This is a genomic window from Teredinibacter waterburyi (genome assembly GCF_001922985.1).
Lineage (GTDB): Bacteria > Pseudomonadota > Gammaproteobacteria > Pseudomonadales > Cellvibrionaceae > Teredinibacter > Teredinibacter waterburyi.
Window position 1 is genome coordinate 1 of the sequence record NZ_MRUH01000121.1, and the last position, 115,343, is coordinate 115,343.

Genomic DNA, 115,343 nt, shown 5'->3' on the forward strand with positions numbered 1-115,343 from the left:
ATGACTGAAACAAGATCAGTCGCCATCTGGGCGTGCTGGTCACCGGTTGGATGTGCATCGCAGCTGTCGCCGCGATAGCGATTGGCGAGGGCTATATGCACCCGCTCGCCGCCAACCCGGCGTTTGGTTTCCGCAATATACTCACGCAATACCGTTTTTTGCGGCCGCGCGGGGTCATCTTGATCATTCACAATCGAGCCTTCGGTTAGAAATACCTGCGTGTTGGGGTAGTCGGCTAAAATCCTCTGCACAAAGGCTACGTAAGCGCTTACATACTCTTCACGCTCCGGCAGTTCGCCGATTCCCAAGCTGAAATCGTTAGTCCCCACAGAAACAACCACCGCGTCGGCGTCAAACGCCTTGGCATTCCATGGGTGTTGGCGGCTGTCTTCGGCCAAGGCGAGATCGTAGAAGTCGGGCAGGTTGAGTTCGTCGGTCTTACCATTCCAGCTGCGAATTAAGCCGCGACCGCCGTAGCATACAAGCTGTACTTCGGCGTTTAGTACCGCGCCAGTGCGTAAACCATATGAATTGCTGGCGTTCCACCAGCTGGTATCCTTTTTACACTCGGTTTGCTGCTGACGCACAGGGTCGGCACCCTCACCGCAGGTTACTGAATCCCCTAAGACTAAAATACGTCGCTCCGGCTTTGCCGGAGCAGCCAAAAAGCGGCCGTCGGTTAGGGTAAAGCTGTGAAGGGTAACCGTACCGTGCCACGTTTCTGAGTGATGAACTAGGCGAACATGCCGAGCCACAGCTTCGTCTTCGCTGAACAAGGTGTAGTTGTGAACACCTTTTGCGAGTTTGATTTTGCTTATTGAGTCGCCAACTTGCACGCCTAAATAACTGCCGTCGCCACTGCTCTCGGCGACCAGCACCAGCCGTTTCGCTTCGGTATTTAAACCAAATTGAACCCCAGGGAAACCAAAACTGAGGGCGCCGGAGTCGCGTTCAAAGGTTCGGCCGCTTACGCTGATATGAGCATCGTTAGCGGAGATGGTGGCGGCCTTCATTGCTGTGTCCTCTTGCGATGGGCTCGGTAGGCTGCAGCCGGCTAGCAGCAGCGTGCTAGCTAGGGAAACGGTGACGATAACTTTAAAAATCGAATCGCGCATTTGTTACTGCTCCATAAAGGCTTGCACCACTGGCGCAAGATTGTCGGCAAACAGCTGAAAGCCATCGTGGGACGGGTGAAGGAAATCAGACATCAGCGCTTGCGGGATATCCCCCTGAGGGTCGAGAAAAATATCGCCAAAATCATAGACGAACACATGTTTGTTGTCGGCTAGGGTGGCGACTAGAGCGTTGGTCGCTTTTACGCGGTCGCGGTTAGGGCTAGTCGCATTTTGGTCATAGGGGAGAACCGCATGCACGACTAACTTGGCTTTTGGAAAGGTTTTACGAATATAGCTCACGTTTGCCGCTATACCCGAATACACATCTTCCGCGGAATGGTTGCTGTGACCAAAGTTATTTACGCCAATCATCAGCACAATCACCTTGGGGGCGAGTTTGCCGGTTGAGCCGTTTTGTAAGCGCCATAGCAGATGCTGCGTTTGGTCACCGCCAATGCCAAAATTGGCCCATCTATATTGGCCGAAATTGGCATCGAAAATCTTCTGATTATCTCCCCAGCCCCAGCCTTCGGTAATGGAGTCACCCAAAAAGAGTAGATCGATGTCACCCTTAGCGGCAATCGCTACATCTTCGGCGTGCTTTGCGCGCCATGTGGCTAATGACATCCATTCGAACTCAATGACTCGGGGCGCGGGAATGGCGGCTTCGGAGTTCGCCAGTGTAGCCGCCGCTTGATGCTGTGTTGGCTGGCAACCGCTGAATATCAGCGTAAAAATAGCGATATACAGGCATTGGACGAAAGGTTTTGTATGAGGCGATAGAATGTTTTTAATCATATTTATTCCACTTGGATATTTTGCTTAGTTATTAATACGTTCAGTGTGATGGTTTTAGCGCGTTAGGTTTTTGATGTTGGAGTCTCGGGTGTTTACAGCGACAAATGTTGCTGGGTGGCTATTTGGTTTGTAGCAAGTTTGTTGATAGGTTCTACCGAGGCGACGCCTGCAAAGGTAATCCACAGATTTTAGATCATTTGAGCGATACAGGGGCAATAATTACAGTGAAATCAACTTTAAAGCCGCTGCGCAAATAAACCTGTGGTCAAGGTTCAAAATCGCACTTAGCCGATATTCATCTATAGTTATAGGATAGCGGTTAAAGCCCCGTCTAGCTTTATCAAGCGGCTTTTGATGGGGTTATATGGTGTATTTAGCCTCTGACAACGCTTAAGTTGTAATTATAGCTGTGGTTCTTGTTGGGGCCGTTTTTATAAACGCATGTACACAGGTTAAAAGGTAAGTGTTTTGCCATTAGTTAATCGAACAGATCATTCGCAAACTGTGCAGGCTGAAGTCGAAACGACCGCTATAAATGCGCCGGTGACTAGCGTAAGGCGAATCAGTCTACGGCGTTTTTTGATGATCGTCATTATTGTCTCGATTGCATCACCTGCGTTGATCACCGGCGGTTTTCTAATTCTTGAAAACTATCACCGCACCATTGTGCAAGAGAGTGAAATGGCAGCTGGCAGCTACGCCGACTTGCTGCAAGCTGGCATGACGATGCCGCTTTGGAATGTTGCGCCCACCTTAGGTGAACCGGTGTTGAATACCGTTAGTATCGACCCGTCGGTGTTACAGATCGACGTGCGGGACGCCGACGGAGGTAGTTTTCTCGAATATCACAATGAAGGCGTGACTACCGCAACCGAGAGTGTTGAGCTTGCGCGGGAGGTTTCTTTGGAGGGCGAAGTGCTCGGCGAGGTACGGATTAAATATAGTCTTGCCGAGGCGAAGAATCGTGCGACCAGTGAGTCGCGCTTACTCATAACGATAATTTTTATACAGTTAGTTTTTTCACTCGGGGTACTCAGCTATTTTTTGCAACGGCGTGTGATTCGTCCTTTGACGGCACTGGAAAAGTCGGCAATCGGAATTGCTGGAGGCGATTTAAAAACCTCAATTCCTAGTTTACAAGACGATGAGTTTGGTGGTTTATCGAACCAGCTTGAAACTATGCGCAGTTCCCTAGAGCAAAGTTTTGCAACCTTAGAAGAGCGTGTGAAAGAGCGCACCAACGAACTTGAAAGCCTGAATCATGAATTAACGGGTACGCTAGAAATGCTGCAGCAGGCACAAGGGAATTTGGTGCAGCAGGAAAAACTAGCGGCGCTAGGCTCTCTCGTTGCAGGCGTTGCTCATGAGTTGAATACACCGCTTGGCAACGGGCTTACGGTGGCCTCGTCTCTTTTTGATAGTACTTGCACCTTTAGTGACGATTTAAATGGCGAAGGTATTACCAAAGAAGAACTGGATGATTACATTCGTGATATGAACGAAGGAACGCATCTTGTAGTGGCAAGCTTGCAGCGAGCGTCGGAATTGGTCAGTGGATTTAAGCAAGTCGCGATGGATAGAACCAGCGCTAAGCGGCGACAATTTAATTTACTGGAAGTTGTAATTGAAACCCGAATGACTTTATCGCCAGTATTTAAGCACACGCCGTTTTCTGTGACGGTCGACATACCAGACGATATTCAGATGAATAGTTACCCAGGGCCGCTTGGTCAAGTGGTAACAAACCTTATCAATAACGCATTGATACATGCTTTTGAGCATCGCGAGCAGGGCGAGATAACCATCGTAACCGACCGAGTAAAGATGAATGGCGAAGACGCTGTCGCACTGCATGTTGCAGACGATGGTTGTGGTATTAAAGAGGAGCATCGCAACCGAATTTTTGATCCTTTTTTTACAACAAAACTTGGTGCTGGCGGCAATGGCTTGGGCATGCATATTGTGCACAATATTGTTGGCGGTGTATTAGGTGGTACTATCGAGCTCCTGTCTGAAGTGGGCAAGGGTACGGAATTTATTATTACCATACCGGTGGTAGCTCCAGAGGCTATCACCAGCAGTGAATATGCAAAGGCGCATTAATTATGGCGGACGACTCAAACAATAAAGCTTCAAAAATGCAGTTTCTGAATGAGAAACCTAAGCTGCGTACGACGGATGTCTCGGCGCAAAAAACTTGGCGGATTCTCATTACCGATGACGAGACAGATGTGCATACTGCAACCACGTTCGCACTGCGCAATACGAAAATTTTGGGCCGGAAGCTGGAGTTTTTAAGTGCTACCTCCAGCCGAGAAGCTATTGAGGTGTTGAAGGCAAATAACGATATTGCAGTTATTATTCTCGATGTTGTTATGGAGACGCCAAACGCAGGCCTAGATTTGGTTCCGGTGATAAGGGATCAGCTTGGTATTCACGATTCACGCATTATTTTGCGTACCGGTCAACCGAATCAAGCGCCTGAAATCGAAGTTATTCGCGACTACGATATCAATGATTACAAATTAAAATCCGAGCTTACACAGGCTAAATTGTACGCCGCACTTACAACCGCCGTGCGCTCATATCAACAGATCAAAACAATTGAATCCGGCAAGAAAAGCCTTGAGATGATTGTTCGATCGATATCTGAATTACTTACCCGAGAGGGGCTGGATGAATTTGCTCAGGCCGTGATAGTGCATTTATCGGGATTGTTAGGCGTAGAGCCCGATGGTTTGATCTGTGTGCGTCGACGCGTAGATGAAAGTGATGGTGAGTCTGAGATTATTGCTGCAGCCGGACCCTACTGCTCGTTAATTCGACAGCCCTTACAGGTGTTATCCGAAAGTAATGTACGTGATTTGATCAGCCGTTGTTTAGATCAAAAACACACTATTTACGAGGGGGACGGAGCTGCGTTTTATTTGGGAAGTAGCTGTCGCGGCGATATGAGTTGCTATGTTGCCAACGCCAGTGCAACAGAGGAGTCGGATCAACGCCTACTCGAGCTTTTCTGCATTAATATCTCCGCCTGCGCCGATAACCTTGCAACTATTGAGCAGTTACGTGGTAACTAAAGCTTTTGTGCTTAGGTGTTTTCTAACTCGGTGGACTCTGGAACGTTTTTTCTGGCAGCGGATTGTCCAGCGAGAAGCGTACACTTTGGCCGGGACGGCACTGTGCTAAAGCATAGCAATCGCGTGCGCTAACACAGCCCAGCTTAGGGTAGCCGCCGATAGTTTGCCGGTCGTTAAGCAGCACGATTGGTTGGCCATTGCTGGGTACTTGAACGCTGCCGTAGGCGATCCCTTCAGACGTCATCGGTTTACTGCTCACATCTAGGCTTTCACCTTCAAGGCGATAGCCCATACGATTACTGTCTTTGCCAATCACATATTCACCCTTCAGCAACGAGCGAATTGCCTCGCGACTAAACTGCTTAAATTGGTAACCAGGAATGAGTGTTAGTGTTAGCGGCGCGGCGTAGTTTGGCCGAAGTTGCCATGGCGTCATTTTGTGTAGGTTGGCAGATTGCGATGCGTTTGCAAAAGTCTTGTAAGTCGCAGCGCCCTCGTCGGATCGGTACTGCAACGTCTCACCGGCTTGTAAGTAGTGGTTGCTGCCATCAGCTTCCAGTGGTGTGCAGCTATCAAATAATCGTTCGGTTATAAACCCACCGCCAATGGCGAGATAGTAACGTAAGCCAGCGGTTGCATAGCCAATATCTAGTCTGTCGCCAGCGTTTACCGAAAAGCTACTCCAGCAATGCCGATCAATGCCGTTTAACTTTATGGTCGCTTCTGCACCTGCAATGGCAAGCCGAGCTGGCGAATTAAACCTAAGGCTAAGTGGACCGAGCGTGATTTCTAAAGAGGGTGCTTGCCGAGGGTTACCAACTAAGGTGTTTGCCCACTGAAAGGCGTATTGATCGGCAGCTCCGGCTGCGGCAATCCCCAAGTGTTGACAGCGCCGCCGACCACCATCGACAACTAGGGTCGAGGCGCCCGTCTTATTGATTGTAGCTAGGGCGTAGACGCTATTGGTGTAAGTGTCGCGAGGGTGGCTTGTCATGGTTTGAGGCTCTCATCCCGTTGAGAGTAGCGATCGTTCTGCCCGCTTTGTCCGAGGCGACCTCCTAGAGCAAAAAAATCGGCCTCCGAAATTGATCTAAATTGCACTGTATCACCCAGTTCAAAAGCGTGGGCAATTTCCCCCTCAGCTGTAATATGGAAAACGTCTATCGGCGTACGACCGATAATATTCCAGCCGCCGGGTGTTGCGCGGGGGTAAACCGCGGTTTGTTGTTCCGCGATTGCGATGCTGCCCTTGGCTACAGTTGCGCGCGGGCGAGCTAGGCGGCTGACCTGTAGCGCAGGCTCGAGGTTGCCAAGATAGGCAAAACCGGGAATAAAGCCGACAGCTTGTACTTGATACTGGATGCGCGTATGTAGCTCGATTAGCTGGGCAAGACTTATGTTTTTCGATTCCATGATCTGCTCAAGATCGTCGCCGACGCTTGGGTGATAGTAAACTGGAATCTCGACAATTCGTCTTTCAGCTGTATCTGCCTGAAAGTGACTGAGCGCCGCCCGTACCTGTTGCTCTAGTTCGGCGGTGCTGGCCGCCATCGCATGGTGTTGCAGAGAAAATTCGATGAGTAGCGAGCGGTAGGCGGGAACTGTGTTGATGATGCGCTGGCCAAAGTGCTCGAGCAATAAGGCATTGATATGGCTTATTACGCTGGCTGAGGTACGCCCGAAATCATCGTCAAGCTGCAGGATGACGGTATTGAGGTTTAGCTGCTGGATTTCCATGGGCTTTGTGGCGCCTTCGGGCAGTGCCATTGGCTTGTGTTTATTGTTCTGCGCTGGTGTCGGGTATTCGCTGTTCTTATCCGTCAACGTATAGCTTTTGGCTAATGGCTAGCAGGGCTTCAACCATTGCTGGCGTGTCACTGTGAATACAGAGCGTGTCGACGGCTATGGGCAGCCATTGTCCGGTACATGAATAAACACCTTGCTGCTCGCTAAATCTCATCGCCTGTTCGACGATAGTGTCAATGTTGGTATGTACTGCGCCTTGAATATTACGGTCGATAAGGAAGCCTTCATCGCCATAGGCGCGGTCGGCAAAACCTTCGAATAAAAGGTGCACGCCTTCATTCGCCGCTAAGTTTTTATAGCCATTGGGGTTTGGTGTGCCCTGAATGAGCAGCGGCAAGCCGAGAAAATGCGCGTTACAGGCTTGGAGAATATCAACGAATAGATCGCGATTACGCATCATATCGTTATAGAGGGCTCCATGGGGTTTGATGTAGCTGAGTTTTGCGCCTTGTGCGTCACAGTGTTGCTGCAGCTTTGTAACCTGATCAATGAAACTCTGACGAATTTCATTATCTCCCATTTGGGTGGGCGTGTTGCGACCAAAATTAGCTCGGTCTGGATAGCTAGGATGCGCGCCGATGGCAACGCCGTAGTTCAACGCTAGTGAGATACTGCGTTGCATCGAGGCATCATCACCCGCATGGCCACCGCACGCGATATTCGCCATATGAATGTGTGGCATAACTTGGGCATCGATACTGTCGAGCCCTTCGCCGAGATCGCAGTTAAGTTTCACGACTCTAGTGCGCCGCTAAACCAATGCTAGCAGAACAAGAACCCAGCCCAGGCCTGCGCAAAGCAGCGCGCCGCCAGCTTTCTGCCAAGAGAATAGGCCGTAAAAGTATGCTACAGGAGGTAAGAATAGCGTGGTTAAACCCCAGTTATAGTCTTCTGCGAACGCTGAGATTAGCAGTTGTACCCAGCTTGCTAGCAGAAGAACCGCACCGAAGGTGATCATAGTGGCAGAAATTGCATCCATGGTAGGGCTCCTAAAAAGAATGTTGGCATGGCTTATGTTGGCGTTGGTATTGCGCCTGAGTTTAGCAGAAGCAAACGCCAAATTACATTTCTAAAAGGAAGGTGACAGGACCGTCGTTTAACAGGCTGACTTGCATGTCTGCAGCGAATTTCCCTGTGGCTATGTTTGGATGCTTTTGTTTTAGTAGGTCGACAAAAAGATTGTATAACCCTTCGGCGATCACGGGTTCTGCGGCAACCGAAAAGCTTGGTCTTAAGCCTTTTCGTGTATCCGCAGCGAGAGTGAATTGCGATATGGCGAGTAACCCACCATTAATATCCTTAACACTTTTATTCATCTTGCCCTGCTCATCGGCAAACACTCGGTAGGAGAGGAGTTTGTCTGCCATGCGCAAAAGAATATCTTGGCTGTCGTGTTTCTCGATGCCGATAAAGGCGAGCACCCCCTGTTCTATCGCGCCTATAGTTTGATTATTTACGCTAACAGATGCGTGTTTGACGCGTTGAATTAAAACTTTCATGGGTGTCTTCTGTGGAATAAAGCCTTGGCAGGATTGCAATTTAGCGCAGCATAACAAAAAAAGCCGGAGCTTGTGCTCCGGCCCAAAAGTGCTCCATCCGGAGCAAGACAAAATTCGAATTGGCATTGTCGTGGTAATAATGGCGCGAATCTGTTAAAAAATGTACGCCCAACCACCTGTGGGAGCCGCGCAATTACAATTTGTTGCAGAACCCTTGTCTGGCGTTCTTTACAATGCACCTGACATGTTAGCGGCTTTTATTAGGCTGTTGCCTAAAGTTCCTCAGAGGCTTCCACTCTCTGTCGTTTCGATTAACTATGCACGACAAGGCTATGCTGAATATCATTACTAGAGCACGATCACCAAAACTTCTTTGTTCCCTGTTTCTCGCTAGGGTTACTTTTGCGACAAGCATACTGTTGTTTGGCATAACCGCATCGGCGGGTGATCACTCCACCTGTGTAGACGACTCGGCTGGATGCGTTGCCATTGGGGAGTGGGATATCGCCATCGCCATAGGTGCAGGTTGGCGTACTAATCCGTTGATTGATGGTGATGATGTGCCCGCATTACTTTTGCCAATGGTGAGCTATTACGGAGAACGATTCTTTTTTGATACCTATGTCGCCGGTTATACCTTTGTCGAGGACAAGGCCCATACGCTTAGCGCTGTGGTTACTATCGGCTTAGAGCAGATCTACTTTGAGTCGCGCAGTGTTGGTGACTTTTCGATTGAACCAGGCCCTGGGATTGGCGATGGTAATAGCACCTTTGATGACCCTAGCTACCAGTTAACGGCGGAGGACTTTGATAGCGTTAATGTCAATGCCCCTGCGGCTCCCGCGGGGGATGGTCGCGACAGACCTACTGACATCAACGCCAACCTAGATGAATACTTAAAGCAAGAGCCAATAGTCGATATTGATAGGCTCCACAAGCGACGAACTGCAGGCTTCGCTGGTTTAGATTACGGTTTTTATAATGGTGATTGGGATTTCAGTGCTCAACTATTAACGGATGTGACGGGAATACACAGCGGCGAAGAAGTACGCGTGGCGCTGTCACGCTTTTATCAATGGCGACAAGAGTTTATCGAGCTTTCTGGCGGCTTCAAATGGCAGAGTGAGCAGGTGGTGGATTATTACTACGGGATTCGCTCAAGTGAGGTGACCTCGCCCAACCTAGTGTACAGTCCGTCGGACGGTTACTCGCCCTTTATACGGCTAGACTGGCGTCGCCACTTGTTTGGTAATTGGTCACTCCAGGCTACTGTACATCATCGCTGGCTTTCGTCAGAAATTAGCGCTAGCCCTCTAGTCGAGGAAAGTGCGGTACTCTCGATTTTTGTTGGGGGCGTTTACCATTTTTAAATATAGCGCCAACGGACGGGGCTGGGCTAGCAAACCTTATTTGCGTGGCCGTGAGTTACTGAAACTAACGATAAAAAAAGCGCTAGGTCTAATGGCGGGCATTGCTATTACTCTATCGATTAATGCGGATCCATTTGAGCAAGTTTCCCCTGCGTTTCCTCGGCTGGCCGCCGAGGTTCAAGTGTCGCCACATATTTGCTTGTTAGCCGACAACAATGTTAGTTGTGCTGACAGGATTCGAATCTCTTGGCGCAGTGATCGGCGCGAGTCCTTCTGTTTGATTGCGAATCAGCCAGCGCCGTTAAAATGTTGGAACAATAGTGACAGTGGCGAGTTAGAGCTAGATATCGACACCGCCGAGACCATTGTCTACGAGTTACGTGACTACGAAACTTTAATGGTGGTGTTCGCTCGAGCTGAATTTAAAGTTGTTCAAGACAATAAAAAATACCGTCGAAGCCGCCGCAACCCTTGGAGTTTTTTCTGATGAGTTTAGTGTTATTAGCCGAAGATGACCGACGTCTTGCCGAGTTGGTAAAGGACTACCTTGAAAGCCACGGCTTTCAAGTCGTAATAGAGGAAACCGGTCACGCGGTGCCGCGCGCAGTACAAAGCTTATCGCCGGATATTGTTATTCTTGACGTTATGTTGCCGGGCAAGGATGGTTTAACTATCTGCAAGGAAATTCGCCCCCGGTATGAGGGGCCAATTCTTATGTTAACTGCGCGCGATTCCGATCGTGACCAAGTTTCGGGGTTGGAATTTGGTGCCGATGACTACGTGATTAAGCCCGCCGAGCCACGGGTACTGCTCGCGCGAATTAGAGCGCTACTGCGTCGCTATCAGCAGCCCGAAGAAAAAGAGCAGTCTGAACTTCACTACGGCAGCTTAAGTATTTTTGTTTCCTCGCGTGATGTAACTTTGGAAGGGGCTAGCGTCGCACTTTCAAGTCACGAATTTGATATGTTACTGACGTTTGCCAAACAGCCAGGGAAAGTTTTGAGCCGCGAATATCTTTTCAATGTTATTTACGGGCGCCCCTATGACGGTATGGATCGAACCATCGATGTACGTATCTCCCAGTTGCGTAAAAAATTAGGTGACAATACCGACGAGCCAGCGCGGATTAAAACCGTGTGGGGGCGTGGTTACCTATTTGTTGCGGATGCATGGTAGCTCGTCGATGAAACACCTGCTTAAGTCGTCGGTACTAGGTGTTCTTTATGCGCGCGCCCGTCGCGGGGGAGCTAAATGAATCGCGCCTTTATATCGCTCTATCTTCTTATTGTGTTTTCCATTATTGGTTTGGGGTGGGGAATCGATAAGGTTTGGCAGCACTACAATTACGAGCCTGAAGATAATCCGTTTATTAATAGTATTTTTGCATTATTGGAAAGTGATTTAAAAACACTCGACGACGTTGCGGTAGCAGCCAAGCTAAACAGCTTGTCGAAAGAGTCTCAAGTGGTCTTGCGCATCTATGAGCTAACCGACTTTGCCAGTTCGGATTTAGGCGAACGTTTAGTTGAGGGCAGTGTTGTGACATTAACGGAGATGGATCAGCAGCTGGTGAGCTATAAGCGGTTGGCGAACACAGATAACGTTATTAGTATTGAACACAAACTCGCGGCGACCACCGGTGTTGTTTACTATCAGGTATTGTTGGTGTTCTTTTATGCCGCCATCGCTTTGGTGGTGTACTTCTGGTTGTGGCCGCTGTCCCGTGATTTACGATTGCTTGAAACTCAAACGCGCAAGCTTGGCCGCGATGGAGTGCCTGCGGCTGTAGAGATTGGACCGCGTTCTGCAATTTACGATTTAGCGCAATCGTTTAATCGTATGTCAGACCGAATTCGAGAGCTTATCTCCACTCATAAAGAAATGACTTATGCGGTATCTCATGAGCTGCGCACGCCCTTAGCGCGAATGAAGTTTGCGTTGGAAATGGCTGCCGACATTCCCGATAGAGAATTGCAAACAAAAAAGCTCGCGGGCATTCGTGAAGATATTTCGGAAATGGAAAACCTGATTAATGAGCTATTGACCTACGCCGGTTTTGAGCAGGGTGTGAGTAAGCTTAACCTCAAGCCTGGCCACCTGAGTTCATTAGTGCGCGATGTATTAAAAGCGAATCGCGGTTTAATGGTTGATATTCGTCACTCTATGGTCGATAAACTCGGCGAAACGCAGGTTTTTTGTGAGTGGTATTTAATGGAGCGGGCGATCCATAATATTGTTCAGAATGCCCAGCGATACGCGCACAGTCGCGTGCGCATCACGCTTGACGCCGATGACAAAGATTACATAGTGAGGATTGAAGACGACGGCCCCGGCATTGCGGAAGAAGACCGCAAGCGGGTGTTTAGTTCGTTCGTGCGTTTACGTCAAAACACCAACTTCGATAAAAGTGGCTTTGGCTTGGGCTTGTCGATTGTACATCGCATTATGGAGTGGCATAACGGCAGCGCTGAGGTAATGGAGTCCTGCTGGCAGGGCGCTTGCTTTGAGCTGCGTTGGCCGCAGCCCTATAAACTCGATTAACTGCTAGCGTCGCCATCGCCAGAGAGGCGATTGGCCATCTCATCGGTCGCCTTTACTAGGGCGTCGACAATGCTCGGTTCTCGCGATGAGTGCCCAGCGTCGCGAATAATGTGTAGCTCCGCGTCCTGCCAATGTTTGTGAATGGCGGTCGCATTGTCCAGAGGGCAAACCATATCGTAGCGACCGTGTACGATGATTCCGGGAATACCTTCCAGCTTATCCATATTGCGGACTATCTGATCGCTATCGAGGAAGGCATCGTTAATAAAATAGTGGGCCTCAATACGGGCTAAGGATAAGGCGACATGAGGGTCGGCAAATGCACTTACAACGTCGGCATTCGGACGCAAGGTGGCGCAGCGACCCTCCCAAATAGACCAAGCTTTGGCCGCCGACATACGCATAATCTCATTGTTGCTTGTTAAGCGTGCGTAGTAGGCCGCAATCATATTGTGGCGCTCTGCTTCCGGAATGGGTTGGATAAATTCCTGCCAGTAATCGGGGAAAATGCGGTCGGCGCCAGATTGATAAAACCATTGTAGGTCGCGCTCGCGACATAAGAATATGCCGCGCAGTATCAGCCCCAAAACACGCTCGGTATGGGTTTGCGCATAAACCAAGCTGAGTGTAGAGCCCCAAGAGCCGCCAAATAGTAGCCATCGCTCTATATCGAGATGTTTGCGGATTACTTCGATATCGCTAACCAAATGTGCGGTGGTATTACCCTCAAGTTCAGCGTGCGGTGTCGAGCGTCCGGCACCACGCTGGTCAAACAAGATGATGCGGTATTTTTCCGGGTCGAAATAGCGCCGGTCGGTCTTGCTGCAACCGGAGCCGGGGCCGCCATGTACAAATAAAACGGGTATGCCGTCGGCAGAACCACACTCTTCAACATACAGGTTGTGGGTGGCACCGACGTCGAGGTGATGCCTTGCGTAGGGTTTTATCTCGGGGAAAAGTACCTGCATACTAGCCTCTGCTTCCAAATTGCGGTGGCTTAATTCTAGCTTATTTTTGCTCGATGATGAGTCTATCTCGCTAGCGTCATTATCAATGAGTGACTCAGCGCATGGACTCAGTGTATTAGATGGAGTTTAAGGGGTGTCCTTGGCTTGCTCGCTGCGCTCTTTAGTAAAGAGGCGGCCAAATATAATGCCGAGTTCGAATAGAACCCACATGGGCAGAGCCAGCATCGCTTGAGAGATAATGTCGGGGGGGGTCAACAGCATGCCAACAACAAAGCAGGCCACAATAACGTAGGGGCGTTTCCCTGCGAGTTGCTTGGGAGTGAACAGCCCAGCTGAAATCATAATGAACGTCGCTACCGGAATTTCAAACGCCGCGCCGAAGGCGAAAAACAACTTAATGACGAAGTTTTGATAGCTGGCGATATCGGTCATAACCGAAACGCTATCGGGGGCGGCTGCGGTAAAAAAACCGAATACCATAGGGAATACAACATAATAGGCGAATGCCATTCCGGCATAAAACAGCAGTATGCTTGAGCCTAATAACGGCAGCGCCAAACGTTTTTCTTTGTTGTACATGGCTGGGGAGATAAATGCCCAGATTTGGTAAAAAATAAAGGGAATGGTCAAAAACACCGACGTGAATAGGGTCAATTTAAACGGTGTTAGGAAAGGCGACGCAACATCAGTGGCAATCATATGGCTTGATTCAGGCAGCAGCGCCTGTAACGGCTGAGCCACAAACTCGTAGATGTTGTTGGCAAAGCTAAATAAGGCCAGAAACACCACTAATACCGCGAGTACGCAGTAAAGTAGACGCGACCTCAGTTCAATAAGATGTTGAACTAGGGGTTGTTTTTGCATGTCTTGTTGAGAATCGTCGGTCATGAAGGCTTTTTATCGTCAGCGCTGGATTCGGTGGAGGCGATCTGTTGGTCGAGCTTTGCTGCAGCCGCTTCAGCCGCCGCTCGCGCTCGTTCTTCCGCGGCTATCTTTACTAGCGGCGAGCTGGGATGATCCGCTACAGGCATATCTTCTGGTCCGAAAAATGGCTTATCCACAGTGTCGGAAGCTTCGGTATCTTGTTGCGCGTGCGCAGAAGAATCATCCGTAGGGGGAGCTATAGAGTTTACGCTCTCTTGTTCGGCGGCTTTGGCGGAGCTGGCTATTTGCTCGCTGAGCGATTGCCGCGCTTTTTCCAGAGAATGCATAACATCGGCGTTGTGTAGTTCGCGTCGAATTTCGTCTGCGCCAATTTGGCGTTCGAACTCTTCTCGCGCCGAGGTGAGGTTGCGTTTGAGCGTGCCAAACCACATAGAGCCGCTGCGAATTGCACCGGGCAAACGCTCGGGGCCAATCACAAGTAGGCCAACTACTCCGACTACGATAATTTCGAGGAAACCGATATCAAACATAAGATCGTCCAAGACTGCGTGTAAAACACACGCTTCTTCTATTATTTGTTTTCAGTTTTTTCGGCTTCTTTCACACTGTCGGTTGATGCCGTTTTTTCATCGGCTTCAACTTTTTTTGCGATTTCTTCTTCTGTTTCGGCTTTGCCTTCTTCACCCATGGCTTTTTTAAAGCCTTTGATTGCACCACCTAAATCGCCGCCGAGTCCTTTCAGGCGTTTAGTGCCAAACAAAAGCAAAACAATAACCAGAATAATTAAGAGTTGCCAAATACTGATTCCACCTAAACCCATAATATGCACCTAACGTGTTTTTATATTGTCTTTATTAATCGTAATAGTCCGCTACTTAGTGCGGGCTGCTTTTTCGTCTAGCCCAGAAAGGTCAAACCTGCGAGCCAGTTCATTTAGTACGGCATCTGAGCTAGTGCCCAAGTGCGATAGCATAACCAGCGAGTGAAACCAGAGGTCGGCTGTTTCGCTTATTAAAAGGTCGGTGTTGCCGGAACGCTCTGCGTCTTTCGCCGCGAGCAGTGTTTCGGTGCACTCTTCTCCGACCTTTTCGAGAATTTTGTTTAGCCCTTTGTGGTGTAATTGCGCCACATAGGATTGCTGCGGGTCGCCTTCGGCTTTGCGCGCAGCGAGTACCTGATTTAGTTGCGCTAATACGTCGCTCATGACTGATACATCTCACTTGGGTCTTTTAGAACGGCGCTCTGGGTTGCCCACTCGCCGTCGACGAGAGTGCGATAAAAACAGGAGCGCCTACCGGTATGACAGGCTATACCACCTACCTGTTCCACGCCGAGGACAATAGTATCACCGTCGCAGTCTAGTTTGATGCTCTGCACTTGTTGTACATGCCCTGAGGTTTCGCCCTTGCGCCAGAGTTTACCGCGTGATCGTGACCAATAGACGGCTATACCTTCTTCTGCCGTGAGCTGCAGTGACTCGCGATTCATCCACGCCATCATCAGAATGTCTCCATTACCTGTATCTTGGGCGATAGCGGGCACTAACCCACTGCTGTCCCACTTGACTTGATCGAGCCAGGCAATTTGATGTGAGTCGGTGTTGTCTGCAGGCATTGTAATCTGGTGACCTTTGTTCTTCTTAATCGTGTTCAGTGGCCGAGCTGGGCGACTGAAGCAAATATTCTAGGCGGCAAGCATACCGGATTTTTAGCTGTTACGGCTAACGATATAACGCGCCAGATCGCGAAGATAATCGGCTTTTGAATCGAATGACGTCAGTGCGGCCAGCGCGATATCCCGCAGCTCATCAGCTTTGGCCTGTGCTTGCGCTAATCCGAGCAGGGATACATAGGTGGGTTTATTGCGATCTGCGTCTGCACCTTGTTGCTTGCCCAACACTTCGGTATCTGAGGTTACATCGATGATGTCATCCTGCACTTGAAAGGCGAGTCCAACGGCCGCTGCGTAGTTGCGCAAGGCGGCGGTCTGCTCGTTGCTCGCCGCCGCTGACAGGGCTCCTAACAAAACGGCGGCCTCTATTAATGCGCCGGTTTTGTAGCGGTGCATCAGTTCTAACTGCTCAGCCTTTAGGGGCTTGTCTACTGCGGCCAGATCAATCGCCTGGCCAAGTACCATGCCGTGAGCACCAGACGCTCGCGATAACAGTGAAATTGCGCTCAGCGCTGTGGCGGCGGAGTCTTGAGCTACGGTCACGCTAGAGCTGATTAATTCGAACGCGAGTGTGTGCAGGGCGTCGCCCGCGAGAATCGCCGTCGCTTCGTCAAATGCAATATGACACGTTGGCTTACCACGACGCAGGTTATCGTCGTCCATTGCCGGTAGGTCATCGTGGATTAGGCTGTAGGCGTGAATACACTCGATAGCGCTAGCGAAGGTATCAGTATTATTGTTGATTGCGGCTACCGCATGAGCTGTAGCGTAAACCAGTATTGGCCGCACACGCTTGCCACCGTTGGCTAGACTGTATCGCATGGCATCAAATAAGCGGTTGGCTCCAGTCTCGCTGGCGTGTTGCTGCTCGCACTTGGTTAGCGTTTCAAGTAATTGCGAAGTGCTGCGCGCTTGATACTGCGCGATAAAAGACGGCAGGTCGGACATTATTGGTCATCATCTGTAGGGAAGGGAGTTTCGCTTAGCTCACCGTTGTCTTGCTCTAGCAACAGGTTAACTTTTTGTTCCGCTTCAGTTAGTGCCGTTTGGCAGCTGCGGGTTAGCTTTATGCCTTGCTCAAAGGTTTTTAGCGATTCTTCTAGGGTTAAATCGCCACTTTCTAGGCTGGCAACAAGATCTTCCAGCTTGCCTAATGATTGCTCGAAGTCGGGTAATGCTTTTTTTGTCGCCACTTTACAGGCCTCCTTTTGGTCAGGCGCAAACACTACCTGAGCCTTATGTTGTGGTCAACGCCAAGTTGAGGCGACTTGAGCTAGCGGATTTGCGGCCGATAGCGGTTTATGAGGTGGGCTTTAATTAGCGCATATCATAACAAACGATGGCGAATCTCCCTGCTGGTTAGTCGATTTGTGTCTAGACTAATGAGTAAGTATTTCTTCTTGCGCGCGTTTATAGCGGCTGGTTGCTGAGTAGCTTCACATTTCTGAGGGGCTAGCGGCGTTTCAGACGAGTGCATCGTATTTCCGAATGAGGATTCCTGAGTGGATTTAGCAACGCTAGTCGGACTTTTGGGCGCTTTGGCGCTTATCGTTATTTCGATGTTAATGAGTGGCGATCTCATCATGTTCGTCAATGGCCCATCACTGGTGATCGTGGTAGGCGGCACCATCTTTGCGGTGATGATGAAATTTGGTCTGGGGCAGTTTCTAGGGGCCATTAAAGTTGCCGGTAAGTCCTTTAGCAACAAGCTGCCCGACGCCAATGAATTGATTGCGGAAATTGTGGCGCTGGCCGACGAGGCCCGAAAGGGGGGGTTACTTTCGCTAGAAGGTAAAGAGGTGAGTAGTGACTTTCTACAGCGAGGCATTCAGTTACTGGTTGATGGCCACGATCCGGATGTTGTTAAAACCCTGTTGTCGATAGACAAAAACAAAGCAATGGAGCGTCATGCGACTGGGGCCTTCATTTTCTCTTCCATGGCCGAAATGGCGCCTGCGATGGGAATGATTGGGACACTCATCGGTTTGGTGGCAATGTTGGCAAATATGGATGACCCTAAGTCGATTGGCCCTGCGATGGCTGTTGCTTTACTTACCACGCTTTATGGCGCTGTAATCGCCAACGCCATGTGCGGGCCAATGGCCGATAAACTGAAGTTGCGAGCCGCCGAAGAGGGCATGATTAAGAGTCTTGTGATCGATGCGTTGTTGGCAATACAGGGCGGCCAAAATCCACGTGTTATCGACTCAATGCTACGCAATTACCTGCCTGAAGGTAAGCGTGAAGCGGATCCTGAGTAGGTGTTTGAGCGAGTGGAGGTTTGAGCATGAGTGATGACGACGAAGATGGATGCGACTGCGTTGCCGGCCTTCCTGCGTGGATGGGTACCTTTGCGGACTTAATGTCGCTGTTGATGTGCTTCTTTGTATTGTTGCTGTCCTTCTCCGAAATGGATGCCATGAAGTTTAAGCGTTTAGCGGGCTCTATGGCCCAAGCGTTCGGTGTACAGAACAAGTTGAATGTAATAGATGTACCCAAAGGGACCAGCATTATCGCGCAGGAATTTAGCCCCGGCCGCCCTGAGCCAACGCCGCTTAACGAGATGTGGCAAAAAACTGAAGATATAACGGAAATGTCGCTGGAGCAGGACTGCGCCGAAGAGTTCGACATCGAGCAGGGTGATGAAGGGTACGATGCTGGCGTTAAAGTGAAAGTACAACAAAAGCTTGAAGAGCTGCTGAAGAAGACCGAAGAAGATGCTTACGAACTTGCCGGAGCACTTAACGATCAGATTGCTGCAGGTCAGGTTGAGGTGGAAACCCGTGGTCGGATGATCATCATCCGTATCCGTGAAAAAGGATCGTTTATTTCAGGTTCTTCGGAATTGGCCTCGGACTATAAAGACGTGCTTCGAGAGGTCCGTGCCGTATTAGCGCAAAAGAAAGGCAAAATCGCCGTGCAGGGTCATACCGATGACGTACCGATTAACACCAATCGCTTTCGCTCCAATTGGGAGTTGTCGTCCTCGCGTGCTGTTTCGGTTGCCCATGAGCTTATGATTAATGACGATGTTCCAGAGCGCCGTTTTGAGGTGGCGGGTTTTTCCGCCACTCGACCGTTGGTGCCTAACACCTCCGCAGAGAACCGGGCTCGCAACCGGCGGGTAGAGATTCTCATTCGTCAGGGCCTTGAGGAGGAACTGAGCGATGAAGAGTTGGATATGCTCAAAGAAGACCCTAAAGGTGAGGATATTTTGCGTGAGCTGGATATTGCGCCGAAATACTTGTTCGACCTCGAACCAGAAGAAATTTTTTAATTAGGCCTAGCTTATGCCAGAGCTAGTGATCTAGAACCGAGACAACTGTATGAATGACGATCGCCGCCGCTATTTTCGTATCAGTGACTCCATTGGTATTGTTTACCACCGGCTGCAATCTGGCAGTTCGAGAGCCAACCCGGCTCAGGAGCATGAACCTCTAGAGCGCAAGCCCAATCTACTCGATCTAATGGCAGAGCAGGATGTTCGGTTGGAGCAGTTGCTGCGCGAGGTTGAGACGGAGTCGCCAAAGGTCGCAGAGTTGGTGAATCTTTTTAATCAAAAGCTTGAGCGGGTCGTTAATCAGCTGTTGGTGGAAAGCGATTTGTTGGCGCGAATTGCCTTCAAAGCAAAAGAAGTCAGCATTTCCGCCTGCGGCTTAGCGTTCCATAACCGAGAGCCGATTGATGTGGGGGCGGTGCTGAGCTTTGAGCTTACGCTGCTCCCTACGGAAACACCGGTAGTAACTAACGGTCGAATAGTCGGCTGTGACTACGACAGTGATACGGGGCGATACTTTTGGCGGGTAGACTTTTTTGCCATGTCGCACTCCGACCAAGAGTTGTTAATTCAACATATTGTCAGGGCCCAAGTGGGGCAGCTGAAAAGCTTACGAGACACCTAATTGATCGCTGGCGAATAGGTGTAAGCCATAAGCTTACGCTTTGTAGGATATATCGCACAAAGATAAGAGAGCATTGCGACTATGCCGAAATCCTAATGACGCTAAAATAGACCGCGTTAAGGAAGCATGCATATGGATATGGGGCAAGGAATAAGACGGATCTGTGCCGCGCATAGCCTGCTGGGATGACAGGTGAAACCCTGTGAGATCGCCGCGACTGGAAAGTCGCGGCGTTTTACGTTTTGGGGTATACACCTAATCTCACACCTCTTTAATAACCCTTATTTTTTGTCTTCAGTTACCTTTGCTAATATTTGTCACTCGCTAGTCACAATCTTTTGCTAGCTTGACTCACGAAGATTTGAGAGTAGTATTGGGCGCAAGTGCAGCTAGAAATGCACTTTTTCGCTAATCGCAATAGCGCAGGTATATGAGGAGAAATGTCTTCAAGTATATAACTAAACAAATCGCGAACACTGCTAAACAGCATCCCCACTTGCAGCGCGCCTCGCATCACAGCCACTCCCCTTCACGAAGGTCAGTGGCTCAGCGGCTCCGTCACCTTCGCAACTCTGACCACCGTATTTTAAAACCCCGCTCGGTTACGACCAGCGGGGTTTTTCGTTTCTGTGGTCGTATAGAACCGAGTGTGCAGCGCTATCACCGAAAGTGGAATTAGCAATTTTTAAGGCGTAAAACTGAAGTAGGTCGAACCTAGGCATATTGGGCTGAGGTTGGTCAGCTGTTACGTTGGTGTTTTACCGTCTACCTAAGCGATATAGGTGACAGGTTTTTTTTGTCACAAAAATTTTTGCGCTTTTTCGTTTGTGTTAACACAGGTTACGGATTATGGAAGCAAGAATTCTGCGATTAAACCTCGCAGGCCAGCCGATAGAATGGTTGCACTGGAAGGAAACCGCTTGTTTATATTCGCGCGGTTTAGTGGTGTGGACGCTTGGCGGAGAAGTTAAGCGCGCACGCGGAGGCATATCGCGTTTAACAGGCCGAACCAGTTTTATGTCGTTACCCGCTATTATCGCTTGTGCTGGCGAAAGGTTGGCACCGATGCGCCTCAACCCTCCGCTTACTAACGACGCTTTATTTAATCGCGATAATCGCCAGTGTATGTATTGTGGTAATCGTTATAGCCCGAAAGATCTTTCACGTGATCACGTTCATCCTAGTAGTCGAGGGGGGCGAGATCGCTGGGAAAATGTAGTTGCCGCATGTAAGCGCTGCAATCAGCGCAAGGGCGATTCGTTGCTGAGTGAAATTAACATGGAATTGTTAGCGTTACCCTATCGCCCCAACCCTTCCGAATATTTGGCGTTGATAAATAATGAGCGTATACGCGGCGATCAAATGGAATATTTGCGTCCGCAATTTGCTCGTTATCTTCCCGCTAGCGTCAAATTATCTAACGCCAGTTAGGGTGTATTCGACATAATGACCCTCTTATTACCGCGCGAAAGCCGTCATCAGGCGCCACTCGTTACCGTCGAATAGCTTTTTTGTTAAGCGATAAGCACCGCATTCCTTCCTTAAGTTAAATCACTTGTGCGGCTTATACGGATCACTCCGCCTTTCGGCGAATGTTCGGTGCACTAAATGCGCGCGAAAGATACCTGTTTTGGCACAAGATTATACTCTCCTAAGGGTTTGCCCTGTTTTACGTGCGGTCTTTTGTGGTGCGCGATAACTTTTTTTATAGCGTCGCACCCCTAGTTTTTAATTCAAAAAAATCGAAACCTATCGCGTTTAGCCCTTGATCTGTAAGGGGCGTCTATTATTGGTGCGCAAAGCTCCTCTATTTGGTGCGATTAAAAAAATAGATACTTTGAATGAATGGGTACGCTCTATGCATTGCCCTTGTCGCATCGCTGAAATCACACGCTTAGTGCGTTTCGGTGGCGCTGAATACGCTTAATGATTTGACGACTTAGCACCCTCTGTGCAGCCGATGGGCCCGCTCATATTTGAGTGGAGTCCGTCCGGCAAATAACTAAATAAGCTTGGTGAGACGAACTTGTCACACGCTAGATTAAGGACCTGAAAATGAAATCTTCTGTTAATTTTTTTGCCGCTGCGCCCTTCGCTGCAGCCCTGTCAGTAACATTCCTATCTGTAAGTTTGGCACCGCATGCTTTTGCGGAGGAATCCTTTCTGGATGACCTCATGACGGGCAGTTCCACCAAGGTAAACTTCCGCTATCGCAGCGAATACGTAGACGATGAAACCAAGACTGAAACGGCGTTGGCGAATACTTTAAAGTCACGTGTAACCTTTACGTCTGGCACTGCGAGCAATTTTAGTTTTGGTTTAGAGTTTGACGATTCGCGCGCGCTGCTTGATGAAGACTACAACAGCACAACAAATGGCAATACCGACTACCCAGTTGTTGCTGATCCTGAGGGCACTGATTTGAATCAGGCCTACTTGAATTACAGCTCGGGAGCGTTTGGCGCGAAGTTGGGTCGCCAGCGTATCTTGCTTGATGATCAGCGATTTGTCGGTGGCGTTGGCTGGCGTCAGAACGAGCAAACCTACGACGGTTTGAATCTTAGCTATAAGCGTGGTGCGTTTAACGGTAGCTACGCTTATATTGAAAATGTGAATCGTATTTTTGGGCCTACCGCTGCAGCAGGTGATTGGCGCGGAGACGTTCATCTTTTAAATGGTACCTATGCCATTAATGATGCCCATAAACTAACCGGCTTTTACTATTCGATGGAGTTTGAAACAGCGCAAGCGCGATCAAATTCTACGCTAGGTGTACGCTATCAAGGCAAGGTCGGCCCAGTTGCGATTGCGGCAAGCTACGCGACGCAAAGTGATGCTGGCGATAACCCCACGGATTACTCCGCCGATTACATGGCAATTGAATTTTCGGGCAAAGTTGCGCCAAAAGTCGACCTTAAAGTTGGTGTAGAGCTTCTCGGTAGTGACGATGGCGCCAAGGGCTTTGACACCCCGCTTGCAACGGCACACAAGTTTCAAGGTTGGGCTGATAAATACCTCGGCACGCCAGGCGCTGGCGTTCAGGATATGTATGTCGGTGTTGCGACTAAATTCGGTAAGGTCGTTGTGAAGGCGGATTACCATATGTTGAGCAGCGATTTCGGTAGCCGTGACTACGGAACGGAATTGGATGTGGTTGCTGTTTATCCAATCAGCTCGAAGTTGAAAGGTCTGTTGAAATTCGCTCAGTATAATGCCGATTCAATGCCTGCTGGCATTGCTCAAGATGGTTTGGGGTCAGACATCCAAAAAGTATGGTTAATGTTTGAACTGGCTCTATAGCAAGTTGTAGGGCGTAGCGAACGTCACAGCCTGCCAATACGCCTTGTGTCTATTCGAGTTCGTTAGGCGTTAGTTAATCTAAGCCGCCTAGAAAAGCCCTAGCCTTACGCTGGGGCTTTTTTGGCTTGCCATATTTAGCTCGACGAATGTTGGTTTCAGTTCAAAAGAACAACCGCTTGGCGCTTGGCAACTATGTTTTTTAAGCGCAAACTACGCATTCAGTATGTATTACAGCCGAAGCTCTACCACCTAAACTGTGTATTTCAGCAGGGTGTTAGAGCCGCAGCTACCGTCGCAATGGTGTGGCGGGTGCTGCCGGGTTAGTGAAGAAATTTACTAGTCTCCCGTTATTTGGAAAGGCAAAAAAATGAATCAACACTCTGCACTCGTCGACAATTACCGTCGACGTTTCACCTATCTGCGCTTGTCTGTTACAGACGTGTGCAATTTTCGCTGCAACTACTGTCTGCCCGATGGCTACCTGCCCGATGATAAAAAGTCGAATGCAAGCAGTTGTGCTAGTTCGACTGGTTTTGACAGTTTAGATAGCTCAAATGGATTCTTATCACTGACAGAAATCGCAGCTCTGGTAAAAGCCTTTGCCTTAAGCGGCACTAAAAAAATCCGTTTAACCGGTGGCGAGGCGACACTGCGCAAAGATCTGCCTGATATTATTCGTTTGTGTAAATCGACTCCTGGCATCGAGCAGGTTGCCTTAACCAGTAATGGCTACCGTATTACCCACCAGCTTCCAGAGTTAGTTGACGCCGGTTTAGATCAGCTGAACTTAAGTGCCGATAGCCTAAATCCCAGCACCTTCGCATTGATTACCGGTCACGATAAATTACGAGAGGTGATGGCGGGTTTGGATTTGGCGCTTGGGTTAGGTTTGACTAAAGTAAAACTCAATGTGGTTCTCTTGCGTGAAAATAATTTTGACGAGTTTGCTGATTTTGTTGAATTTGTGCGGCACAAACCCATCAGTTTGCGGTTTATAGAGTTGATGCAAACCACGGACAACGTCGATTTTTTTCGGCGCCAACACGTTAGCGGCCAAGCGTTACAAACCTATCTAGAACAAAATGATTGGTTGCAAGTTTTGGCCGAGCCGAATGCTGGCCCAGCCATTGAATATACTCATCCAGAATATGACGGCAAGATTGGTTTGATCATGCCCTACAGCAAAGATTTTTGTAGTAGCTGCAATCGTTTGCGAGTTTCGGCGGAGGGCAATTTACACTTGTGCTTGTTTGCCGAAGAGGGCATTAGCCTTCGGCCGTATTTGCTTAACGAAAGCGCGAGCCAGTTGGCGGAGCGTATACAAGTTTTACTGCTTGGTAAAAAGGCAACCCATGAACTCCACGAAGGTTTAACGGGCGCAACCAAACATCTAGCGATGCTAGGCGGGTAAGAATAAAGTAAGCAGGCGAAAGACAAACAAACCGGTAAGAGCAAAAATAATGGGCAAAAGTACAACTAAGGCGTTAATTCCGCTAGATATCGCGGTGCTAACCGTATCGGATACACGCACAGACAAAGACGATACATCAGGTTTGTTGCTGCAAACGAGCTTGCAGGAAGCTGGTCATCGTTGCGGTGATAAGCAGATTGTTATCGATGATATCTATCAAATTCGAGCAAAGGTTTCACAGTGGGTAGCGGATGATACCACTCAAGTAATCTTAATTACTGGTGGTACGGGTTTTACGGGGCGCGATTCAACGCCAGAGGCAATCACACCACTGCTCGATAAAAGTGTTGATGGTTTCGGCGAGCTGTTTCGGCAAATATCCTACGATGAAATAGGCACGTCGACGGTACAGTCTCGGGCGTTAGCGGGCTTCGCTAACAATACTTTGATCTTCTGTGTTCCCGGCAGTACCAGTGCTTGCCGTACCGCTTGGCAAAAAATTATTGCAGAACAGCTTGATAGTCGGCACGGCCCTTGTAACTTTGTTCCCCACCTTAAAAATAGCCAGTTCGCCGCCTGTAAAAGCCGAGAGTAGTGTTGATTTCGGTTTGAGGCTATTAGCGCGTCAAGCGTTTGCCGATAGTGAAGGCCACTGGTAGACTTGCCCGAAATTTATTGGGGGCGAGTATGAGAAACGTTGAAATTGCATTCAAAACACAGGCGAATTTAGGTGAATGTCCACGTTGGGACGAACAGCAGCAGTTGCTTTATTGGGTGGATATCAACGCATTCCAATTGCATCGCTTAGACCCACAAACTGGGCAAGACGAATTTTTGCAATTCGACGAAGAAATTGCCTGCTTTAGTTTGCGTCCTGGCAATAGTGGTTTTGTTGTGGGAATGCGTTCTGGCTTTCATTTACTGGATGGTTGGAATACTAATTTACAGCCAGTTGTCGACCCGGAATCGTCGCTTCAGAGCAATCGTTTTAACGACGGTCGCTGCGATGCCAAAGGTCGATTTTTGGCGGGCTCTGTATACCCCCCCAAAGATCACGACGGGGCTAACCTTTGGTCCTTGGGGCTGGATTTAACCGCAACCAAACTTGTCGAAGGGTTGCTCACTTCAAACGGTGCAGCTTTTAGCCCCGACAATAAAACCTTCTATTACTCCGATACCCCCAAGCACGCTATTTATACTGCAGATTACGATCTCGCATCTGGTGAAATCAGTGGTACCAGAGTCTTTCATCAATTTGAGTTTGGCAATGGTCGCCCCGACGGTGCAGCAGTTGATGCTGAGGGTTGTTATTGGACCGCGTTATACGAAGGTCAGAGAATTGCGCGCTTAAGTCCCGCGGGCGATATTCTTGAAGAGATAGCGTTACCTGCGCGCTGCCCTACGATGCTAGCCTTTGGCGATAGTGATTTAAAAACTCTTTACATCACCACTGTTGGCGGTCGACCGGAAGCGGAGCTAGCCGAATTTCCTGCCTCCGGTTCAATTTTAAAAGTGCGAGTCGATGTGCCGGGCTTGATCGAGAATCGATTCTTTAAGTAGACGTCTTGCTAATCTAAAAAAACAGCCACCGGCATCTTTTATCAAGGTGCGGGTAGCTGTTTTTTCAGTTTTACATCGCTCATTACTCCGCAGGAATATAGTTAGTTAGCCACACAAATCCATAGGGTGGAATGACTAGGTCTTGCCTTATATCGTCAAAATGCGTGCCGCTGACGAGATCGGTCCAAGTATTTAAACTAATTAAGTTAATTGCCGAGAGTGGAATACTAACTTCGTTATCGGTGACGTTGTGAATACAGAAAATACTTTGCTCGCGCCTAATACTCTGCCGCCAAAAACCAAACAGCGTATCGCCAAGATGCAAAGTGAACTGAGTTGCGTTGGGGTGAAATGCCGGCTGACGAATACGTATGGCTAATAATTCTTTCATGCGTTCGAAAACTAAGGCGTGATGGCTGTATTTATTTTCGAGCTTCTCACTCAAATCGGGCAAATTCCATTTGTAGCGATTGATTGCACGATTACTTCCCGAGAGTTCAACCCCGTCACTATAGTTATTAGTAGCGGTGAAGCTATGTATATAGATTCCAGGGACACCTTCCAGCGCTAGCATAATGGCGTGCGCACAAATAAATCGCTGCAACTGCCACTTGTCAGGACCTTTGGTTGTTCCCTGTAGTGCATCAAATAGCGTTACATTGATTTCATAGGGTTTGCTGCGCCCGCCTTCAGCGCTTCGCCAGGAAATGCGGGCACCAAATAGCTGCATGGTGTTAACCAGCGTGTCGATTTCACCTTCGTTAAGCAAGCCCTCTACCGGCCTCAGACCAATACCGTCATGTGATGCGATAAAGTTAAAATAGAAGGTGCCCATCTGCGCCGGCGGCATACACATTTGCCAGTTTTTCAGTTGTGAACTATTTCCAGTGATGAGGGCGTTTACCAAAAGTGGAGGCAAGGAGAAGTTGTAAACCGCGTGAGCTTCGTTGGCATTGCCGAAATAGGATAGGTTCTCGTGGTTGGGGATATTGGTTTCGGTAATGATGATTGCGTCGGGAGTGTGATGCTCTATCAAGGTTCGGAATAGGCGAACGAACTCGTGTGTTTTGGCGTGGTTAATACAGCTGGTGCCTAACTCTTTCCATAAAAATGCGACTGCATCTAAACGAAAGGTGCGTACTCCCATGTCTAAATATTGCTTGATAATGGTCACCATCTCACAGAGTACTTCTGTGTTGGCGAAGTTGAGATCAACCTGATCGTGACTGAAGGTACACCAAACGTATTTCTTCCCTTCCAGTGTCTCTACTTCACGCAGGAGTGGCGATGTGCGTGGACGTACCACAAGGGATGTGTCGATATCGGGATCAACCTCAATAAAATAATCTTGGCCTGGGTCTTTATTTTGTTTAAATGCTTCGAACCAGCGGCTGCGGCTGGAGACGTGGTTTACTACCAGATCGCCCATTAAATTATATTCCGCACCGATTTTTTCTATGTGTGACCAATCGCCGAGTGAGTCGTTTACCTGTGAGTAGTCAATAACCGAGAAGCCATCGTCGGAACTGTAAGGGAAGAATGGAAGGATGTGGATACCGTTGACGATTCCGTTTAAATTTTTGTTAAAAAAGTTGTGGAGCGTCGCGAGCGGTGCTTCGCCCTCTTGTTGGATGCTGTCGCCATAGGTTATCGCAATAATATCTTTTTCTGACCAGTGGTTTTCGTGAAAGCCCGGCTTAACGCACTCCTCACCGAGTTTCATTATTTTAATAAGACGCTTGGCCAGGGCGGAACAGTCGACATCGTCGTAAATAAAATTGAGGTGACTTTCAACAAGGAAACGCAATTCTTTTTGTGCGGATAGACTCATAGCGGAATTCTCCCGTTATTTCCCGAATTCGTTCATATCGGCTTCGATGGCCGTATTAATGTCGACCAGTACGTCTGGGATTGCGCTTATGACGCGGTTCCAGCAGGGCATAAACGGCTTTTCCATAGGGTTTTCTAAAAAGCTTTGGCCCGCTAAAAGGATGTTTTTAGCGAACATTTCCACGGCCTGTTCCTCTGAGTGGATGTCGAGCTTTAGACCGTTCATGCGTGCATCGTTGTCGTAGGTTTCAATAAAGTCCAACGCGATACGGAAGTATGTCGCTTTGATCGAGCGAAAGGTTTCCGAATTAAAAACGACGCCGTTAGTGGCAAGCTTTCGGAACAGCGCTTTACAGATGTCGACCGACATTTTTGATAGGCCGCGTTCGCTATCTTCTTTCGATAGCTCTTGGTGTTTGTGATCATAGTTGTCGGCAATGTCGGCTTGGCAGAGACGATTGTTGGCGAAGTTTCGCTGTACTTCCGAGAGTACACCAATCTCCAGCCCCCAGTCGCTGGGGATACGAATATCGCTAATTACATCCTGTCGAAATGAAAATTCGCCAGCAAGCGGGTAGCGGAAGCTGTCGATATAGTCGAGATAGTCGTGGTGTCCTAAGGTCTTTTTCAGCGCTCGTATTAGTGGTGTAACTAAAAGGCGACTGACGCGACCGTGAATTTTCCCATTGGCGACCCGGGCGTAATAGCCTTTACAAAATTCGTAATTAAAGCTCGGGTTGGCAACCGGATAAATTAAACGCGCCAGCAGACTGCGGTCGTAAGTGACAATGTCGCAATCGTGTAGCGCAATCGATTCGGCACGTCCGCTGGAAAGAACATATCCCAAGCAATACCAAACGTTTCGACCTTTACCTGCCTCCATTGGAGCCAAGCCTTCATCTTTTAATTTTTGATCAATTGCGCGCAGGCGTGGGCCGTCATTCCAGAGAACTTTAAAACGTTGGTCTAGTGGCTTGAAGAACTCTAGCGCGTGGCGATATTCCTCTTCAGTCGCTCGGTCGAGGCCGATAACGATTTCGTCGAGGTAGTCGACCTTGCTGAGCTCTTGCACAATATTCGCGAGTGCGTCGCCTTCTAGTTCTGAATAGAGCGATGGTAAAACCAAGCACATGGGGCGTGATTTGGAAAATTGTCGTAGTTCATCTTCCATTGCTTCAAGTGGTCGTTGTGCGAGGTTGTGCAGTGTGGTGATTATTCCATTTTGATAGAAATCTGCCATGATTTGCTCCAGTTTATTAAGTTAAGCAGCGCGCAGTAACGTGTGTAAGTTCTAGTTTTATATTACTGGCTGCTGGTTGTTAAAATCTCTTCTATCGCTTCGTTCCAGCCTTCCGGGCCGCAGCCGCGTGTAAAAATGGCTTTGCCCTTGGTTAATACCTCTGGGTATTCATGGGTAGGCGATTTAACGGCGACCGCAAAGTCGGCTTCGGGAAACATATCGGCGTCATTTTGGCTATCACCTAAAGCAATTACCTGTGGGGGGAAGGATTGCCTTTCGGTATAAAATTGTTTTAGCCATATTAACGGTGCACCTTTATTGGTGTTACCTAAAAGGTGAGTAAAGCGCCCACCTTGTAGGATTTTAAATCCGGCTTGCTGCGCGAGCGTGGTGAAAGTTGCAAAGTTCTCAGCCGTGTCTGCCCATAAAAGTGGTTCAGAAAATTCGCGCGCTAACGACATCTTAGCGTTTTCTTCGCTTAGGCCGGTGTGGTCGATGACTTGCTCACAGCTCCAGTCGCTAAAGCCCGAAAATTGCCAGTTATATTGTTCACGTATTGTCGCCAAGAAGGTTAGGATTTGTTCGCGGCTAAGGCCAAAGCTTAATTGCCAGTAACCGAGATACTTTGAATCTATGGCGCTCGGCGGCGGGGTTGGGAATAGGCTTTTGGGTAGGTACAAGGCTGAGCCGTTTTCGACCACAAAGGGTTGTTCTATTCCCATAGCTCGTTGTAACTGTAGAACTTCTGCAGCAGTCTTACTGGTATTGATAATGATCGGAGTTCCGGCGCGGAGCAGTCTTGTTATAGAGGGCTGCGCGGCACGCCAGTCGTAACTGTAGTGATCTAGCAGGGTGCCATCTAGATCGGTTGACACCAAATAGCGCGAGCAGCTGTATAAATCTGTAATGGCATGCTGCGCATCAAGTCTGATGACCCAGTCTGCTATGCGAGGTAGACGGGTTAATCCGTATTCGGTTAACCGCTGGTAGTGAGAGATAAAACGTTGTACCTGCGTGGGGTTAAGCAAGCGGCTGCGCTGCTCTTTGCTCGCACCTTCGGCGATTAATTTAGCTTCTAATTTTTGTTCTTGCAGCGAGCGCCACTCGAAAACGCAGGCGAAGGATGGCGCGGTAATGACCACCATTGCATCGAGCATTGCGTAGAGTTCGCGGTAACGTCCTTTGAGCTGATCGTTAACAAACGTGCGCCAGATACCGTTAGAGTCTTCGTCGGCTTCTAGGTTGTTAACCGCATCCTCTAGCGAGTCCTCTGGCTGCGCATCAAGCCCTACACACCAACCTTCTAAAATGACGACATCTACAGGTGCGCTAACTGCGGGCCATTGCTCGCGCGGCGCACGGTCATCTATGGCTTTGTTAAAGCTGGGTAAGGCAACCGTGTTTGAGTCTGGAGCGGATCGAAGTAGGGCGGTAATCGTGTTTATGGCAAGCTCTGTGTCGTGAGTGCCCGGAACTCCGCGGGTTGCTAAAAGTGGATGTACATCTTTTGCCAGTGTTTGGCGCTCCGCACGAGTGAGATAAAAGTCATCTATGGAGACTACCGCAACCGAAAGTTGGTGCTGGTTGGATAGGATGAGTTTTAAGAAGTGAGATAGGGTGCTTTTGCCGCTGCCCTGTGTTCCCTGCACGCCAAGCACCATGGGGGCGTCGATCGCACGTCGTCGAGCGGCAATCTGAGCCGCTAACGGTAGATGCCAGCGCAATGTTGTGTCGATGAATTCTGGGGGCAACCTATGTTCGGCAATAGCCTCTAACAGGTACTTGTGCGCCATAATAGTTCGTTCGCCATGTTTGTGATCTGTTGTGACTCACGAAAAATCACCAATATTGTGCAAAAAGAGACTGTTAGCGCGAGTCTGAGTCGTATGAAGTTAGATAAGAGCAAATAGCGCACCAGAATAGCGTATTTGATGGCAATAATTTCTAGGCGTTGCTCCGGTAGCTATTTTACGCAAAATCGAGCGGTTTGGATGGCGGGTAGTGAATATCGGGTAGTGAATATCGGTGGGAGCGATAACTCGCAGACGCAAAAAAACACGGAGCGATCTTGTGTCCGTGTGGTGTTTGTTTCGAGTTGTCAGGCTGGGATTCCAAGGGGAGGGGACGTGAGGTAAACCTAACGTTGACCTAGCCGAGTAATGTTTTAACCAGCTTGCTAACGCTACCCATGTCTGCGCGGCCTTGAACCTGAGGTTTGACTATAGCCATAACCTGCCCCATATCCCGCATTGATTCGGCGCCCGTTTTGGCAATCGCATCTTTTAGGAGTTGGGTTATTTCAGCTTCGGTAAGTGCAGCAGGCAGAAACTCGGTAATAACTGAAATTTCTGCGTGTTCAATTGCTGCTAACTCTGGACGATCTGCATCTTCGTATTGCTTAGCCGAATCGCGGCGCTGCTTTACCATCTTATCTAGCACAGCTAATACGCGAGCGTCATCAAGCTCGACACGTTCATCGACTTCAATACGCTTAAATTCGGACATAACAATACGCAGAACGCCAAGACGATCTTTCGCCTTGGCGCGCATGGCATCTTTTACCGCTTGGGATACCTGACTTTTCAGCTCGCTAGCCATCTAGGCTACCTCGAGAGATAAGAAGCGATTAATAAAGACGTTGAAACTTGCGGTTTTCGCGCTGAACCTTTTTCGCGTGACGCTTAACAGCGGCTGCTGCTTTGCGCTTACGAATTGACGTTGGCTTCTCGTAGAATTCGCGACGGCGAACTTCGGCAAGAACACCAGCTTTTTCGCAAGAGCGCTTGAAACGACGCAAAGCAAAGTCGAATGGTTCGTTTTCTTTCAGTTTTACTGAAGGCATAGGGTTACCTGTGTCATTAATTCTTTTGTGCCTGCCAAGCACTGACTGAATAGATTCAGCTTGCTGCAGGCAGTCCGCTATCTGGGGTGCGAATTCTATACACTAATATCCGCACTCGCAAGCCTTTCGTTATAGCTTGTTGTATCGATTATTAGTGGCTGGTCACCAAACAGATACTTTCGAAGTCACCTGAGCAAAAACAGCTAATATTCTGCACCGTAACCTCTGCAATTGCCTGCAGCGCTTCGCGGGTAAAAAATGCTTGGTGGCCTGTGATGACCACGTTATTGAAGGTGGTGAGGCGTGCAAACACGTCATCTTGCAGTACTTGGTTGGAGTAATCCTCAAAGAATAACTCAGCCTCTTCTTCGTAGACATCTAGCCCGAGATAGCCGACTTTGCCATTTTTCAGCGCGGTGATTACCGCGGGGGTGTCGATGAGTCCGCCACGACTGGTGTTGATCAGCATTACCCCGCGCTTCATTTGGCTGATCGTATTGCTATTTATGATGTGGTAAGTCGAGCGTACCAGTGGGCAATGCAGGGAAATAATATCGGATTCTGTCCAGACGGTGTCGAGCGAGACTAGCTCTGCGCCGAGTTCGGTGATGATGTCGGAGGGCATAGGGTCGTAGCACAGTACGCGGCAGCCAAAGCCTTTCATTATTTTAATAAGTGTTTGCCCGATTTTGCCGCCACCAACTACCGATATGGTTTTGTTGTGCAGGTCAAAGCCCATCAAGCCATTAAGCGAGTAATCGTTTTCGCGAATGCGGGCGAAGGCGCGATGGATATTGCGGTTTAGGTCTAGGATTAAGGCGGCGGCGTGTTCGGCCACGGCGTAGGGGGAGTATTCCGGAACCCGTGCAACGGTTAAACCATGCTTTTCACAGGCATCGAGATCGACGTTGTTAAAGCCGGCGCAGCGCATGGCAATTAATTTAATGCCGTAGGAGGAGAGTTTTTCTACCACGCCCTCGTCGATAGTGTCGTTTACAAAGCCACAGATAGCATCGTAACCCTGTGCGAGAGCCACTGTTTGCTGATTGAGGTGGGGTTCGAGGAAGGTGAATTCGTGTTCGCCCTTGACGGCTGAGTTGGCATTGGCATTATTCAAGTGCTCAACATCATAGGGCTTCGCACTGAATACGGCGACTTTCATAGAGGCTCCTGCATAGCGTGCTGCGTTGTGAGTTTTGGTGGCATGGTGAGTTTAGTGCATTCATGGATATAGTAGTGAAAAAGGTCGTGAATACTAGGGAGAGCGCGATCATAACCCCTTGCAAGCGCAACTATATGAGCCTAGTCAAATACTTGCGCAATTATAGACGCTAACAGCAGGGCGTTTCGCGCTAATATCTCAACTGCCTTTTTATCGTGAACAACTCATTATGTTGCAGTTAATTTTTTCCTACCTCCCCATTTTCGTTTTGATTGGTTTGATGACGAAGCGGAACAGTATGCCATCGTCGCAGGCCTTGCCGCTTTCTGCACTATTCACCTATTTGATCGCGCTGGTGGTCTTTGGACGTGACCCTAATGCAGTGCATGCAAGTGTGCTTGCGGGCTTGTTGGTTGCCTGGACGCCATTATTAATTATTGCTGGCGCGATCTTTCTATTTCGAACCATGGAAGCAACTGGCAGTATCCTGACCATTCGTCATTGGCTTAACAGCATTTCTGAAAACGCGATAGCGCAACTTATGATCGTCGGTTGGGCTTTTCAGTTTTTGATTGAGGGCGCCAGCGGCTTTGGTACACCTGCAGCGCTGGCAGCCCCCGTTTTGGTCGGACTGGGTTTTCCCGCGTTGCGAGTGGCAATTTTGTGTTTGGTGCTGGATACCGTTCCGGTCACTTTTGGTGCTGTAGGCGCGCCGACCTGGTTCGGGTTTTCGGCTCTAGACTTATCTTCTGCTGAGTTGTCGCAAGTGGGCCTGACCTCGGCGATCATTAATGCGATTGTCGCAGTCGCCGTAGTTTTTAGTGGTTTGTATTTTGTGGTGCAGCCAAAAGCCCTAATACAAAATGCGGGTTTTATCCTGCTAAGCATTCTTAGCTGTGTATTGCCGTATGTTGTTATCGCGCGCTTTTCCTACGAATTTCCAGCCTTGTTGGGCGGTTTTATCGGCTTAGTGGGCACGATTGTGTTGGCGCGTTTGGGCGTGGGCTTAAGCTCCGAGCCGATTGCGTTACATGAGGCGCAGGCAGAAGCGGCCGGGGCGGGCGAGGCTCCTGTTAAGGTGTCGGCTGCGGCGTTAGTGAAGGCGAGTTTCCCGCTTTGGGGGGCCGTTCTTTTGTTGATTATTACGCGCGTACCTCAGTTGGGTATTAAGCCTCTTTTACTCCTCAGAGAGCCCGCTTGGAGTCTGGAGCTTGGCAGTTTGGGCGTTGTTAGTGTCAGTCCTTCGCTGGTGGTTTCCCTGCAAGGTATTTTTGGTACACCGCAGAGCTGGAGTCACAGCTTGTTGTATGTGCCCTCGATCATTCCATTTGTTGTTATCTCTTTATTAACCCTGCTTATCTTTCGCAGTCGCTCACTAAAAGTGGTCGCAGGCCAAACGATTGAGCAGATGCGTAACCCTACCTTAGCGCTGTTGGGGGCATTGGTATTCGTGAACTTGATGATGATGGGAGACGACTCTGCCGTTTCCCGGATTGGCAATAATCTGGCTGAGGTTACGGGTGAAAACTGGCAGTATGTGGCTGTGTTTCTGGGGGCCTTGGGGTCTTTCTTTGCTGGCTCGGCAACTATCTCTAACCTGACTTTTGGCGGTATTCAAGATTCGATCGCCGTTGGCTTGAGTTTAGATCGAACCACCATTCTTGCTTTGCAGTCCGTTGGTGCTGCACTCGGCAATATGGTGTGTATTAACAATATTGTTGCTGTCGCCTCGGTGCTCGCGCTGGGGAATAGTGAAGGCTATATATTGAAGCGTACCGTTATAGCGCTACTGATATCCTGTGTGGTGGCGAGTGTTGCAGCTGGGCTGGCAAGCTATTTGGCTGCGCTTTGGCTGGCGTAGTTGTCAGAGGTTGTTGGGGTATTGTTCTGGTTGAGAGATTGTTCCCAGCCGCTTTCGGCTGCTCCGTGATTGCTCTAGTGCCGCAGTGCACTGCAATTATTCGTGATTTTAGCCCGTAGAATTTTTAATGCGCGAGGGGTTTTGTGGTAACGTGCTTGCCTGTTTGATTTAACTTTTAGCCCATTGCAGCGCAACTCTACAAGCTGTTTGCTGCAACCGATTTGACGAATTCCATGCGCGTATTAGGTATTGAATCCTCTTGTGACGAAACCGGTGTTGCTGTTTACGACAGCGAGGCGGGGCTACTCGGTCACGAACTCTACACTCAAATAAAAGTTCATGCGGAATATGGAGGGGTGGTTCCCGAACTCGCTTCTCGTGATCATATTCGTAAACTTATCCCTCTAATCGACGAAATCTTAAAGCGCACCGATTCTGTAGGTGCGATTGATGCCGTCGCCTATACCTCTGGCCCCGGCTTAATTGGGGCGTTATTGGTTGGTGGTTGTGTCGGTAGGGCACTCGCCTACGCTTGGGGTGTGCCGGCGATTGGTGTCCACCATATGGAGGGTCACTTGCTGGCTCCGTTGCTGGAGCCTAATCCTCCCGCATTTCCGTTTGTCGCACTGTTGGTGAGCGGCGGCCATACTCAGCTAGTTGAGGTAAAAGCGATAGGTGAATACCGGTTGCTGGGTGAATCGCTAGATGACGCTGCAGGCGAGGCCTTCGACAAGGCCGCCAAAATGATGGACCTCGATTACCCCGGTGGCCCTCATATTGCTCGTTTGGCCGAACAGGGCGTTGCCGGTCGTTTTAAGTTTCCGCGCCCTATGACCGACCGGCCAGGGTTAGATTTTAGTTTTAGTGGGCTTAAAACCTTTACATTAAATACCGTTACCCAGAATGCCGAAGCTAACGGCCTGCCAGATGATCAAACCTGTGCCGATATCGCCCATGCTTTTCAGGAGGCGGTGGTGGATACGCTGGTGATCAAGTGTCGGCGCGCCTTGCAGGAATGTAATATGAATACCCTTGTGATTGCCGGTGGCGTTTCGGCTAACAATCGGTTGCGCGAAAAACTGGAAACCGCATTGGCGAAAATAAATAGCCGTGTGTTTTATGCGCGCCATGAATTTTGCACCGACAACGGCGCTATGATCGCCTACGCGGGTTGCCAACGTTTAATGGTAGGGCAAACCGAGCCGCTAGCGGTTACGGTGACACCGCGTTGGCCGCTAGATCAGTTGAGCCATCTTTAAAGCGTTTATTCCTATTAAATTCAACCTAAAAAGTTTTTTCTATGGATATAGTGTTTATTAATGATTTGCGCATAGACACCATTATTGGCATCTATGATTGGGAGCGCGAAGTAAAGCAAACGGTTAGCCTTACTCTGGAGATGGGCCACGATATTCGCCAGGCTGCAGCAACTGACGATATTGCGTTTGCATTAAATTATAAAAGCGTCGGTAAGCGGCTAATAAAATTTATTGGCGAGTCAGAATTTCTACTAGTAGAAACTATGGCTGAGCAAGCCGCAAAAATTGTTATGACAGAATTTGATGTTAGCTGGGTACGTTTGAGTGTGAGCAAGCCGGGTGCTTTACGCGGGTCGAAAGATGTCGGGATTCGCATAGAACGTGGTATTCGAGGCGTCAGTGGTTAAAATAGCAATGGCTAAAAATATGATTGATGTATTGTTAAGTATTGGCAGTAATATTCACCGCAAGCATCATATTGCCAGTGGTATTGCCGCGCTGCGCCAACTGGATGCTGACCTCGAAATTTCCGAGGTGTATGAAAGTGAAGCGGTCGGCTTTGATGGCGATAACTTTTACAATTTAGTCGCTTTAATCAAAACCGATGCGAGTGTCGCTGAATTAGCTGGGCAGTTGCGCGATATCGAAAATCGTCACGGCCGCGATCGCAAGGCGCCGAAGTTTAGCGCTCGAACCTTGGATATCGATATTCTCACCTATGGTCAACACACCGGTGTGATTGATGGCGTAAGGCTGCCGCGAAGTGAAGTGTTTAAAAATGCTTTTGTACTCTTACCTCTGGCTGAGAGATTTCCCGAGATGGTTTGCCCTGGAGAAGATTTAAGCTACGCACAGCTGTGGCAAACATTGAATTTGCATCATCAAAAACTCTGGGTTGTCGACGCCAGTTTTATCGATTCCGATTAACTGTAATTTTACCTCTAGCTGAGAATCGCCCTCCCTTTTATCTACTATTATTTTTCTTGTTATAGGCGTCGCTTCGTCAGCAGCGGCGGTTGGCGTGCGCATGTTTATTCTGTTTTTCTTGGCGCGAAAAATAGCCGAAATCAGTTAAATCGTTTCGCTATGACGCTGTGCGTTTTTTATACAATGTCGGTCTAATACTCCTGTGGCAAAGCGACGTAAAAGGTAATAAGGTTGTTTTGCGAGTCTTCTGTTTGGCAGCGAATCAGTGAAAACTCGACTAATAATAACAACTGATTCTGGTAGTTCTTGCATGAGGAATAAGAAATGAAACGCTATTATTTTGTCAGTGAAAACCTAGACGAACTTGCGAAATGTGAGCAAGATCTTTTTGGCGCAGGCTTTGTTAGTGCTCAGGTACACGTATTGAGCCAGCAAGACGCCGCGGTAGAAAAACATCGTCTCCACGATGTTAGCTCATTTAGTAAGTTCGATATCTTTCATTCAGGCTTGGTGGGAGCCGCGACCGGCGGAGTGCTGGCGGGAATTTCGCTTTCCGTGGGTTGGATGATGGGTGCCGCGACAACGCTAGATTGGCTTCCCTTTATGTTTTTGGCCTTTGTTCTATTTGGCTTTTGTACTTGGGAGGGTGGTTTTTACGGTATTCAGGTGTCAAATAAAGAGTTTAACCGTTTTGCAGAATTGTTAGATGGCGGTAAGCATATCCTGATGGTCGATGCAGATAAAAAGCAGGCTGAAAAGCTCCAGCATATTATTAGCTATTACGCCGAGTTAGACGAAGCCGGTGTTGGTCGTGCCCGTCCAGCTTGGATGATTGCCACGCAAACCAACCTGCAAAGTTTTGTGAGAGCCATGCCATAAAGACTCGCGGCTGGTTTTTGCGGGCAAGCCTTTTTAGCTGTTAACTACTATTGTAATAGCGACTTGCCGCCATCCACGTTTAAAATTTGCCCTGTGATGTAATTCTGCGGTTGTGCTAAAAAGGCAACCGCATCTGCGATCGCTTCTGCCCCGCCCAGCTGCTGTAACGGAATAGCCTGTAACTTTTCCTCTAACCTATCCGCGGATGGCGGACTTCCTTCCGGCCACAAAACCGCGCCGGGTGCCACACCGTTGACCCGTACCGTCGGTGCCAACTCTAACGCCAGTGATTGGGTGAGCATCTTGTTTGCGGCTTTCGCCATGCAATAGAGGGTATGTTCTCGCAGTGGCCGGTGAGCGTGTACATCGCAAATATTAATGATACTGCCATTATTTTTCTGAAGCTCGGGTATTAACGCTTGCGCCAAAAAAAAGGGCGCCTGGGCATTGCTGGCAAAGAGATCTTGCCATTGCTGAACCGTGGCTTTACCAACTGGGGTTGGATAAAAGCTGGATGCGTTATTGACCAGAAGATCACAGCGGCCAAAAACCTGTAACGTTTTTTTAGCGACATCAGGAAGTGAATTAACATCTCCCAAATCCGCTTGCACTAGCGCTGCGGAGTTTACTTTTAGCGCATTCAACTCACTAGCCAAGGCTTCAGCATGCGTACGTGAATGATTAAAGTGAATGACCACTCGATAGTTTTCGCGCTGTAATTTTCGCGCTATAGCTGCGCCTACTCGCTTTCCAGCACCGGTTACTAGGGCGACGGGGCGGGGGTCGTTATCTGCGAGTGGTGTGTTTAGCTGAATGTCAGACATAAAAATCCTAGCGTTTGCGGTGATCTATTTGACGGTAATCGGCAATAAACGCCGCAAGCGCTTGAAGTTGTCGCTTGCGCAAGGCCTCGCCAAATTCTTTTCCTTTATAGCCTTCTGCAACTAGAGCCTTGGTGTCAACCTTGGCGACGCAGTCGCGCGCACAGGTGAGGTAATTGGCTTGCGGGTATGCAATAGCTTCCATTCCCGTTCTGCCGCGACTATCTGCGGTACAGCAATAACCAAATAGGGTTAGTCGCTCTGGCCGTCGCAATGCATCGAGTCGCTGTAGGGTGTCGAGTAGGACTTTAGGCGTTAGCTCTAAGGCTCGATGACAGTGAGTATGAAACTCTGCTACCGACAAAGCCAAGTCGCGACACGCATTAGGTACGCTTAAGCGCTGGCAAAGGATCTCAATTTGTTTAACGCCACGTTTTTCATGGCCGATGTGGCGAGGCCATTCGTCTTTTGGCGTAGTACCCTTTCCGAGGTCGTGCATTAGTGTTGCAAAACGAGCCTCTACGGCAGGGGTAAGCTCGGCGCAGCGTGCGAGACTCAGCAGCGCATGCAAGCCTGTGTCGATTTCGGGGTGATGTTGTTCGGGTTGTGGTACGCCGAACAGTTTGTCTAATTCCGGCATGAGAATTTTCAAAGCGCCGCAACTACGTAAAACCTCAATAAAAGTCGCGGGTGACTTTTCACCGAGTGCGCGGCTAAACTCTTTCCAAACCCGTTCCGCGACGAGGTGATCCACTTCACCGGCATTGACCATGCGGGCCATTAAAGCGGTTGTTTCGGGGGCGACGCGAAATCCGAGGTGGTGGTAGCGCGCCGCAAAGCGGGCAATTCGCAAAACGCGTACGGGGTCTTCAGCGAAAGCGTCGGATACATGACGAAGTATTTTTGCTTTGATATCAGCAACACCACCGTAGGGGTCGATTAAATTTCCTTGGCTGTCCTTGGCAATTGCGTTAATGGTCAAATCGCGACGCAATAAATCGTCTTCCAAGCTAACAGTACTTTGGGTATCGAATTCGAAGCCGGTGTAACCACTGCCCGTTTTCCGCTCTTTGCGCGCGAGCGCGTACTCTTCTTTTGTTTCAGGATGGAGGAACACGGGGAAGTCTTTGCCGACTTGCTGAAAGCCTGCTGTAAGCATTTGCGCTGGCGAGGCACCAACAACAACCCAATCGCTTTCGCTGTGGGGGAATTGCAAAAGAGTGTCGCGTACGGCGCCACCAACGAGGTAGATGTCCATTTTTTTAAATTTCTAGTTGACGGTTTAAAACATATGGAACACACTCTAGCGGAACTTGATATTGATATCTAGGCGAGCGTAAGTCCGTCCTAACTTAAATTGTTTTGTATGCCCTAAGGGCGAGTAGAATTTTACAGCCATGAAACTAACCTCCGCAGCAATGATTATCGCCGCAGTCCCTCACCTAGTGTGGGTGTTGCGCCGTTACCTGCATGCGTGCCGAGGAAGTCGATGATTATTTAGTTTTACAAACATTATCCTTCAAAGGCCGCAGCTTAAAAAACTGCGGCCTTTTTTGTTTTTGTCACTTATTTTATTTGCTTAACTAGCTTAGTCGCTGGCAGAAGTAGGGGCGGGAGTTGGCTAGAGCTGGAGTAATTTGTTTGTAATATCGTTGCACCTAGCGTGAGCGCTCGGAAGCAGGATGTGTGATTTTTTTAATATAAAAAGCTAAAGGAAGCTAGGAGATGAAGATGCCAGTGGTAATTGCGTACGCGTTTGTTGTGTTAATTTGGTCTACTACACCGCTCGCGATACAGTGGAGTAATAGCAGTGTGCCGTTTATTGCCAGCGTAACTATACGCATGGTCTTGGCACTAATTGTTTGTAGTTTACTGCTCGTAATTCTGCGTAAACCTCTGGTTACTGATCGCCGCGACTGGCTGGCATTTGTTGCCGGCGCGGTAGGGCTTTACCCCAATATGTTGATTGTCTACTGGTCGTCACAGTTTATTTCATCTGGATTGATGGCGGTAATTCTCGGCGTATATCCATTTGTTGTCGGGCTGTTCTCATTACTATTTTTACGTGAAAATATTTTTAGCCCGATTCGTTTTCTCGCACTCGCGATCGCAATTTCTGGTTTGGCGGTTATTCATATCGAACAACTCAATCTTGGCGGCGATGCGATCTATGGTGTTTTCGGTATGCTGGCTTCGGCGTTTTTATTTGGTTTTAGCTCTGTTTGGTTGAAAATCTCTGGAGCGCATATCGATCCTTTACGGCAATCGACCGGGGCTCTCGTTTTTGCTGTGCCGGCGTTCGTCGCGACCTGGTGGTTACTGGGTGGTGAATTTACAGCGGTTGTCGATATTAAATCGATGGTTGGCTTGGGCTACCTTGCTATCGCGGGCTCGGTGATTGGTCATACCTTGTTTTTCTATGTGCTGCGCTATTGCTCAATGATGTCAGTCTCACTGATCACTTTAATCACGCCGGTAATGGCACTTAGCCTTGGGGTTGTTGTGGCGAAAGAGTTAGTGACTGTAGCGACCGTGGTGGGTAGTTTAATGGTGGTACTGAGTTTGGCGGTTTATCAGGGGGTATTTACCTATCTCTGGCGGTATTTCGAAAAACAGTATCTGCAGGTTTGGTGTATAAGAAGGAAACAGGTTCCATCACTCCTGCAAAGTAATATGTCGTGTCTTGATAAAAGTGTTTTAATCGTCTCGTAGCGAAAGTAGCACAGTTGGTAGGGTAGACTATTGGCTCAGATGAATTAGAGTGTTTAGATGCGTGTGACCTGTTAAAAAGTTCACTATCGCCCCGTTGGCTGTTGAAGTCTTCGGGGCGTTTTTTATGTCGCGATAAGTGTGAGACAATCCAGCCTTAATATAGCTGTCTCTAACGGAGTATTTAGTAATGACAATTTTGGTTACCGGCGGCGCCGGTTATATCGGTAGTCACACTTGCGTAGAGCTATTGAATTCTGGCTTTGATGTAGTTGTGGTCGATAATCTCTCTAATTCCAAGCGTGAATCACTACTGCGTGTGGAAAAGATTACAGCAAAGACGATTCCATTTTATTGTTTAGATGTAACGGATAAGGTCGCCTTAACCGAGGTGTTCAATAAGCATAAGATTGAAGCGGTCATACACTTTGCGGGGCTTAAAGCCGTGGGTGAGTCTACGCAGATTCCATTAAGTTACTTTCACAATAATGTCGGCAGTACCATCGCTCTCTGTCAGGTGATGGAGACGTTTGGCGTAGATAAGATATTGTTCAGTTCGTCAGCGACCGTTTATGGCGACCCGGCCAGTGTTCCAATTTTGGAAAGCTTCCCCACCGGTGCAACCAATCCTTATGGGCGCAGTAAGCTTATGGTTGAGGAAGTGTTGCGCGATATGTGTGCGGCGCCCGCGAACCCTTGGCGAGTGGCACTGTTGCGCTACTTTAATCCTATCGGCGCTCATGAAAGCGGTTCTATAGGTGAAGACCCTCAGGGAATCCCCAACAACTTACTGCCGTTTGTCGCGCAGGTGGCTGTCGGTAAACGCGAAAAATTAAGTGTGTTTGGCGATGATTACCCAACGCGCGATGGCACCGGTGTGCGCGATTATATTCACGTCGTGGATTTAGCAAGGGGCCATGTCAAAGCCTTACAGAAGCTGTTTACGGCCGAGCCGGCGTGCTACACCTATAATTTGGGAACGGGGCGAGGTTGTAGCGTGCTTGAAATTGTTACCGCGTTTGAAGCGGCAAGTGGTAAGTCTATTCCCTATCAGTTAGTTGCTCGTCGCCCTGGCGATATTGCTGAGTGCTATGCCGATCCCGCGTTGGCCGAGAAGGAGTTGGGTTGGCGAGCGGAATTTGATATTGAGAGGATGGTCGCCGATTCTTGGCGCTGGCAGTCGCGTAATCCAAATGGCTATGATGATTCGTCGGCCTAGTTAACGGCTAGATTAAATTTTGGCTGGGATAGTGAACTGGCGGTTGCTAGCAGCCGCAATCAATGTCAAATAATTTGCCATCTTCTAAGCGGAATGCCGTTAAGCGTCCTCCCCAAACACAGCCGGTGTCGAGCGCAATAAAGTTGGCTCTATCGGTTTTCCCCATCAGCGCCGCCCAGTGGCCAAATATTATTTTATCGTCGCGACACTTATGATTTTTATGGCTGTACCAAGGTGCAAAGCCTTTTGGTGGAGCGTCGGGCGTTGTTTTTGCGTCTAGTTCTAAACGGCCATCGGCATCGCAAAAGCGCATACGTGTTAGGTAGTTGGTAATTAGCCGACGGCGTTCGCTACCCTTAAGTTTTTCCTGCCAAATGTCCGGTTGATCGCCATACATTTTATTAAAAAACTTGCCAAATTCTAAACCGCGCAATATCTCTTCTACTTCTGCCGCATAGCCAAGTGCTTCATCTATGGACCATATTGGCGGAATGCCCGCGTGAACCATGGTGTAGCCTAAGGCTTTGTCACGGTGAATTAGTGGTTGTTGATGTAACCAGTCGAGGAGTTCATGACAGTCAGGCGCTTCGTGGATGCTCATCAGGTCGTGATCAGGCTTTATTTTTTTAAAATTGAACGCGCTGGCCATTAGATGCAAGTCGTGATTACCCAGTACCACCGTTGCGGCATCGCCAAGTGATTTGACAAAACGTAAGGTTCCTAAACTGTCGGGGCCGCGATTAACAATGTCGCCAACCAACCAAAGGCGGTCGTTGCGCTCGTCAAAATTAATGCAGTCCAGCAATTCGTACAAAGAGGGGAGACAGCCTTGAAGGTCGCCGATAGCATAGGTTGCCACATTAACTCCTAGCAATATTGTTGGCATTTACATGGGGGAAGATTAAACACTATGACATATTTGTGACGAAGTTTCCGTCGGTTCGGATCTCATGTGCTTTTTACGGCGTTGGCTTTAGCTTAGGTGTTCCTGCAACTATATATCGGATTTGTATGCAGCTTCGTTAGTGAAGGGCTTGCGGTTTCACTAACGCAAACATTGGAACTCCGACATCAAATAGCTCGCCGTTATCGGTTCGCATGGTATAACTCCCCGCCATGGTGCCGGTATCGGTCTCCAGTATTGCGCCGCTGGTGTAAGTGTAGTCGCTGCCCGGTTCTAGGCGTGGCTGTTCGCCGATAACACCCATCCCTTGTACCTCTTGAACTTGCTCGTTGGCGTCGACAATATGCCAGTAGCGGCTAATCAGCTGGGCTGGCTCGGTGCCGGTATTTTCGATGCGAATGGTGTAGGCGAAAACATACTTGCTATCGTTTGGGCGGGATTGCTCTGGTAGATAGGTAGCTTTTACTTTAATGATAATTGTAGTGGCCTGCTGAATTTGATGTTCACTTTGTTCGGTAATACTCATGACGTTACTGCACCTGTCGACGACGTAATCTGAGAAAGCGGGTTTAGAGGGTGTGTTGTGGCCGTGGCTATTGCTCAGCGGCCATGGCAACCAAAGCGTTGCTGATAGAAACATACTCGGCCAAGCTTAAATTTTCGGCACGTTTTGATAAGTCGACATCAAGGCTGGCGATTTCTTCATCTAGGTTTAACGACTTGAATGAATTGCGCAAAGTTTTGCGGCGCTGAGAAAAAGCGGCTCTCACTAATGTTTCTAAGTGATTGAGATTGTCGGCAACATAGGGCTTTTGTTTGTGTGGTGTTAGCCGGACAATCGCTGAGTCTACCTTAGGGGCTGGCTGAAAACTTTCTGGCGGCACTTCAAATAGGTTTTCTACTTCGCAGTAGTACTGAGCCATGATGCTCAGGCGGCCGTAGTTTTTCTCTCCGGCTTTCGCGGCTAAGCGCAACACCACTTCTTTTTGCAGCATAAAATGCATATCGGCAATCTTGTCCTGAAAGCTGAGCAGGTGAAAAATAAGAGGCGTGGAAATATTGTAAGGTAAGTTCCCGACTACACGCAGGGGCTTGCCCTCGCCAACGAGGCTGCTGAAATCGAAGTTAAGCGCGTCGGTTTGATGGATTTTAAAGTCTTTAAATTTAGCGAACTGCGCGAGCAGAATAGGAACTAAATCTCGATCAAGCTCGATAACATTTAGGGATTCGCAGTGGTCTAGTAATAGGCTGGTAATGGCGCCTTTACCTGGGCCAATCTCGACGAGATTGTCGTCGGCACGGGGGCCGATAACACGAACGATCTGACGGATAATGCCTTGGTCGACCAAAAAGTTTTGACCGAAACGTTTGCGGGCTCGGTGTTGCTGTGGAGCTGGGGATTTACTCATGATAACTGTGTCGGGTTGCTTGCTAGGGGGCCATCGAGACGTTCGTCGAGAGGCTTGCGATGCGAATCATTTAGGGGCCCGTCGAATAGCGGATTAGTGTCGTTGGTTTGGTTGTTGGCCACTAGTTCTGCCGCCAATTCAAGTGCGACTTCTAAACTGCCGTTGTCGGCCTTGCCGGTAGCGGCCAAATCGAGAGCTGTGCCATGATCGACCGAGGTGCGAATAAACGGCAGCCCAAGGGTAATGTTTACCGCGTTACCAAACCCTTTGTATTTTAATACCGGCAGGCCTTGGTCGTGATACATGGCGAGTACTGCGTCGGCGTTTTCTAGATGCTTTGGGGTAAATAGAGTGTCGGCGGGCAGCGGGCCAATGAGTTGGTGACCGCTTGTGCGAAATTCATTTAACACCGGAATAATGGTGTCGATTTCTTCCATGCCTAAGTGCCCGCCTTCGCCTGCGTGTGGGTTTAGTCCACAGACGAGAATCCGGGGCTGCGCTATGCCAAACTTGGTTTGCATATCGGCAATTAAAATTTGCAGGGTTTCACGCAGGCTGTCTTTTTGAATTGCTGCGGCAACGTCCTTCAAAGGTAAGTGCGTAGTGGCTAGGGCGACGCGCAAGCCTGTGGTTGCCAGCATCATAACCACGCGCTTGGTATTGCTCTGTTCTGCAAAAAATTCTGTGTGACCGGAAAAGGGCACGCCAGCGTCGTTGATAATGCTTTTTTGAACGGGCCCAGTAACCACGGCATCGAAGCTGCCATTCATGCAGCCTTGGGTCGCGGCACTTAAGGTGTTGAGTACGTAGCGCCCATTGTGGGCATCGAGTTGGCCGGGGCTGCAACTTACCCCAAGCGCAATAGGCTGTACCGTAAGTTCGCCCGCAGCGCTTGGCTCGGCGGGTGTGGCCAGTTGCTCTTCGGTAAGAATCTTGAGTTTTAGTGGCAAGCCGAGCAATTCTGCGCGTTGGCGTAAAAGTTCGGGGTCGGCTAACGCCACCAGTTGATAGGGGCGTGCTTTTTGTGCCGCTTGAATCGCGAGGTCTGGACCTATCCCCGCGGGCTCGCCCGGCGTTAGTGCAATACGCGTGATTCTAGTCAAGCGGGGAGCCTCAGTTGTGACGATTGATACGGGGGCTAAGGATAGAGACGCTATCACCTAAATCTTAATTTCAATAAATGCATCGTCGCGCATTTCTTGTAGCCAAATTTGCGTTTCATCTTCAAAGCGTCGGTTGGTTAGCATCTGTCGCGCTTTGGCCCGAATCGCTTCTTCAGTTAAATCTTCATCGCGACGTTCGATCACTTCGAGTAGGTGCCAACCAAATTGCGATTTAAAGACTTCACTCAATTCGCCAACTTTAGTTTTGTTTATCACGTTGCTAAATTCTGGCACAAAGGTGTCTGGTTGAGCCCAGCCCAAATCGCCACCACCCATTTTTGAACCGATATCTTCGGAGTGATCTTTTGCTAGCTCATCAAAATTCGCTTCGCCATTGAGTATTTGTGTGCGCATCTTTTCTAGCTTGGCTTTGGCTTTTTCGTTAGTGAGAATAGCGCTGGGCTTTATCAGAATGTGACGGGCGTGTACTTGAGCAACAATCTGTTTGGTTTCGCCGCGTTTTTCATACAATTTAAGAATGTGGAAGCCCGCTTGGCTGCGTGCTGGAGCGGCTACTTGGCCCACTTCAAGCGTTGGCGCAATTTCCGCAAACAGGGTGGGTAATTGTGATGTCTTTCGAAAACCTAAATCACCACCTTGCAATGCTGCGGGGCCGCTGGATTCGGCGATCGCGGTTTCTGCAAAGTTTCCGCCTGCAGAGAGTTGCTCGTAAATACGTTTAGCTTTCGCTTCGGCAGTACTCACTTCTTCTTTGCTGGGGGAGGGCGGTAAGCTAATTAAAATGTGGCCTAGATGATAGTCGGGCGAGATCCAAAATTGCGCATCGGCCGATTTTAAGAAGTTGGTGATTTCTTGGTCGGATATACGAATACGGCCACGTACCACACCTTGTGAGATATTAGAGATTAAAATTTCGCGGCGCATTCTCTCGCGAAACTCATTCAGGGTAAGCCCATCTTTTGCCAGCTCTGCAATAAGCGTGGGCTTGTCCCAGCCGCGCTCGGAAGCGATGTTGGCAACGGAGTTGTTAACGTCGGCATCTGGAACTTCAATGCCGTAGCGCTTGGCCATGTTTATTTGCAGGGTTTCGGCGATTAGTTGATCCAAAATCTGCTTTTTAAGGATGTCTTCTTCTGGAAGACGCATACCTGCTTTGGCGGCGCGCACGGCAATATCGGCGGTGCGATTGTCGAGCTGTGTTTGGGTTATAACCGCCTGGTCGATAATGGCGATAATTCGGTCGAGCATCTCTGGTTGTGCAGCGACTAAATTGCTGGCCAGAAGTGTGCTAAGAGAGAGTGCTGCTAACAGGTGTTTAAATGAATGCATGATTTTTTTACTGTTGGAGTAATTGTTCGCGCTCGCGATAGCCATAAATGCTGTCTTCAAGCAGACTGTCTACTTTCGCCCCGGAACTGCCGAGACCTTTCAATTGGATTTCTAAAAACAGGCCTTGATCATAGAGCGCATCGTTGCTCTCTGAAAGGGCTGCTATATTACTGTCCAGCCAGCGGCGCGCCAAGACCCGCGCTCGATAACAGCAATCGTTGTATTCGAGCCCGAAAAACACTTCCAGTTCCCGGCTTTGTCCAAAGTCGTAGTTGTAGCGCCCCATTGCGTACCATTGTTTGTTAATCGGAGCGATAAAGGAGGCGTCAACCTGATCTAACCCTTGGTTGCTCGCCGAACTCGTTCCTGCACGTACGTAGCTGTAGGCGATATTGACGAGGGTTTCATTGGCACTGCTGGCGTATTGCATACCGGCCGTACCGCGGCTGAACTTTGACGATTCTTGGTCGTAAAGTGCGGTGGTGTAAAAACGCCCAAGCGAGCCGAGGTTGATGCGCATCTCCCCCGCTATTTCTGACGTGGCCTTGTTGCTGATGGCTTCGTCCAGCGTAATCCGGCGCTTATCGTAATAGTGGATTTGGCCAATGCTGGCGCTGAACAGCTCTTCACCAGTGCTGTTGTCGTACCAGCGCGAGGTGACACCAGTGGTGAGCCGGCGGGTGTCATCGAGCCTGTCACCGCCACTGAAGCGGGTGTCGCGATAAAGCTGTGAATAGGTAAAAGTACGGTCACTGGTATCGAAGTTTACCGATTGGCCGTCATCGGTAATGTTAAAAAGGTCGCTGTGATCATCGTACTGCCGATACACATAAAACATGCGGGGTTCGATGGTTTGCAAAAATCGACCGCTGTTGTGTTCGAATATTAAGCCTGTATCGATGCTGCCTTGCGCCGCCGCGACGCCGAGAGATGAGTCGGCATCAAACGAGAGTGCCTCATCGTCGAGCTCGTAATTAAGGCTCTTGACGCCAATTTCAGGCCGGAAAAACCCCCAGCTAGCACGTCGATCCCAGTTGATGCGGTAGTCCGTTGCTAAGCGATGCCCGGTAATGACCGGTCGGCCGTCGGCCCAGTATTTGTCGTTGTGAGTAAAGTGGTTGTACTCGTTATCTAGTTCAAAGCCAAATCCTTGCCAGCGGTAATAGCCGTCCATACGAATTTGCGGTAGGCGCTGGTAGGGGTCGTCAACATCGTAGAGCAGCACCTGATAGTTCTGTAGTCGACTGCTTAGTTGCCAATTCTGAAACATGTAGCCCGCTTCAAACGACTGGTTCAGGTGAGTGGTGTTTTGCAGGCTAAGGGAACTCGCACCCAAGTCTCGAAAGTAATCGTTGTCACTCACGTTGGTGTAATCCAAGCGGGTGTACCAGGCGTCGTCGGTACCGCCAATCTGCTCGAAGTGGTTCATCCAGCGGCCTTTACCCTGATGTGGTTTGGCTTCGGCTTCGCTGATTAGGCCAGCATTTATTTGGTCTTCTAGTTCGGGGTTAAGACCGCCGCGATCGTTGGCAAGGTAGGCGCCATTGTACTGGCTTAGCCAGTTGGCACTTAGGTGACGGGTTTCTAGCTCTAACATCGCGCCCCGTTTAAAGAGGAGTCGCGGGGTGATGGTGGCATCTAAATTTGGCGCGATGTTCCAGTAGTAGGGCTGGGCAATATCAACGCCGTTTGTTTCGCTAACACTGAGCGAGGGGAACAGCAGCCCAGATTTGCGCTCTTCGCCAACGGGGAAGCTAATGTAAGGAACATAGAGAATAGGAATATCGGCTACTCGCAACACCACATTGCGGCCAGTACCTTGATTGTTGGCGGCATCTAGGCTGATTTCATCGCCTTCCAAACTCCAAGCGTTGCTGCCGGGTTCGCAGCTGGTGAATTTGCCGTCGCGAAGAATAATGACCTTATCTTCGGTTTGTTGCACTGATGCTGCGCCGCCGCGAAGATGTTGGCGGTGCAATACAAAGCTAGCATCGTTGAATTCGGCGGTGTTGTTGCCGCCATTCATATGGGCTTCGCTGCCACGTAGCACAACACCGGGCTGACGAATGGTGACATTCCCCTCGAGACTCGCCTGATCTGTGTCGATTTGGTAGGTCATGACCTCGGCGCCGATTTCGCGCGGACCTTGAGATACGCGCACATCGCCACTTAGTATGGCGACTTCACCATCGGTCATGGTGGAGGCGTCAGCTTCAATAACGAGAGGCAGCTGATCTAAATCGGTATTTAGCTCGCCAGAGGAACGCAATTGCTCTAAGCGGTCCGCCATAGGGTCGACATACATGCCGGTGCAGCCGCTACGCAGGGCTTGTTTTTGTTCTGGGCTGAGCAGTTCATAGGGAACCCAGTCGAAATTGTCTATGGGACTAGTCGCTGGCTCGTCAACCGTTGCCGCAAAACTTAACGGCGACAAACACGCGGTGAGCAGGTGCAAGTATGAACCTATCGCAATAGCGCGTGCAGGCGAACGCTGTTTCCGACTCGCGCTTAGCCCGGAGGGCAACTTGTAGCGGGAGTGGGGCTTGGGCATACTGGCGTCCTTCAAAAAGCGCGGCAAAAAATGATCGGCGGCGGTAATATCAATTGAAATATTTGTAATAGCACATGTATAAAAAACGTGCGGCTCGCTCGCAGATTCAACAAGCAGTGCACGGCAGGTGCTAATGGAGCCGAGATTCTACTGGTGTAACTGCCAATAGTACATTCAAGCTGGGCAAATGCAGGAAAAACTAGAACAATAAATCCTCTTGCACGACTAAACTTCAAAATACGATTCAGATAAATCGATTTCAGCCGAGTCGTAAATGGCTCCATTTGATTGCGGCGAGTCAGGCGTTAGATTTAATGTTGCGATATTTAATTTAGAGAGTCCGCGCGGGCCTAGTTAGCCTTGCGCGATTCGCTATTTGGATTAATGGGTTCAATCAAATAAGAAGGAGAGCTTTGTGGCTGCAGGTCAAACCGCTTTATCACTCTCGGAAGCTCAGCGGCAGCAGATGATTGCCGAATTAGCGCAGTGGGTTTCTGAACAGCTAGCGCAACAGGGGGGCGCGTCGCAGGTCAATTATCATTTGCCCATTACCCCTGATAATTGGCAGCCGCTTGGTGGCGACGCTGGTTTTAGGCGCTACTTTCGCATTGCGGGCAGTACTAACTTGTTGGCGGTTTGGGCGCCTCCCAGTACCGAGAAAAACCACGCCTTTGTTGTGATTGCGGAGTTTTTGCGCAATCGCGGGATTCCCGCTCCACAAGTGCTGGGGTTTGAGGCCGAGCGAGGTTTTTTGCTGGTGGAAGACTTTGGCGAGTTGATGTATCTCGACCAGTTAAATGCCGATAACGTCGACGCACTCTACGGTCAAGCGTTGATCTGTCTACTGCGTATACAACAGTGCGAGGCGGACAAAACCATTTTTGAGCCTTACGATATGCCCATTTTACAGCGTGAAATGGGGCTATTTAGTGAGTGGTTTGTGCCCCGGCTATTGGGTTATGAGCTTACCTGCGATGAGCGAGAAATGTTAGCCCGCAGTTTTTCAATACTGGCAGAAAGTGCGCTAGAGCAGCCACAGGTGATCGTCCACCGCGATTTCCACTCTCGAAACTTAGTTTATCGCGATCACGCTTGCCCCGGCATTATCGACTTTCAGGACGCGTTGCTGGGGCCAATCACCTACGACCTCGTATCTTTGTTAAAAGATTGTTATATCCAGTGGCCCGCAGACAAAGTGCGTGCTTGGGCCTTGGCTTACGGGGCTATGGCGGTAGAGGCCGACATTATAGCGCCAACCTCTGAGGCGACTTTTTTGCGTTGGTTTGAACTCATGGGTTTGCAGCGGCACATTAAAGTGCTGGGCATTTTCGCTCGGCTTTATTTGCGAGATGGCAAGCAGGCTTACCTTAAAGATCTACCTTTGGTGGTGGAATACACTCGCAGCTGTGCGCGAGGCTATCCGGAGTTGGCAGAATTCAGTCAATGGTTTGAACAGACGCTAATGCCGATTATTAGTACCCAAAGCTGGATGAGCGAGCGGTGATCCGCACCGCAATGCTTTTGGCTGCGGGCGAGGGACGGCGCATGCGGCCTCTAACCCTAACCACCCCAAAACCGCTGCTGCCGGTAGCCGGTTCGAGCCTTATCCAATTACAGCTTGCGCGTTTGCGTGACGCTGGCATCGAGCGCGTGGTAATTAACTTGGCTTATCTCGGCGAGCAGATCGCTCAAGCCCTTGGTGATGGCCGTCAGTTGGGGTTGGAAATTGTCTACTCGCGCGAAGCGCAACCACTCGAGACCGGCGGCGGCCTGAATGCCGCCTTGCCATTATTGGGGCGTGAGCCGTTTTTATTGGTTAACGGTGATGTTTGGAGCGATATTGATCTGTTTGGTTTGGCGAAGGTTGGGCTGAAATCTGAAAGTCTTGCGCATCTGGTGATGGTGCCTAACCCCAACCATAATGGCGCGGGTGACTTCAGTTTGGCGGCGGATGGCAAGCTTCAGCTCGTTACTGGTGAGCCGGATAGGGTGAGCCTTGGATCTAAAAACCGCATAGTTTCGGCCCCTTCTTTTGGTATCGCTTGCACCTATAGCGGCGTGGCCATACTTGATCCAGCGGCGATTCAAACCTATCCAAAGCGTCGCAATCTATTTCCGTTGCGAGAGGTGCTTTATTGGCTGATCGAGCAGCGCCGGATTAGCGGTGAGCTTCATCAGGGCGCTTGGTTGGATGTCGGCACGCCTGAGCGTTTAGCTGAGCTGCGGGAATTGCTGGAAGCACGTTAATGATTAATCTCTAGCGCTTCCCGATCTCAACACCGCGTGCATTTTTATAAAGGTAGCCGCGCACTCGTTTTGCCAGTTGGCTATGTTGGTTCTCGCGCTCGAGGGTTGGCCAGATGAGTTGTAACTGTCGGTAGCCGCTTAACTGCTGTTGTTTCGCCGCGCGCTGGCGCGCCGCCGCTTCTATGTTGTCGCGGTAATCGAGGTTATAAAAAATATCCAATATCGGTAACTGACGGTCTAGTATGCGTTCAACCAGCATTGGCTCTTGTTCGCCGCTAGGCAACATGTTGCGGGGGTTTACCAGAACTAAGGCGCGGATTGGCCGCTGCACATTTGAGTGGTTTCGTTTGTTTTTTTGCGACCCCGGTGGCAGGGTTAATTCCGGCGGCGTCACGGCTTCCAAGTAGGCGGCCGCGCGTGCGGCGCCGAGCCCCTGACCTAACAGTACAATATTGTATTGTCCTCGTGAGTTTAGATATTCCATTGCGGCTTTAATCCGAGCCTGAACTTCTAGCTCAAGGGCGATAGCGTCATCAGATTCTCGCTGCTGTGTTTGTTGAGTTTCGTCTTTTGCTAGTTCTTGGGTCGTACCGGGCGGAGGTTCTGTGGGCGGTTCGTAGGCCTCATCCTCTGGTGCGACTGCGGGTACGGTTGAAGAATCATCAGGCGGTACTTTGTTGTCGTTCGCGGTGACGATTGGCAAGATACGGGCGCTCGGTTGTGTCTGCGCTGGATCGGGCAAAGCGACGGACAGTGTAGTCCAGCCATGGTCTGATAGCTCCGAACGCAGCTGGGAAATAGCATCCGGTGAATTTAAGGTTTGCCCCGCGCCGTGCAATATCAACACGGCACCAAAGGGTTCACCGCTGGTCTCTGTTTGCCAGAGGCTGAGAAACGTCTTGCCTGCGGCATTGAGTTCCACCAAACCCTGCCCCACTAACTCCTGTTTAAGTAATCGCGTTTGGCTTAGGGTTGGGTTGGCGGGAGAGCGCTTGATTGGTGTAGGTTTGGTGCTAGCAGCGGCTGCTGATTCTGAATTTGGAGTATTGTTTGCGGGCGGGGGCTCTTGCGCTAATCCAGCGCTAGCCAGACTCATACAGACACTAATTAAGAGCGTGTTATAGCGTTGGACGAAGCGGCGGCCGATACGGGTACTATAGGTGTTTAGAGAAGTTGTCATATTCAGTACAATAGCCACAGATAATTTTTGCCAGATGCTGGCTTACAGGTTTAATGAAATCCCAAGGTTGCAACAATGGTTACATCGAACGTCTCAGTTTTAGCGAATGTAGAACAAACTGCTCCTCATTACAGGATAGCACCTTCTATTCTTGCGGCCGATTTTGCACGGCTTGGTGAAGAAGCCGCCGCCGTATTAGACGCTGGCGCCGACATTATTCACTTTGATGTGATGGACAATCATTACGTGCCCAACCTTAGTTTTGGGCCGATGGTGTGTAAGGCGCTGCGAGACTACGGCATAACCGCACCCATCGATGTACATTTGATGGTGACGCCAGTCGACGACCTGATTAGCGGCTTTGCCGATGCGGGGGCCACCTACATTACCTTTCATCCCGATGCTACCCGCCACCTAGATCGCTCGCTAAAACTAATTCGCGACAAGGGCTGTAAACCGGGGTTGGTACTGAACCCTGCGGTGGGATTTGATGGCATTGAATTTGTGTTGGATCAGCTCGATATGCTGTTACTCATGTCGGTAAACCCAGGTTTTGGCGGCCAGAAATTTTTACCCTACGTGCTCGATAAAGTCGCGCGTGCACGCGAACTAATTGATGCGCGCGGGCTATCGACTCACCTAGAGGTTGACGGCGGTGTGACGGCTGAAAACATTGCAGCGTTAGCCGCTGCCGGTGCAGATACGTTTGTCGCCGGTTCCGCTATTTTTGGTGCGCCGGATTATCGCGCAGCGATCGCGCAAATGCGTGATAAACTGGCATCTGTTGATTAATGTTTAAAACAACTAGGCTATATCCATTCTTATGATGCTCAAACGTCATTTCATTTCTGGGTTTTTATTCATCGAGCGCTGGCGCCAGCTAGATGCCTAGCGCCGCCGTATCGGCGCGTCACTGTTCAGCGCTGAAAGCCGCTCTGTTATTGTCGCTACCCAAGTGCGTTTGAGCCGCTTGCAATGCTTGGTCTTTAGCTTAGATTTTTAGAAAGAGATTCCACCATGACTCCCGAAATGTTTACCCAGCTTGTCGGCGAGGGCTACAACCGTATCCCCGTAACACGCGAAGTACTGGCTGATACTGAAACGCCACTATCCAGTTACTTAAAGCTTGCCAGTGGTCCTTATTCCTACTTGTTTGAATCTGTACAGGGCGGCGAAAAGTGGGGGCGGTATTCGATTATCGGTCTGCCAGCTTCAGAGCGTATAGAAGCGCGCGGCAATCAAATTTCTCACATCCTTGATGGCAAAATTATCGATGAGATTCAAAGCGACGACCCGCTTGAATTCGTGCGACAGTTTCAGCAGCGCTACCAAGTACCCGAGTTGGAAGGCCTACCGAATTTCAGTGGCGGCCTAGTTGGCTATTTTGCCTACGACTGTGTGCGCTATGTCGAACCGAAACTTGCCGCGTCGACACCGCCCGACGAGCTAAACACGCCGGATATCCTGCTGATGATTTCAGAAGAGGTGCTGGTGTTCGATAATCTGCGTGGAAAAATGCACATAGTGGTACACGCAGATCCGGCTCGTGACGGCGCCCTTGCCGATGCCGAGGCACGTCTAGATATGCTCGAACAGCGTTTGGCCGCCGTGGTTCCCCATGCGCCCGCGATGCGATCAAATCCTGGCAACTATAAAAGTGAAGCCAATTTTGTGTCGAGTTACGGCCGTGATCGTTTTATGGCCGATGTCGACCGCATTAAAGATTATATTTTGGCTGGCGACACTATGCAGGTGGTGATCTCTCAGCGGTTGAGCCACGACTATAACGGCGAGCCCATTAACCTCTACCGCGCTTTGCGTTGCTTGAACCCGTCTCCTTACATGTATTTTCTGAATTTGGGGGATCACCATGTGGTAGGTTCCAGCCCCGAAATTTTGGCGCGCTTAGAAGACGGGGAAATGACCGTGCGACCAATCGCCGGCACCCGTCGTCGTGGTTATAGCGAAGCGGAAGATAAGGCACTAGAAGTAGAGCTAGTGAACGATCCTAAAGAAATTGCCGAGCACCTGATGTTGATCGATTTGGGTCGCAATGACGTAGGACGTGTAGCCGAAATAGGTTCAGTTAAACTCACCGAAAAAATGGTTGTGGAACGTTTTTCGCACGTAATGCATATAACATCCAATGTTACTGGCCAGCTCAAGGCGGGAATGGATGCCATTGACGTACTTAGGGCGGCTTTACCCGCAGGAACACTCTCCGGAGCGCCAAAAATCCGCGCTATGGAGATTGTTGACGAATTTGAGCCGGTCAAGCGTGGGATTTATGGCGGCGCAGTGGGGTATTTGGCGTGGAATGGCAATATGGATACTGCGATTGCCATCCGCACGGCGGTGCTAAAGGACGAAAAACTTTACGTTCAGGCGGGAGCCGGCGTTGTCGCCGACTCGATTCCTGAACTGGAGTGGAAAGAAACTATGAATAAAGCGCGTGCTTTGTTTTCAGCATTGGATTGGGCACAGTAGTCAAAAGCGGTTAACCTTTATACAGCGCCGAGGTATAGTGGCGCTGTTAATGTTGGTTATAAATAAGCCAGTAGGGTCCGTTTGGGTTGCAGTCGGGTGAGTCGCGGGCGCGACCACCTCAATTCTCAAACCGTAATAGCAGGGGAATTATCTTGGAAACCAAGGTCACAAGTCTGGGTAAGGTGTCATCTGTCGAAGCCGTGGTTAAAAAGCCGGCGCGGAGTGGGCAAATCGACAAGATGTCTGAAATCCACCGTTTCAGCCGTTCCGAATTGGATCGATTTAAGATTTTGTACCAGGGTTGTCCCAATTCCGAGCTTTTGAAAGTATTCCGGGATTTGCGAACGCGTATTTACGATAAAGCCAAAGGAAAGAATTTTGTTTGTATGGTGGCCTCGGTGGTTCCCGATGGCGGCGGCTCTTACGTCGCTAAAAACCTAGCCGCCGCAATCGCACTGGACCGTACGCGCACGGCGTTGGTTGTGGATGCGAACTTCTATGCGCCAACGATGCAAGAGCTGATCGTCACCGAAGCTGAGTTGGGTTTGACCGATTACCTTGACGATGAGGAACTGGGCTGCGAATCTATCGTTTATGCTTCCGGCATTCCTCGGGTGCGCATGATTCCCGTTGGCAGAAACACCGAGGGCGCAACCGAACGACTAACAACGCCTCGAATGCACACCTTCTTAAATGAATTAAGGAGCCGTTATAACGATCGCTTTATATTGCTGGATGCCCCCGCAATAAGCGAGTACTCAGCTGACGCACGTATTCTTGCGAGTTTGTGTGATTTGGTTTTACTGGTGGTGCCAACTGGACTCGTTAGCGAACCACAACTGAGAATGGCGATTGAATCTGTGGGTGAAGACAAAATTGCGGCACTGGTTTACAACAATCAATCGCCGTCTTAGGCTTGGCCGTTACGGCTAAGGTTAGGATCGCAACTTCATGCGGATCCAGTTGGGGCCAGCGCTCAACAGGTTTCATACCTCGAGCGCTTTGTATCTTAGCTGCAAATAAATCTACACATCCTGTAACTTATCCGACTGAATGTTGTATTTTTTCATTAGGTCGTAGAGTGTTGGCCGAGTAACTCCAAGTAATTTTGCCGTCGCAGAAACATTTGACTCGGTCATTGTCAGTGCCCGAATTATTGCCGCACGCTCGGCGTTATAACGTACTTGCCGCAAATTCAGGTTCAAACTTTCCTCTGAAACCAAGCCTAGGTCTTCCGACGACACTTGCTTGTCATCACACATGACCACGCCGCGTTTTATGCGGTTTTCCATCTCGCGAATATTTCCGGGCCACTGATAAGCCTCAATGGCTTCGATCGCTTCAGATGCAAAACCGGTCACAGGGGCTTTGGTTTGCTCTATCGTTTTCCGTAAAAAGTGTCGTGCGAGTAGCATCTTGTCGCCTTGTCGATCACGCAATGGCGGAATCTGAATCTCCATTTCGCAGATGCGGTAATACAGGTCTTCGCGGAATGAGCCATCGGCAACCATTTTGTGTAAATCTTTATTGGTCGCGCAAACAACGCGAACGTCTACAGGGATCTCCTCTCTACCGCCGACTCGCTCGATAACTCGCTCCTGTAAAAAACGCAGCAATTTCGCTTGTAGTGAAAGCGGCATATCGCCAATTTCGTCAAGGAATAGAGTGCCTTGCCCTGCGGTTTCGACCTTGCCTAAGGTACGTTTGTTGGCGCCCGTAAACGCACCTTTTTCGTAGCCAAATAGTTCGCTTTCCATCAGGTTTTCAGGCACAGCCGCACAGTTGATGGCAACCATGCGCTGATCTTTGCGTGGGCTCAAATTGTGAAGTGCGCGAGCCAACACTTCTTTACCCGTTCCGCTTTCGCCGGTGAGGGTGCAGGTCACGTCGGAGGGGGCAAGTTTCTCAATGGTTCGACATATTTTAAGCATCACCGGATCGCAGGCAACCACGCCGTCGAGTGGCGCTTGTTGTTGCTCTTGTAAACGTCTGTTTTGCTCTTCCAAATTATGGATGTGGTAGGCGCGCTGTAAGATCAGGTCGAGCGTTTCTGGGTTGACTGGCTTTTGGTAAAAGTCGTAAGCGCCCATGGCGACGGCGCGCACGGCATTTTCGTAGTCGGCGTTGCCTGTCATCACAATAATTTTTGCAGCGGGGTGCAGGTTGGAAATTTCTCGGATGCAGCGGAAGCCCTCATCCACGCCTTCGTCATCGGGTGGGAGACCGAGATCTTGCAAAATAATAGGCGGCTCATGTAGTCGAACGGCAGCAATGGCTTCTTCGCGATCGCCCGCCAAAACGACTTCGTATTGGTCGAAATGCCAGCGTAATTGGCTTTGCAGACCAAGATCATCTTCAATTATCAACAGTTTCTGTTTGTCGTCAGATTTCATTATTAGCTTCTAGTCAGACGTTTCAACGCCGTGTGTTTTACAAAAGGGGGAGAGTGATTATAAAGGTTGTACCTTCACCTACAGAACTCTCCACTGCGATGTTACCGCCAAGATTTTGGGTGTAATCTTTCGCTTGGAACATACCTATTCCCATCCCTTTACCTGTTTTCGTCGTTTCAAATGGTTTGAAAAGTCTATTTTGAATAAAGTCGGCATCCATACCCGAGCCGTTATCTTCTATTCGAATACTTAAAATTTTACTTTCCAGTTCCGCAGAGATGTCGATATAGCCTTCGGTGCTGGTGGCATCCTGCGCATTTTGAATGATATGAGTAAAAACCATCACCAAACTATCGTAGTCCGCCTTGATTTTCCAGTCTTCAAAGTTCGTCATGAGTGTGGGTACAGGCTTTGATTTTTGACAGCGCTTAACCGCGTCCAGTAATACCTGCTTCACCGACAATACTTTAATTTCTTCCGGCTCGTTGTGCTGTAACTTACGCAATAGATTATTCATTCGCGTAACAGAATTGTTAATCGTGTGAATGGTGTCGTCTACGAAGGCCGGATTATCTTTGTGCTTTTCGGCATTTTTAACCACTAATGATTGCTGTGCGATTAAATTCTTTAAGTCATGCATTACATAAGCGGATAACTTGTTAAATGCGTCAAACTGACGCGACTCGGCTAACAGTTCAGACTGTTCATGGCGCTCAAGGTAGCTGGCAATCTGTCGCCCGACTGTTTTGATAAGATCGAGATCTTCCCAGTTCAATGAGGCACGGCTTTGCGGTGCAGTTAAAATCATAAAGCCTTGCAGACTACGCTCATTAATCAGCGGAATAATGAGCCATACACCATCTACACTGGCAACCCAGCCAGGTAGTTGATCATTATGTTGTGCCAGAGCGTGGCTTAATGAATTGGGTGAAAAAACCCACTCCTGTTCAAGCTCTCGACAGAATGAGCTGGAATCTGGCTCGACCATTTCGCTTACATCGAGATTTAAATTGTACTGCTGTACGGGCACCAGTATCTTGCCACGTTTCAGCCAGAGCGCCCCAGAATTACACTTGAATAAGTTGGCTACGACCTTTAGAGCGCGGGTGTGAATCATCTGCGGCTCGGTGGGCTGGGATAGCTGATTAATAAGTTTTAACCACTCGGCTCGGTAGTCGTATTTATGACTGAACAGATGTTTGTTAATTAACACGGTCATGCGTTCGCGAACCGTGTGGGAGACAAATACCGCTGCGACCGCTATCACGCCACACACAAGGACAAGAGTGTAGAGAATGGTTCCCCAGCTGCCCCCGTAGAGTTCTACGTAATAGCCGCCGATAGAGAGAATGGTTAGTAGGCCGCCAGCGATTGTTAGGGATGTGGTGTAAAACGCTACCGGTCGGGAAAAGGTAATCCGGGCGGATTGCATCGATGGCTGATTTAAAACGGCAACACCGATGGTCATAAAAACACTCGTTGCCATGGCAACGGCTGCGCGTGCCTGCCAAAGGTCTGAATTAAGCTGCGGGAATATAAGGTTCTGCGAAAATAAATAGGCGTCGAAGGCAAATACAATAGCGAGGTTAAGGCAGATCAGTTTAATAAGACGGTAGTTGACAACGTTACGGTAGAGTTGCTCTAGGCAGAGTAGCCCAAGAATAGAGAAAGCAATGCCTTGCCAAATAATAAATTTTTCGATGTGACTTTCGAGCAGGTCTGTACTGCCAACGAAGATGCTGCCCACTATTGCGGCGGCTGATATACCATAAACTGCCGAGCGAAAGATAAGGGGCATGTTACTTCGGCAGAACACTTCGGTATTTTTAATTAGTGCGAACATCCAAGCAGCGTAGTGAAGTGTTTCTAAGCAGAGTAAATGTGCGGCCCCTAGTTGGGGTATTTGCGAAGTAAGGGGGACGCTAGCAAGCCAGAGAGTTTGAAAGAGGATGGCTAAGGGGAAGGACCAATGTAGACGGGTGCGTTTTGAAAGAGTAATCAGGGTTGCACACAGAATAAGCGACAATATCGCGGCGCTCGCAAATGCCGTTTGGGTTACGTTACTGAACTCCATTAAATCACTCTAGCTATCGTTGAACGTTTTTTATAAGCACTAACCGCTGTCGCTGAGAAGGGTAGACGCAGCGATCAGCAATTGGTGTTTTGGGTTTAGGCGGCTTGTTTTAGATGAGTGACGACTTTACCCATTAAGCGCTCAAACATCGGCCGAGAATCTAAAATTTTGGCCCGCTTAAATTGCATGTCTACTGCAAATTGTCGACGCGACCGATCCAAAATTTTGAGGCCGAAGCGATTGACGAAGATGTAGCTATCGGTATCTATCTTACTGCTGAGCTTACAGCGTACGTGCTTGCTTGAGGCTTCGTCGAGATATTCGACCCATGTGCCAAGGGGGATGTCTTTGGCCTGCGAGTAATAGCGGTTGGAAAGTTCTTCGTAGCGCGATTGCTGGCGTTCTAGCGCGGTCATCTCCTCCCAGGTTTTCTGGTCGGGTTCGAGCTTGCCAAGGGCGCTCTTCTGGTCATCGGTAAGTGGCGTAAGCCCGCCATTATCGTCGGAGATGTCATTAATAGAAATCAGTGTCTCGGCGATTGCGTCAACCTTGGCCTGACGTGTTTCTGGGTTGTCTATTGCGGCTTCAAGCCCCGATTCTATCCGTTGCAGCACTTCTGGTTGGAGGCGTTCACGACGCGCGAGCGCGCGAACATCGGAGCGTGGTTGGCAAAGCCAGACAATGTCGCTAATTAAGTTTTCAGCTTCCACCCATTCGGTGCTTTCTTTACCGTGCTTTAGGTGGGTAATAATCATGACTTGAAGCCAGGTATTGGCTAAAAAGCTGCCGACTGCTTCGGGCAATTGCTCATCTTTTAATTTTCGATACAGCGTTGATTGCGCCGCTGCTCGAGCATGACGAATACGTGACTTGCCTTCTTCTGCCTGAGTCGTACGTTGTTCGACTAGGCGAGCCTTGCGTTTCTCTTTGGCGAGATCGCTTTCGAGATCTTCCAGTACCGTGGCGAATACTGAGTCGTCGGTTCGGTAGAGGCGGTTGATGGTTTGTACGCCATCTGCAATTTTGCGGTAGAGCGCATCTCGCTCGAGCGGCTTGGTTTCATCAAATGCTAAGCCGGCGCTGGTGATGGTGTTAATCAAGCGGCGCGCCGGGTGTTGCTCGTTGGTGAGAAACGTGCGATCGCGAAGCGCTACTTTTAATAATGGAATCTGAAGGCGACATATCAGTGATTGCACAACGAGAGGAAGGTTTTCATCTGCGAGCACGTTGTCGAAAAACATCGCAATAAGATTGATGATGTCTTCATCAGGCTGCTCTAGCGCTTGCGGTACTTCTGGGTCTCGCTTGGCTAACAGCTGGTTCACGACTTCGGTAATGATGTTCTTTGGTGACAAGTTGGACAGCTGTCTATCGACAACGGGCTGAGAGCGAGTCAGTAGCGAATTCAACTGCGGGGAGGCCATGATAGGGCCAGGATTGCTGGAGTATAAATAATAGGTGTAGGGCCCGGAGTTGCGAGTGCCGCCATTGGCAACCGCGTTGCCGGAAGTGCGAACATTCGCCATAAGAGCGCTAAGTGCATTTACGTCGAGCTGAAACTGCAAGGATGCGGCGGTGTTTTCTGCCGCTTGCTCCATAGATGGCACAGGAGTATCCGTGCTTGGTGCTGCAACGCTTTCGGCACTGCGGCTGCGGTTTAGGCCGCGCGGTACTTTGGGTAAAATCCCAGCATCGACTAAGGTTTGGTTCGCGTCTGAGTAAATGTGACCTAGCTGCCTAAGGACATGCTTTTCAAATAGTTTAAACAGAATTAAGCGTGCTTTGATGTTGATTTTGAGTTGGCTTTCGCAAGCTTTTACAAACGCTTGGGCGAAACACTCGGGATCTAGAGGGTTGTTCTCTTCGGCAACACGCACTTCGAGCAGGAGGTGGTCAAGGCGGATTGTCAGCTCGTATAGCTCTTCTTTATAGCTATCTCGAGTGCGGCTAGTCATGTTACTTAGCGCCAGCTCCACCTCGAGAACATCACTCTCAACAATTGAAAGTTGGCTAGGGTTGGCATCGGCGTTGTTGAATCCGCTGTGCCCAGATTGGTGGCCGCTAACTAGCTCGTCGAAACCAGCGCTCAATTCTTGCGTAAAGGTCGAGGCTACGCCCTGTCGCTTGATGCGGATTTCACGCATTGATTCGAAGTAGAGGTTTTGTTCGTTGTTACTAGTGGCACGCTTCGATAAATCGTAAAAGAGATCGTCAGTCGCGGAGAACATGTGTTCCAGCAGGCGTCCGCAGGCGTCTTGTGCTTGTTGACGGATGTGCTCGATGATTCGTGGAGGGTGGGCGCGCTTGCGACCGTCTCCTGAGACGACTTCGAGATGTTCCGGCTTCTCTTTTTTTGGCGGCATTTAATTAACGCTCTTTATCGTTAGTTGCGAGATTGTAGGCCTTGCTTTGTCCGTGCCCGTCATATTGATTTTATATTTCGAAAACAATTTCAATGGACTGCATATTACGTTTTAAGCTTTAGTGTAATTTATAATGCACAAATCATTCCGCTGGGATTTTTCTGTGCGTTAATACCGCCCTTGTCGTGACGCGCGTCTCGTTTTTTGAGTTTCTGCCCGAGGTTGCTTTCTGCGTCTCTTTAGTACTTTAGCCGCCGAGGTGTGGTTTTGTGCAGTAAATCGGCTTATATCGTACAAAATTAGTACAGGTTTGCTTTTTATAGCGACAAGATATTGTCGTTTTTCGCAGCTGCTTATTATTGGTGTTCGCTAAATTAACATTGTTTCGCCGCGGTAGCACCTCGCAGTCGACGAAAAATATATGTATGTAAAATTAGCTGACACTTTTTGCAACTTTACCTGTTACCCCTATTTTACGAATAGCGCCTATAATGGCGCTCTTTGTTAAATCACATATTTACTGTTGGCTGGCATCAGACATCGTCTGCTGGCAGCAAAAGATACTTTGAGATATTAATCATGCTGCTGATGATCGACAATTACGACTCATTTACCTACAACGTTGTGCAATATTTGGGTGAGCTAAAGGCGGATGTGGTCGTGGTCCGAAACGATGAGCTGTCGGTTGAGGAGATTGCAGCTCGCAACCCTGAGCGTATTGTGGTCTCGCCAGGGCCGTGCACACCGAACGAAGCAGGGGTGTCGGTTGCCGCGATTAAGCATTTTGCAGGCAAGGTTCCCATTTTAGGTATTTGTCTCGGTCATCAAAGTATCGGCCAGGCTTTTGGGGGGCAAATTGTTCGTGCGCGTGAGGTTATGCATGGCAAGGTGTCCTCTATGTACCACAACAGCACTGGTGTCTTTGCTGGTTTGCCGAACCCCCTTACCGCCACTCGCTACCATTCGCTAGTGATCGATAAGAATACCCTCCCAGATTGCTTGGAGGTCACGGCATGGACACAAACTGATGCGGGTGAGGTTGATGAAATTATGGGGGTTCGCCATAAAACCCTCGCTGTTGAGGGGGTTCAATTTCACCCCGAATCTATATTGAGCGAGTGCGGGCACAGCCTGCTGGAAAACTTTCTAAAAGCCACTTGCTAGCGTTACCGTTGGTTTCTTGCGTGGCACAGCTTGTGCTGCAGCACGACAAGGATTTGGGGCTGGTGCAATAAAACAATAACGAATGTAAAAAGGTAGGGATCATGAATATTCAACAGGCCATTGCAACTCTTGTTAATGGTGAAAGCCTTACGCAGGAGCAGATGCAGGCGGCTATGACTGCGGTGATGACCGGTCATGCAACTGACGCACAGATAGGCGCCTTTCTGGTCGCGTTGCGTATGAAGAGCGAGTCTATTGACGAGATTACCGGTGCGGCCATGGTAATGCGGGACCTAGCCACTAAAGTGGAGGTGAGGGCCGACAATTTAGTCGACACTTGTGGCACCGGCGGTGACGGCGCAAACCTGTTTAATGTTTCGACGGCGGCCGCATTTGTTGTGGCTGCGGCAGGCGGTCATGTTGCAAAGCATGGCAATCGCTCCGTTTCTAGTTCCACTGGCAGTGCTGATGTGCTCGAGGCTGCAGGTGTGAATCTGGGGGTGGCGCCAGAAGTTGTGGCGCGAGCTATCGCAGAGATCGGTGTTGGATTTATGTTTGCCCCCTCGCACCATAGCGCAATGAAGCATGCTATTGGCCCGCGTAAAGAGTTAGCCATGCGCACGATCTTTAATATGCTTGGCCCTATGACTAACCCGGCGGGCGTGAAGCGCCAGGTTATAGGTGTGTTTTCTGCGGCACTTTGTCGTCCTATGGCTCAAGTGTTGGCGCGTTTGGGTAGTGAGCATGTACTCGTTGTGCATTCAAAAGATGGTTTGGATGAGCTTTCGATTGCCGCGGAATCACATGTCGCCGAATTAAAAAATGGTGAAGTGTCTGAGTATACGGTCAACCCGAAAGACTATGGTGTGGCTAGTGACAACTTGGAGGGCTTGGGGGTTGCAACAGCTGCTGAATCTCTCGCGCTAATTCGCGGTGCTTTTGCTGGGGGAAAAACTGAGCAGATGCAGAAAGCCAGTAACATTATTGCGCTCAATGCAGGTGCGGCAATTTATGTGAGCGGTTTGGCCAGTTCCTTGGCGCTGGGAGTGGCTATGGCGGAGGATGCACTCGCCAGTGGTCTTGCTGGCGAAAAGTTAAAAGAGTTGGTGGAGTTCACCAACTGCTAGAGCCTTATTTATTTTGCGCGGCGTTGGCGAAAGCGCGCTTGGCGAAACACATTATTTATAAACATGAACGGAAAGAGCAGTGTCTGATACCCCTACAATTTTAAAAAAGATTATCGCCCGCAAACATCAAGAAGTGAGTGAGCGCAAGCCGCAGTGCTCCGTAGCGGAGTTACAGCAGCTTGCCTCGGCGCAACCTGCGGCGCGCGGATTTGTTGCCGCTATAGAGCGCAAGCTCGCTGCAGGAAAGTCGGCGGTGATTGCAGAGATAAAAAAGGCGTCCCCCAGTAAGGGTGTTATTCGCGCCGACTTTAATCCAGCCGAGTTGGCGAAAAGTTATCAGCGAGGTGGCGCCGCTTGCTTGTCGGTGTTGACCGATGTCGATTATTTTCAGGGTGCTGATCGCTATCTTCAGGAGGCGCGAGCTGCAGTATCGCTGCCGGTCATTCGCAAAGACTTTATTGTCGACCCTTATCAAGTAACCGAAGCTCGTGCGCTCGGCGCTGATTGCATCTTGTTAATTGTGGCGGCGCTGGAAAAGCAGCAGTTGCACGATTTAAATAGCCAGGCGCACGAGTTGGGTATGGATGTACTGATTGAGGTGCATGATGCGGCTGAGTTGGCGTGGGCTTTGGAGTTGCCGAACACGTTGGTTGGCATTAATAATCGCAATTTGCACACGTTTGATGTGACTTTGGATACAACTTTTGAGCTGTTGGCACAAATACCAAAAGATAAAATTGTTGTTACAGAAAGCGGAATTTTAGCAGCCGCGGATGTTGCGGCGATGCGTGCTAAAAACGTAAATGCTTTTTTAGTGGGGGAGTCATTTATGCGTGCGGACGAGCCAGGCGAAAAGCTAAACGAGCTATTTCAGACGGCCTAGTTTTGGGCAGAGAGTGAATCGAATGGGGTGTGTGCTTGGGGATGTAGAGCGCCCGCGCTGAAGCAGCAACGCTCTATTTTATTGATAAGGTAAATTGCGGCAAGGCGTGAGGCCTTAACCTAACCTAGCGTGTACCAAACACCACCATAGTTTTACCTTTGACGGACACCAGCCCTTGCTCTTCAAGGGTTTTTAGTACGCGCCCGACCATCTCGCGAGAGCAACCAACAATACGGCCAATTTCTTGGCGAGTAATTTTGATTTGCATGCCATCTGGGTGCGTCATGGCGTCTGGCTCTTTGCACAAATCTAGCAGCGTGCGAGCCACTCGACCTGTTACATCCAAAAAGGCCAAGTCGCCAACCTTGCGCGTTGTATTGCGCAGGCGTCGCGCCATTTGCGAGCCGAGTGCGAATAAAAATTCAGGGTGGCTTTCGCTCAGTTCGTGAAATTTAGAATAGGAAATTTCACCAATTTCGCATTCGGTTTTCGCTCGTACCCACGCGCTTCGCGCATCGTGAGCATCGAACAGACCCATCTCGCCAAAAAAATCACCGTCATTTAAGTAGGCAACAATCATTTCGCGACCCTCTTCATCTTCAATCAGTACGGTAACCGAACCTTTGATGATGTAGTACAGGGAGTCGCTTTTATCGCCTGCGTAAATAAGTGTGCTTTTAGCGGGATAACGCCGCCGATGACAATGACAGAGAAAGTCGTCCACATTTTGTATGTGGGGAGTTAGAGACACAGCTACCAACTTTGTACCCTCGGTTCTTCGAATTTTACAATTCCGTTTTAAGTAATCCCTATACCACTTTGTTTTTATTAGAATATACGGCATCTAAGTACAGTGCCGAGTATAACCTGAGAAATAGTTAAAACTGAATACTTAATCTGGTTTCTCGATAATAATCACATTTCCGTGAACGGGTTTTACCGAACCGCGCCCTATAGACTCTTAGCAGTTCTAGCTATTTAAAGTGCCGTCGAGGTTGCTGCATGGCTCATAGATTTTAGCGGAATAGCGTTTTGTGCTAGGCTGTCACGCTCTTCTTGTGCCGACAAGTTTGGCACTGTATTCAACAATCTTTTTATTTTGTTTGCGGCAACGGCTGCAAATTTTTTCGAGTACTAAACTTATGCAAGCAACCGTAAAGTGGGTAGATGGCGCACAATTTTTAGCAGAGTCTGGCAGTGGTCACAGCGTTGTCATGGACGGCCCCCCAGACCTTGGTGGCCGTAATACTGGCGTGCGCCCTATGGAAATGCTATTGATGGGGCTGGGCGGTTGTGCCAGTTTTGATGTGATGAGTATTTTGCAAAAAAGCCGGCAGGCAGTAACGGGGTGTCGCACAGAACTTAGTGCAGAGCGCGCGGATGCGGTGCCCGCAGTGTTTACTAAAATCCATCTCAAATTTATTGTTGAAGGTAGAAACTTAAAAGACGCTCAGGTAAAGCGGGCGGTAGAACTCTCCGCAGAAAAATACTGTTCGGCCTCTATAATGCTTGAAGCGGCTGGCGTTGAAATTGCCCATAGTTACGAAGTACAAGAAGCATAGAAACCTAAATGTATCAGCAGGAAGCTATCCTGCTGAATACAATAGGTTGTCGGGCGAGGAGGTAAGAGGTGTTCGTCGCAACAAACTCAGTGATTGCAGCAAACAGGCTTTAGATTCTATAGCTTGCACGCGTCATAACTTTAGAGACCAGCGTCATAACCGTTTTGACTGGGGCAGGGAATTCTGCGCCACCGGCGTTTAGCGCCGAATGAGCATGTTTCGCTTCATCTATTAGCATCTGCTCTACAATCGCTCGGGATTCTGCATCCTGCTCTGGCAGTTCCGACAGGTGTTGCTTCAAGTGCTCGCATACCTGCTGCTCCGTTGCAGCCACAAATCCCAAGCTTACCTTGTCGCTTATCAAGCCCGCCGTGGCACCTATGCCAAATGATAGGCCGTACCACGCGGGGTTGAGCAAGCTGGTATGGCTGCCCAGCGCCTCGATTCGTTGCTCGCACCAAGCTAAGTGATCTATTTCCTCGTCGGCTGCCTGCTCCATTTCTGCGCGTACTTTTGGCAGTTTGGCGGTGAGAGCTTGACCTTGGTAGAGCGCTTGAGCACAAACTTCCCCTGCGTGATTTACGCGCATTAATCCTGCTGCATGGCGCTTTTCTTCAGCGCTCAACTCTGCGGTTTGGTCTGCCTGCGGCATGGCGCGAGTGAGTGTTTGCGTGCCGGGAGTAAGCGTTCTAAGAGCGCGGTCGGCACCGCAAATAAGCTGGTCGATAAATGTTAAGTTTCGCATCCTTATACTCCTCGGCATTGTGATCAAAGTATCGACAGCTGCTGATAGCAGACCTGTCGATAGATAAGCCTAGTATTTAGCCAAGCTCGTCGCTAACAACGCGGTAATGTGGATCGATAATACTGACCTCGCACAGGTCGCGCGCTTTCTTAAGAAGTTGTACGCACTCGGGACTAAGGTGGCGCAGGTGTAGCTTTTTACCTTGCTGCATATAGCGCTCGGCCAAGCCATCTAGGGCCTCAATACCAGAGTGATCACTTACTCTCGAGCGCTGGAACTCGATAATAACATCATCGGGATCGTTGATTGGATCGAACAGTTCTTTGAAATTAGCCACCGACCCAAAGAATATAGGCCCGCGTAGCTCATACACTTTGCTGCCTTCTTCGTTGATGTAGGTTTCAACATGAATATGCTGTGCGTGCTTCCAGGCAAACACCAGTGCCGAAACAATTACACCCACGATCACGGCAATTGCCAAGTCTGCTGCTACGGTAACCCCAGACACCAGAATAAGAATAAACGCGTCAGATTTGGGGATTTTGCGAATAATACGCAGTGAAGACCACTCAAATGTGCCCAGCACAACCATAAACATTACGCCGACAAGAGCCGCTAATGGGATCATCTCGATTAATTGCGCGCCAAACAATATCAACAGTAGCAATACAACCGCTGCCGAAATGCCCGAAAGGCGACCGCGTCCGCCGGAGTTAATGTTGATCATACTCTGGCCAATCATGGCACAACCGCCCATGCCGCCGAATACGCCATTAATACTATTGGCAACACCTTGACCGATACATTCGCGATTACCTTTACCGCGAGTATCGGTAATTTCATCGATAAGTGTCAGCGTTAGAAGCGACTCGATCAGGCCAACTGCTGCCAGAATAATACTGTAGGGAAGAATTATTCGCAGTGTTTCCAGTGTGAAGGGTACAACGGGGAGCGCAAAGCTCGGCAGTACGCCTTCTAGTGTTGCTGTGGCCGCATCTTCTGCTGGCAGCATATCGCGAACAAAGTCGATAACCGAGCGGGCCGGCAAATCGAGAAAATGTACCGCTAGGGTGACTGCCACAATAGCGACGAGAGAAGAGGGAATCGCCGTTGTTAGGCGCGGTAAAAAATGAATAATCAGCATAGTGGCCACAATAAGCGCCGCCATAACATAAAGAGTTTCGCCCTGCATCCACTCCATGCCGCCGGTTGCGCTGGCTATCTTGAACTGACCTAGCTGGGCCAGAAAAATAACAATCGCCAAACCATTCACAAAACCCAGCATGACAGGGTGGGGCACCATACGAATATATTTACCAAGGCGAAGTATGCCTGCAGTGATTTGGAAAATACCCGATAGAAGCACCGCGGCGAATAAAAATTGCACGCCGTGATCGGCTACTAGTGACACCATCACCACGGCAGTTGCGCCGGTTGCGCCAGAAATCATGCCTGGGCGGCCACCTAGAACAGCGGTTACCAGCCCCATCATAAAGGCCGCATAGAGGCCGACCATTGGCTCTACCCCAGCAACAAATGCAAAGGCGACAGCTTCGGGAACAAGAGCGAGAGCAACAGTGGTACCCGACAAAAGATCCGTACGGACATTCTGCGTAGAGCGAGTAATGAGATTAAACATAAAACAACAGACCCAATTGGGAGAAAAGAGCGCCACAGCGCTTCAGACTAAAGACAAATAGCAAACCGAGCGGCGTCGAACGCAGCCGGTAAAAGGGGGCGCATTGTACCAGAAGAGGGGGGAGGAATCATTGTTGAAAAAACGCACAAAAAAAGGCCCCGCAAGCGGAGCCTTAAGTGATGATTACTACAAATTACTACAATAAGAGGTAAATCAAATATCTACTGCTTGCTGCTGTTACTAACCACTTGGAGATACTGCAATGGGGGCTAAACCGCCCCCGTACAACTTAAATAGCTGGAATACTTACCCAAAAACGCACATTGTCGGATTCGTGGCCGTTGAGCATGTCGTATGTCCACTGCCAGCCGCGCTTAAAGTTGTTGATGTCAGTCGTGTTTGGATTGCTCAAACCAGACGAACCGTTGCGGTGACCAGCAAACCAATTATCGCCAAAATAGCTGCGGCATTCGTTGTACACCTGTACATCCAAACTGCGATTGCTGTTCATGGCATCTGACACCGCATAGTCACCAGAACCGTAACTCGTCCAAGCGGAGTGACACTGGCGCATCATGCCCCAGTTCTGCTTGGTTGCACCGGCGTTAAATGCGTCGCCGCTCTTACCGTCACCATAGGTGTAGTTGGTGTCCATTACCTCGGTTTCCATCATTGCAGATGCGAGGAAGCGACGGTCTGCACCGGCATTGATGTAAGCCTGCTTATTAGCGCCAAGCCCTGAAACCGTGTAGCAGCCACACTCAATACCGCTTGGGCAGCTAAGCGAGCTAGGGCAACTACCACTACTGGAACCGCCGCTGCTAGAGCTACTTGAACTGCTTGAGCTGGAACTAGAGGTTGAGCTAGAACCGCCGCCAGCAGAGGCACACTCCGCAGGGCTCACACAACTTGTATTGTTTTCCCATCCCCAGCCTTCGTTATCGTTCACGCAAATGGGGTAGCTAGAACCGTAGTAGTTACAGGTTCCGCCAGAACCGCCAGATGTAGATGACGAGCTAGAAGAGCTAGAAGAACTGGACGAGCTAGAGCTGCTAGAAGAACTAGACCCACCGCTACTGCTCTGTGAATTACAGGTGCTAGAGCCGATACAGCTTTGGCCGCTTTCATAACCCCAGCCACTGGTTTGGTTGTTACACAGTGGGTAATTAGTGCCGTACCAATTGCACTGGCCGCCGCTGCCACCGGAGGTGCTCGACGAGCTAGATGACGAACTTGAACTTGATGAGGAGCTTGAGCTAGATGACGAGCTAGAGCCGCCACCGCCACCCGCTTCGGCACACGTAGAAGAGCCGATACAGCTCTGATTATTTTCCCAGCCCCAGCCAGACGATTGATTGTTACAAATAGGGTGGTTGCTGCCGTACCAATCACATTGGCCCTGAGCAAAGGTGGCGACACTGAAGCCGCCAAGAATGAGAGTAAGAGACGTAATAAGTAAGCGTTTCATGAAGAAACTCCTTTAGGTTATGCACTTGATTCTTATGGAATTATGTTTTATTTCGCCAGCCGTTGAACGGCAAGCAAGCCACCATCATCAATGAGAAAACTTATGGTGTACCTTACAGCGAGTACAAAAACGACGAGAATACGGATTGGTGACGGCGTGAAAATATAAAAGCTTATTGTTGTTATTGTTTTCAGCTGGCACCTGCAGATAGGTAAGAAATACCTCGCCTGCGTTAAAGTTGCTGCAACTGAAACCGAATAATCGCACAGTTATGCAACCGGTTACAAACATCAAGAGTTCATGAGCGTAAGGCGTTGATAGACGCATCCGACCTAAAAAGCGGAACCGGTTCAAGTTTTGGCACGAACACGAGTCTCTTGGCGCAGCGTGCAACCTTATGCTCTAATCCGACCAAGGGCTGACGTACAACAAATAATCAATAAGTTGGACAACATGGATAAGTTCGATCGTTTTCAGCAGCTTCACCGCATTTTTACATCACACAAGCGGCCAGTACCCATCGCCCGCATTGCAGAAAAGCTTGAATGTACCGAAGCCAACGCAAAAAGGTTAGTGCATAAACTGCGGGATTACTGGCAAGCCCCGCTGGAATACAGTGACGACCAGCGCGGCTGGTACTACAACCTAAAGCAGGACGAAAAGTTCGAACTGCCGGGCCTTTGGCTTACTGCCGACGAACTGCAAACCCTAACGGCCCTGCTTCACATAGTGCAAAACATGAACCAAGGGCTAGTGAGTGAAGAGCTGGGGGTGGTTGAAAAAAGTATTGCCAAACTTCTAAAAGCCCGCCACATAGACCCCGCTGCAATCACCCAAAACATAAAATACCTACCGCTAGGAAAGCGAACCACCCGCCCCGCCATTTTTACTGCAGTAGCTCAAGCACTCATACAGCAAAAACAAATCACCATTATATATATAGATTACAAACACCAACGCAGCACCCGCACCCTTAGCCCGCAAACCCTCATTTACTACCGCGAAAACTGGCAGCTAGATGCTTGGTGCCATATGCGTCAAGCGCTGCGAACCTTCTCTATATCCAGAATAGAGCGGGTAGTATTTGAAAAAACCAAAAGCCTTCGCAAAAGCGAACAAGAACTAGCCGCCCACTTTAGCGGCAGCTACGGCATATTTGCAGGGCAACCAAAACACACCGCAGAACTGTTGTTCTACCCCGAAGTAGCAAGAGAAATTGCCAGCCAACAATGGCACCCGGAACAAACGTTTGAGTGGCAGGGTAAAAACTACCTATTGCGAATTCCCTACAACCACGACGCAGAATTGATAATGGACATACTGCGCTATAGCAATAGCGTGGAAGTATTGGCACCGCGCGCGTTACGACAAGCCATCAAAGATAAATTGCGAGGAGCATTAAGCCTGTACTCTTAATGTTTTTAAACGCTGCTGGGGGGCGTTTCCTAGAGCGAGGTTAAACATAAAAGTACTGTATAAAAAGGGAGTGCCTAAAACGCACTGGTGGGTTAGTAAAATCCATGCAACAAACAAAAAAGGATAATGCGAAATGGATGATTTTTCGCCGTCAGACCTAAAAGCCATACTGCATTCAAAGCGTGCAAACCTCTACTACCTAGAATATTGCCGAGTAATGCAAAAAGATGGCCGCGTACTCTACTTAAAAGAAGCCAAAGAAGACAACCAATACTGGAACATCCCCATTGCCAATACCACCGTGGTAATGCTGGGTAACGGCACATCCATAACTCAAGCTGCAGTACGTATGTTGGCGCAGGCGGGTGTGTTGCTCGGCTTTTGTGGCGGTGGCGGAACGCCTTTATACATGGGCTGTGAAATAGAATGGATGACCGCTCAAAGCGAATACCGCCCAACACAATACCTGCAAGGATGGTTGGGGTTTTGGTTCGACGATAGCAAGCGCCTAATAGCAGCGAAGCGGATGCAGCAGGGGCGAATTGAATACCTGCTAAGCATATGGGGTAAAGACCGAGACTTAAAAGCCGAAGGCCTGCAAATAGACGACCATGAACTACAGGCCGCGCTGGATGTTTTTAAAGTAAGAACCGAACGCGCCGAGCGTGCGAGCGAACTGCTACTAACAGAAGCCCAGCTTACTAAGGTGCTTTATAAATACGTAGCCAATAAAACCAAATTTGGTGATTTCAGCCGCGAGAGAGAAGGCAGCGACAAAGCCAACGCCTTCCTTAATCACGGCAACTACCTCGCCTATGGATTAGCAGCAACAACCTTATGGGTGCTCGGTATTCCACACGGTTTAGCGCTCATGCACGGGAAAACACGCAGAGGGGCGCTAGTATTCGACGTGGCCGACTTAATCAAAGACGCAATAGTTCTGCCTTGGGCATTCGTATGCGCCAAAGAAAACGCTACGGAGCAGGAATTCCGTCAGCAGTGTTTACAGTCTTTTACCAATCACAAAGCGTTGGATTTTATGTTTAACCAAGTAAAGTCCATAGCTTTACAGGGCGCAGACGAGGAAACCACGCAATGATGGTCACCTTCGTTTCCCAGTGTGAAAAAAACTCGCTGAAGAAAACCCGCAGAGTGTTAGACGCCTTCGCTAACCGCATTGGCGACAACACATGGCAAACCGTAATCACCGAAGACGGCCTGCTAACCGTAAAAAAAATGTTGCGTAAAACCGCCAGTAAAAATACCGCCGTGAGTTGTCACTGGATACGCTCACGGGCTAGGAGCCATTTTTTATGGGTGGTGGGGAATAAAAGGAAGTTTGATGAAGAGGGTAGGGTGCCGGTGAATAGTACAGTAGTAACAACAGACCATTATAAAGATGATTTCAATTGGAAAACTCAAAAAATCCTAACTCATGCTGCTTCTATCGCTGGACTATTTCATGATTTTGGCAAGGCCAATAAATTATTTCAAGATAAGATAAACCCAGATATTTCTACCGATAGTTTTGAACCATACCGCCACGAATGGATTTCTTTAAGACTATTCCAATCATTTGTGGGCGACCATGCAGATGAGCAGTGGCTTGATGCCTTAGCAAATGCCAATTTCGAATTTTTATATCGTTATTTCAAGGATGGAGTGGATAATCCTGAAAATGAAAAACATCCAATTCTCAGCCTTCCGCCATTTGCGCAATTGGTGGCATGGATTATTGTTTCTCACCACCGCTTACCATTAGTGCCAATGTGGCGTGACGATATTAATGGAAATCCGGGAGATATTAAATGTATTGATTCTTGGCTACAAAAAGGCTTTGACGCAAAATGGAATTCATATCGCTGCAACGAAGATACACAAAAATATCGTCTGGAAAATAACTGGTCATTCAAAGATAAAGCACTGCCCCACCACAGTGTTAAATGGGTTTCTCATGCAACTATTGCAGCATCAAGGGCAAAGAGCGACCTATTTTATTTGTTTGTTGAGGATAACAAGTGGGATTTTATCAACGATCAGCTGTTTACGAGCCATCTAGCTCGTTTGTCTATGATGTTGGCAGATCATCACTATTCAGCGAAACCAAAAGTCAACGATGAGTGGCGAGCTGCAAACTACAAGATTTATGCAAACTCCTATCGAAACAGTGAACTGTTACATGGTCAAGGCTTCAAGCAGCAACTAGATGAGCATTTAATCGGTGTTGCACACCACGCAGAGCGCATTACGAAAGCCTTGCCGAAATTAAACGCTAGTCTCAATTCATTAGAAAATAACGACTTCCTGTCAAGCGATGTAGAAACTTCAATTAGGGAAAAATACGGATGGCAAGACAAAGCGGTAAGGCTAGTTTGCAAATTCAAAAAGGAACCACTTACGCATGGTTTTTTTGGTATTAATATGGCATCTACTGGTAAAGGTAAAACTATTGCCAATGCCAAAATTATGTACGCGCTGGGTGAGCAGGTGGGTAGGACACGGTTCAGTGTAGCTCTTGGGTTGCGATCACTTACTTTGCAAACAGGTAGAGAATTTCGTGATAGTTTGGCGCTGAATAACGAGGAATTAGCTATTGCGGTTGGCGGGGTATCAGTTACACAATTGTTTGAGAATTATTACCTTTCTAATCAAGATTCAAGCGGAGAGGCGCAATCGGGCAGCGAATCTGATAAAGACGTGTTAGATAAAGAACTCTATATAGATTTCAGGGGTGACACATCACATAGCCTCAGTGAATGGACCAAATGTGACAAAAATAAGCGCATAGATAAGTTGCTTTGTGCCCCCGTACTTGTTAGTACCATTGACCATCTTATGCCTGCGACAGAGGGAACCACAGGAGGTAAGCAAATACCCTCTATGTTACGTTTATTAACGTCCGATTTAGTGCTAGACGAGCCTGATGATTTTGGGCTCGGTGATCTTCCAGCACTTTGTCGTTTGGTTAATTGGGCGGGAATGCTCGGTAGTAAAGTCCTCCTCTCAACAGCCACAATGCCTCCCGCTTTGGCATATGCGCTGTATGAATCATACAAGGCGGGCTGGTCTCAGTATGCAAAAGCCAACATTGGAGATTGGGATCAAAATATCTGTTGTGCTTGGTTTGATGAATTTACAGCATCGGATTATGAAAGTCGATTTGTTGATAATTTAGATAAATTCAAAAAGCAGCACCTATATTTTATAAACAAAAGAGTTATGAACTTAACGCAGGAACAGAAACGATATCCGCCAAAACGCATTGGTGAAATTGTTCCTATTCAAAAAGGCGAAGGCAAGAGCCGTTCGGAAAGTTTGGCTACAACTATCTATGCATCACTTTGTACATTGCATTGCCATCACCATACAGAGAGTAGAGGTAAAGTAGTCTCCATCGGACTTGTCCGTATGGCTAATATCAACCCATTAATCGCTGTTGCACAATTGTTGTTAGCGATGGATGCGCCTGAAAATACTTGTATTCATTATTGTGTGTACCACAGTCGTTTTCCGTTGGCAGTAAGGTCACACATAGAGAACAAGCTAGATAACATCCTCAACCGCAAAAATGAATCGTCGTTATGGAGTACAGAAGCAGGAATCGGCGATGTTTTGGCCTGTCATCCAGAGAAGAATCATATTTTTGTTGTTCTTGCTTCACCTGTTGCGGAGGTTGGCAGAGATCATGATTACGACTGGGCAATTGTCGAACCAAGCTCTATGCGCTCGATTATTCAATTAGCTGGGCGCGTAATTCGCCATAGGGAACTTAGGGAGCCTGTTAAACACCCAAATATTCATTTATTGAATGAGAACTTTAAAGCGCTCAAAGGTAAACCAATTTGCTTTGAACGCCCTGGTTTTGAAATGCCAAATCTGGCTTTAGCGGCACATGATCTAGTTGAAATTCTTGACAATGAACAATACCAGCCAATTAACGCCATTCCTAGAATTCAAGAGACCGAAGTTAGGGTGAATAAGCGTGGTGAATACCTCAATCTAAATGAGCTTGAATACAAGGCGTTAGCGTGGCAGCTATTTACTGGCGAGAATAAAGCGAAAGTATGGTGGGCTAATAACCCTTATTGGTGTGGAGAAGTCCAGCGTCAGCAACGTTTCCGAGATTCCAAAAAAGATGAATCATATTATTTATGTATTGAAAGTAAATATTCAATGCCGCAGTGGTGCTGGTTAAATGAAAATGTGTGCCCGCCTAAAATAACGACCGAAATAGGTATCAGTATTGAAACGCTAAATTCTCTGTATTTGGGGGGCGGAATACATTTTTGGTTTGATCTGGATACGACTAATATTTATTTGAAGTTGGCAGATGATTTTTCTATCGAAACTAACGAAGTCAGCAGACGTTTTGGGGAACTGCGAGTAACACATTATAACGATCAAAATTATCAAGAATATTGGTATCACAATAATTTAGGGTTATTTCAGGAGGTTGATGATAAATGAACATAGATAAAAATACAGAGTGGTCAAATGTTATCAAAGCTTATATCGAAAGCTTAGAAGAGGGCGATAAAAAAAATAGCTATGTAGATGAGTTGATTTCCATTTATTTATCAAAAAGATTATTAAATGCAAAATCAAACAAAAATGATGAACAGGTTGAGCTTTGCAAGCTGAAAAATAAAATAACTAAAGTAAAGGTAACGGCGGCACAGCGCCCTACATATGAGGGTTTCTATCGTGTGTTGCGTGAAAGGGAGCAAATCGAAGATTGCTCAAAAGATATTGCCTTTATAGGTAATAAAAATAATTTTTTTAACATCTGGATGTGTCGATCAGTAGAGCTAAGTGAAGGGGTGGTTCCAGGTACCCATATTGCAAGGTTGTCACACTCAAGTAGTACTGGATCATCTTTTTTAGATAGGAACTGTGTTCAGGACAAGAAATACATGACAACCAGTGCTTTGGGAAAAGAAATAGTCGATGGAACATACCCTGATGCAAAGCTGTCGAAACAGGCCAAGTTTTTACTCTTAGAATATGAAGGGAACAGACTTTTCGATGAGTTGATGAAAGGAAACTACTCGGTCTTTTCTGGGTTAGAAGAAAGTAGTGAAGAACTTGAATACTGGGGTAAAACGTATACTTCATTTTTATCACAGAAACCTCAAACCGATTTTTTATTAAAACAATTGTATTTTCCTGTTAAAAATAACTATCACTTGCTTACTGTTTTGCTTTCTTCCTCATTGGTTCAGAGGATTTACAACAGCCATTTTTCCAAGGATGCCCGTAAGGCGAATGAACAATCACAAAAAGCGAGACAATCAGACAGATACTCTGATCAACTCTCTATTCGCTTGCCATCTGTCGCACGATTATTGGTTACTCAGAGTCAGCCTCAGAATGTTTCAGTGCTAAATGGAAGTCGCGGTGGTGCAGTCCGCGTATTCTCATCCCTCCCCCCTACGTGGGAAAATCAAATAAAACCGCCTGTTCACAACAAATCATGGTTTGATCGGGGGATACCATCGAGTGTTATTAAACACGATATAGAGTATTTGAGGACCTTTCTTTTACGCTTTGAACGAATTGACTTAAGCACAAAAGACCCCAAAAAGCGAGATTGGTTAATAAAATGGGGAAGTCAAATCCTATCAAGCGTTATGTTCTATGCCGAAGGCATTCAAAACCTGCCAGCTGGGTGGACAAGCGAGCTGGGAGTAAAGCTAAAGCAAGAGCACCAATATTTTCTTGACCCTTATAGGATCGATTGTTCCTTTCAGTCTGCTAAAGCAGTCTCTGACTGGCAAAGCGTGATTGCAGGTGATTTTGCGAAATGGTTAAACAGAAAAATACAAGGAAAGGACAAAAAATTCACCCCACAGCCAGAACACACAAAATTATGGAGCAGTTTGATGCTTGAGCAACTAAGGGAACATAATGAGATGGTAAAAGTTGTTGTGGCTGCCAACAGGGAGGAGCAGGTATGAGCCAGTACATACTGATGAACCGAATAAAAGTTCAAAATGCGAATGCCGTATCAGGTTTCACTTGGGGATTTCCGAGTATTACCCATTTTTTGGGATTTGCTCATAACCTATCTCGTAAACTCTCAAAGTCAAGTTTCAATAACTTCGAATTATCAGGGTGCGGGGTCGTTTCACATCATAACCATGTGCATACCTATGGAGGGTGGAATGATAGATTTTTACAAAACAAAACTCCGCCATACCTGCACTCTCACAATAAAATAGCCTCTCCTCCAGTTATTGAGGAAGCAAAAATGAATATGACAGTATCGTTACTTATTCACTTCGATGGATTTTTGGGGAGTCAGGCAGATCGTTTTACTGAATGGTTAAAAAAGCAATGCCTTTTGCAGCGATTAGCTGGTGGCACTATTCTTGATATTGAATCCATTCAAGTTTTTGATCTTTCCGACAAAAATAAATTTTACCTGCTCAAGAGAAAGCTATTGCCGGGTTTCGCTCTAATGGATCGGTCAAATGATTTAGCGCTGTACTATGAAAAGAGACTTGCGGAAAACCCTGAAGCAGAGTTGTTGGATGCATGGCTAGACTTTACTGCGTTAAAGCAACAGGCGCGACCTAAATCTAACCTAATAACTACACATTTGAACGCGCAGGTAGTGAGCGGGACGCTTGTTGAAAGCATGCTGCATGAGTGGGTTTCCCATCTTGAAAAGGTTCCTTACGATTCGATGATCCCTCAATCGGTGTCGGAATACTTCGAAATGCTTGAGCAAACCAAAGCAAACAAAGCAACACTAGAACAGTGGAAGCATTACTCCGAACCAAATGATAAAACCCCAGCCGATTGGGAGTATTTGCCCAAACCCAGTACAGGTTATCTTGTGCCAATAATGATAGGTTATAAGGCTATAACTGAGGTTTATGACAACAAAGATATAGTCAATACTCGAGACAGCGAGACTCCTGTTTGTTTTGTAGAGGCTGCTCATTCAATTGGTGAGTGGAGAGGTGTCAACAACTTCAGAAATGCTGAAGATATTGCAGGTAGCCTCTGGAAATACGAGTACAAAGAGCATTGGTATTTGTGCAAGCAAACGAGCAAAAGTAAACAGTCTGATGTCGATGAAAATATAATTATTACTGAAACTCTAGATCTAAACTAGTCAACTTAAAAAAGGAAAATGTTATGAGTATGAAACTACCAACTATGTTGGCTTTTGAGCGAAAACTAGAAACCTCTGATGCATTGATGATGTCGGGTAATTGGCAGTGTTTGGGGGAAAAAGAATATGAATGGCGCCCTATTAAAATAACCAAGCGTCAAAATCGTTCAACGCAAAGTGCATTTGGTACTTCCGATACAAATAAAACAAAACCGAATCCGGTTTCATCGGATAGCGATGATGCCAACCTTCCTTTAGATAATGATAGTCTTAAAGTTACCTTCACATTACGCATCGTAGGTAATCTTGGAGAGCCCTTTGGATGTAATGACCCTGATTTTGAAAATAAAATAAAAGAAAAAGTCTCTGGATATAAAGAAGAGGGGTTAAAGGAATTGTCGCATCGGTATGCTCATAATATAGCGAGTGGTCGATTCCTGTGGAGAAACCGTGTGTGTGCTGAGGCTATACGTATCCAGGTAAAAGTTAACGATAACAATGAACCAATAATATTCAACGGATATGACTTCCGTTTGAATGATTTTTATGCACAGCGAAACAATACATCGTTGAAACTACTAGCTGACGCTATTTTTAAGGGTTTAGATAGTACAAACGACTATGTTTGCCTGGATGTGGATGCGTATGTTCAATTGGGTAAAGGTCAGCACATATTCCCCTCTCAAGAAATGAATATGGGGGAAAAGAAAAAAGTCCTTTTCAAACTTGATGATTGTGCTGCATTGCATAGTGTAAAAATAGGCAATGCAATTCGTACTATCGATGATTGGTATGACAACGCTGAATTTCCAATTGCAGTAGAGCCTTTTGGTTCGGTTACTCAAAGAGGGCAGGCTTATAGAAAATCAAAAACGGATCTATATACATTAATGCTTGCTTGGGTTAATGACAAAGACGTTACACAGGAACAGAAGAATTTTGTTCTCGCAAACTTAATACGAGGCGGGGTTTTTGGTGGTAAGGAATAATAGAGGATTCCGAAATGAAGCATTTTGTTGAAATACAATTAATTCCAGATCCCGAGGTGCCAGCACCAGTGTTAATGAATGCGGTTTTTTCCAAGCTCCATAAAGTATTGTGCGATCTAGAATGTAAAAGCATAGGGGTCGGCTTTCCTAGGGCTGGGGTTACTCTGTGCGACGTACTTCGTCTGTTCGGGGGGTATGAGAGTCTTGTGCTCCTTCAACAAACAGGATGGCTAGGCGCTATGGCTGACTATAGTCGTATAGCAGCAATTCTTCCGGTACCTGAACGAGTTAAGCATCGGACGGTGTCCCGTAAGCAACGCACTATGAGTGAGTCCAAGCTCAAGCGCTTGTTAAAACGCGGCTCGATTACCGAAGCTGAAGCTAAAGCCTATCGCGCAAAAATGTTCACCAAAGGTTTAGATAACCCCTATGTTGAATTAGTAAGCGCGTCTAATGGGCATAGGCATAGGCGGTATATCGAGTTTGGTGAGTTGCAAGATTCTCCGGTAGAAGGGGAGTTCGATAACTTCGGCCTATCGAAAACTGCCACTGTTCCTTGCTTTTAGGGGAGTGCTGCTCGGCGGTGATTTCGAATTTATGTGTTGATTTTTGTATAGCATAGTTAATACCGTCGGTGCGGCATTTATAGATACCATACTGTAATGAGCCATTGAGCGTTGTACTTTCGATACAATACAAGCCATAGGCTGGAACTCGGCTCAGGGTTTTAGTCTACTAAATGGAGTAGCCTAGCTAGGCTACTCTTTCCCCTACCAACACCTTCCATTTTCGCCAGTAAAAAAAACCTATAAATATCAATAGATTACATTTCCCCGAAATACCAATGGTATTTTTGGGGTAAAACAGCGTAAGGTTCTGATTCTGTTAGGGTTATTGGCTATAATTTGTACTTCACTGCCGAACAGGCAGCTTAGAAAGAGATGCCAGCAAATACCGTATTCGTATCAACCTTCACTGCCGAACAGGCAGCTTAGAAAGATCGCTGAACCTGGTTCGCAGGCGTATTCTACTTCACTGCCGAACAGGCAGCTTAGAAAAAACTTTTAGAGCTAATTTGAAAAACGGGAATCTTCACTGCCGAACAGGCAGCTTTGAAAACAAATAATCAGGGACAGAAACTGACGTGCGACTTCACTGCCGAACAGGCAGCTTAGAAACAAACAACAGGGCCGGTCTGCGAGCTTACCGGCTTCACTGCCGAACAGGCAGCTTAGAAATGAACACTTGAATATGACATCAACGGGCAATCCTTCACTGCCGAACAGGCAGCTTAGAAAAGACACAACATAGGGAGCCGAGCAAGATGGTGCTTCACTGCCGAACAGGCAGCTTAGAAAAGCATTGCTAGACATAAAAAAACGGCTATCCTCTTCACTGCCGAACAGGCAGCTTAGAAAGCTTCGCGCTCACCCTTTAGCTCTAAAAAGTCCTTCACTGCCGAACAGGCAGCTTAGAAAGTTGAGACGAACATACGCTAACCAAAGGTAATCTTCACTGCCGAACAGGCAGCTTAGAAACGAATGTGGACCTACCCCTAAGCCCTTACGTGCTTCACTGCCGAACAGGCAGCTTAGAAACAAAGCGGCAAGCCACTACCTACCGTAACGGTCTTCACTGCCGAACAGGCAGCTTAGAAAAGAAGGTGTTTCGAACCAAATTACTCGATGCCCTTCACTGCCGAACAGGCAGCTTAGAAATCCCGAGAACCATTAAGACGGACATACGCTAACTTCACTGCCGAACAGGCAGCTTAGAAAGAGGCGAAGAGAAAACGATTAGATTCTCTAATCTTCACTGCCGAACAGGCAGCTTAGAAATAGCGCCACCAAAAGCGCTAGCCGCATGGAACCTTCACTGCCGAACAGGCAGCTTAGAAATGAGCTCGACTCATACATCGTCAATATCTACCCTTCACTGCCGAACAGGCAGCTTAGAAACAACGGGTATACTATACATACATGCACTGAGGCTTCACTGCCGAACAGGCAGCTTAGAAATGATTGCATGGGATCTTTTTCTATCGTGCATACTTCACTGCCGAACAGGCAGCTTAGAAAGGTAGAGAGCGGCACTGGAACACCTGTGTCTGCTTCACTGCCGAACAGGCAGCTTAGAAATTGCTGGTGTCGGTTTTTCTGTTAAACCTTCCCTTCACTGCCGAACAGGCAGCTTAGAAAATCAACTAACCTTAAATCCAATAAGGATAAACCTTCACTGCCGAACAGGCAGCTTAGAAAAAAGCTGGGGGCCGGTTGGCCCTTCTGGTCTTCTTCACTGCCGAACAGGCAGCTTAGAAAGCCAGCGGCCCCACCTCCACCGCCAAATATTTCTTCACTGCCGAACAGGCAGCTTAGAAAGCACCAGAGCCTCAGCGTTTGCTTTTGTAGCGCTTCACTGCCGAACAGGCAGCTTAGAAACCGAGGCTGCGCAGCTAGCGGTAATATCGTCACTTCACTGCCGAACAGGCAGCTTAGAAAACTCCGTATCGGCGTATAACAACGCCATTAATCTTCACTGCCGAACAGGCAGCTTAGAAAACTAACAGGGTTATTAGGCCATGAGCATAAAACTTCACTGCCGAACAGGCAGCTTAGAAAAAAGGCGACGCGGGCGCCCCGCCTTCGACGTACTTCACTGCCGAACAGGCAGCTTAGAAACTTAGCATACAACCAAAGGTTTTTTTTATGTCCTTCACTGCCGAACAGGCAGCTTAGAAAAAAAACGCCTTGTCGCCAGAGCTTCGCGACTCCTTCACTGCCGAACAGGCAGCTTAGAAATCCGTGATTACTCATAAGACTTAATTGTACCTCTTCACTGCCGAACAGGCAGCTTAGAAATCACCCTGACGCCGAGACGAAAACAACGCAAACTTCACTGCCGAACAGGCAGCTTAGAAAAAAAAAGGGCAGCAATTCCGCTTAGTAACGCCTTCACTGCCGAACAGGCAGCTTAGAAATGCGATGAAAGTTTGACACAGAGATTTTTAGGCTTCACTGCCGAACAGGCAGCTTAGAAAAAGAGAGTGAGAAAGTGATTTACCATTGTTCTCTTCACTGCCGAACAGGCAGCTTAGAAAGCAATTCAAGCGGCCTTAATGAGCGCTTACTGCTTCACTGCCGAACAGGCAGCTTAGAAAAGACGGAAACAAATTTTGGATTTCATCGATGACTTCACTGCCGAACAGGCAGCTTAGAAATCGCCAACGGTCTTTAACTGATCCAGTGCCCCCTTCACTGCCGAACAGGCAGCTTAGAAAGCCACAGATTATGACAATCACGTCTATCTTGCCTTCACTGCCGAATAGGCAGCTTAGAAAAAGACGAAAAGTTACTAAACTAAACAATTTCACTTCACTGCCGAACAGGCAGCTTAGAAAAAGGCTGGCGGGGGAGTCTGTCACGGCCAGCCCTTCACTGCCGAACAGGCAGCTTAGAAAATGTTCATCAAAAAAGGTGAGGACAAGATGGGCTTCACTGCCGAACAGGCAGCTTAGAAAATCATGACCATGTTCAGTAATAAAACGGGTCCCTTCACTGCCGAACAGGCAGCTTAGAAATCATACGACACCCACGTGTAATGACCGTCACGCTTCACTGCCGAACAGGCAGCTTAGAAACTTAGCGTATAACTTAAAGGTTTTTTTATGTCCTTCACTGCCGAACAGGCAGCTTAGAAATTCAAACCCTTTCGAACGGTCAACTAAAAAATCTTCACTGCCGAACAGGCAGCTTAGAAACCGAAAACAACGGCAAATCCCTTTCTCATTCTCTTCACTGCCGAACAGGCAGCTTAGAAAACCTGGGTTCGCTGGGGCTTTGGTGGTAATCACTTCACTGCCGAACAGGCAGCTTAGAAAAGCCACAGAGCTTACGGCGTTCGCTGTTATGTCTTCACTGCCGAACAGGCAGCTTAGAAAATAACGCTACCCTCTCACCTGAACAACAACACCTTCACTGCCGAACAGGCAGCTTAGAAAATGTCGTCGCTAATGAATTTTGAGTCCACTTTCTTCACTGCCGAACAGGCAGCTTAGAAAGCACCCTCAATAGCTGATCTTGTTGTGGAGTCCTTCACTGCCGAACAGGCAGCTTAGAAATTCTTCGTCGGCCACGTCCAGGCCAACTCTCGCTTCACTGCCGAACAGGCAGCTTGTATCCAGTAAGATCGTCGGCTTAATGCCGCACTATATATTCAGCTCAATGAAGGTTGGTTGAAAGTTGTGCAACGATTAAGTTCGACGTTTAGTTGTTGGCTTGTGTATATGTTCATTGTATTTATGAGAGTTTGTGGTAGTTTTAACGACGCTTTAACTGCCGATTTAAAGGAGGGCTTGGGTGTCGCAAATAGGAGAGAAAGTTAGTGTAATTGTGGCAAAGGGGTATAACAAAAATAAATGTCCTTTTTGCGGAGAGGATGAACATGATTTCCCCTCAAAGAAAGATGAACCCACCGAGGCTGTGGTAAGTATTCCAGAGCACTTAAAATGTCATATGAGTGGCGGCAAGCCCGATCGGCGCGGTAACGATAGCTGTGCGCTAGGTCAATATGCGTACACTTTTGCTAAGCACCATTTAATTTCAGCAAAGCAGTGTTATGCCAAGGTTAAGCCGTTGGTGCGTATGGCTAGTTCTGTCGAATACGACGTGAACGCTCCGCCTAATGGTATTGGTTTGCCCACTACGCACTTTTCGTTAAAGTACCCCGATGCAGGTGGCAGTAAGTACGGTAGCTTGAGCCAGCCGAATAAAACGGTAGTGGCCAATGCTCTGATGAAGGAGCTGGGAGCGCAATGGCATGTGGGCCACCATTCGTTTGTTTACAATATTCCTTTTGAAGATCAAAAAAGCAGCCCAGCCTCAGAAAACTGGGGTGATGAGGTAGATGATCTTGTTCAGGTCGGTCACCAAACGGGTTACGACTCGCAAATTATTTTGAAGTTGTTAGATTTGATGTTGCTGCTGTTTGACCCCGACGCTCCAATTTGCAAAGAAGACGATGTCAGTGAAGATATAAAAAAGCGACTTGATGATATTAGTGAAGAAATCCGCAAGGATTTGGAAAAGTTTCAAACGTCGGAACCTTGGCAGAGCAAGTTGTACGTTTCGCAAAAAGCGTATGGTTATGCAACGGATTTGCGTAAAGGCAGCCTAGCTAGAACGTCGAGTTCCGCAAATCTAGCGAGTGATGATGAGCCTTCTCCTGCATCAGCTTCTCGGCCAGCAAAGCGAGCGAGGCGGTAAACTAGTTAGGCGGCGTTATGTGGGTGTGAGTGAATAGAAATGTGTAATGCATACAGACTAAAGTGCATTAAAGGTTTGGGGAATTATTAGGAAGGTTTATGTATTGGGTTCTGGAAAGTGATTTACGTGTAGAGGGTATGGCATCGGTAATGGATGTGCCGGACGAATTGGATTTGCGCGATTATATGTTGGGTAAAGTCGCCCCGAAAATAGAGGCGCCGCTACGTTTAATGTTGTCGGCAGCGAGTGGCGAGTTTCGTGGCGATATTATTGGCCCTGTGGTTACGTTATTTTCCGATGAGCTAATCGAGATGCTAACCAATTACGGGGTAGATAATATTGACTATACGCCGGTGGAATTGATTCATTCGATTACGCAGGAAGTTGAGTTTGGCTATTCGCTGGCAAATATTTTGGGGTTGATTCGCTGCGTTGATAATTATGATATGGATGCGCCGCCGTTGCAGCGCCCGACGAGCTTGGAGCATTTTACGATTAACGCCGAGTCGGTGCGGGGGTGTCCGATATTTCGTTTGGCAGAAAGCCCACGCTTGATTGTTATCGAAAATGCGTTGCGTGATTATTTGGTAGCCCAAAAAGTGGTTGGGGTAAGAATGCGTAAAACTGAAGATTACGAAGTTTGGTAGCTGCTTGATAAGCCAGCGCCTGCAAACGAGGTCGTTTGTAGGCGCTGGTTTAACTTGAGTTTGCGAGTTAACATTTAATAAATTTCTGGCACAAAGCGCAATTTATCTAAGCCGGTGCGCTCGTAGCCATCATCTTTTTGGCGTGGCGGCAGTTCTACCGGTTCGGGGGTGAGGTCTTGGTAGGGGATTTGGCTTAGCAGATGGCTTATGGTGTTGAGTCGAGCACGCTTTTTGTCATCGCTATGAACAACGTACCAAGGGGATTCATCTATATCGGTGTGTTGAAACATTTCATCTTTGGCTTTTGAGTAGTCTACCCAGCGGGCGCGACTCTCTAAGTCCATTGGGCTAAGTTTCCAGTGTTTGGTGGGGTGGTTGGTGCGGTCGATAAATCGTTGTTCCTGCTCTTCATCGCTCACCGAAAACCAATATTTTATCAATATTATGCCATTGCGAATCAGCATGGTTTCAAAGTCGGGGCAGGTGCGTAAAAATTCGCGATGCTCTTCGTCGTTACAAAACCCCATTACTTTTTCAACCCCTGCGCGGTTGTACCAACTTCTGTCAAACAACACTATCTCACCACCGGCGGGCAGCTGGGCAATATAGCGTTGAAAATACCATTGGCTGCGCTCGCGTTCGGTGGGTGCTGGCAGCGCTACAATTCGACAAACCCGAGGGTTTAGGTTTTCGGATATGCGTTTAATACAGCCGCCTTTTCCCGCGGCATCGCGCCCTTCAAAAATTACCACGACTTTTAACTTTTGCTGCTTTACCCAGCTTTGTAGTTTTACAAGTTCTACCTGTAATCGGTGTAGTTCTTTGTTGTAGCGTTTTTTGGTGAGACGAGCGGGTTTGGAATCTTTGGTCATTATGTGCGCCCTAGAGTTTTGTTAAGTCTGTTGGGCAAGCATAGCGGATATGGCTTCAACCATAGAGCTTCGGGTAGGTTTAGATGCCATTTATTTGATTTGGAGCAGTCTGCTAGGTGGTTTGAAGGCCTGGGTGCTGCAGGTAGCCTGCTTTCGAGAATTCAGAGTGGTAGAACTCGTGGTGGCGCCCGTCGGCGTGACCAAACCAGCACACCTCTTCGGTAATCCGAAGCAGCCATAGCTCTTGTGAATCGGGCTCTCGCTTAGCGAAAGCCTTGGGGGAAATCACGGCGGCGTTGGTGCCTTTGCTGGTACGTGCCGAATTGAACCAAAAAAATTCAGCGCCGGCGGCTCGCAAATTACTGCCTAGTTTTTGGCTTTGGCTCCAATCGCTGGGTGAGTCGAGTTCTGGGTACTGATGCTGAAAATAGTCAGACCGCAGGTCGCAGCCGCGGTCGGTGCGGAGCTTTACCGAAAATAGCGTTCGCGAGTCGTTAATGGTTGCAAGTGGCCCCGGCTTTGCCAGCGCGCTTTGAAATAGCCATAGGTATACGGCGGTTTCGGCAAAGGCTGTGGCGGGTTCTTGTGAGGCATAGAATATGCCGCGCTCAAAGCACTGCCCAAAGCGTGAGCCGAACTGCAGTGGCGGGTAGCGAAAAGGTGTCATAAAGAGGTAGGAAAGGCCGCGGCAGTCATCGGGAAGCCTAGGTTTGCTCGCGTCGAGCAGTTCTTCTAGGCGCGACTGTTCTGTTGCCGAGCGGGTAATGGCCCGAGTAGCGGCGGTTTCTTGTGTTTCGACTAGGCGCCATGCGAGGCCGACTTGCGGTACGAGTAGGGATGCTAGTGGGTGGTTGTCTTCCATGATTTTTAGTTTTGTATATGAGTTTTGTGAGCTTAAATTTTGCCGCGCATGGCATCAAGGTACCAGAGTACTTGAGTAATGCCAGTAGCTGTTTGGACTAGCTCAGCCGGGGTTTCGTTGGCGAGATGCTGGTTGGGGCTGCTCATCCAGTGCTTCATTGCTGCTGCGTTGCCACCGACGATTGCGTAAAGCGAGCGGTAGATCCGTAGCATTAATAGGGATAGCTCGAAGGCTTTGCCGTTGCCAGCAAAGGGAGATTCGTCATAGCCCAGCTCGGTACGCTTTTTGATGCGTGCGATGGTAGCACGCGATACGCCAATCGCGTGCGCGAGTTGATCTTGCGTTATGCCCAGTTGCTGGCTTGCTTCAAGCAAGCTGTTGGCAACGAGGGCGCCGTCGTTTGGGACCGTGGATGGACGCATGTAGCACCTGCTTCATATGATTCAAATACATTCCAAATGTAGCATTTGCTGCACCTAACTGCAAGCCTCAGGACGCCCGCTGCCAACCTTGATCTGAATGCTTAGAAGGCGCTACGGTCTATGGTTTGCGGCTGTGATTTCGGCTGTTTAGGTATTGTATTTATCGAGCAATTTATTATTTGGTGAAGGCGTTGTTTCGCATTGAAGAAGTTTTATGAGCGCGGGGAGTTTTGATAATGTTTGGCGTGAGCTGGAGTAAAGTGGAAAAAAATCCGACGCTTTTTTAAGCCGAAAAACGTGCTTATTTGACGTAATTCGCAACTGCTTGCAAAGCGCTGTTTATAGCGTTGTGAGCTATGCAAAAATCCGATAGTATCGGCCAGTACCTCAGTTTTCCTTAATATTTTTTATATGGAATATCCGATGGAAAGCCTAGCTTGGTAGGGAAGCTTACTAGGTGAATGGTGCATAGTTTGAAACAGATGCGTGGGATTGACTTAGGCATCTGTCATGTGAACCGTTATTTCAGTTCTTAAAGTAAAAAAATAGGAGACACAATAAATGGCAATTTATCTTGAGTGGGAAGGCATCGAAGGTAACGTAACTGCAGATGGCTACGCAAAGCACTTGGCAGTTGATTCTTTCCAGTTTGGTGTAAGCCGTGGAATTACCATGGAAGCAGGTAACTGTGCAAACCGTGAAGCAAGCCGTCCAAGCTTTTCTGAAGTTACCGTAACCAAGCCAGCAGACAACTCTTGTACTGCTATCTTCTCAGAAGGCGCTTACGGTTCTAAAGGTAAGAAAATTAAAGTTAAGTTCGTGCAAACGGGTTCGGACAAGGTAACAGAGTATATGACTTATACTTTGGACAACTGTCTAGTAAGCAGCTACTCCGTATCTGCTGGCTCTGAAGGCGACCCTATCGAAGCAATCTCTATCAGCTTCACCGAAATCGAAGTTAACTACGCAGACTACGATGCAACTAACGCTCAGGCTAGCCCGCAGCGTGTTGGTTACAGTCTAAGTAAAGCTGGCAAGAAGTAATTTACTTTTAGCTCAGTTGATATCGGCGAAGGCAGCTCTGGCTGCCTTTGTTGGTGTTTCCCCCTCTTAATTTGTGTATGCGATACCTTTATTAGCATATCGGCCTGATGGATGTAGCTCCGTTGGGGCAACGCGCATCGCGATACAAACTTTGCGATCACGGACGTCGTTTTCGCGCAGCGACCTTTAAATTTTCGGATGGAGTTGATATTGCATGAGCACGCTTACCCAGGATAACCGGTTAATATCCATAAGTGATTTTTCGCTCGGTAAAAAAGATGCATTATTGCTTACCGCATTTGAAGGCTTTGAAACCATATCGGGGTTGTTTGAATTTCAAGTAGAGGTCTTATCTCAAGATCTGGATATAAAGCCCGAAAAAATTATTGGTCAAACCGGTACTATTACTGTTCACAACGAAGTTGAGCGCGTCTTTCACGGCCATGTTAGCCAGTTCACCTACGGTGAAATTCAAAGTAACGATCTACGTCAATACCGCATGACCATTGTGCCGTGGCTGTGGTACCTATCAAAAACGAACAATCATCGAATCTTCCAGAATAAAAACGTCAAAACGATTGTTGACGATATTTTCAAATCTTACGGTTTTAAAGATTACGACTTTCGCGCAACCGGCGGCGCGGTGCGGGAGTACTGTGTCCAGCATAACGAAAGTGATTTTGATTTTGTTTCCCGTTTACTGGAAGAAGAGGGCATTGCCTACTATTTTGTGCACCAAGAATCGCTGCACAAATTAATTCTGGTAGACCAAAAGAATGCCTACGATACAGTTACAGAGACAGATTTAGAGTACTCGAAGGGCAGTAACCCGAAAGCTGAAATTAAACGCTGGGAACACCTCTATCAATTTAAAAAGGGTGTTTGGGCGTTAAACGACTACAATTTTAAAGAGCCCAAAAAAGACCTATTGGCCTCGACCAATACCAAGAGTGTTTTTACGGATAATGCAAAGTTTGAACACTACGAATATCCCGGGTTATACGATACGGCGCTGGGTAAAGATTTAATAAAGATCCGTATGGAAGCGGAAGAAGCCGATTTAAATACTGTGCGCGGTTCCAGTGCTTGCGGTAGCTTTTATGCAGGCGGCTTATTTAATTTAGCTAAACATACAACGGATGACGAGAAAGGCGATTACGTTTTAGTTACGGTAACACACCGCGCATTTGAGACCAGCTATTTCTCTGGCAGCTCTGCCAGCCCAGATTACAGCAACGACTTTATCTGTATGCCGGCCGACGTACACTTCCGGCCTAAGCAACTTCATCCGCGTCCTGTTATGAAAGGCCCACAGTCGGCCTTGGTGGTTGGCCCCGCCGGCGAAGAAATTCACGTAGATGAGTTTGGGCGTATTCGCGTTCAGTTTATTTGGGACCGCGAAGGTCAAAAAGACGATAAAAGTTCCTGCTGGATTCGTGTCATGCAAGCGTGGGCAGGCAACCAGTGGGGCAGTTCATTTATTCCCCGTATAGGCCACGAAGTTATCGTTAACTTTTTAGATGGTGACCCTGATCGTCCGATCGTTGTGGGTTCTGTTTATAACGGTTGGAACAAACCCCCATTTGAATCTAAAACCCAAAGCGGTATTCGCACGCGCTCAACCCTCGAGGGCTCCCCTCAAAACTTTAATGAGCTGCGTTTTGACGATAAAAAAGGTGCCGAGCAAATATATGTCCATGCCGAAAAGAACATGGACACCGTTATTGAGAACGATGAGTCGGCCAATATCGGCAACGATCGCACTAAAATTATTGGCAATAATGAAACCTCTGAGATTAAGAACAATCGAGATAAGACAGTTGGTAATAATCAGTCTGAGTCGATTGGAAAAGACAAAAGTATTAGTGTTGGCAATAATCACAGCGAAAGTATCGGTAAAAACGCGACCATAAGCGTTAGTGAAAACTACTCAGAAGATATCGGCAAAAACGTTACCATTAGTGTTGGTGGTGACCATGTTGAAAGTATCGATAAAAACATGACACTTAGTGTTGCCAAGGATCTAACCGAAACGGTAGATGGCAAACACATGGAAAAAGTTGCCAAAGACTACGCGGTAAAAGCAAAGACAATTACCTTGCAGGCCGATGACCAAATTACTCTAAAGACGGGCTCTGCGCAGATCATTATGAAAAAAAATGGTGATATCACCATTAAGGGTAAAAATATTAATGTGAAGGGCTCTGGTAATGTTGTGATTAAAGGCAGCAAAGTGTCTACGAACTAGTATGGATAGCACTGGGGTTAACTATGTCTTTAAATGAAACAGTTCAATCGTCTACCGAGTTGCTTGAAGCCGAGCCTAACAATAGTCCTGTTCCCTCGGGCGAAGTCGTTATCGCCACTTGTATTGGCCTGGATCAGGGGCGCCCACTGCTACGCTTTTCACAATCTAGCCTGCCGTCGCAGCCGGTAATGGCGCAATCCACTCAGGCCGTGACGCCGAATCAGGTGGGGCGTCAGGCTGCGGTAGTCTTTGTTGGTGGCAATATCGAGCAGCCGCTGATTATTGGCTTTATTTATAGTCAGCTGGACTCGTTATTGGACTCCTACAGCTCCGCCCCGTTAGAGCTGCACAAGCCCGCAGAAGAGGATGGTTTAGAAAAATCCGCACAGCTCCCTACCGATATCGTAGTGGACGGTAAAAACGTCACAATCGACGCGAAAGAACAAATTGTTCTGCAGTGTGGCGAGTCCAGTATTACCCTTACCAAATCCGGAAAAATAATGATTCGCGGCAAGTATGTTCTCAGCCGTTCTAGTGGTGTAAATCGAATCCTAGGCGGTTCGGTGCAGGTTAACTAAATTGTGTTACAGCTAAAAAATACCACTCCTTTCGCTGCGGATATCGCTTTATTCCCGAACGAGCAAGGTATCGATACCCTCTATGTTTTGGCTAAAGCGAGTTTTCGAATCGGTCCGCAGTGGACGTTGTTAGAAGAGCAGGCGCCATTGCAGGAGGCGGATCAATATAGAGATGAGCCGGTTACATCCAGTTTAGTTGCCGTGTCTGACTATCATCCGGGTAAGCCGTGTACCGATATTCTAATGCTCGGTAAAGCTTGCGCGCTCGAACAGCGATTGGTAACGACTTTAGATGTTTCTCTCCGTGTCGGCTCACTTCAGAAGGTGGTACGTGTATTTGGTTCACGCCAGTGGCAACACGGCTTTATCAGTAATCCAGAACCTTTTACAACACTGCCGATGATCTACGAGAATGCTTTCGGTGGCTCGGTAGAGTTAACCAATGGCGGTATCGAGCAATATGATCGTAACCCCGTTGGAAAAGGTTTTGCTGGTGGCTTAAGCCGTAGTCAGATGGATGGCGTGGCCCTGCCCAATTTGGAGTGCCCGAAAGCGTTGGTTCGCGATATCTTCGATCAGCCAGAGCCCGCATGCTTCGCGCCGCGCGCGCCGAACTGGCAGCCGCGAGTAGCCCATGTCGGAACCTATGACGAGGCCTGGGAGCAGACCCGTGCACCGTTCCTGCCTGTTGATTACAGCCCGCGTTTTATGAACGCTGCTCATCCAGAATTAATTTACCCTAGCTTATTGCAGGGCGGAGAGCCGTTCTCAATTAGCGGGATGCATCCCGCGGGTGATATTTCGGGGGTGCTCCCGAGCATTCGCTTGGCTTGTCGAATTAATCATGCCGGCACAAAAGTTTCAGCACCTTTTAAATTGGAAACCTTAATCTTCGAGCCGAATCTACTTACCTTATCGATGGTTTGGAAGGCTCAATATGTGTGTAATAGCGGTGCGGCGAGAATTAATGATGTAAACGTAAGCTTGTTGCGTTAAGTTTGCTGGGTTAATTTTGTTGCTAGATGGACGACCTTAGATAACCTTCACTGGAGAAGCCTTATGGGACAAACCACATTTGCGAACACTCGCGGTATTGCGCATAAAGGCAGCGGCGGTAAAAGTATTGTGTTTCCCGATGTTTGCAAAACACCCACACCGGGAGGCCCTGTACCTATCCCCTACCCTAATTTGGGGCAGTCGTCAGATACCTCAAAGGGCCCGAAGTCGGTAAAAACCGATAAAAAAATGCCAATGGTAAAAGGGGCTGTATATAGCAAAAGCACCGGCGATGAGGCCGGTGTACAAAAGGGCATTATCAGCAGTAAAACTAAGGGTGAATGCGAATTTATGATGTATTCATTTGATGTGAAATTTGAAGGCAAAAATGTGTGCCGTATGGGTGACCCGCTGTTTCACAACAAAAAAAATATAATGGGTTAGGTGTTAGCTGAACGTGCAGTCTGAACAAGTAGTAAATCCTTTTACTAACGTTATCGAGCAGTTCGTGGATGACGGTGCTTTTCTATGGGTGCTGCGTTCTATCGCCGTGCATCAGCCACATTATACAATCGAGGATTTGGCAGAGCTGGAGCAACGTATTTCCAGTTGTTTAGATGGCGTTCTGTCTTCACCAGACTTAGGCTGGGAAATCGCTTTAGCGGCAAGTGATTTTGAAGATTCCGGAGAAAGTTTCGTTTTGTCGGCAACGGCGTTTCGTAGCATGGATGTTGAAAAAATTAAAATTGCGGTAGAAAAGGGCTTGGTTAATGATAAGACCTTCGCAGGCTTGGTGTCCGCGATGGGCTGGTTGCCCGGTACTTTTGTACATTCATGGGTGAAAAAGTTTTTCACCAGCAAAGAGCTTGTTCATAAACATCTTGCTGTCGCCGCGTGCAGCGTTCGCCGTGAAGACCCACGAGAATATCTAACACGCATTCTTGAGCGCGAAGATTGCCGCGAAGACTTCCCCCTATATAGCCGTGCTTTGCGACTGGTTGGTGAGCTTAAGCGCCATGACCTCAAACCTGAGCTAGAGCAAGCGTTATCCCATGAAGACGACGAAATTCGTTTTTACGCTTTAAGCTCATTAATGCTGCTGGGTAGTCGCCAAGCGGCATTGGCATTAAAACCATACGTTTTCGCGCCCGGTCCGTTGCAACAGAAAGCCATGGCGATAGCCTTTCGCGTTCTCGCGATAAGTGACGCGCGCTCGGCCATCTCTGAATTAGCTGCAACAGAGAATGCCGTGCGTTCAGTTGTAGAGGCCTCCGGTATATTGGGAGACCCACAGGCCGTGCCGTGGCTAATATTACAGATGCGCAACGCCGATATGGCAAGAATTGCGGGTGAAGCCTTTACCCTTATTACGGGAATAAATCTGGAGGAAAACGGTCTGGCGATTGATATTCCAGATTTAGATGGCCAAATGGAAGCTGCGGGTGAGGAGCCTGCATCCGAAGAGTTAGATGCAGATGAAAATTTGCCTTGGCCGAATGTTGATAAAATAGCCGCAACCTGGAAAACCTACGGCGTAAACTTTGCGGTGGGAACTCGCTATTTTATGGGCCGACCGATAGAGAGATCGCATTTAAAGGAGCAGCTAACAAGCGCTTATCAGCGGCAACGTAAAGCGGCCATGCTAGAACTCGCATTAATGGATGCACATGAACCGCTGGTGAACGTAAGCGCTAAGAATATAGTCGGAGATTTGTAGGTCAGCAAGCTGCGGTCGTCGGTTCTGCTCTAATCAACAATGCAACGTCGATATCTGAGGTACTTGAAGTTACAGCTTTCTAGGTGTTGTTTTACCGACTCGTGAATTATTATATCGGTTACCGACTCTGCAAGACGAAATAAAAGTGCATTGCGGGTTTTTTTTTCGTCGATGGCTAACGTTTTAAATCCTACTGCTATTGTACCCATTCCGCCAATATCAATATAATCAGATTTTTCCATATCGGCAGCGGCAATGGTTCCAAAAATATTAACCACTTTGTAGTCTGTTCGAATATAATTTTTAGAGACATCTTTGAGTACCGCTGGGTAGCTTTGTAGGTTGTCAACACCTGCGCCTTTTAAAGCTTGGATTAGTTCATCGCTCATAACAGGGAAGGCTTCATAAAAGTACTCTGCCATACCATTGCCGTTGTGTTCATACTCCCAAAGTTCAAATTCAAAAGGCTTGTCGAATTTTTCGGTTAAATAATTGCCTTTTATAAATTCACTATCAACCATATCCTTGTTCCATCCAGTCGAACGCATGCGATAGGAGTCAGGCTCTGTAAAAGGGTTATCGTCTAAAATATAGTACATAAATAGTCCTTGAGAATTGTCAATATTGTTAACCGTTTTGCCATTGGCAACACTTTAATGCCAGTTTTGAAATAAAGAATTCCCACGATGCAGGCGCACCACAAAGCTCCCTTTCCAATCTGTCAGATAACAAATCTAAAGTGTGAGCTATTTTGTGAGGTGGGCGGTACGGCGCCTTATCACGCTTCTTCTCGTCGCCATCCTCCATGGGGCACTCTTTAGAATAGTACTCCAAAACTAACCTTACTTTTTTTAACTCTCTAATCCCTAATTTCACGTAACTTTGATGGGGAGGCGCTGCGCTGGTGTGGCTTCCCTTATGGAACTGCCGTTTTACCTTTGTCATAACAATAAAAGCAATATCATTTTTTTCAGATTCTTTGAGGAATTCCCGCCCAGATTTTTTGGATTGTTTTCCCCACCATACGTCCGGATCGCCGTCGACAACCCTGTACATATCGGGGACTGAGGGCAACCAAATACCATTTCGTGCGCTATTTACGTCCCAAGCAACATCGTGGAGTGTATTTTCTATATACCCTTCTGAACCTTTTGTTGTCTTCTTGTTTTGCGTTATAAGATATTTTTCAACTTCTTTTTCTTCACCTAAAATTTCGTTGCCACAGATTATGTGATGAGCTTCGGCGCTATACATACCGTGTACAGAATCTTCGAATAAGTGGTTGATAATTGGGTCTCCACTGGCAGTAAGATTGATGCCAAGCGTCGAAGAATTATTATCTTTACCAATTTTTGCGATACTCTTAGGATTTTTCTTTGTTTCTATTGGACAAAAACAACACTTGTCTGGCTCGTGCCCACTAACCGGTATTGAAATGGCCTCTCCAAATTGAGTCACTTTTATCTCCTTGCCGTTTGATGAAAAAATAAGCCTAAATTACTAAGCCAATTCGTTAGAGCATATGAAGACGCGACAAACAAATAGCAGCTCTAGTTGCCATATCCGAGGAGCAATACACCATCTGTTGGGATGCCCCATTTTTATTTAAACTTAAACTTCGCGCGCTTAAACTTAACAAAACCGCAGCAGAAGCTGCACCTATATCACCGTAGCAGTCTGCAGGGTGAATATGAGTAAGTTGCTCCGAGAATGCCCTGCTGTTGCGAATTAACATTGCACCATATTCTTTTGCAAATTCATTCTCACCGTTCATACTGCTGTAGATGACGTCGATCAATGATCCATCTGAATAGCTGTGAGCATCTCGAACCGCCGTCGCTAATCCGTCGCCCAGACAAGGTACATCGTTGTTATACATATGGCCAGATTCATCAGATAGCCCTGGCCGGTGGAGAGAGACAGGTAGGAAACTCTTATGTGGCTGTTTAGACAAGAGTAAAAAGCTTGCTGCTTCGCCGGGAACAAAGCCATTATTAACGTCGACCGCGGCGATGCGATCTTCGGAGTCTAGATGTGCTAAGAGGCCGGTATTAGCATAGCTATCTACACCGCCGACAAGTATATAAGTGTCGACGTTTGTGGCTAAAAACTCGAAGGCTAGTTCAATTGCGTAAAGCACACCACTGCGACCCAAAGGTAAAAAACAACTGGATTTGGAGTTAAAGCTAATACCTGACTGAAGGCCGATTGATTTGATGATGTCACTAGAGATCGGCGTTGGGCGAGCGGGGATGGATTCTGGGCCGGCAAGTAAAAGGGTGATCGGAGTTTTTGAGGGTAGCCACGGAGTAATATCGGCTAAGGCAACACTGCTTAACTGTATCAAGCGTTTTTCGTCGCCTTTTATCTCTATATTACGTAGGTCTTCGTGCAGCGGTGGAAGTGCCGCGTCGGGAACCCAGGCAGCCGTAATAGGCCTGTGGTACTTGTTGTAATAGCATGATTCTTGATAAGCGCTAACGCCCGCGTTTACCGAAGCGGCTGTCATTGCACTGTCGATGCCAACGCTAGTAATCATTGACGTAGTCGCAATATAAAGCTTGTCGTGGTTACTCACGAGCGTCACCCGCTGTAGTTTTCATCGGATTAGAGTGTGGCGCATCAGGCTTAACTGGATCGAAAAACTCGCCGAATAGGCTATGGAGTTTTAGCTTCTGTTGCTGCTGGCGTCGATTACCTGCATCCTGCCAGGGTACAACGTAAAGAATTTTCGGCAATTCAGTGTTGCCTTTAATGACAGTAGTGTCCAGCTCAATACGGTCTTCGGCGAAGCTCATAGTAGGCAAGCCAATAGAAATTATCAGAATGCCGACCATCGCGAAATATCTTGTTGCTAACATGGTAATCAACCTAGAGATCACTTTAATGAATAGGAGAGCTGCTCAACCCAGTTCTTGGTATCTTCGTCCTCAAAATCTATTAAGCCTAAATACTGTTTGTAGTGACTGTAGGCTGCGGGAATATCCTGGTAATAGACATCATAAAGAAGCGCAAGGTTGTAGTGAGCGTTGGCAAACTTGGGTTTAAGCGTAAGTGCCGTTTTATAGTGAGTTTCTGCTGTTGCGAAATGTTTCTGGTCGACGGCAATTAGACCTAGCAGGTTGTGTATTTCGGCATCGGATTTCAATGCGGCTGCTTTTTTTGCGTGAGCTTCGGCAGCGTCTAGTTGCCCTTGTTGATAATTACATACCGCAAGATTTGCCCAGACACCTGCAACGCCCGCGTTTCTTTTAGAAAGTTTTAAGAGCAATTTTTCTGCAGCCTGAAACTCTTCGTTTTCTATTAGTTTGAGTGATTGAAGATAGGTTTCGAGCTCCTTACCTGCAAGGCGGCCAGCCGGAACTGGATTGGCTGTAGCTGTTGGTTCAATGCTAATCCCGCTTTTTTCAGGCTTAACTCCACCGCCGCAAGCCTGCAGCAGTAAACTAGTCGCTAGGGCCAAAAGAAAAATGTGTAACCTACAATGGAGTGAAGGCAGATTATTCAAGAGTTTCTCCTAGGTAAGCGTCAAGCTTCCCTTTACGAGAAAATCGCACAGGAAAGAGTTGTTGTAATCGAGCCAGGCTTTGGGCAAGCCAGCTGGTCCAGTCGCTATCGCCACTTTGCTTAACGCGGCCAAGGTTAGTCTCGTAAAACTCAATGGCCTTTTCTTCAAAAGGGAAAGCTTGGTCTTCTAGAAGTATGTTGTATTGTTCGAGCTCGTCTTCACTTAAATTAGCAGGCCGTTCAGATTCTAACAGGGCAATACTAAATTCTTGGTACACGTTACCTATAGAAAAAGTGGCCTCTGTAGAGACCTCGGTTAAACCATAGCCAGATGCTTGACCATACAGTGCGATTGCCTTTTGCATAGTAGATTTTTTTCGCTTTAGATTAACCGCTAAGGGTTCAACCAGTTTAATCTGACCAAATTCTCGGAGGGTTTCCCGGGCGACTTCAAGAACGGCTTTTGCCGCAATATAGTTGGTGCGATCTGTTTTGCTACTGGCGACAGCGCGCTTATCGGCGGAGCGAATTTTCACAAACCAAAAGTGTTGGTTTTCCCTGTTGCCAATTTTCCCATAGAGTTCAGTGAGTTTCTGCATCGCTTCCATATTTTGCGGGAAGGGTGTCGGATAGTTGTGAGCGTAGTCGCGATAGGATTTTATCGCATCGTCCCAGTCTTTCTTGCGCTCGTAGAGTTCGGCCGCTTGCCAAAGTGCTGCCATCTGAACGTCGCGACTGTTGTCGTTCTTCGCTAGGCGTACCAGTTCGTCGGCAGCTTTATCATTTTGGTTTGATTTTAAGTAAGCAACGGAAAGCTGACGGGAAACTTCGATGCGACGCGGGTGTTTGGGATAAAGGCTTTCGAAGCGTTTAATACTAATAATCGCATCGTTCCACTGCTGTTGGTTCATGGCGAGCGAAACGGCGTCGAATAGGCCCGTCGCAGCAATATCGGATTTAGGTGCAACTTCGGATATGCGTGAAAAATGAAATAGCGCATCGTCGACGTGTTGGTTAGCTTTAGCAGCCTCGCCCTGCCGATAAATCGCCACGGCTAGGTTATCGCTGTAGTGTGCTACCTTGCGGGACGACAATGTTTCTTGCTTTAACAACTCGTTGTAAGCCGCCTCGGCGTCACTGTAGTTGCCAAGTTCAAAGTGAGATCGCGCTTGAATATTGGTGAGTTTTACACGCATCGCTGCACTCAGATTATTAGCAACCTCGTTGGATAGGGTTAGCGCCTGTTCATAACGTTTATTGTTAAAACTTAACTCCGCTGCATGCAGGGCAATTTCTATGGTGCGCTCATCGTTCGGGTAAAGCTCAGAGAATTGCTTGGCGAAGGTTAGGTGTTTATTAAGCCAGCGTTCTCGGCCGTCGGCGGACGTCGCTTTTTCGTAGAGCTGGCTAGAAAGGGCGATGGTGGTGTAGGCCGCTTGTTTATCTAAAATTAGTTGGCCATCGTAAGCGGCTTTTTCGAAATAGCTAACCGCTGCGGCGGTATCGCCCGTGGTAACCAATAGCTCGCCATACAGGGTGTAAATATCATCTTGATTGGCGTAGGCCTGATAATGCGCTAGATAGCGATCATACCAAAGTTGTGTTTGTGCTAGATCAGCCGCTTTGCCTTTGTTTTGGTAGCGACTGTGCAGGTAGGAGGCAACCATAACAATGTATTCGCGTAGCCGCGTGTCTACAGTTTTCAATAATGAGGTGTCACCACCCTGCTGCCAATAGGAGGCGCGTGGGTTGTAGTCGCGATAAAAACTATCGATAGCGGCATAGAGGTTTTCGGTGAAACCGCCTGCTTGCCAGATTTCTAGAATTTTTAAACGCGCGCGCGGAATATCCTTAGAATTCGGGTAGTGCTCGCTAAATTGTACAAGCGTTTGTGCCGCGTCGGAGTAGCGCTCTCGCTTTAAATAGATATCGCTGATAACTTCGTATGTGTGGTAGAGATAAAGAAAATCCTGTTGCTCTGCAAAATAGGTTTTGAGGCTTTCTGCACCATCGAGGTATGCGAAAGCTAGGCCGATAGCACGGAAGTATTCGTCAAAAAGATCGCGTTCATTTTTGTTTAACTTGGTCAGTGCAGAAAACTGGTGGTAAGTAAGTGCTGCGATATAGTCGTCTACGGCTTCTAAATGAATTTGTTGTTTGTAGCGTGTCCAGCCGCGTTTAAACAGTGACTTTTCATAAAATCGATCTGATGTTGGTGTAAGCAGAACTTCGGTATAGGCGTCTTCAGCGGTAATGTAATCGCCGGTAATAAAAGCACTTTCCGCTATACGGAACTGTGCTTCTGCATAGTGTTGTGATTTTGGAAATTTAGTTACCAAACGCTTTAGCGCCGTTAATGATTGCTGGTGTTCCCCTAGTTGGTCGTGGGTTCGCGCGAGCTGGTAAAGGCTTAGGTCATTGTCTTTTGCATCGGGAAAATCGGCGAGCGCATTGTTTAACAGTTCGATGGTGTTGCGTAAGGTCGCTGTGTAAACGCTGTCTTCTATCTCTTCGGCACTGGGAGCGCTATCTTTACTATCTTTTAATAACTTGTCAGATAGTTCTAATTCAAGTTGCGCGAGCCGGTTAATAGCGGTTAGGCGTGAACGATCGCTCTTTGACGCATTCTTTATGTAAGCGTAATAGGCATCGCGAATTTCTTCGTCAGTCTTGGGTTTAACAAATACCTCGCCCTGCATCGATTGGTCGCTACTGAGATCAATATCGGCTAGGGTCTGGGGTTGTGAACTGCTGCAGCCGGACAGCCAGACAAATGCCGCTATAGATACGATATAGGTTAGCGTAAGGGTTGTTTTATTCATGATTCGGTGTCCAGCAATTTTGCGACACCGTATTGTGCTTGGCTAAGGTAGCTAGTGAGCTTTTCTTGGTGGCTGTCTATAAGTATTTGCGCTTCCGTATTAATCGCTGTGTTTACCTGTGTAAGAAGCTCGTCGGCCTCCATTTGCAATTTTTTATCATCTACCTTGGCTTTCAGGACGCTTAAGTCGCGGCCGAGATCGAAAAGAATTGGTGAGATATCCGCTTTAATATAGGGCGGCAGGCTGTTAACTAAAACGGTATTGGATTGGCGCTGTGCTAGACGTATTGATACCGACCTTTGCTTGGCTTCCGCTTGTTTAGTTTGATAGTAAACGATGGCTTCAGAATAGAGTGCCGAGGCATTTGCGAGCTGTTTCATTTGCTCGTGTACAAAGGCGATAAGCAGGCGCGATTCGATTACGTAAATATCTTCAAATGGCTTTTCTTTTAAGCGCTTAAAGGCGTTGAGGGAACCAATATAGTCACCTTGGTGTAACGCCGCTAACCCGAGCCCTAGTAACGCAGGGTTTTCGTATTCACTGCCTAAGGATATTTTACGAAAGGTGACTCGAGCATCTCGGTAAAACTCGTAGCGCAGCTGTGAAAACCCAAGCACGACTAATAGCCGGTTATTGAGTTCGCCAATTTCGCTATTGTCTTGTTTAAGTGCATTTTCAATGGCGAGTTGTGCGTCCGTCCACCAACCCTGACGAATGAATGCTACGGCGCGATTTAGCTGGGCGTAGGAATAATATCGAGAACTCGATTCGACCTTTTCGTAGTAGCTAATCGCCTTGCGATGCTGCTTCTGTTTTTGCAGGGTAATGCCGTAGAGAATGGTGGAGTAGGCGCGCTCGTCGGCGGTAAGGGCATTTTCTACTTCGATATTGCCAAGTTCAGCGGCGACTTTGTCGTAGTCCCCCAAGCTAAAATAATAGTTTGCTAAATAATAGTGAGCCTTGGCTTCTACGTAGGGGTCAAAGGTCGCTAGTGCAGCATTGATTAATGGGTCAGCAGCACTTTTTAAATATAAATTCAGTAGCTGTTCGATAAGTTGTAAAACTGCGGGCTTGGATATGTTGGCAATCAATAGGCGTTGGTTTGCTGTCACCAGCGCGGCTAGGTGTTGTGGTTGCTTGCGTTCACTAGCGGCATTGCATACTGAAACTAATGGCGCGAGTTGTTGGAAAGTCGTTGCATCGGCTGCAAATATTGTGTTCGCGCTTTGCTGAATCGGCAGGTAGGCCTTACTAATTGTTTGGATGTTATCGAATGAGCTGGCATTGGCATAGCCCGCACTCAAGCCGATTGTAAATACTAGGGCGGAGAGATAGCGGGGCAGAAACATCGCCGTCAAGAGCGACAGCGAACGTAGGCTGCGAGTAGTGCGTGAGATCATAAAGCGAATGGTACTCATAATGGTTTGACTGTTGCGGCGCAGCACTTACGGCCACCTGTGTGGCCAGTGTCAGTTAATGATTTAGGTGTTCTATACCGCGATTTTCTTAAAGGTACTTACTTAAAGGTTCTTATTTGTAGCTTGCTATCGACCGCTTAATCTCAACATGGAAGTCATAAAATAAATAACGGGTTAGCGGCGAGTGAGCTGATAACCCGTTAATCAAGGCTTAGTTTACGCTATAGGTAAACTCGCCTTCATCGGTAACGCCAACATGAATAGCGCTAACACCTTCACCATTTGCCATACGACCTAAACACTCAGAGGCGAGTGCGGGTAGCATGGTTCGGGTCAAAATATTTTCGATATTACGGGCGCCAGTATCGACTTCTTGACTGCGCGCAACGATGTGTAACATTACCTCTTCATCGTAGGTGAAGTCTGCGTCATAGTGCTCACGCACGCGCTTTTCGATACGCTTCATATTAATTTTACAAATCTTTAACATGTTTTCGTCGTCGAGCGGATAATAAGGAATAACGGTGGTACGGCCGACGAATGCTGGTTTGAAATACTGTAATAACTGCGGGCGGAAGTTATCCATCAAAACCTCAGGGTCTGGACGCACTTCCGAGGCCGCGCACATAGCGCGAATATGTTCTTCGGCGGCATTCGAGGTCATGATAATAACAGTGTTGCGGAAGTCGATATCGCGTCCTTCGCCATCTTTAATGGTGCCCTTGTCGAACAGGTTATAAAAAACGTCTTGCACCCCAGGGTGTGCCTTTTCCATTTCGTCTAATAGAATCACACTGTAAGGTTTACGTCTCACTGCTTCAGTAAGTACACCACCCTCGCCATAACCAACGTAGCCGGGAGGAGAGCCGAGCAGCATTGAAACTTTGTGCTCTTCTTTAAACTCAGACATATTGATAACAGTAATATTTTGTTCGCCGCCGTAAAGTGTATCGGCCAGCGCTAACGCAGTTTCGGTTTTACCAACACCGCTAGAGCCCACCATAAAGAACACGCCGATGGGCTTGCGTGGATCGGTTAACCCCGCGCGCGAGGTGCGAATACTTTGTGCGATCGCTTCTAGCGCATGCTCTTGACCAATTACACGGTTGTTGAGTACGTCTTTAAGGTTAAGAATTGCATTAATTTCATTCGATACCATTTTGCCGACGGGGATGCCGGTCCAATTGGCAACCACTTCTGCGATAGCTTGGCTATCGACGTTGACCTGTATCATTGGTTGCTCATCTTGAATCGAGGTTAGCTGCTCCATTAACTGATGAAGCTCAGTTTTAATTTTGGTCTTGTCTTCTTCGGAGAGTGAGTCTGCATCGTCTTTTTTATCTGCTGACGATTTTTTACCCGCGTGAAAGTCGTCTTCTATTTTCTTCTGCAGTTCATGAATCGCAGCAACCTTATCCCGCTCTTTGTCCCACTGAGCTTCTTGCATAATGAGTAATTCTCGTAACGCGTCGAGTTCGGCTTTTAAGGTTTCAATGCGGTCTTCACAGTTGCCGAGTGTGGCATTTTCACGTTCCAGAGAAATAATATTGGTTTCGGTTTGGGTGATGTTGCGGCGGGTATTTTCGACTTGTGCCGGTGTAGCACTTTGGCTGAGTGCAACCCGGGCGCAGGCGGTGTCGAGCAAGCTAACGGATTTATCGGGCAGTTGGCGAGCGGTAATGTAGCGGCTAGACAGGCGAACGGAATCGACGATGGCTTCGTCCATAATTCTTACGCCGTGGTGATGTTGCAGCATGACCGATATCGCGCGCATCATGTTGATTGCTTTTTCTTCGCTAGGCTCTTCTACTTTTACAACCTGAAAACGTCGTGTAAGCGCCGGATCGCGTTCGAAGTATTTTTTATACTCGGCCCAAGTGGTCGCAGCAATAGTACGTAGTTCGCCTCGAGCGAGCGCAGGCTTGAGCAGGTTGGCGGCATCACCTTGACCTTCTTTACCGCCAGCACCGATAAGTGTGTGGGCTTCATCGATAAACATAATAATAGGCGTGGGCGAGGCTTTTACTTCGGCGATAACGGATTTTAATCGATTTTCGAATTCTCCTTTAACGCTAGCGCCAGCCTGCAGCAAACCAAGATCGAGGCTGCGTATAGAAACACCTTTTAATGCGTCGGGTACATCACCTGAGGCAATTCGTAGGGCGAAACCTTCAACTACTGCGGTTTTACCGACGCCGGCTTCACCGGTAAGGATTGGATTGTTTTGGCGGCGCCTAATTAAAATGTCGATGATTTGACGGATCTCGTCATCACGGCCCAAAACAGCATCGATTTTTCCCTGCTTGGCCGCTTCGGTTAGGTTGACGGTAAATTTGTCTAGTGCTGGTGATTTGCTCGGTGCGCCTACCGCGGCAGCTTGCCCCTCGTCGTCACCAAGATTAGCGCTACCAGATTCTCCGGTAGTACCAACAATCGAACGAACTAAATCACGTAAAGACTCCGGCGGAATTTTACTTAGTTCGCCGCTAAGACAACCAGTTGAGCGACGCAGCCCCTCGTCTAGCAACAATGCTGCGAGTATATGAGCAGACGTTGCTTGCCCGTGTGCATATTCCACAGACGCTAACATCCAAGCATTTTTTGCAAGGTCGACAATGGTAGGGGAAAGCGCTGGTTGGCGAGTATTGCCAGACTTAATCTTGTCGAGTTCGCGATTAAGTTCCTGCGCAAATTTTCCGAGATTAATTTCGTATTTTTCTAATACCGCAACGAGGTCACTATCGGAGACTTCTAGTAATTTAAGTAGCCAGTGTTCAATTTCAACGTTGTAATGACTGCGGGACATACACAGTCCTGCGGCACCTTCGAGGGCGTTGCGACAGGGTTCGTTGAGTTTTCCCACAAGTGATTTTAGATCTATGCTAATCATCGGTTGGTCCTTGATATTTTCAGTTATTTTTCTGCGGTTAAATGAATGTCCATAACTTGCTGACGCTCTTCTGCTGTCGGTGGCTTACTCGATAGCCAGGTGCTCCAGCCCATAATTGGTGCGGTGTCTTTGCTTAGAGATATTTTATTTGGAATAGCGCGCCGGTTCACTTGAATTAAAAAATCGTATTCGCGCTCTACGCCAAGGTAGAGGCGAACTAATTCATTTAGCGCTTTCAGGTTGCTACTGCCGGGTGCGAACTTCACATATTGCTGTTCGTTTAGCGGGCCTAACACTACGCGTGTTTTGCCTTGAGAGAACCAACCTGTGCGGCCGAGCAATGTGGTTCTACCCAAACAAACGTTCTGACCTTGGCGATTATTGCGGTCCGGCAGCCGGGTGCGGACGTCATCGATAAGGCTGTGCCATTCGCCGATAAATTCGCGAATCTTAACGGGCACATCAAAATAGGATTCTAATAATTGCTTGAGCCCAGTCGCGGTTTTAATTTGCTGGCTAAACAAACCGCTGTAAAAAATCAGCGACTCGTCTTTTACGGCGTTTCTCTGCATCAGACTTTGGCTGCCCAAGCCGATAATAGACAGTAGCGCGCGGGTGTGATTGTCAGGGGCGCGCGAATCAGTTTCGGTGAGGCGATGACGCTCAAAAGCTAGCGGAAGACGGTATTTTGTAGATGCCTGGTAAAACAGCGACGTAGTGCGGTGATTAAATAAGTCGAAAAAATGCAACATAGTTGCATCTTTTTGCTTTAGTCGTTGCTGTAATAATTCGGTGTAGTGAAAGGGTAGAATACCAGTGCTACCGGTAAGGCCAATCATGTTGACCATGACTTGCCACTGCTCACTCGTTGTTGAATTGGTTTCAACCTTGGCTACTTCGTCATCGGGGAAGGCGAGTGATGGGTTGCCGCGAAAGCGAATAGCTTCTTGTGTTGGTGGCGAGAACTTTCCGACTGGCCGATTTGATGCGCGCTGGCCTAGGGGCGCATTGCCCAAACGCAGCGCGTACACGGCGGCTCGCTCCAGCAGGCGTACGACCTGCAAAAAGCTAAAAGCGCCTGGGCTTTTTTCTAACTTCTGTGTTACAGAAGTATTTTTTCGCCAGCTCGGGGTGGGCATTTTTTCAGGTAACCTTCTTTATTTTTCAGCTTCACTAAAACGCGGGTGAAAGAGTTAATAGAGCAATAGAGTGCGAAGAAATGTTCCAGTACTGTAGCGTAAAGAAATGTACTACTGCCCGCTAACAGTGCTTCGTCTAAGGTGATTTCTATTTCGATTCCTCGGCAGATAGTTGCGTGGCCGTCAATCGGTAACGGCGCACTAATATTACGAGCGTTAACTGAAACAATAGAGCTTACCAACGCACGGGTAACTGCCGTTTCGCGGAAGTCGTATAGGCGCAGAATTTCTTTTAGTGCCTCGGTTGCCGACTCTCCACCCGTTATCGAAAGGTGGTTTAAGTTTAAATGGGAGATTAATCTCCAGCGCGCGTTATTGCGTAGCGGTGGGCGAACGGTCGGACTCGGTTGGGTAATACAGCGAATGCGTGAGCAAGGTGGCGCACTGTCCACGCACTGCAATTTTGGGTGTTCCATGTTAAATGGTAGTTTCGCCGGAAGGTCGCGATTGCTGCAGGTCGTTGTGAGTGTCAGGGTGCGATCCTGCGGTGTGTTTGGATTGAAGTCCAAGTCGACCAAACTTAAAAACACATCGGTGCCTTCGTCACGCTCTTGATAACCTAGCTTCGCACTGCGACGCGAGGCATACCAGAATGCATGATTGTTGGAGTCTTGATGTTGGTGAGAAATTCCATAGAAGGGCAAGTAGGGTACGACCGCACCAGAGGAGCTGGACGCAACAACTTTATCCACGGCATAGACCTCATATCCCAGCGGTCGTCGCGCATCTGGAATAATTTGATATTCGTGGCGGGTGTGGTCTAGCTTGATCGGGTCGGCCTTGTGTTCGAACAAATTCACGACCGGCGTACAGCCCAATACAAAGGTTTCGGCATTAATATTGTGTTCTAGTTCTATATCCGATGCGGTTACATACACATAGATATCAAGTTCGGCGCCAGCGTCGTCGGGTATCAACTCGGCGAGACCTGTAAAGTCGACGAACATAAACTTATCGGGGAAGGTAAAAAATTCGGTCAATAAGCGGTAGCCGATAAAGGATGACGGCGGATAGGGCAGTACGCCCTGATCGCTATTGAAACCTACAGCTTTAATTAATTTGTTGCCGCCGAATATTGGATTTGTATCGCCTTCGCCTCGTGAGATGACAACATTCAAGCAGTTGTTAAGGAGTAGCCGGTAGAGCGGATGAATGTGTTGCGATTGACCCTTGAGGTAAAAACGCAAATTTTCTGGTTTAAGTTCACCAAAGGTGATGTCGTCATTAAAGGTTTTTAGGGATAACTTTAATACGCCGCCAGCGCCGCTCATTTTGTCGGCACCAGGTGTCGCGAAAGGGCGGCCAATCAAACTGGCCTGCGTTAATGTAATTGGATAAAGCTCGACAGGGTATACCGAGGTAAAGCGACAGTATTCACTTTGAAATTGTTCGGTATCAATTAAGGTGCCTTTGTTAACGCAATAGCGACTATCGAGTTGTTCTTTATCCGGCTCGAATTTGACGATCGACATCGATGGGATCGGCCGCTGATAATGTGGAAATACGACGTTTAATAAAGCATCGGTGAGCTCGGGAAAGTCGTCGTCGAGCTTGTGCTGAATGCGAGCATTAAGGTACGCAAAACCTTCGATCAAACGCGATACGTGAGGGTCTTCGATGGTTTCCGAATTAATGCTTAGACGCCCAGCAATTTTTGGGTGTTCTTTCGCAAATTCCGCCCCCATCTGACGTATAAACGCCAGTTCTTTTTCGTAGTAGGGCAGTAGCTCATCAGTCATGGTGTGATTCTTCCACGTTTACAGTTCTCGATACCGGTTCTAGAATCGAGTCAAAAATAATCACCTCTGGTGCAGGGTCTGCATAGAGTGTGGCATCTATCCGAAATCGTAAGGTTCGATCCGTTTTTTCTTTATTTTCTTGGTAGCGTACTTTTACGGTTTTAAAGCGCGGTTCATAGGTGCGCAGTATTTTTTCTAGCTGTTGAGTAAATTCATTTTTTTTGTCGTGATCAACTATATTTACCGTGGCTAAATCTGGTAGGCCGTAATTGAGAACTGACTTCTCTATTTCCGAAAGTTTACCTTTAGGTTCGACAACACGGTAACGGGTGTTAAGTAGGCTTTCTAAGTCTCGCCTTACGCTATTGCGCAACTCTTTAATTTGTTGGTGTTTGGTTTTATCGATTTCAATTTGAATATGAGGTTCATTGTCGATTAGGCGATCTAAAATCGACGGGCGCAGCTTTTTTTTTCGATCAACACGGCTCATGATTTCTTGCTCATCGGTGTGGACCTTCCTCAGATTTTCTCTGCATTAGTTTGATTGGGCCAGCTCGGTAACTAATTCCAGTTCAGACACCATTTGGTCAATTTGATAATGGGGAACTAAATGTATAACGCAGGCGTATTGCCCAGGCTTATTAGGATGCTCTGTGACTTTTACCGAGGCTTCCCGCAGCGGATAGCGTGCCTGCTCATCCCATTCTAAATCGTGACGGCCGGTGGTGTATTTAAACAGCCAGTCGTGTAGGTAGCGCTCGCATTCGTCCGCAGAAATGAACGAGCCGACCTTATCGCGAATCATCACTTTTATATAATGCGCAATGCGGGCGCCGCAAAGTACATGTTGCAACATTGACGATAATTTGGCGTTAACGAATGAACTTTTCGCCTGCTGTGAGCGTGGTCTTTGAATTGACTGGTTACTATAAAATGCACCGTAGGGTGTGTTGTAACACTGACACAAAGGGATTAGGCCGAGTTCGCTAATATCGCGTTCCATCGAATCGGTAATGACAACATCCGTAATCGGCTTTAAGGCGAGATCGTCAGCATCAGTAGCGAAATTGTCGACAACTAAATTAGTAAGCAAGCCGCCGCCAATTTGATTACGTGGTACACCACGGATGTGCCCGAACCAGCCGACATTAGCGAATTCCCTTACAAGTATGCCACCAAAAGCGTAGCTGGCATTTCCCCAGAGATACATGTTTTCATTTTCTAACACTGATTTTTCGTAAAAGAAAATACCTTTGTAGCTGCCGGGTGTGGTGCGGTAAGGGCGGCGCATTAGCGTTTTGGGGAGTGTTAGCCCGATAAAGCGCGAGTCGGTGGTATCGCGAAATGCGCGCCATTTTATATATTCCTGTTGGGCAAAAATGGCGTGAAATTTTAATGGAGTGCCTAGCATGTCGTAATTATCTAGGCCAAACAATTCACAGGACGCGTTGGCGATAAATGGCGTAAACGCCGCAGCGGCGATTTCTGCCATGCCGCGCAGTCCAGCTAAATCATCTTGTTTGTGACGTTGCGAAATCTTGTGGCTTACATCGTAGTCACCGAGCAGCACCCCAAAGGGCTCGCCTCCAGGTAGACCGTATTCATTGCTGTAGATTTTCTGAAAAAGTTGGCTTTGGTCAAACTCTAGTGCGCGCTCGATATCGCGAACAATTTCTGGCCAAGTAATATCCAACACCTTCAGTTTGAAATTTTTAATACCATCGCCCTGTACCACCAGATACCACAAGCCGCGCCAAGATGCTTCGAGCGCTTGAAACTTTGGTGTATGCAGGATGATATTCAGCTGGTCGTTTATCAGCTCATCGATATCCGCGATTGCGCGCTGCAATGCGTTTTCGATAGCATCTATATCGTTCAATAAGGCGCGATTTTCGAATTCAGTTAGCCAGTATACCAACGCGCGATGTGGGTCTTGCTCGCGTAAAAAATCATCGAGCGAGGTGATGTAAGCGGGTTGGTTAAATAACAGATCAAAGTCTACTGAGGGCTTGGCTCCCGCGGTATTATTTGAGTTCCCTGAACTGTTGGTTGGCTGCACTGGGTTAATTCCGTGTAGGGTAGAGGGTAGCGAGAATCGTTCGGGTTTGGTTTCTTGGGCCTAGTATATAAATACTGTTATTGAAAAGCCGGAGCGAAAACCAAAAAGGGGCAATCAATGCCCCTTTTCTGCTGTTGCTAAAGAACTAGCCCGCTTTGGGGATATTCGCAACCAATCGCAACGATGCTGTCAGCTCTTCCATTTGCAACCATGGACGCATGTAGGCGATTGCGTTAAATACACCGGGCTGACCAGGTACTTCACGCACTTCTACGCGGGCTTCTGCCAGCGGGTATTTCGCTTTCATGTCGGCGCTAGCGCCGGGGCTGCCATTGACGTAGTTGCTGATCCAGCGATTTAGCCACACTTCTGCTTCGTCTGCTTCCATAAATGAACCAATTTTGTCGCGCGCCATAACTTTTAAGAAATGGGCAATACGTGAAGTGGCCATAATGTAGGGTAAGCGTGCGGAAATCGCAGCGTTTGCGGTAGCATCTGGGTTGTCGAACTTCTTCGGCTTTTGCGATGTTTGAGCACCGAAAAATACAGCGTAGTCGGTATTTTTATAGTGACATAAAGGCAAGAACCCTAGCTTACTGAGTTCGGCTTCACGACGATCGGTGATACCAATTTCAGTTGGACACTTTTGATCCACATCGCCATCGTCGCTTACAAATGTGTGACTTGGCAGGCCATGCACCTTGCCGCCACCCTCAGCGCCACGAATGCTGGTACACCAACCGTGCTCTGCATAGGCTTGGGTGAGTGTAGTACCCATTGCGTATGCCGCGTTCATCCAGCAGTAGGAGTCGTGATCAGCTTCGATGTGTTTTCCGTCTGCGCCAACTGGTGCTTCTTCATAGTTGAACTCTTCTACTGGCTTAGTTGCAGAGCCATAAGGCAGGCGTGCTAAAACGCGTGGCATGGTCAGGGTCACAAAGCGAGAGTCATCGCTTTCGCGAAAGCTGCGCCACTGAATATATTCCGCCGAGTCGAAAATCTTTTCTAAATCGCGAGGCTTGGAAAGCTCGGTAAAGCTATCAAAACCAAACATGGTTGGCGCCGTAGCGGAAATGAAAGGGCAGAAACCCGCCGCAGCAACGTTCGACATTTTACTTAAAAGCGAAATATCATCGGGGTGCGACGAAAACTCGAAGTCGCCGATCAAGGCTGCATAAGGTTCACCACCGGCAGTACCAAATTCACTTTCATAAATCTTTTTGAAGGTTTGGCTCTGATCAAACTCTACGGCTTTTTCTAGATCGCGAGAAATTTCTTTCTTGGTGATATTGAGCATGCGAATCTTAAGCTGAGAACCCGTTTCACTATTACTAACGAGGTGGTTTAGCCCACGCCAAGAACCTTCCAGTTTTTGAAACTTCTCGTTATGCATAATTGCGGCGAGTTGCTTCGACATGGCCGCATCAATTGCAGCTATGGCGTTGTTGATGGTGATTGAAAGGTTTTTGTCCCACTTAACCGTTCCTTTGGTAGCTTCTGCCGTCAAGGTGCGCAGCAGTGCTTCGGTTTCGTCCCGTGGTGTTTGGCGAGTTGCGCCAATGGCTTGTTCAAGAAAACTAAACTCTTGTGATTCCGTTTCTTGTGCTTCTGCCTGTTTCTGTTCTTCGTTATTCGCCATCTTTGTCCCCTTCATTGGAACCCAGTTCGCTGCTCAGCGATGTTAGGGCTTCGGTATTGCTTAGAATGTCTTCTAGAATGTTTTCCAAGTCTTCGGAACGATCGGCTTTGGTCAGCAGGTCGCGTAATTTATTGCGCGTTTCCATTAATTTCTTTAATGGTTCAACCTGTTCTACGAGTTTCTGTGGTTCGAAATCTTCCATATTGTTAAAAGACAGATTTACGCCCATTTCCGAGTTGTCGCCTTCCAAGGTATTTTCGACTTTCATATTTACCTGTGGATTAACTTTGCTCATTAGCTCGTTGAAATTGTCGCGATCGACTTGGGAGAATTTGCGGTCCTTTAGGGATTTTTTCCCCTCGGTGTTGTCGCCGGAGTAGTCACCCATAACACCCATTACGAAAGGTAATTCTTTCTCTTGCAGACTACCGTTAGTCTCCAGATCGTAAGTGATATGAACGCGTGGTTTACGCACTCGCTTGAGTTTATCGTGCATGCTTTCAGACATGTTCCCTGACCTCCAGGTTTGTGATTATTTAGATTAGTAACGTTTATGCTTAATTGTCGTTCTTTACACCGGTCAGTTCGCTAAACCGTTCGCGCGAAGAATTGTCGGGAATAAGTTCCAATATCAATTCGTTAAGTGGCATTTCGCCCCACTTCACGGCTTTCTCTAAAACGTAAGAAACCGGCGAGTGAGGCTCTGTCTTGCGAAAAAAAGCTGATATTTCGAGCAATTGTTTAAAGGCCTGCTCGCGTGTTGCAACTGGCCCCGAAACTTTTGTGGGAGTACCGTTAGTAGCGTCTTGGGTGTTGATAGCCACGTCGCTATCCTCGCTCTGTTGAAGATCATCTTCCGTTTCTACCACAAGAAAATTGCGGCCTAAATGATTAACCGCACCCAAGCAGTCGCCAAGTACCTCGACGACAGTTCGCGTTGGTGGTGAGTCGTTTAACCCACAAAGCTCATCGAGTTTATAACCTAGTTGCCGATAGATTTCGATCGCTTCTTCAATGTCGTCGCGTAGAGCCACCAAAAAGCCATCACTAGATTGCGCAATCGACTTTTCAACGTCATCGAGGCTAAAGCCGAGCTTAGATAGTTTTGATTGGCGCGCGTCTTCGTCTGCAATTTTTTGCGCTTCAAGCACGCTTTGGTATTGCCACAGACTGTAGGGGCCTGGATCTTCGCCGTCTGTAAGTTTTGCTTTGCGAATTGGCGCGATCAATACACCCTCTACGCCTTCGCCATTTAGGCCGGCGACGCAGGATACCCGTGTTTCCAGCCCGTCTTCATCTGGCATGGGGTAAAGGTTGTCCCAATACTGATCGACTAGACCCTGCAATATTTTAAAGGCGTCGCGCAGACCTTGAAAGCCGTAAAGGCGAATCATGGACTCTGCTAACCAGCAGGCCACTTCTAAATCTTTTCCGTTTTGGGATAGGAGTTGTGGAGCCAGGCTGGCGATTTTACGCCAGTGATTGTCGGCTTCGTTGGAGTTGCCCTCGTGCACCATTTGGCGCTCTACCGCGCGAGCCGAGTTGCGTTCCGCTTTTATAGTTTGATAAATGGAGGTGGGCGAGTAGTCTTCGCGGACATCGAATCCCGCTGGGTTATCGTCGCTGATAGGCGCCAGTATTGCGTCTATATCTAATATATTCGGCGATGCCATGGTTATTTTTATCCCCTGATCCTGGTTAGGAGTCGTTACTGCTACCTTCCGGGTAGCTGATTACATCAAGTTGCCGATCAGTGTAAAAAAATGAATTGTGAAGCTGAGGTTCTTTAGTGCGAACTTTGAACCGGTTCACACTTTCTCTGGCGTATGATTAATCCGTTGCGAGACGTTAGCACAAGTCTCCGTTTTATTTAATAGGTGTGTTCGTAACAAGCGAGAATATGTGGAAAAATTACTGTAAATCTTTATTTAGGCAGGGCTGCACTCAAAAAAGCCATTCGAAAGTCTTAAACTTTCTGTAAGAAAAATACCCATATTGGCGCGAGCATCATTAAGTTGTCTACGCGATTCCATTTTTTTTATCTGTTTGGTGAAATGTCAGTAAATATCACGTATGTTTGGCGGCTATTAGTAGCTTTTAAGATTTTATAGATTTTGTGGGCGCACAACTTAATTTATACGCGAGCTTGTGCATTGTTGTGTCATGGACGCTAACGCATTGAATAAAAAGAATATTTATTCGGATCGACTTGGGAAGAAGTTCGAATGGCTTTACAACTCACTATCATCCGCTCACCCGATGGGGTAGTAGTAAAGGATACGTCAAAAACCTTTGCTGAAACGGGCGGCAGTATCGGTCGGGGCGATAGTAACTCTTGGGTTTTAATGGACCCAGAGCGTTTCTTATCTTCCTGTCACTGTGAAATTTCGTTTGAAGCTGGCCAATATTACCTAGTTGATACCAGCACTAACGGCACCTTCTTGAACGACGAGCAGGAACCCATAGGTAAAGGCGCGCGAACGCTCGTTCGCGATGGCGATAGCTTTGACATTGGTGACTATCGATTTTCGATGTCCCTTCAAGCCGCTGGTGTAGCTCCGGCAGTAGCTTCGCCTTTTGCCGAGCTAGAA

General features: G+C 48.1%; 101 protein-coding genes, 1 pseudogene, 1 CRISPR repeat array and 1 riboswitch (1 of these 104 running past the window's edge). Of the genes and pseudogenes, 46 read left to right on the forward strand and 56 right to left on the reverse strand.

Going from position 1 to position 115,343, the window contains the following annotated elements:
* Both IDZ20_RS08245 and IDZ20_RS08250 read right to left on the reverse strand, forming a co-directional pair.
* The coding region (locus IDZ20_RS08245) for an SGNH/GDSL hydrolase family protein (RefSeq protein ID WP_188150953.1) at nt 1-1,115 on the reverse strand (1,115 nt) is incomplete at its 3' end.
* Nucleotides 1,116-1,118: 3 nt separating this feature from the next.
* Entirely contained in the window at nt 1,119-1,913 is a 795-nt protein-coding gene (locus IDZ20_RS08250) for a GDSL-type esterase/lipase family protein (RefSeq protein ID WP_188150954.1), read from the reverse strand.
* Between the two features lie 468 nt (nt 1,914-2,381).
* On the opposite strand from IDZ20_RS08250, the gene IDZ20_RS08255 reads away from it, so the two are divergent.
* Together IDZ20_RS08255 and IDZ20_RS08260 are read left to right on the forward strand one after the other, a co-directional pair.
* Nucleotides 2,382-4,016, forward strand: coding sequence for a sensor histidine kinase (locus IDZ20_RS08255; protein WP_245792209.1), 1,635 nt, complete (start codon nt 2,382-2,384; stop codon nt 4,014-4,016).
* 2 nt (nt 4,017-4,018) lie between these two features.
* Nucleotides 4,019-4,993, forward strand: coding sequence for a DUF3369 domain-containing protein (locus tag IDZ20_RS08260; RefSeq protein ID WP_188150955.1), 975 nt, complete (start codon nt 4,019-4,021; stop codon nt 4,991-4,993).
* A gap of 22 nt (nt 4,994-5,015) precedes the next feature.
* On the opposite strand, the gene IDZ20_RS08265 is transcribed toward IDZ20_RS08260, so the two are convergent.
* The 5 genes from IDZ20_RS08265 to dtd all read right to left on the reverse strand — a co-directional run bounded on the left by IDZ20_RS08265 (nt 5,016) and on the right by dtd (nt 8,298).
* The gene (locus IDZ20_RS08265) at nt 5,016-5,987 is read right to left on the reverse strand and encodes a 5-oxoprolinase subunit C family protein (RefSeq protein ID WP_188150956.1); all 972 of its coding nucleotides are present in this window, start codon (nt 5,985-5,987) and stop codon (nt 5,016-5,018) included.
* Nucleotides 5,984-6,817 (reverse strand): 5-oxoprolinase subunit B family protein, encoded by an 834-nt coding sequence (locus IDZ20_RS08270; protein ID WP_188150957.1) that lies wholly within the window; start codon nt 6,815-6,817, stop codon nt 5,984-5,986. Before IDZ20_RS08270 ends, IDZ20_RS08265 begins: the two co-directional genes overlap by 4 nt.
* Nucleotides 6,807-7,535 (reverse strand): 5-oxoprolinase subunit PxpA, encoded by a 729-nt coding sequence (locus IDZ20_RS08275; protein WP_188150958.1) that lies wholly within the window; start codon nt 7,533-7,535, stop codon nt 6,807-6,809. Before IDZ20_RS08275 ends, IDZ20_RS08270 begins: the two co-directional genes overlap by 11 nt.
* 15 nt (nt 7,536-7,550) lie before the next feature.
* Nucleotides 7,551-7,778 (reverse strand): hypothetical protein, encoded by a 228-nt coding sequence (locus tag IDZ20_RS08280; RefSeq protein WP_188150959.1) that lies wholly within the window; start codon nt 7,776-7,778, stop codon nt 7,551-7,553.
* Between the two features lie 82 nt (nt 7,779-7,860).
* The gene (gene dtd, locus IDZ20_RS08285) at nt 7,861-8,298 is read right to left on the reverse strand and encodes a D-aminoacyl-tRNA deacylase (protein WP_188150960.1); all 438 of its coding nucleotides are present in this window, start codon (nt 8,296-8,298) and stop codon (nt 7,861-7,863) included.
* A gap of 332 nt (nt 8,299-8,630) precedes the next feature.
* On the opposite strand from dtd, the gene IDZ20_RS08290 reads away from it, so the two are divergent.
* The 4 genes from IDZ20_RS08290 (at nt 8,631) to IDZ20_RS08305 (ending at nt 12,209) form a co-directional block, all read left to right on the forward strand.
* Entirely contained in the window at nt 8,631-9,668 is a 1,038-nt protein-coding gene (locus tag IDZ20_RS08290) for a MipA/OmpV family protein (RefSeq protein WP_188150961.1), read from the forward strand.
* Nucleotides 9,669-9,759: 91 nt separating this feature from the next.
* Nucleotides 9,760-10,155, forward strand: coding sequence for a DUF3019 domain-containing protein (locus IDZ20_RS08295; protein WP_188150962.1), 396 nt, complete (start codon nt 9,760-9,762; stop codon nt 10,153-10,155).
* The gene (locus IDZ20_RS08300) at nt 10,155-10,844 is read left to right on the forward strand and encodes a response regulator (RefSeq protein ID WP_188150963.1); all 690 of its coding nucleotides are present in this window, start codon (nt 10,155-10,157) and stop codon (nt 10,842-10,844) included. The genes IDZ20_RS08295 and IDZ20_RS08300 overlap by 1 nt, the downstream gene beginning before the upstream one ends.
* Nucleotides 10,845-10,919: 75 nt before the next feature.
* A complete protein-coding gene (locus tag IDZ20_RS08305) occupies nt 10,920-12,209 on the forward strand; it encodes an ATP-binding protein (RefSeq protein ID WP_188150964.1) in 1,290 nt (429 codons plus the stop codon).
* Here the strand turns inward: IDZ20_RS08305 and pip are convergent.
* From pip to IDZ20_RS08345, 8 genes are all read right to left on the reverse strand, one after another.
* Complete coding sequence (gene pip, locus IDZ20_RS08310; protein ID WP_188150965.1) at nt 12,206-13,177, reverse strand: prolyl aminopeptidase; 972 nt, start codon at nt 13,175-13,177, stop codon at nt 12,206-12,208. The two genes, IDZ20_RS08305 and pip, sit on opposite strands and share 4 nt — an antisense overlap.
* Before the next feature lie 126 nt (nt 13,178-13,303).
* Nucleotides 13,304-14,065 carry a twin-arginine translocase subunit TatC gene (gene tatC / locus IDZ20_RS08315; protein WP_188150966.1) on the reverse strand — a complete coding sequence of 254 codons (762 nt, stop codon included), beginning with the start codon at nt 14,063-14,065 and terminating at the stop codon, nt 13,304-13,306.
* The gene (tatB, locus tag IDZ20_RS08320; protein ID WP_188150967.1) at nt 14,062-14,592 is read right to left on the reverse strand and encodes a Sec-independent protein translocase protein TatB; all 531 of its coding nucleotides are present in this window, start codon (nt 14,590-14,592) and stop codon (nt 14,062-14,064) included. The genes tatC and tatB overlap by 4 nt, the downstream gene beginning before the upstream one ends.
* A 41-nt stretch (nt 14,593-14,633) precedes the next feature.
* Nucleotides 14,634-14,882, reverse strand: a complete 249-nt coding sequence (tatA, locus tag IDZ20_RS08325; RefSeq protein ID WP_188151061.1) for a twin-arginine translocase TatA/TatE family subunit — start codon at nt 14,880-14,882, stop codon at nt 14,634-14,636.
* 51 nt (nt 14,883-14,933) lie between these two features.
* A complete protein-coding gene (locus tag IDZ20_RS08330) occupies nt 14,934-15,266 on the reverse strand; it encodes a phosphoribosyl-ATP diphosphatase (RefSeq protein WP_188150968.1) in 333 nt (110 codons plus the stop codon).
* Nucleotides 15,263-15,676, reverse strand: a complete 414-nt coding sequence (gene hisI, locus IDZ20_RS08335; RefSeq protein WP_188150969.1) for a phosphoribosyl-AMP cyclohydrolase — start codon at nt 15,674-15,676, stop codon at nt 15,263-15,265. Before hisI ends, IDZ20_RS08330 begins: the two co-directional genes overlap by 4 nt.
* Before the next feature lie 93 nt (nt 15,677-15,769).
* Nucleotides 15,770-16,681, reverse strand: coding sequence for a polyprenyl synthetase family protein (locus IDZ20_RS08340; protein ID WP_188150970.1), 912 nt, complete (start codon nt 16,679-16,681; stop codon nt 15,770-15,772).
* Entirely contained in the window at nt 16,681-16,926 is a 246-nt protein-coding gene (locus tag IDZ20_RS08345; protein WP_188150971.1) for an exodeoxyribonuclease VII small subunit, read from the reverse strand. Before IDZ20_RS08345 ends, IDZ20_RS08340 begins: the two co-directional genes overlap by 1 nt.
* 309 nt (nt 16,927-17,235) lie before the next feature.
* Here IDZ20_RS08345 and pomA point away from each other — a divergent pair, with 309 nt between their 5' ends.
* The 8 genes from pomA (at nt 17,236) to IDZ20_RS08385 (ending at nt 25,906) form a co-directional block, all read left to right on the forward strand.
* Nucleotides 17,236-17,994 carry a flagellar motor protein PomA gene (gene pomA / locus IDZ20_RS08350; protein WP_188150972.1) on the forward strand — a complete coding sequence of 253 codons (759 nt, stop codon included), beginning with the start codon at nt 17,236-17,238 and terminating at the stop codon, nt 17,992-17,994.
* A 26-nt stretch (nt 17,995-18,020) separates the two neighbouring features.
* A complete protein-coding gene (locus tag IDZ20_RS08355; RefSeq protein WP_188150973.1) occupies nt 18,021-19,010 on the forward strand; it encodes a flagellar motor protein MotB in 990 nt (329 codons plus the stop codon).
* A 49-nt stretch (nt 19,011-19,059) separates the two neighbouring features.
* Nucleotides 19,060-19,635: a PilZ domain-containing protein gene (locus tag IDZ20_RS08360; protein ID WP_188150974.1), complete on the forward strand. Its 576-nt coding sequence runs from the start codon at nt 19,060-19,062 to the stop codon at nt 19,633-19,635.
* Nucleotides 19,636-20,484: 849 nt separating this feature from the next.
* Nucleotides 20,485-21,066 (forward strand): HNH endonuclease, encoded by a 582-nt coding sequence (locus IDZ20_RS08365; RefSeq protein ID WP_188150975.1) that lies wholly within the window; start codon nt 20,485-20,487, stop codon nt 21,064-21,066.
* Nucleotides 21,067-21,690: 624 nt separating this feature from the next.
* The gene (locus tag IDZ20_RS08370) at nt 21,691-22,935 is read left to right on the forward strand and encodes an alginate export family protein (protein WP_188150976.1); all 1,245 of its coding nucleotides are present in this window, start codon (nt 21,691-21,693) and stop codon (nt 22,933-22,935) included.
* Nucleotides 22,936-23,155: 220 nt separating this feature from the next.
* A riboswitch (molybdenum cofactor riboswitch) is annotated at nt 23,156-23,313 on the forward strand.
* Entirely contained in the window at nt 23,303-24,346 is a 1,044-nt protein-coding gene (gene moaA, locus IDZ20_RS08375) for a GTP 3',8-cyclase MoaA (RefSeq protein ID WP_188150977.1), read from the forward strand. (Overlaps the previous riboswitch by 11 nt.)
* A gap of 49 nt (nt 24,347-24,395) precedes the next feature.
* Nucleotides 24,396-24,941, forward strand: a complete 546-nt coding sequence (gene moaB, locus IDZ20_RS08380) for a molybdenum cofactor biosynthesis protein B (protein WP_188150978.1) — start codon at nt 24,396-24,398, stop codon at nt 24,939-24,941.
* 92 nt (nt 24,942-25,033) lie between these two features.
* Nucleotides 25,034-25,906, forward strand: coding sequence for an SMP-30/gluconolactonase/LRE family protein (locus IDZ20_RS08385; protein WP_188150979.1), 873 nt, complete (start codon nt 25,034-25,036; stop codon nt 25,904-25,906).
* Nucleotides 25,907-25,988: 82 nt separating this feature from the next.
* Here the strand turns inward: IDZ20_RS08385 and IDZ20_RS08390 are convergent, their stop codons facing one another.
* The 6 genes from IDZ20_RS08390 to IDZ20_RS08415 form a co-directional block, all read right to left on the reverse strand.
* Nucleotides 25,989-27,737 carry an alpha-amylase family glycosyl hydrolase gene (locus IDZ20_RS08390; protein WP_188150980.1) on the reverse strand — a complete coding sequence of 583 codons (1,749 nt, stop codon included), beginning with the start codon at nt 27,735-27,737 and terminating at the stop codon, nt 25,989-25,991.
* Nucleotides 27,738-27,752: 15 nt separating this feature from the next.
* Complete coding sequence (locus IDZ20_RS08395; RefSeq protein WP_188150981.1) at nt 27,753-28,976, reverse strand: glycosyltransferase family protein; 1,224 nt, start codon at nt 28,974-28,976, stop codon at nt 27,753-27,755.
* Between the two features lie 62 nt (nt 28,977-29,038).
* Nucleotides 29,039-30,769, reverse strand: a complete 1,731-nt coding sequence (locus IDZ20_RS08400; RefSeq protein ID WP_188150982.1) for an HAD-IIB family hydrolase — start codon at nt 30,767-30,769, stop codon at nt 29,039-29,041.
* A gap of 355 nt (nt 30,770-31,124) precedes the next feature.
* Complete coding sequence (locus tag IDZ20_RS08405) at nt 31,125-31,574, reverse strand: GatB/YqeY domain-containing protein (RefSeq protein ID WP_188150983.1); 450 nt, start codon at nt 31,572-31,574, stop codon at nt 31,125-31,127.
* 28 nt (nt 31,575-31,602) lie between these two features.
* Nucleotides 31,603-31,818, reverse strand: coding sequence for a 30S ribosomal protein S21 (gene rpsU / locus IDZ20_RS08410; RefSeq protein ID WP_188150984.1), 216 nt, complete (start codon nt 31,816-31,818; stop codon nt 31,603-31,605).
* A 151-nt stretch (nt 31,819-31,969) separates the two neighbouring features.
* Nucleotides 31,970-32,980, reverse strand: a complete 1,011-nt coding sequence (locus IDZ20_RS08415) for a 2-hydroxyacid dehydrogenase (RefSeq protein ID WP_188150985.1) — start codon at nt 32,978-32,980, stop codon at nt 31,970-31,972.
* Between the two features lie 232 nt (nt 32,981-33,212).
* Between IDZ20_RS08415 and IDZ20_RS08420 the strand changes: the two genes are divergently transcribed.
* The 5 genes from IDZ20_RS08420 (at nt 33,213) to IDZ20_RS08440 (ending at nt 37,906) form a co-directional block, all read left to right on the forward strand.
* Nucleotides 33,213-34,841, forward strand: a complete 1,629-nt coding sequence (locus IDZ20_RS08420; protein ID WP_188151062.1) for an L-lactate permease — start codon at nt 33,213-33,215, stop codon at nt 34,839-34,841.
* 233 nt (nt 34,842-35,074) lie between these two features.
* Nucleotides 35,075-36,100 carry a tRNA (adenosine(37)-N6)-threonylcarbamoyltransferase complex transferase subunit TsaD gene (tsaD, locus tag IDZ20_RS08425; protein WP_188150986.1) on the forward strand — a complete coding sequence of 342 codons (1,026 nt, stop codon included), beginning with the start codon at nt 35,075-35,077 and terminating at the stop codon, nt 36,098-36,100.
* 41 nt (nt 36,101-36,141) lie between these two features.
* Entirely contained in the window at nt 36,142-36,507 is a 366-nt protein-coding gene (folB, locus tag IDZ20_RS08430) for a dihydroneopterin aldolase (protein WP_188150987.1), read from the forward strand.
* Nucleotides 36,508-36,526: 19 nt separating this feature from the next.
* Nucleotides 36,527-37,027, forward strand: a complete 501-nt coding sequence (gene folK, locus IDZ20_RS08435; RefSeq protein WP_188151063.1) for a 2-amino-4-hydroxy-6-hydroxymethyldihydropteridine diphosphokinase — start codon at nt 36,527-36,529, stop codon at nt 37,025-37,027.
* A 324-nt stretch (nt 37,028-37,351) separates the two neighbouring features.
* The gene (locus IDZ20_RS08440) at nt 37,352-37,906 is read left to right on the forward strand and encodes a hypothetical protein (RefSeq protein WP_188150988.1); all 555 of its coding nucleotides are present in this window, start codon (nt 37,352-37,354) and stop codon (nt 37,904-37,906) included.
* A gap of 47 nt (nt 37,907-37,953) precedes the next feature.
* Here IDZ20_RS08440 and IDZ20_RS08445 read toward each other — a convergent pair whose 3' ends face one another.
* Nucleotides 37,954-38,730, reverse strand: a complete 777-nt coding sequence (locus IDZ20_RS08445) for a pteridine reductase (protein WP_188150989.1) — start codon at nt 38,728-38,730, stop codon at nt 37,954-37,956.
* A gap of 7 nt (nt 38,731-38,737) precedes the next feature.
* Entirely contained in the window at nt 38,738-39,985 is a 1,248-nt protein-coding gene (locus IDZ20_RS08450; protein ID WP_188150990.1) for a multifunctional CCA addition/repair protein, read from the reverse strand.
* Nucleotides 39,986-40,458: 473 nt separating this feature from the next.
* On the opposite strand from IDZ20_RS08450, the gene IDZ20_RS08455 reads away from it, so the two are divergent.
* Together IDZ20_RS08455 and galE are read left to right on the forward strand one after the other, a co-directional pair.
* Complete coding sequence (locus IDZ20_RS08455; protein ID WP_188150991.1) at nt 40,459-41,439, forward strand: DMT family transporter; 981 nt, start codon at nt 40,459-40,461, stop codon at nt 41,437-41,439.
* Nucleotides 41,440-41,626: 187 nt separating this feature from the next.
* On the forward strand, nt 41,627-42,655 hold the full coding sequence (gene galE / locus IDZ20_RS08460; protein ID WP_188150992.1) for a UDP-glucose 4-epimerase GalE: 1,029 nt from the start codon (nt 41,627-41,629) through the stop codon (nt 42,653-42,655).
* A 46-nt stretch (nt 42,656-42,701) separates the two neighbouring features.
* On the opposite strand, the gene IDZ20_RS08465 is transcribed toward galE, so the two are convergent.
* The 6 genes from IDZ20_RS08465 to IDZ20_RS08490 all read right to left on the reverse strand — a co-directional run bounded on the left by IDZ20_RS08465 (nt 42,702) and on the right by IDZ20_RS08490 (nt 49,972).
* Complete coding sequence (locus IDZ20_RS08465) at nt 42,702-43,514, reverse strand: symmetrical bis(5'-nucleosyl)-tetraphosphatase (protein ID WP_188150993.1); 813 nt, start codon at nt 43,512-43,514, stop codon at nt 42,702-42,704.
* A 163-nt stretch (nt 43,515-43,677) separates the two neighbouring features.
* On the reverse strand, nt 43,678-44,085 hold the full coding sequence (apaG, locus tag IDZ20_RS08470; protein WP_188150994.1) for a Co2+/Mg2+ efflux protein ApaG: 408 nt from the start codon (nt 44,083-44,085) through the stop codon (nt 43,678-43,680).
* Nucleotides 44,086-44,152: 67 nt separating this feature from the next.
* The gene (gene rsmA, locus IDZ20_RS08475) at nt 44,153-44,968 is read right to left on the reverse strand and encodes a 16S rRNA (adenine(1518)-N(6)/adenine(1519)-N(6))-dimethyltransferase RsmA (RefSeq protein WP_188150995.1); all 816 of its coding nucleotides are present in this window, start codon (nt 44,966-44,968) and stop codon (nt 44,153-44,155) included.
* Complete coding sequence (pdxA, locus tag IDZ20_RS08480; protein ID WP_188150996.1) at nt 44,965-46,071, reverse strand: 4-hydroxythreonine-4-phosphate dehydrogenase PdxA; 1,107 nt, start codon at nt 46,069-46,071, stop codon at nt 44,965-44,967. The genes rsmA and pdxA overlap by 4 nt, the downstream gene beginning before the upstream one ends.
* A gap of 57 nt (nt 46,072-46,128) precedes the next feature.
* A complete protein-coding gene (locus IDZ20_RS08485; RefSeq protein ID WP_188150997.1) occupies nt 46,129-47,421 on the reverse strand; it encodes a peptidylprolyl isomerase in 1,293 nt (430 codons plus the stop codon).
* Between the two features lie 7 nt (nt 47,422-47,428).
* Nucleotides 47,429-49,972: an LPS-assembly protein LptD gene (locus IDZ20_RS08490; protein WP_188150998.1), complete on the reverse strand. Its 2,544-nt coding sequence runs from the start codon at nt 49,970-49,972 to the stop codon at nt 47,429-47,431.
* A 415-nt stretch (nt 49,973-50,387) separates the two neighbouring features.
* On the opposite strand from IDZ20_RS08490, the gene IDZ20_RS08495 reads away from it, so the two are divergent.
* Nucleotides 50,388-51,476, forward strand: a complete 1,089-nt coding sequence (locus IDZ20_RS08495; protein ID WP_188150999.1) for an aminoglycoside phosphotransferase family protein — start codon at nt 50,388-50,390, stop codon at nt 51,474-51,476.
* Nucleotides 51,473-52,219, forward strand: a complete 747-nt coding sequence (locus tag IDZ20_RS08500; protein ID WP_281250560.1) for a nucleotidyltransferase family protein — start codon at nt 51,473-51,475, stop codon at nt 52,217-52,219. The genes IDZ20_RS08495 and IDZ20_RS08500 overlap by 4 nt, the downstream gene beginning before the upstream one ends.
* A gap of 10 nt (nt 52,220-52,229) precedes the next feature.
* Here the strand turns inward: IDZ20_RS08500 and IDZ20_RS08505 are convergent, their stop codons facing one another.
* Nucleotides 52,230-53,399: a DUF3530 family protein gene (locus tag IDZ20_RS08505; RefSeq protein ID WP_188151000.1), complete on the reverse strand. Its 1,170-nt coding sequence runs from the start codon at nt 53,397-53,399 to the stop codon at nt 52,230-52,232.
* A 75-nt stretch (nt 53,400-53,474) separates the two neighbouring features.
* Here IDZ20_RS08505 and rpe point away from each other — a divergent pair, with 75 nt between their 5' ends.
* From rpe to IDZ20_RS08520, 3 genes are all read left to right on the forward strand, one after another.
* Complete coding sequence (rpe, locus tag IDZ20_RS08510; RefSeq protein ID WP_188151001.1) at nt 53,475-54,191, forward strand: ribulose-phosphate 3-epimerase; 717 nt, start codon at nt 53,475-53,477, stop codon at nt 54,189-54,191.
* A gap of 225 nt (nt 54,192-54,416) precedes the next feature.
* The gene (gene trpE / locus IDZ20_RS08515; RefSeq protein ID WP_188151002.1) at nt 54,417-55,886 is read left to right on the forward strand and encodes an anthranilate synthase component I; all 1,470 of its coding nucleotides are present in this window, start codon (nt 54,417-54,419) and stop codon (nt 55,884-55,886) included.
* A 152-nt stretch (nt 55,887-56,038) separates the two neighbouring features.
* Nucleotides 56,039-56,800: a CpsD/CapB family tyrosine-protein kinase gene (locus IDZ20_RS08520; protein WP_245792210.1), complete on the forward strand. Its 762-nt coding sequence runs from the start codon at nt 56,039-56,041 to the stop codon at nt 56,798-56,800.
* 111 nt (nt 56,801-56,911) lie between these two features.
* On the opposite strand, the gene prsR is transcribed toward IDZ20_RS08520, so the two are convergent.
* From prsR to IDZ20_RS08535, 3 genes are all read right to left on the reverse strand, one after another.
* Nucleotides 56,912-58,282 carry a PEP-CTERM-box response regulator transcription factor gene (prsR, locus tag IDZ20_RS08525; RefSeq protein ID WP_188151066.1) on the reverse strand — a complete coding sequence of 457 codons (1,371 nt, stop codon included), beginning with the start codon at nt 58,280-58,282 and terminating at the stop codon, nt 56,912-56,914.
* A 34-nt stretch (nt 58,283-58,316) separates the two neighbouring features.
* Nucleotides 58,317-60,353 (reverse strand): XrtA/PEP-CTERM system histidine kinase PrsK, encoded by a 2,037-nt coding sequence (gene prsK / locus IDZ20_RS08530; protein ID WP_188151003.1) that lies wholly within the window; start codon nt 60,351-60,353, stop codon nt 58,317-58,319.
* A 95-nt stretch (nt 60,354-60,448) separates the two neighbouring features.
* Nucleotides 60,449-62,716: a DUF1631 domain-containing protein gene (locus IDZ20_RS08535; RefSeq protein WP_188151004.1), complete on the reverse strand. Its 2,268-nt coding sequence runs from the start codon at nt 62,714-62,716 to the stop codon at nt 60,449-60,451.
* 579 nt (nt 62,717-63,295) lie between these two features.
* Between IDZ20_RS08535 and IDZ20_RS08540 the strand changes: the two genes are divergently transcribed.
* The 3 genes from IDZ20_RS08540 (at nt 63,296) to trpC (ending at nt 65,890) form a co-directional block, all read left to right on the forward strand.
* Nucleotides 63,296-63,880, forward strand: coding sequence for an aminodeoxychorismate/anthranilate synthase component II (locus tag IDZ20_RS08540; RefSeq protein WP_188151067.1), 585 nt, complete (start codon nt 63,296-63,298; stop codon nt 63,878-63,880).
* A gap of 101 nt (nt 63,881-63,981) precedes the next feature.
* Nucleotides 63,982-65,007, forward strand: a complete 1,026-nt coding sequence (trpD, locus tag IDZ20_RS08545; RefSeq protein ID WP_188151005.1) for an anthranilate phosphoribosyltransferase — start codon at nt 63,982-63,984, stop codon at nt 65,005-65,007.
* A 79-nt stretch (nt 65,008-65,086) separates the two neighbouring features.
* On the forward strand, nt 65,087-65,890 hold the full coding sequence (gene trpC, locus IDZ20_RS08550; RefSeq protein WP_188151006.1) for an indole-3-glycerol phosphate synthase TrpC: 804 nt from the start codon (nt 65,087-65,089) through the stop codon (nt 65,888-65,890).
* A gap of 124 nt (nt 65,891-66,014) precedes the next feature.
* On the opposite strand, the gene crp is transcribed toward trpC, so the two are convergent.
* Complete coding sequence (gene crp / locus IDZ20_RS08555; protein WP_188151007.1) at nt 66,015-66,650, reverse strand: cAMP-activated global transcriptional regulator CRP; 636 nt, start codon at nt 66,648-66,650, stop codon at nt 66,015-66,017.
* Nucleotides 66,651-67,032: 382 nt separating this feature from the next.
* Between crp and IDZ20_RS08560 the strand changes: the two genes are divergently transcribed.
* A complete protein-coding gene (locus IDZ20_RS08560; RefSeq protein ID WP_188151008.1) occupies nt 67,033-67,452 on the forward strand; it encodes an OsmC family protein in 420 nt (139 codons plus the stop codon).
* Between the two features lie 109 nt (nt 67,453-67,561).
* Here the strand turns inward: IDZ20_RS08560 and coq7 are convergent, their stop codons facing one another.
* From coq7 to IDZ20_RS16505, 4 genes and pseudogenes are all read right to left on the reverse strand, one after another.
* Complete coding sequence (coq7, locus tag IDZ20_RS08565) at nt 67,562-68,197, reverse strand: 2-polyprenyl-3-methyl-6-methoxy-1,4-benzoquinone monooxygenase (RefSeq protein WP_188151009.1); 636 nt, start codon at nt 68,195-68,197, stop codon at nt 67,562-67,564.
* Between the two features lie 76 nt (nt 68,198-68,273).
* Nucleotides 68,274-69,836 carry a SulP family inorganic anion transporter gene (locus tag IDZ20_RS08570; RefSeq protein ID WP_188151010.1) on the reverse strand — a complete coding sequence of 521 codons (1,563 nt, stop codon included), beginning with the start codon at nt 69,834-69,836 and terminating at the stop codon, nt 68,274-68,276.
* A gap of 289 nt (nt 69,837-70,125) precedes the next feature.
* Nucleotides 70,126-70,602, reverse strand: a complete 477-nt coding sequence (locus IDZ20_RS16500) for a lysozyme family protein (protein WP_425443424.1) — start codon at nt 70,600-70,602, stop codon at nt 70,126-70,128.
* 33 nt (nt 70,603-70,635) lie between these two features.
* Nucleotides 70,636-71,229 (reverse strand): annotated as a pseudogene (locus IDZ20_RS16505) (carbohydrate-binding domain-containing protein); the annotation flags it as partial.
* A gap of 528 nt (nt 71,230-71,757) precedes the next feature.
* Between IDZ20_RS16505 and IDZ20_RS08580 the strand changes: the two are divergent.
* From IDZ20_RS08580 to IDZ20_RS08620, 9 genes are all read left to right on the forward strand, one after another.
* Nucleotides 71,758-72,720, forward strand: coding sequence for a helix-turn-helix transcriptional regulator (locus IDZ20_RS08580; protein ID WP_188151012.1), 963 nt, complete (start codon nt 71,758-71,760; stop codon nt 72,718-72,720).
* A 133-nt stretch (nt 72,721-72,853) separates the two neighbouring features.
* Nucleotides 72,854-73,819, forward strand: a complete 966-nt coding sequence (gene cas1f, locus IDZ20_RS08585) for a type I-F CRISPR-associated endonuclease Cas1f (protein WP_188151013.1) — start codon at nt 72,854-72,856, stop codon at nt 73,817-73,819.
* Nucleotides 73,816-77,187: a type I-F CRISPR-associated helicase Cas3f gene (gene cas3f, locus IDZ20_RS08590; RefSeq protein WP_188151014.1), complete on the forward strand. Its 3,372-nt coding sequence runs from the start codon at nt 73,816-73,818 to the stop codon at nt 77,185-77,187. The genes cas1f and cas3f overlap by 4 nt, the downstream gene beginning before the upstream one ends.
* Nucleotides 77,184-78,677: a type I-F CRISPR-associated protein Csy1 gene (csy1, locus tag IDZ20_RS08595; RefSeq protein WP_188151015.1), complete on the forward strand. Its 1,494-nt coding sequence runs from the start codon at nt 77,184-77,186 to the stop codon at nt 78,675-78,677. Before cas3f ends, csy1 begins: the two co-directional genes overlap by 4 nt.
* Nucleotides 78,674-79,843, forward strand: a complete 1,170-nt coding sequence (csy2, locus tag IDZ20_RS08600) for a type I-F CRISPR-associated protein Csy2 (protein ID WP_188151016.1) — start codon at nt 78,674-78,676, stop codon at nt 79,841-79,843. The genes csy1 and csy2 overlap by 4 nt, the downstream gene beginning before the upstream one ends.
* Before the next feature lie 23 nt (nt 79,844-79,866).
* Nucleotides 79,867-80,832, forward strand: a complete 966-nt coding sequence (csy3, locus tag IDZ20_RS08605) for a type I-F CRISPR-associated protein Csy3 (protein WP_188151017.1) — start codon at nt 79,867-79,869, stop codon at nt 80,830-80,832.
* Between the two features lie 14 nt (nt 80,833-80,846).
* Nucleotides 80,847-81,398: a type I-F CRISPR-associated endoribonuclease Cas6/Csy4 gene (gene cas6f, locus IDZ20_RS08610; protein ID WP_188151018.1), complete on the forward strand. Its 552-nt coding sequence runs from the start codon at nt 80,847-80,849 to the stop codon at nt 81,396-81,398.
* Nucleotides 81,399-81,742: 344 nt separating this feature from the next.
* Nucleotides 81,743-85,009: direct repeats of the CRISPR family, unit length 28 nt; unit sequence CTTCACTGCCGAACAGGCAGCTTAGAAA.
* A 178-nt stretch (nt 85,010-85,187) separates the two neighbouring features.
* The gene (locus IDZ20_RS08615) at nt 85,188-86,093 is read left to right on the forward strand and encodes an AHH domain-containing protein (protein WP_188151019.1); all 906 of its coding nucleotides are present in this window, start codon (nt 85,188-85,190) and stop codon (nt 86,091-86,093) included.
* A 98-nt stretch (nt 86,094-86,191) separates the two neighbouring features.
* Nucleotides 86,192-86,740: an imm11 family protein gene (locus IDZ20_RS08620; RefSeq protein ID WP_188151020.1), complete on the forward strand. Its 549-nt coding sequence runs from the start codon at nt 86,192-86,194 to the stop codon at nt 86,738-86,740.
* Nucleotides 86,741-86,814: 74 nt separating this feature from the next.
* Here the strand turns inward: IDZ20_RS08620 and ppk2 are convergent, their stop codons facing one another.
* The 3 genes from ppk2 to IDZ20_RS16415 all read right to left on the reverse strand — a co-directional run bounded on the left by ppk2 (nt 86,815) and on the right by IDZ20_RS16415 (nt 88,896).
* Nucleotides 86,815-87,612 carry a polyphosphate kinase 2 gene (gene ppk2, locus IDZ20_RS08625; RefSeq protein WP_188151021.1) on the reverse strand — a complete coding sequence of 266 codons (798 nt, stop codon included), beginning with the start codon at nt 87,610-87,612 and terminating at the stop codon, nt 86,815-86,817.
* A gap of 112 nt (nt 87,613-87,724) precedes the next feature.
* Nucleotides 87,725-88,474: an RES family NAD+ phosphorylase gene (locus tag IDZ20_RS08630; protein WP_188151022.1), complete on the reverse strand. Its 750-nt coding sequence runs from the start codon at nt 88,472-88,474 to the stop codon at nt 87,725-87,727.
* Between the two features lie 32 nt (nt 88,475-88,506).
* Nucleotides 88,507-88,896 (reverse strand): antitoxin Xre/MbcA/ParS toxin-binding domain-containing protein, encoded by a 390-nt coding sequence (locus tag IDZ20_RS16415; protein ID WP_188151023.1) that lies wholly within the window; start codon nt 88,894-88,896, stop codon nt 88,507-88,509.
* A 561-nt stretch (nt 88,897-89,457) separates the two neighbouring features.
* On the opposite strand from IDZ20_RS16415, the gene IDZ20_RS08640 reads away from it, so the two are divergent.
* From IDZ20_RS08640 to IDZ20_RS08665, 6 genes are all read left to right on the forward strand, one after another.
* Nucleotides 89,458-89,940, forward strand: a complete 483-nt coding sequence (locus IDZ20_RS08640; protein ID WP_188151024.1) for an Hcp family type VI secretion system effector — start codon at nt 89,458-89,460, stop codon at nt 89,938-89,940.
* Between the two features lie 214 nt (nt 89,941-90,154).
* Complete coding sequence (locus IDZ20_RS08645) at nt 90,155-92,188, forward strand: type VI secretion system Vgr family protein (RefSeq protein WP_188151025.1); 2,034 nt, start codon at nt 90,155-90,157, stop codon at nt 92,186-92,188.
* A gap of 23 nt (nt 92,189-92,211) precedes the next feature.
* Nucleotides 92,212-92,766, forward strand: a complete 555-nt coding sequence (locus tag IDZ20_RS08650; RefSeq protein WP_188151026.1) for a DUF6484 domain-containing protein — start codon at nt 92,212-92,214, stop codon at nt 92,764-92,766.
* A gap of 3 nt (nt 92,767-92,769) precedes the next feature.
* Entirely contained in the window at nt 92,770-93,762 is a 993-nt protein-coding gene (locus IDZ20_RS08655) for a DUF2169 family type VI secretion system accessory protein (RefSeq protein WP_188151027.1), read from the forward strand.
* A 63-nt stretch (nt 93,763-93,825) separates the two neighbouring features.
* Nucleotides 93,826-94,206, forward strand: coding sequence for a DUF4150 domain-containing protein (locus IDZ20_RS08660; RefSeq protein ID WP_188151028.1), 381 nt, complete (start codon nt 93,826-93,828; stop codon nt 94,204-94,206).
* A gap of 13 nt (nt 94,207-94,219) precedes the next feature.
* Nucleotides 94,220-95,479 (forward strand): TIGR02270 family protein, encoded by a 1,260-nt coding sequence (locus IDZ20_RS08665; RefSeq protein WP_188151029.1) that lies wholly within the window; start codon nt 94,220-94,222, stop codon nt 95,477-95,479.
* 29 nt (nt 95,480-95,508) lie between these two features.
* Here the strand turns inward: IDZ20_RS08665 and IDZ20_RS08670 are convergent, their stop codons facing one another.
* From IDZ20_RS08670 to tssA, 15 genes are all read right to left on the reverse strand, one after another.
* The gene (locus tag IDZ20_RS08670) at nt 95,509-96,078 is read right to left on the reverse strand and encodes an imm11 family protein (RefSeq protein WP_188151030.1); all 570 of its coding nucleotides are present in this window, start codon (nt 96,076-96,078) and stop codon (nt 95,509-95,511) included.
* 28 nt (nt 96,079-96,106) lie between these two features.
* Complete coding sequence (locus tag IDZ20_RS08675) at nt 96,107-96,937, reverse strand: AHH domain-containing protein (protein ID WP_188151031.1); 831 nt, start codon at nt 96,935-96,937, stop codon at nt 96,107-96,109.
* 55 nt (nt 96,938-96,992) lie between these two features.
* Nucleotides 96,993-98,057 (reverse strand): hypothetical protein, encoded by a 1,065-nt coding sequence (locus IDZ20_RS08680; RefSeq protein WP_188151032.1) that lies wholly within the window; start codon nt 98,055-98,057, stop codon nt 96,993-96,995.
* A complete protein-coding gene (locus IDZ20_RS08685) occupies nt 98,050-98,340 on the reverse strand; it encodes a hypothetical protein (protein ID WP_188151069.1) in 291 nt (96 codons plus the stop codon). The genes IDZ20_RS08680 and IDZ20_RS08685 overlap by 8 nt, the downstream gene beginning before the upstream one ends.
* Nucleotides 98,341-98,357: 17 nt before the next feature.
* Nucleotides 98,358-98,987 (reverse strand): tetratricopeptide repeat protein, encoded by a 630-nt coding sequence (locus IDZ20_RS08690; RefSeq protein WP_188151033.1) that lies wholly within the window; start codon nt 98,985-98,987, stop codon nt 98,358-98,360.
* Nucleotides 98,980-101,808, reverse strand: a complete 2,829-nt coding sequence (locus tag IDZ20_RS08695) for a tetratricopeptide repeat protein (protein WP_188151034.1) — start codon at nt 101,806-101,808, stop codon at nt 98,980-98,982. Before IDZ20_RS08695 ends, IDZ20_RS08690 begins: the two co-directional genes overlap by 8 nt.
* Nucleotides 101,805-103,253, reverse strand: a complete 1,449-nt coding sequence (locus IDZ20_RS08700) for a tetratricopeptide repeat protein (protein WP_188151035.1) — start codon at nt 103,251-103,253, stop codon at nt 101,805-101,807. The genes IDZ20_RS08695 and IDZ20_RS08700 overlap by 4 nt, the downstream gene beginning before the upstream one ends.
* A gap of 184 nt (nt 103,254-103,437) precedes the next feature.
* Nucleotides 103,438-106,116 carry a type VI secretion system ATPase TssH gene (tssH, locus tag IDZ20_RS08705; protein WP_188151036.1) on the reverse strand — a complete coding sequence of 893 codons (2,679 nt, stop codon included), beginning with the start codon at nt 106,114-106,116 and terminating at the stop codon, nt 103,438-103,440.
* A gap of 23 nt (nt 106,117-106,139) precedes the next feature.
* Nucleotides 106,140-107,255: a type VI secretion system baseplate subunit TssG gene (tssG, locus tag IDZ20_RS08710; protein WP_188151037.1), complete on the reverse strand. Its 1,116-nt coding sequence runs from the start codon at nt 107,253-107,255 to the stop codon at nt 106,140-106,142.
* Nucleotides 107,219-109,054, reverse strand: coding sequence for a type VI secretion system baseplate subunit TssF (gene tssF / locus IDZ20_RS08715; protein WP_188151038.1), 1,836 nt, complete (start codon nt 109,052-109,054; stop codon nt 107,219-107,221). The genes tssG and tssF overlap by 37 nt, the downstream gene beginning before the upstream one ends.
* Complete coding sequence (gene tssE / locus IDZ20_RS08720; RefSeq protein ID WP_188151039.1) at nt 109,047-109,544, reverse strand: type VI secretion system baseplate subunit TssE; 498 nt, start codon at nt 109,542-109,544, stop codon at nt 109,047-109,049. Before tssE ends, tssF begins: the two co-directional genes overlap by 8 nt.
* A gap of 45 nt (nt 109,545-109,589) precedes the next feature.
* On the reverse strand, nt 109,590-111,113 hold the full coding sequence (tssC, locus tag IDZ20_RS08725; protein ID WP_245792212.1) for a type VI secretion system contractile sheath large subunit: 1,524 nt from the start codon (nt 111,111-111,113) through the stop codon (nt 109,590-109,592).
* Nucleotides 111,114-111,258: 145 nt separating this feature from the next.
* On the reverse strand, nt 111,259-112,752 hold the full coding sequence (gene tssC, locus IDZ20_RS08730) for a type VI secretion system contractile sheath large subunit (RefSeq protein WP_188151040.1): 1,494 nt from the start codon (nt 112,750-112,752) through the stop codon (nt 111,259-111,261).
* Nucleotides 112,742-113,260 (reverse strand): type VI secretion system contractile sheath small subunit, encoded by a 519-nt coding sequence (tssB, locus tag IDZ20_RS08735; RefSeq protein ID WP_188151041.1) that lies wholly within the window; start codon nt 113,258-113,260, stop codon nt 112,742-112,744. The genes tssC (IDZ20_RS08730) and tssB overlap by 11 nt, the downstream gene beginning before the upstream one ends.
* 49 nt (nt 113,261-113,309) lie before the next feature.
* On the reverse strand, nt 113,310-114,425 hold the full coding sequence (gene tssA, locus IDZ20_RS08740; RefSeq protein WP_188151042.1) for a type VI secretion system protein TssA: 1,116 nt from the start codon (nt 114,423-114,425) through the stop codon (nt 113,310-113,312).
* Between the two features lie 552 nt (nt 114,426-114,977).
* Between tssA and tagH the strand changes: the two genes are divergently transcribed.
* Nucleotides 114,978-115,343, forward strand: the 5' end (the start) of a protein-coding gene (gene tagH / locus IDZ20_RS08745; protein WP_188151043.1) for a type VI secretion system-associated FHA domain protein TagH. The gene runs 1,308 nt beyond the window's last position; only the first 366 of its 1,674 coding nucleotides appear in the window; it begins with the start codon at nt 114,978-114,980; its stop codon lies beyond the right edge, outside the window.

Coding starts and splice junctions, on each gene's coding strand:
- prsK (WP_188151003.1), bottom strand. CDS start 60,353: ATGGAGTTCAGTAACGTAACCCAAACGGCATTTGCGAGCGCCGCGATA.
- IDZ20_RS08445 (WP_188150989.1), bottom strand. CDS start 38,730: ATGTCTGACATTCAGCTAAACACACCACTCGCAGATAACGACCCCCGC.
- IDZ20_RS08290 (WP_188150961.1), top strand. CDS start 8,631: ATGCTGAATATCATTACTAGAGCACGATCACCAAAACTTCTTTGTTCC.
- trpE (WP_188151002.1), top strand. CDS start 54,417: ATGACTCCCGAAATGTTTACCCAGCTTGTCGGCGAGGGCTACAACCGT.
- IDZ20_RS08260 (WP_188150955.1), top strand. CDS start 4,019: ATGGCGGACGACTCAAACAATAAAGCTTCAAAAATGCAGTTTCTGAAT.
- tssF (WP_188151038.1), bottom strand. CDS start 109,054: ATGACTGATGAGCTACTGCCCTACTACGAAAAAGAACTGGCGTTTATA.
- IDZ20_RS08385 (WP_188150979.1), top strand. CDS start 25,034: ATGAGAAACGTTGAAATTGCATTCAAAACACAGGCGAATTTAGGTGAA.
- IDZ20_RS08360 (WP_188150974.1), top strand. CDS start 19,060: ATGAATGACGATCGCCGCCGCTATTTTCGTATCAGTGACTCCATTGGT.
- IDZ20_RS08415 (WP_188150985.1), bottom strand. CDS start 32,980: ATGAAAGTCGCCGTATTCAGTGCGAAGCCCTATGATGTTGAGCACTTG.
- IDZ20_RS08365 (WP_188150975.1), top strand. CDS start 20,485: ATGGAAGCAAGAATTCTGCGATTAAACCTCGCAGGCCAGCCGATAGAA.
- IDZ20_RS08485 (WP_188150997.1), bottom strand. CDS start 47,421: ATGCATTCATTTAAACACCTGTTAGCAGCACTCTCTCTTAGCACACTT.
- rpsU (WP_188150984.1), bottom strand. CDS start 31,818: ATGCCTTCAGTAAAACTGAAAGAAAACGAACCATTCGACTTTGCTTTG.
- IDZ20_RS08650 (WP_188151026.1), top strand. CDS start 92,212: ATGTCTTTAAATGAAACAGTTCAATCGTCTACCGAGTTGCTTGAAGCC.
- IDZ20_RS08450 (WP_188150990.1), bottom strand. CDS start 39,985: ATGGACATCTACCTCGTTGGTGGCGCCGTACGCGACACTCTTTTGCAA.
- tssB (WP_188151041.1), bottom strand. CDS start 113,260: ATGTCTGAAAGCATGCACGATAAACTCAAGCGAGTGCGTAAACCACGC.
- galE (WP_188150992.1), top strand. CDS start 41,627: ATGACAATTTTGGTTACCGGCGGCGCCGGTTATATCGGTAGTCACACT.
- coq7 (WP_188151009.1), bottom strand. CDS start 68,197: ATGCGAAACTTAACATTTATCGACCAGCTTATTTGCGGTGCCGACCGC.
- apaG (WP_188150994.1), bottom strand. CDS start 44,085: ATGAGTATTACCGAACAAAGTGAACATCAAATTCAGCAGGCCACTACA.
- IDZ20_RS08280 (WP_188150959.1), bottom strand. CDS start 7,778: ATGGATGCAATTTCTGCCACTATGATCACCTTCGGTGCGGTTCTTCTG.
- IDZ20_RS08305 (WP_188150964.1), top strand. CDS start 10,920: ATGAATCGCGCCTTTATATCGCTCTATCTTCTTATTGTGTTTTCCATT.
- tssC (WP_188151040.1), bottom strand. CDS start 112,752: ATGGCGAATAACGAAGAACAGAAACAGGCAGAAGCACAAGAAACGGAA.
- IDZ20_RS08505 (WP_188151000.1), bottom strand. CDS start 53,399: ATGACAACTTCTCTAAACACCTATAGTACCCGTATCGGCCGCCGCTTC.
- IDZ20_RS08535 (WP_188151004.1), bottom strand. CDS start 62,716: ATGCCGCCAAAAAAAGAGAAGCCGGAACATCTCGAAGTCGTCTCAGGA.
- IDZ20_RS16415 (WP_188151023.1), bottom strand. CDS start 88,896: ATGCGTCCATCCACGGTCCCAAACGACGGCGCCCTCGTTGCCAACAGC.
- IDZ20_RS08670 (WP_188151030.1), bottom strand. CDS start 96,078: ATGTACTATATTTTAGACGATAACCCTTTTACAGAGCCTGACTCCTAT.
- IDZ20_RS08695 (WP_188151034.1), bottom strand. CDS start 101,808: ATGAATAAAACAACCCTTACGCTAACCTATATCGTATCTATAGCGGCA.
- rsmA (WP_188150995.1), bottom strand. CDS start 44,968: ATGAGTAAATCCCCAGCTCCACAGCAACACCGAGCCCGCAAACGTTTC.
- IDZ20_RS08295 (WP_188150962.1), top strand. CDS start 9,760: ATGGCGGGCATTGCTATTACTCTATCGATTAATGCGGATCCATTTGAG.
- IDZ20_RS08250 (WP_188150954.1), bottom strand. CDS start 1,913: ATGATTAAAAACATTCTATCGCCTCATACAAAACCTTTCGTCCAATGC.
- moaA (WP_188150977.1), top strand. CDS start 23,303: ATGAATCAACACTCTGCACTCGTCGACAATTACCGTCGACGTTTCACC.
- IDZ20_RS08640 (WP_188151024.1), top strand. CDS start 89,458: ATGGCAATTTATCTTGAGTGGGAAGGCATCGAAGGTAACGTAACTGCA.
- IDZ20_RS08400 (WP_188150982.1), bottom strand. CDS start 30,769: ATGGCGCACAAGTACCTGTTAGAGGCTATTGCCGAACATAGGTTGCCC.
- hisI (WP_188150969.1), bottom strand. CDS start 15,676: ATGCCTGCAGACAACACCGACTCACATCAAATTGCCTGGCTCGATCAA.
- IDZ20_RS08685 (WP_188151069.1), bottom strand. CDS start 98,340: ATGTTAGCAACAAGATATTTCGCGATGGTCGGCATTCTGATAATTTCT.
- tssA (WP_188151042.1), bottom strand. CDS start 114,425: ATGGCATCGCCGAATATATTAGATATAGACGCAATACTGGCGCCTATC.
- cas3f (WP_188151014.1), top strand. CDS start 73,816: ATGATGGTCACCTTCGTTTCCCAGTGTGAAAAAAACTCGCTGAAGAAA.
- IDZ20_RS08645 (WP_188151025.1), top strand. CDS start 90,155: ATGAGCACGCTTACCCAGGATAACCGGTTAATATCCATAAGTGATTTT.
- IDZ20_RS08455 (WP_188150991.1), top strand. CDS start 40,459: ATGCCAGTGGTAATTGCGTACGCGTTTGTTGTGTTAATTTGGTCTACT.
- cas1f (WP_188151013.1), top strand. CDS start 72,854: ATGGATGATTTTTCGCCGTCAGACCTAAAAGCCATACTGCATTCAAAG.
- IDZ20_RS08265 (WP_188150956.1), bottom strand. CDS start 5,987: ATGACAAGCCACCCTCGCGACACTTACACCAATAGCGTCTACGCCCTA.
- csy2 (WP_188151016.1), top strand. CDS start 78,674: ATGAGCCAGTACATACTGATGAACCGAATAAAAGTTCAAAATGCGAAT.
- IDZ20_RS08630 (WP_188151022.1), bottom strand. CDS start 88,474: ATGGAAGACAACCACCCACTAGCATCCCTACTCGTACCGCAAGTCGGC.
- IDZ20_RS08560 (WP_188151008.1), top strand. CDS start 67,033: ATGCAAGCAACCGTAAAGTGGGTAGATGGCGCACAATTTTTAGCAGAG.
- rpe (WP_188151001.1), top strand. CDS start 53,475: ATGGTTACATCGAACGTCTCAGTTTTAGCGAATGTAGAACAAACTGCT.
- csy1 (WP_188151015.1), top strand. CDS start 77,184: ATGAACATAGATAAAAATACAGAGTGGTCAAATGTTATCAAAGCTTAT.
- IDZ20_RS08390 (WP_188150980.1), bottom strand. CDS start 27,737: ATGAGTCTATCCGCACAAAAAGAATTGCGTTTCCTTGTTGAAAGTCAC.
- IDZ20_RS08440 (WP_188150988.1), top strand. CDS start 37,352: ATGAAACGCTATTATTTTGTCAGTGAAAACCTAGACGAACTTGCGAAA.
- dtd (WP_188150960.1), bottom strand. CDS start 8,298: ATGAAAGTTTTAATTCAACGCGTCAAACACGCATCTGTTAGCGTAAAT.
- IDZ20_RS08660 (WP_188151028.1), top strand. CDS start 93,826: ATGGGACAAACCACATTTGCGAACACTCGCGGTATTGCGCATAAAGGC.
- folK (WP_188151063.1), top strand. CDS start 36,527: ATGATTGATGTATTGTTAAGTATTGGCAGTAATATTCACCGCAAGCAT.
- IDZ20_RS08580 (WP_188151012.1), top strand. CDS start 71,758: ATGGATAAGTTCGATCGTTTTCAGCAGCTTCACCGCATTTTTACATCA.
- cas6f (WP_188151018.1), top strand. CDS start 80,847: ATGAAGCATTTTGTTGAAATACAATTAATTCCAGATCCCGAGGTGCCA.
- tssH (WP_188151036.1), bottom strand. CDS start 106,116: ATGATTAGCATAGATCTAAAATCACTTGTGGGAAAACTCAACGAACCC.
- IDZ20_RS08355 (WP_188150973.1), top strand. CDS start 18,021: ATGAGTGATGACGACGAAGATGGATGCGACTGCGTTGCCGGCCTTCCT.
- tsaD (WP_188150986.1), top strand. CDS start 35,075: ATGCGCGTATTAGGTATTGAATCCTCTTGTGACGAAACCGGTGTTGCT.
- IDZ20_RS08490 (WP_188150998.1), bottom strand. CDS start 49,972: ATGCCCAAGCCCCACTCCCGCTACAAGTTGCCCTCCGGGCTAAGCGCG.
- IDZ20_RS08300 (WP_188150963.1), top strand. CDS start 10,155: ATGAGTTTAGTGTTATTAGCCGAAGATGACCGACGTCTTGCCGAGTTG.
- tatB (WP_188150967.1), bottom strand. CDS start 14,592: ATGTTTGATATCGGTTTCCTCGAAATTATCGTAGTCGGAGTAGTTGGC.
- csy3 (WP_188151017.1), top strand. CDS start 79,867: ATGAGTATGAAACTACCAACTATGTTGGCTTTTGAGCGAAAACTAGAA.
- IDZ20_RS08395 (WP_188150981.1), bottom strand. CDS start 28,976: ATGGCAGATTTCTATCAAAATGGAATAATCACCACACTGCACAACCTC.
- IDZ20_RS08340 (WP_188150970.1), bottom strand. CDS start 16,681: ATGTCCGACCTGCCGTCTTTTATCGCGCAGTATCAAGCGCGCAGCACT.
- IDZ20_RS08405 (WP_188150983.1), bottom strand. CDS start 31,574: ATGGCTAGCGAGCTGAAAAGTCAGGTATCCCAAGCGGTAAAAGATGCC.
- IDZ20_RS08370 (WP_188150976.1), top strand. CDS start 21,691: ATGAAATCTTCTGTTAATTTTTTTGCCGCTGCGCCCTTCGCTGCAGCC.
- tssE (WP_188151039.1), bottom strand. CDS start 109,544: ATGAGCCGTGTTGATCGAAAAAAAAAGCTGCGCCCGTCGATTTTAGAT.
- IDZ20_RS08570 (WP_188151010.1), bottom strand. CDS start 69,836: ATGTTTAATCTCATTACTCGCTCTACGCAGAATGTCCGTACGGATCTT.
- tssG (WP_188151037.1), bottom strand. CDS start 107,255: ATGCCCACCCCGAGCTGGCGAAAAAATACTTCTGTAACACAGAAGTTA.
- moaB (WP_188150978.1), top strand. CDS start 24,396: ATGGGCAAAAGTACAACTAAGGCGTTAATTCCGCTAGATATCGCGGTG.
- tatC (WP_188150966.1), bottom strand. CDS start 14,065: ATGACCGACGATTCTCAACAAGACATGCAAAAACAACCCCTAGTTCAA.
- tatA (WP_188151061.1), bottom strand. CDS start 14,882: ATGGGTTTAGGTGGAATCAGTATTTGGCAACTCTTAATTATTCTGGTT.
- trpD (WP_188151005.1), top strand. CDS start 63,982: ATGAATATTCAACAGGCCATTGCAACTCTTGTTAATGGTGAAAGCCTT.
- ppk2 (WP_188151021.1), bottom strand. CDS start 87,612: ATGACCAAAGATTCCAAACCCGCTCGTCTCACCAAAAAACGCTACAAC.
- folB (WP_188150987.1), top strand. CDS start 36,142: ATGGATATAGTGTTTATTAATGATTTGCGCATAGACACCATTATTGGC.
- IDZ20_RS08540 (WP_188151067.1), top strand. CDS start 63,296: ATGCTGCTGATGATCGACAATTACGACTCATTTACCTACAACGTTGTG.
- IDZ20_RS08620 (WP_188151020.1), top strand. CDS start 86,192: ATGTATTGGGTTCTGGAAAGTGATTTACGTGTAGAGGGTATGGCATCG.
- IDZ20_RS08330 (WP_188150968.1), bottom strand. CDS start 15,266: ATGAGCGACGTATTAGCGCAACTAAATCAGGTACTCGCTGCGCGCAAA.
- pip (WP_188150965.1), bottom strand. CDS start 13,177: ATGCAGGTACTTTTCCCCGAGATAAAACCCTACGCAAGGCATCACCTC.